Origin of the sequence: Prosthecobacter fluviatilis (assembly GCF_042655725.1) — a bacterium.
Classification (GTDB): domain Bacteria; phylum Verrucomicrobiota; class Verrucomicrobiia; order Verrucomicrobiales; family Verrucomicrobiaceae; genus Prosthecobacter; species Prosthecobacter fluviatilis.
Map to the genome: position 1 here is coordinate 1 of NZ_JBHSMQ010000001.1, position 115,343 is coordinate 115,343.

Annotated in this window: 82 protein-coding genes, 4 tRNA genes and 1 other RNA gene (1 of these 87 running past the window's edge); 50 read left to right on the top strand and 37 right to left on the bottom strand. The window is 60.9% G+C overall.

The genetic code is table 11. The features are described 5' to 3' along the window. Positions 1-237: 237 nt before the first annotated feature. From ACFQDI_RS00005 to ACFQDI_RS00015, 3 genes are all read right to left on the bottom strand, one after another. A complete protein-coding gene (locus tag ACFQDI_RS00005; RefSeq protein ID WP_377162059.1) occupies positions 238-1,386 on the bottom strand; it encodes a thiolase family protein in 1,149 nt (382 codons plus the stop codon). Positions 1,387-1,655: 269 nt separating this feature from the next. Next, a complete protein-coding gene (locus ACFQDI_RS00010) occupies positions 1,656-3,125 on the bottom strand; it encodes an acyl CoA:acetate/3-ketoacid CoA transferase (protein WP_377162062.1) in 1,470 nt (489 codons plus the stop codon). Between the two features lie 204 nt (positions 3,126-3,329). Next, a complete protein-coding gene (locus tag ACFQDI_RS00015) occupies positions 3,330-4,088 on the bottom strand; it encodes an SDR family oxidoreductase (protein ID WP_377162065.1) in 759 nt (252 codons plus the stop codon). A 99-nt stretch (positions 4,089-4,187) separates the two neighbouring features. On the opposite strand from ACFQDI_RS00015, the gene ACFQDI_RS00020 reads away from it, so the two are divergent. From ACFQDI_RS00020 to ACFQDI_RS00030, 3 genes are read left to right on the top strand one after another with little or no spacing between them, the layout of a single operon-like run. Beyond that, on the top strand, positions 4,188-4,565 hold the full coding sequence (locus ACFQDI_RS00020) for a VOC family protein (RefSeq protein WP_184344596.1): 378 nt from the start codon (positions 4,188-4,190) through the stop codon (positions 4,563-4,565). Positions 4,566-4,583: 18 nt separating this feature from the next. Next, a complete protein-coding gene (locus ACFQDI_RS00025) occupies positions 4,584-4,862 on the top strand; it encodes a BrnT family toxin (protein WP_377162069.1) in 279 nt (92 codons plus the stop codon). Between the two features lie 14 nt (positions 4,863-4,876). Further along, positions 4,877-5,167, top strand: a complete 291-nt coding sequence (locus tag ACFQDI_RS00030; RefSeq protein WP_377162072.1) for a CopG family antitoxin — start codon at positions 4,877-4,879, stop codon at positions 5,165-5,167. A gap of 46 nt (positions 5,168-5,213) precedes the next feature. Here ACFQDI_RS00030 and ACFQDI_RS00035 read toward each other — a convergent pair whose 3' ends face one another. Beyond that, complete coding sequence (locus ACFQDI_RS00035) at positions 5,214-5,489, bottom strand: HU family DNA-binding protein (protein WP_377162075.1); 276 nt, start codon at positions 5,487-5,489, stop codon at positions 5,214-5,216. 142 nt (positions 5,490-5,631) lie between these two features. Here ACFQDI_RS00035 and ACFQDI_RS00040 point away from each other — a divergent pair, with 142 nt between their 5' ends. Beyond that, positions 5,632-6,171: a gamma carbonic anhydrase family protein gene (locus ACFQDI_RS00040; RefSeq protein WP_377162078.1), complete on the top strand. Its 540-nt coding sequence runs from the start codon at positions 5,632-5,634 to the stop codon at positions 6,169-6,171. 61 nt (positions 6,172-6,232) lie between these two features. Continuing rightward, the gene (locus ACFQDI_RS00045) at positions 6,233-6,871 is read left to right on the top strand and encodes a bifunctional nuclease family protein (RefSeq protein ID WP_377162081.1); all 639 of its coding nucleotides are present in this window, start codon (positions 6,233-6,235) and stop codon (positions 6,869-6,871) included. Between the two features lie 10 nt (positions 6,872-6,881). Here ACFQDI_RS00045 and ACFQDI_RS00050 read toward each other — a convergent pair whose 3' ends face one another. The 3 genes from ACFQDI_RS00050 to ACFQDI_RS00060 form a co-directional block, all read right to left on the bottom strand. Further along, a complete protein-coding gene (locus ACFQDI_RS00050) occupies positions 6,882-9,200 on the bottom strand; it encodes a tetratricopeptide repeat protein (protein ID WP_377162084.1) in 2,319 nt (772 codons plus the stop codon). Positions 9,201-9,251: 51 nt separating this feature from the next. Next, complete coding sequence (locus ACFQDI_RS00055; protein ID WP_377162087.1) at positions 9,252-10,739, bottom strand: OmpA family protein; 1,488 nt, start codon at positions 10,737-10,739, stop codon at positions 9,252-9,254. An 88-nt stretch (positions 10,740-10,827) separates the two neighbouring features. Beyond that, positions 10,828-11,682, bottom strand: a complete 855-nt coding sequence (locus ACFQDI_RS00060) for a M23 family metallopeptidase (protein ID WP_377162090.1) — start codon at positions 11,680-11,682, stop codon at positions 10,828-10,830. 179 nt (positions 11,683-11,861) lie between these two features. On the opposite strand from ACFQDI_RS00060, the gene ACFQDI_RS00065 reads away from it, so the two are divergent. The 4 genes from ACFQDI_RS00065 to ACFQDI_RS00080 all read left to right on the top strand — a co-directional run bounded on the left by ACFQDI_RS00065 (position 11,862) and on the right by ACFQDI_RS00080 (position 14,995). Then, positions 11,862-12,665 (top strand): undecaprenyl-diphosphate phosphatase, encoded by an 804-nt coding sequence (locus ACFQDI_RS00065; protein WP_377162093.1) that lies wholly within the window; start codon positions 11,862-11,864, stop codon positions 12,663-12,665. 2 nt (positions 12,666-12,667) lie between these two features. Next, positions 12,668-13,240 carry a DUF2062 domain-containing protein gene (locus ACFQDI_RS00070; RefSeq protein ID WP_377162096.1) on the top strand — a complete coding sequence of 191 codons (573 nt, stop codon included), beginning with the start codon at positions 12,668-12,670 and terminating at the stop codon, positions 13,238-13,240. A 97-nt stretch (positions 13,241-13,337) separates the two neighbouring features. Continuing rightward, a complete protein-coding gene (locus ACFQDI_RS00075) occupies positions 13,338-13,823 on the top strand; it encodes a TPR end-of-group domain-containing protein (protein WP_377162099.1) in 486 nt (161 codons plus the stop codon). After that, complete coding sequence (locus ACFQDI_RS00080) at positions 13,820-14,995, top strand: serine hydrolase domain-containing protein (RefSeq protein ID WP_377162102.1); 1,176 nt, start codon at positions 13,820-13,822, stop codon at positions 14,993-14,995. The genes ACFQDI_RS00075 and ACFQDI_RS00080 overlap by 4 nt, the downstream gene beginning before the upstream one ends. Here ACFQDI_RS00080 and ACFQDI_RS00085 read toward each other — a convergent pair whose 3' ends face one another. Continuing rightward, positions 14,996-16,168 carry a right-handed parallel beta-helix repeat-containing protein gene (locus ACFQDI_RS00085; RefSeq protein ID WP_377162105.1) on the bottom strand — a complete coding sequence of 391 codons (1,173 nt, stop codon included), beginning with the start codon at positions 16,166-16,168 and terminating at the stop codon, positions 14,996-14,998. A 61-nt stretch (positions 16,169-16,229) separates the two neighbouring features. Here ACFQDI_RS00085 and ACFQDI_RS00090 point away from each other — a divergent pair, with 61 nt between their 5' ends. The 3 genes from ACFQDI_RS00090 to ACFQDI_RS00100 all read left to right on the top strand — a co-directional run bounded on the left by ACFQDI_RS00090 (position 16,230) and on the right by ACFQDI_RS00100 (position 32,764). After that, on the top strand, positions 16,230-16,385 hold the full coding sequence (locus ACFQDI_RS00090; protein WP_377162108.1) for a hypothetical protein: 156 nt from the start codon (positions 16,230-16,232) through the stop codon (positions 16,383-16,385). Then, complete coding sequence (locus ACFQDI_RS00095) at positions 16,382-17,890, top strand: arylsulfatase (RefSeq protein ID WP_377162111.1); 1,509 nt, start codon at positions 16,382-16,384, stop codon at positions 17,888-17,890. The genes ACFQDI_RS00090 and ACFQDI_RS00095 overlap by 4 nt, the downstream gene beginning before the upstream one ends. A 591-nt stretch (positions 17,891-18,481) precedes the next feature. Beyond that, positions 18,482-32,764 (top strand): autotransporter-associated beta strand repeat-containing protein, encoded by a 14,283-nt coding sequence (locus tag ACFQDI_RS00100; protein WP_377162114.1) that lies wholly within the window; start codon positions 18,482-18,484, stop codon positions 32,762-32,764. Positions 32,765-32,774: 10 nt separating this feature from the next. Here the strand turns inward: ACFQDI_RS00100 and ACFQDI_RS00105 are convergent, their stop codons facing one another. The 3 genes from ACFQDI_RS00105 to ACFQDI_RS00115 form a co-directional block, all read right to left on the bottom strand. Then, positions 32,775-33,749, bottom strand: a complete 975-nt coding sequence (locus ACFQDI_RS00105; RefSeq protein WP_377162117.1) for a magnesium transporter CorA family protein — start codon at positions 33,747-33,749, stop codon at positions 32,775-32,777. Between the two features lie 81 nt (positions 33,750-33,830). Next, the gene (locus ACFQDI_RS00110) at positions 33,831-34,175 is read right to left on the bottom strand and encodes a rhodanese-like domain-containing protein (RefSeq protein WP_377162120.1); all 345 of its coding nucleotides are present in this window, start codon (positions 34,173-34,175) and stop codon (positions 33,831-33,833) included. Positions 34,176-34,183: 8 nt separating this feature from the next. Beyond that, positions 34,184-34,798 carry a L,D-transpeptidase family protein gene (locus ACFQDI_RS00115; protein WP_377162123.1) on the bottom strand — a complete coding sequence of 205 codons (615 nt, stop codon included), beginning with the start codon at positions 34,796-34,798 and terminating at the stop codon, positions 34,184-34,186. 173 nt (positions 34,799-34,971) lie between these two features. On the opposite strand from ACFQDI_RS00115, the gene ACFQDI_RS00120 reads away from it, so the two are divergent. Next, complete coding sequence (locus tag ACFQDI_RS00120) at positions 34,972-37,395, top strand: beta-propeller fold lactonase family protein (protein ID WP_377162126.1); 2,424 nt, start codon at positions 34,972-34,974, stop codon at positions 37,393-37,395. 88 nt (positions 37,396-37,483) lie between these two features. On the opposite strand, the gene trxB is transcribed toward ACFQDI_RS00120, so the two are convergent. Then, the gene (gene trxB / locus ACFQDI_RS00125) at positions 37,484-38,416 is read right to left on the bottom strand and encodes a thioredoxin-disulfide reductase (protein ID WP_377162129.1); all 933 of its coding nucleotides are present in this window, start codon (positions 38,414-38,416) and stop codon (positions 37,484-37,486) included. A gap of 132 nt (positions 38,417-38,548) precedes the next feature. Here trxB and ACFQDI_RS00130 point away from each other — a divergent pair, with 132 nt between their 5' ends. After that, positions 38,549-39,751 carry an MFS transporter gene (locus ACFQDI_RS00130; RefSeq protein ID WP_377162132.1) on the top strand — a complete coding sequence of 401 codons (1,203 nt, stop codon included), beginning with the start codon at positions 38,549-38,551 and terminating at the stop codon, positions 39,749-39,751. 147 nt (positions 39,752-39,898) lie between these two features. Here ACFQDI_RS00130 and ACFQDI_RS00135 read toward each other — a convergent pair whose 3' ends face one another. Next, a complete protein-coding gene (locus tag ACFQDI_RS00135; RefSeq protein WP_377162135.1) occupies positions 39,899-42,019 on the bottom strand; it encodes a M3 family metallopeptidase in 2,121 nt (706 codons plus the stop codon). Between the two features lie 145 nt (positions 42,020-42,164). Between ACFQDI_RS00135 and gcvT the strand changes: the two genes are divergently transcribed. The 5 genes from gcvT to ACFQDI_RS00160 all read left to right on the top strand — a co-directional run bounded on the left by gcvT (position 42,165) and on the right by ACFQDI_RS00160 (position 49,025). Next, positions 42,165-43,280 carry a glycine cleavage system aminomethyltransferase GcvT gene (gene gcvT / locus ACFQDI_RS00140; RefSeq protein ID WP_377162138.1) on the top strand — a complete coding sequence of 372 codons (1,116 nt, stop codon included), beginning with the start codon at positions 42,165-42,167 and terminating at the stop codon, positions 43,278-43,280. A 20-nt stretch (positions 43,281-43,300) separates the two neighbouring features. Then, complete coding sequence (gcvH, locus tag ACFQDI_RS00145) at positions 43,301-43,681, top strand: glycine cleavage system protein GcvH (protein WP_377162141.1); 381 nt, start codon at positions 43,301-43,303, stop codon at positions 43,679-43,681. Between the two features lie 85 nt (positions 43,682-43,766). Further along, complete coding sequence (locus tag ACFQDI_RS00150; protein ID WP_377162144.1) at positions 43,767-44,594, top strand: aspartyl/asparaginyl beta-hydroxylase domain-containing protein; 828 nt, start codon at positions 43,767-43,769, stop codon at positions 44,592-44,594. Between the two features lie 53 nt (positions 44,595-44,647). Next, positions 44,648-47,476, top strand: a complete 2,829-nt coding sequence (gene gcvP, locus ACFQDI_RS00155) for an aminomethyl-transferring glycine dehydrogenase (protein ID WP_377162147.1) — start codon at positions 44,648-44,650, stop codon at positions 47,474-47,476. Positions 47,477-47,501: 25 nt separating this feature from the next. Further along, the gene (locus ACFQDI_RS00160) at positions 47,502-49,025 is read left to right on the top strand and encodes a sulfatase family protein (protein WP_377162150.1); all 1,524 of its coding nucleotides are present in this window, start codon (positions 47,502-47,504) and stop codon (positions 49,023-49,025) included. A gap of 13 nt (positions 49,026-49,038) precedes the next feature. Here the strand turns inward: ACFQDI_RS00160 and ACFQDI_RS00165 are convergent, their stop codons facing one another. Continuing rightward, a complete protein-coding gene (locus ACFQDI_RS00165) occupies positions 49,039-49,506 on the bottom strand; it encodes an EF-hand domain-containing protein (protein WP_377162153.1) in 468 nt (155 codons plus the stop codon). Between the two features lie 111 nt (positions 49,507-49,617). Between ACFQDI_RS00165 and rnpB the strand changes: the two genes are divergently transcribed. Next, positions 49,618-50,041: RNase P RNA component class A (gene rnpB / locus ACFQDI_RS00170), an RNA gene on the top strand. A gap of 47 nt (positions 50,042-50,088) precedes the next feature. On the opposite strand, the gene ACFQDI_RS00175 is transcribed toward rnpB, so the two are convergent. The 4 genes from ACFQDI_RS00175 to ACFQDI_RS00190 form a co-directional block, all read right to left on the bottom strand. Next, positions 50,089-50,613 (bottom strand): response regulator transcription factor, encoded by a 525-nt coding sequence (locus tag ACFQDI_RS00175; RefSeq protein WP_377162156.1) that lies wholly within the window; start codon positions 50,611-50,613, stop codon positions 50,089-50,091. Further along, a complete protein-coding gene (locus tag ACFQDI_RS00180) occupies positions 50,610-51,917 on the bottom strand; it encodes an ATP-binding protein (protein ID WP_377162159.1) in 1,308 nt (435 codons plus the stop codon). The genes ACFQDI_RS00175 and ACFQDI_RS00180 overlap by 4 nt, the downstream gene beginning before the upstream one ends. A gap of 77 nt (positions 51,918-51,994) precedes the next feature. Next, positions 51,995-53,317, bottom strand: a complete 1,323-nt coding sequence (locus tag ACFQDI_RS00185; protein WP_377162161.1) for a c-type cytochrome — start codon at positions 53,315-53,317, stop codon at positions 51,995-51,997. Positions 53,318-53,328: 11 nt separating this feature from the next. Beyond that, a complete protein-coding gene (locus ACFQDI_RS00190) occupies positions 53,329-54,783 on the bottom strand; it encodes a cytochrome c (protein WP_377162163.1) in 1,455 nt (484 codons plus the stop codon). A gap of 120 nt (positions 54,784-54,903) precedes the next feature. Here ACFQDI_RS00190 and ACFQDI_RS00195 point away from each other — a divergent pair, with 120 nt between their 5' ends. Further along, positions 54,904-56,766 carry a CocE/NonD family hydrolase gene (locus ACFQDI_RS00195; protein WP_377162165.1) on the top strand — a complete coding sequence of 621 codons (1,863 nt, stop codon included), beginning with the start codon at positions 54,904-54,906 and terminating at the stop codon, positions 56,764-56,766. A 166-nt stretch (positions 56,767-56,932) separates the two neighbouring features. Here ACFQDI_RS00195 and ACFQDI_RS00200 read toward each other — a convergent pair whose 3' ends face one another. After that, entirely contained in the window at positions 56,933-57,424 is a 492-nt protein-coding gene (locus tag ACFQDI_RS00200) for a GNAT family N-acetyltransferase (protein WP_377162167.1), read from the bottom strand. Between the two features lie 211 nt (positions 57,425-57,635). Between ACFQDI_RS00200 and ACFQDI_RS00205 the strand changes: the two genes are divergently transcribed. Then, the gene (locus ACFQDI_RS00205) at positions 57,636-58,718 is read left to right on the top strand and encodes a Gfo/Idh/MocA family protein (protein WP_377162169.1); all 1,083 of its coding nucleotides are present in this window, start codon (positions 57,636-57,638) and stop codon (positions 58,716-58,718) included. A gap of 138 nt (positions 58,719-58,856) precedes the next feature. Here ACFQDI_RS00205 and ACFQDI_RS00210 read toward each other — a convergent pair whose 3' ends face one another. The 3 genes from ACFQDI_RS00210 to ACFQDI_RS00220 form a co-directional block, all read right to left on the bottom strand. Then, positions 58,857-60,083: a Gfo/Idh/MocA family protein gene (locus tag ACFQDI_RS00210; RefSeq protein WP_377162171.1), complete on the bottom strand. Its 1,227-nt coding sequence runs from the start codon at positions 60,081-60,083 to the stop codon at positions 58,857-58,859. Positions 60,084-60,312: 229 nt separating this feature from the next. After that, a complete protein-coding gene (locus ACFQDI_RS00215; RefSeq protein WP_377162173.1) occupies positions 60,313-61,131 on the bottom strand; it encodes a helix-turn-helix transcriptional regulator in 819 nt (272 codons plus the stop codon). Between the two features lie 229 nt (positions 61,132-61,360). Next, complete coding sequence (locus ACFQDI_RS00220; protein WP_377162175.1) at positions 61,361-62,824, bottom strand: AlkA N-terminal domain-containing protein; 1,464 nt, start codon at positions 62,822-62,824, stop codon at positions 61,361-61,363. Between the two features lie 171 nt (positions 62,825-62,995). Here ACFQDI_RS00220 and ACFQDI_RS00225 point away from each other — a divergent pair, with 171 nt between their 5' ends. From ACFQDI_RS00225 to ACFQDI_RS00270, 10 genes are all read left to right on the top strand, one after another. After that, positions 62,996-63,469, top strand: coding sequence for a methylated-DNA--[protein]-cysteine S-methyltransferase (locus ACFQDI_RS00225; protein ID WP_377162177.1), 474 nt, complete (start codon positions 62,996-62,998; stop codon positions 63,467-63,469). A 226-nt stretch (positions 63,470-63,695) separates the two neighbouring features. Next, complete coding sequence (locus ACFQDI_RS00230; RefSeq protein ID WP_377162179.1) at positions 63,696-64,406, top strand: RNA polymerase sigma factor; 711 nt, start codon at positions 63,696-63,698, stop codon at positions 64,404-64,406. A gap of 42 nt (positions 64,407-64,448) precedes the next feature. Beyond that, on the top strand, positions 64,449-66,821 hold the full coding sequence (locus ACFQDI_RS00235) for a serine/threonine-protein kinase (RefSeq protein WP_377162181.1): 2,373 nt from the start codon (positions 64,449-64,451) through the stop codon (positions 66,819-66,821). A 127-nt stretch (positions 66,822-66,948) separates the two neighbouring features. Beyond that, positions 66,949-67,770: a hypothetical protein gene (locus tag ACFQDI_RS00240; protein ID WP_377162183.1), complete on the top strand. Its 822-nt coding sequence runs from the start codon at positions 66,949-66,951 to the stop codon at positions 67,768-67,770. Positions 67,771-67,815: 45 nt separating this feature from the next. Beyond that, on the top strand, positions 67,816-68,469 hold the full coding sequence (locus ACFQDI_RS00245; protein ID WP_377162185.1) for an RNA polymerase sigma factor: 654 nt from the start codon (positions 67,816-67,818) through the stop codon (positions 68,467-68,469). After that, positions 68,469-68,837, top strand: a complete 369-nt coding sequence (locus tag ACFQDI_RS00250; protein WP_377162187.1) for a hypothetical protein — start codon at positions 68,469-68,471, stop codon at positions 68,835-68,837. The genes ACFQDI_RS00245 and ACFQDI_RS00250 overlap by 1 nt, the downstream gene beginning before the upstream one ends. A 377-nt stretch (positions 68,838-69,214) precedes the next feature. Then, on the top strand, positions 69,215-71,905 hold the full coding sequence (locus ACFQDI_RS00255) for a DUF1592 domain-containing protein (protein WP_377162189.1): 2,691 nt from the start codon (positions 69,215-69,217) through the stop codon (positions 71,903-71,905). Positions 71,906-71,925: 20 nt separating this feature from the next. Further along, entirely contained in the window at positions 71,926-73,224 is a 1,299-nt protein-coding gene (locus tag ACFQDI_RS00260; RefSeq protein ID WP_377162191.1) for a DUF1552 domain-containing protein, read from the top strand. A 15-nt stretch (positions 73,225-73,239) separates the two neighbouring features. Beyond that, the gene (locus ACFQDI_RS00265; RefSeq protein WP_377162193.1) at positions 73,240-74,343 is read left to right on the top strand and encodes a hypothetical protein; all 1,104 of its coding nucleotides are present in this window, start codon (positions 73,240-73,242) and stop codon (positions 74,341-74,343) included. A gap of 59 nt (positions 74,344-74,402) precedes the next feature. Continuing rightward, the gene (locus ACFQDI_RS00270) at positions 74,403-75,293 is read left to right on the top strand and encodes a ThuA domain-containing protein (RefSeq protein WP_377162195.1); all 891 of its coding nucleotides are present in this window, start codon (positions 74,403-74,405) and stop codon (positions 75,291-75,293) included. A gap of 59 nt (positions 75,294-75,352) precedes the next feature. On the opposite strand, the gene ACFQDI_RS00275 is transcribed toward ACFQDI_RS00270, so the two are convergent. From ACFQDI_RS00275 to ACFQDI_RS00285, 3 genes are all read right to left on the bottom strand, one after another. After that, positions 75,353-77,839 carry a DUF1592 domain-containing protein gene (locus ACFQDI_RS00275; protein WP_377162197.1) on the bottom strand — a complete coding sequence of 829 codons (2,487 nt, stop codon included), beginning with the start codon at positions 77,837-77,839 and terminating at the stop codon, positions 75,353-75,355. 5 nt (positions 77,840-77,844) lie between these two features. Then, positions 77,845-79,116: a DUF1552 domain-containing protein gene (locus ACFQDI_RS00280; protein WP_377162199.1), complete on the bottom strand. Its 1,272-nt coding sequence runs from the start codon at positions 79,114-79,116 to the stop codon at positions 77,845-77,847. A 65-nt stretch (positions 79,117-79,181) separates the two neighbouring features. Beyond that, the gene (locus tag ACFQDI_RS00285; protein WP_377162201.1) at positions 79,182-80,504 is read right to left on the bottom strand and encodes an alpha/beta hydrolase; all 1,323 of its coding nucleotides are present in this window, start codon (positions 80,502-80,504) and stop codon (positions 79,182-79,184) included. Positions 80,505-80,605: 101 nt separating this feature from the next. On the opposite strand from ACFQDI_RS00285, the gene ACFQDI_RS00290 reads away from it, so the two are divergent. The 4 genes from ACFQDI_RS00290 (at position 80,606) to ACFQDI_RS00305 (ending at position 90,802) form a co-directional block, all read left to right on the top strand. Continuing rightward, the gene (locus ACFQDI_RS00290; protein ID WP_377162203.1) at positions 80,606-81,397 is read left to right on the top strand and encodes a 3-keto-disaccharide hydrolase; all 792 of its coding nucleotides are present in this window, start codon (positions 80,606-80,608) and stop codon (positions 81,395-81,397) included. Positions 81,398-81,410: 13 nt separating this feature from the next. Then, positions 81,411-82,904, top strand: coding sequence for a sulfatase family protein (locus ACFQDI_RS00295; protein WP_377162205.1), 1,494 nt, complete (start codon positions 81,411-81,413; stop codon positions 82,902-82,904). Between the two features lie 89 nt (positions 82,905-82,993). Then, positions 82,994-87,463, top strand: a complete 4,470-nt coding sequence (locus tag ACFQDI_RS00300; protein ID WP_377162207.1) for a PVC-type heme-binding CxxCH protein — start codon at positions 82,994-82,996, stop codon at positions 87,461-87,463. A gap of 147 nt (positions 87,464-87,610) precedes the next feature. Further along, entirely contained in the window at positions 87,611-90,802 is a 3,192-nt protein-coding gene (locus ACFQDI_RS00305; RefSeq protein ID WP_377162209.1) for a PVC-type heme-binding CxxCH protein, read from the top strand. Between the two features lie 65 nt (positions 90,803-90,867). On the opposite strand, the gene ACFQDI_RS00310 is transcribed toward ACFQDI_RS00305, so the two are convergent. Further along, the gene (locus ACFQDI_RS00310) at positions 90,868-91,641 is read right to left on the bottom strand and encodes an SWIM zinc finger family protein (RefSeq protein WP_377162211.1); all 774 of its coding nucleotides are present in this window, start codon (positions 91,639-91,641) and stop codon (positions 90,868-90,870) included. Positions 91,642-91,650: 9 nt separating this feature from the next. Then, the gene (locus ACFQDI_RS00315) at positions 91,651-94,305 is read right to left on the bottom strand and encodes a DEAD/DEAH box helicase (protein ID WP_377162213.1); all 2,655 of its coding nucleotides are present in this window, start codon (positions 94,303-94,305) and stop codon (positions 91,651-91,653) included. Positions 94,306-94,453: 148 nt separating this feature from the next. Between ACFQDI_RS00315 and ACFQDI_RS00320 the strand changes: the two genes are divergently transcribed. The 5 genes from ACFQDI_RS00320 (at position 94,454) to ACFQDI_RS00340 (ending at position 99,544) form a co-directional block, all read left to right on the top strand. Then, positions 94,454-97,975, top strand: coding sequence for a DEAD/DEAH box helicase (locus tag ACFQDI_RS00320; RefSeq protein WP_377162215.1), 3,522 nt, complete (start codon positions 94,454-94,456; stop codon positions 97,973-97,975). 114 nt (positions 97,976-98,089) lie between these two features. Beyond that, positions 98,090-98,165, top strand: a tRNA-Ile gene (locus tag ACFQDI_RS00325). A gap of 82 nt (positions 98,166-98,247) precedes the next feature. Next, positions 98,248-98,451 carry a hypothetical protein gene (locus ACFQDI_RS00330; RefSeq protein ID WP_377162217.1) on the top strand — a complete coding sequence of 68 codons (204 nt, stop codon included), beginning with the start codon at positions 98,248-98,250 and terminating at the stop codon, positions 98,449-98,451. Positions 98,452-98,613: 162 nt separating this feature from the next. Next, positions 98,614-98,766, top strand: a complete 153-nt coding sequence (locus tag ACFQDI_RS00335) for a hypothetical protein (protein ID WP_377162219.1) — start codon at positions 98,614-98,616, stop codon at positions 98,764-98,766. 145 nt (positions 98,767-98,911) lie between these two features. Then, positions 98,912-99,544: a hypothetical protein gene (locus tag ACFQDI_RS00340; RefSeq protein WP_377162221.1), complete on the top strand. Its 633-nt coding sequence runs from the start codon at positions 98,912-98,914 to the stop codon at positions 99,542-99,544. A 24-nt stretch (positions 99,545-99,568) separates the two neighbouring features. Here ACFQDI_RS00340 and ACFQDI_RS00345 read toward each other — a convergent pair whose 3' ends face one another. The 3 genes from ACFQDI_RS00345 to ACFQDI_RS00355 form a co-directional block, all read right to left on the bottom strand. After that, positions 99,569-101,416: a serine/threonine-protein kinase gene (locus tag ACFQDI_RS00345; RefSeq protein ID WP_377162223.1), complete on the bottom strand. Its 1,848-nt coding sequence runs from the start codon at positions 101,414-101,416 to the stop codon at positions 99,569-99,571. Between the two features lie 414 nt (positions 101,417-101,830). Further along, entirely contained in the window at positions 101,831-102,136 is a 306-nt protein-coding gene (locus ACFQDI_RS00350) for a hypothetical protein (RefSeq protein ID WP_377162224.1), read from the bottom strand. Positions 102,137-102,213: 77 nt separating this feature from the next. After that, a complete protein-coding gene (locus tag ACFQDI_RS00355) occupies positions 102,214-102,624 on the bottom strand; it encodes a hypothetical protein (RefSeq protein ID WP_377162226.1) in 411 nt (136 codons plus the stop codon). 26 nt (positions 102,625-102,650) lie between these two features. Here ACFQDI_RS00355 and ACFQDI_RS00360 point away from each other — a divergent pair, with 26 nt between their 5' ends. Together ACFQDI_RS00360 and ACFQDI_RS00365 are read left to right on the top strand one after the other, a co-directional pair. Beyond that, the gene (locus ACFQDI_RS00360; RefSeq protein WP_377162228.1) at positions 102,651-102,941 is read left to right on the top strand and encodes a hypothetical protein; all 291 of its coding nucleotides are present in this window, start codon (positions 102,651-102,653) and stop codon (positions 102,939-102,941) included. A gap of 121 nt (positions 102,942-103,062) precedes the next feature. Continuing rightward, a complete protein-coding gene (locus ACFQDI_RS00365; protein WP_377162230.1) occupies positions 103,063-103,920 on the top strand; it encodes an alpha/beta hydrolase fold domain-containing protein in 858 nt (285 codons plus the stop codon). 66 nt (positions 103,921-103,986) lie between these two features. Here ACFQDI_RS00365 and ACFQDI_RS00370 read toward each other — a convergent pair. Continuing rightward, positions 103,987-104,062: transfer RNA gene (locus tag ACFQDI_RS00370), tRNA-Arg, on the bottom strand. Between the two features lie 54 nt (positions 104,063-104,116). Further along, positions 104,117-104,860, bottom strand: a complete 744-nt coding sequence (locus tag ACFQDI_RS00375) for an HAD family hydrolase (RefSeq protein WP_377162232.1) — start codon at positions 104,858-104,860, stop codon at positions 104,117-104,119. A 121-nt stretch (positions 104,861-104,981) separates the two neighbouring features. On the opposite strand from ACFQDI_RS00375, the gene ndk reads away from it, so the two are divergent. Then, the gene (gene ndk / locus ACFQDI_RS00380) at positions 104,982-105,407 is read left to right on the top strand and encodes a nucleoside-diphosphate kinase (RefSeq protein WP_377162234.1); all 426 of its coding nucleotides are present in this window, start codon (positions 104,982-104,984) and stop codon (positions 105,405-105,407) included. Positions 105,408-105,452: 45 nt separating this feature from the next. After that, positions 105,453-105,537, top strand: a tRNA-Leu gene (locus ACFQDI_RS00385). A 98-nt stretch (positions 105,538-105,635) separates the two neighbouring features. On the opposite strand, the gene ACFQDI_RS00390 is transcribed toward ACFQDI_RS00385, so the two are convergent. Beyond that, positions 105,636-105,725, bottom strand: a tRNA-Ser gene (locus ACFQDI_RS00390). A 119-nt stretch (positions 105,726-105,844) separates the two neighbouring features. Here ACFQDI_RS00390 and lpxA point away from each other — a divergent pair. Then, positions 105,845-106,636 (top strand): acyl-ACP--UDP-N-acetylglucosamine O-acyltransferase, encoded by a 792-nt coding sequence (gene lpxA / locus ACFQDI_RS00395; protein WP_377162236.1) that lies wholly within the window; start codon positions 105,845-105,847, stop codon positions 106,634-106,636. Positions 106,637-106,733: 97 nt separating this feature from the next. Continuing rightward, complete coding sequence (lptD, locus tag ACFQDI_RS00400) at positions 106,734-109,256, top strand: LPS assembly protein LptD (protein ID WP_377162238.1); 2,523 nt, start codon at positions 106,734-106,736, stop codon at positions 109,254-109,256. 706 nt (positions 109,257-109,962) lie between these two features. Here the strand turns inward: lptD and ACFQDI_RS00405 are convergent. Beyond that, positions 109,963-110,274 (bottom strand): hypothetical protein, encoded by a 312-nt coding sequence (locus tag ACFQDI_RS00405; protein WP_377162240.1) that lies wholly within the window; start codon positions 110,272-110,274, stop codon positions 109,963-109,965. 319 nt (positions 110,275-110,593) lie between these two features. On the opposite strand from ACFQDI_RS00405, the gene ACFQDI_RS00410 reads away from it, so the two are divergent. Then, the gene (locus ACFQDI_RS00410) at positions 110,594-110,755 is read left to right on the top strand and encodes a hypothetical protein (protein ID WP_377162241.1); all 162 of its coding nucleotides are present in this window, start codon (positions 110,594-110,596) and stop codon (positions 110,753-110,755) included. A 404-nt stretch (positions 110,756-111,159) separates the two neighbouring features. Then, entirely contained in the window at positions 111,160-112,131 is a 972-nt protein-coding gene (locus ACFQDI_RS00415) for an SDR family NAD(P)-dependent oxidoreductase (RefSeq protein ID WP_377162243.1), read from the top strand. Here the strand turns inward: ACFQDI_RS00415 and ACFQDI_RS00420 are convergent. The 3 genes from ACFQDI_RS00420 to ACFQDI_RS00430 all read right to left on the bottom strand — a co-directional run bounded on the left by ACFQDI_RS00420 (position 112,128) and on the right by ACFQDI_RS00430 (position 115,057). Next, entirely contained in the window at positions 112,128-113,006 is an 879-nt protein-coding gene (locus ACFQDI_RS00420; protein ID WP_377162245.1) for an HAD family hydrolase, read from the bottom strand. The genes ACFQDI_RS00415 and ACFQDI_RS00420 overlap by 4 nt on opposite strands. Before the next feature lie 75 nt (positions 113,007-113,081). Next, positions 113,082-113,978, bottom strand: coding sequence for a TIGR01777 family oxidoreductase (locus ACFQDI_RS00425; RefSeq protein WP_377162247.1), 897 nt, complete (start codon positions 113,976-113,978; stop codon positions 113,082-113,084). A gap of 14 nt (positions 113,979-113,992) precedes the next feature. Next, positions 113,993-115,057 (bottom strand): class I SAM-dependent methyltransferase, encoded by a 1,065-nt coding sequence (locus ACFQDI_RS00430; RefSeq protein ID WP_377162249.1) that lies wholly within the window; start codon positions 115,055-115,057, stop codon positions 113,993-113,995. 72 nt (positions 115,058-115,129) lie between these two features. Between ACFQDI_RS00430 and ACFQDI_RS00435 the strand changes: the two genes are divergently transcribed. Continuing rightward, positions 115,130-115,343, top strand: partial view of a transglycosylase domain-containing protein gene (locus ACFQDI_RS00435; RefSeq protein ID WP_377162251.1) — the beginning only. Its footprint extends 2,303 nt past the window's final position; 214 of the gene's 2,517 nt are visible here — the first part of the coding sequence; its start codon is at positions 115,130-115,132; the stop codon falls past the right edge of the window.

Genomic DNA, 115,343 nt, shown 5'->3' on the forward strand with positions numbered 1-115,343 from the left:
AAACCAACTTAACTTCCGACCACGCAAAACACTCGGCTTTCAATCACCTCATTCCCTCTTGCCTTTCCTGCTCAAACCCATCTAATTCCAAAAACCAGCCCAGGTGCACTTTGGGTTTCAATCTGCAGCGAGTGGAGTCAATAAACTAAATGCCTGGCATTATTTTAAATGGTGACTGCGAGGTGAGAAGTGGGGGCAGCTTTGGCTGCTGGGCATTTGGTGGGCCTGAGAATGATCTCAGGTGGCGTCGCGCTCGATGGCGAGGGCGATGCCCATGCCGCCGCCGATGCAGAGGGAGGCGATGCCGCGGCGGAGGTTGTTGTCTTCCATGTGGTGGAGGAGGGTGATGAGGACGCGGGCGCCGCTGGCCCCGATGGGGTGACCGAGGGCGATGGCTCCGCCGCGGGGGTTGAGTTTGGTGGTGTCGAGATCGAGTTCCTTGACGCAGCCAAGGGCTTGGACGGCGAAGGCTTCGTTGATCTCGATGGCATCGACTTCGTCTAGGCTCCAGCCAGTTTGAGCGCAGACTTTGCGAATAGCGCCGACGGGACCGAGGCCCATCAAGGCGGGATCACAGCCGACAGCGGTGCTGGCGATGATGCGAGCGCGAGGTTGCAGACCGTGGCGTGAGACGGCGTCCTCGCTGGCGAGCAGGGCCAAAGCAGCGCCATCATTGATGCCTGAGGCATTGCCAGCGGTGACGGTGCCGTCTTTGCGGAAGGCGGGTTTCAATTTAGCGAGGGAGTCGGCGGTGGTGTCGGCGCGTGGGTGCTCGTCTTCGGTGAGTTCGCCGATGGGGATGATCTCGCGGGATAAAGCGGCACGGCTGGCGGCGACGCGGCTCTGGCTGAGGGCGGCGAAGGCGTCCTGCTCGGCGCGGGAGATGGCGTGTTTGTCGGCGATGCGTTCGGCGGTTTCGCCCATGCCGATTTTGAGGAGGGGATCGGTGAGGCCATCGACGAACAGGGCGTCCTGGAGGGAGGAGTCGCCGAGTTTTTTGCCGAAGCGGAGGTCGGTGGCGTAGTGGGGGGCGCGGCTCATGGATTCGACGCCCCCAGCGAGGACGAGGTCGTTTTCACCGGAGCGGATGGAGTCTGCGGCGAGGGCGACGGCTTTGAGGGAGGAGCCGCAGGCCATGTTGACGGTGTAGGCGGGGACTTCCTGGGGGATGCCGAGCTTGAGGGCGATCTGGCGGGCGACGTTCATGCCTGCGCCTGCCTGGAGGACCTGGCCGAGGATGACCTGCTGGATGTGGGCGCGGAGGGGCGCAGGAAGCATGGCGTCGCCAAGGGCGTGGCCGAGCTGGGTGGCGGTGAGGTCTTTGAGGCCGCCGCCGAAACGGCCAATGGGAGTGCGGCGGGCGTCGATGATGTAAACGGGGGGCATTGGGGAGGGGGAAAGTTACAGATTTAAAGTTTGAAGTTTAAAGCTCTTTTAAAGCTCTTTGGGCGGAAGCGTGTGAGGTGCGCGGATGTGTGGGTGATCCGCAGAGGGACAGAGAGGACGGAAGAGGATGGCCGGTGCCAGAGTGAGTCAGCGTGGCGTGTGTTTCGACAGATGCTAAGCCTGGGGTGTGTGAGTGATTGATGATTGTCGAGCAATCGATTTTTGATTTTTGAGGTGCCGGAGTTGAGATGCTCTAACAGGGCGTTGATTCATGCGGGCACGCTGGGCGAATCGTGTGCGATGCCGATGAGGGGGGTGAATTCCATTTTGGAGAGGATGTCTGCCTGGAGGTCGAGGCCGGGGGTGATTTCGATGAGGCGGAGGCCGCCGGGGGCGAGCTGGAAGACGGCGCGCTCGGTGACGTAGAGGACCTGCTGGCCGTTGCGGAGTGCGGTGGGGCCGTGGAAGCAGACGTGCTGGATTTTCTGCACGAACTTGGGCTGCCCCTTGGCCTCGAAGGTGCAGCAGAAGATGAGGCGGCGGGCGCTCTGGGCGATGTTGACGAAGCCGCCGACGCCGGCGAAGCGACCGGCGAAGCTGGTGACGTTGACGCTGCCTTCAGCGTCGATTTCGACGGCACCGAGGACGCCGATGTCGAGGCCGCCGCCGTCGTAGAAGTCGAACTGGGCGGGCTGGTCGATGATGGCTTCCGGGAAGTGGCTGCAGCCGAAGCTGAGGCCGGAGGCGGGGACGCCGCCGGTGGGGCCGCTTTCGACGGTGAGGGTGAACTCGTGGAGGCGGCCGGTTTCGGCGGCGACCATGGCGACGGCTTCGGGGAGGCCGATGCCGAGATTGACGATGTCTCCTTTGCGCACCTCCTGCAGGGCGCGTGCGCCGATGCGTTTGCGGTCGGATTCGGGCATCGGGGGCAGGGTGAAGGTGCCGTCGCTGGTGACGACGAAATCTTCTTTGAATGCTTCGCCAAAGGTCTGATCGTGCTGCTGGCCGTGGGATGGGACGATGTAGTCAACGAGGAGGCCGGGGACGCGCACGGATTTGGGATCGGGGAGTTGATCGACGATGCTTTCGACCTGGGCGATGACGATGCCGCCGTGGTTTTTTGCGGCTTGCGCCATGGGGAGGACTTCGCTGATGAGGCCTTCGCGATCCATGCTCAGATTGCCGCGGTGATCGGCATAGGTGGCGCGAATGAGGGCGACGTGGATGGGCATGGACTTGTAGCGGAGCCATGTTTTGCCATCGAGCTCGATGCGTTCGACGAGAGGTTCGGTGGTGCGTGCGTTCATCATGCCGCCGCCGTTCACGGGGTCGATGAAGGTGTTCAGTCCGACCTGGGTGAACAAGCCGGGGCGTTTGGCAGCGATCTCGCGTGTGAGGACGGAGAGGACACCCTGGGGCAGATTGTAGGCTTCGACTGCGTTGGCGAGTGCGAGTGCGCCGAGCTTGGGAGCGAGGTTCCAGTGGCCGCCGACGATGCGCTTGAGCAGGCCGCGATGGGCGAGGTGATTCAGGCCGCGTTCCGCCCTGTCTCCCTGGCCTGCGCAGTAGTAGAGGGTGAGGTCTGTGGGGGTGCCGGTTTGGAGGAAGCGGCGCTCCAAGGCGGAGGTGAGCAATTCTGCATGACCGGCGCCGACGAAGCCGCTCACGGCGATGGTGGAGCCGCTGGGGATGGCGGCGATGGCTTCGTCAGCACTGGCGAGGATGGCGGGTGCGCGCATGTTTCAATGGCTGGGGAAGGTAATGGGGACCGGATTTAACACCGCAAGAGATGAGAAGACCGCAGAGATGAAGCTTTCATTCTGGGGTGGGTGATGAGAATGCGCTGAGGGACCGGAGGACGCACCGCAGAGATTGGAAAAACGCAGAGATGGGGTGAGGGGCGGGGGCGTTTCCGGGAGGAGGAGCTGGAGGAGTGGCGGGGATCAGCCTCTCCAGCCGCCGTTGATTTCGAGGGTCTGGCCGGTGACGTAGGAGGCGAGGGGGGAGCAGAGGAAGAGGACGACGTTGGCGACTTCCTCGGTGGTGCCGAAGCGGGCGAGGGGGACGTTTTTGATCATCTCGGCACGGACGTTTTCGGGGATGGTGGCGGCCATGGCGGTGTCGATGACGCCGGGGGCGATGGCGTTGGCGCGGATCTGTTTGCGGGCGGCCTCACGGCTGAGGACGCGCATCATGGCCTGAACGCCGGATTTGGCGGCGGCGTAGTTGGCCTGGCCGAAGAAGCCCTGAATGGCGGCGATGCTGCCGAAGCTAACGATGGCGCCGTGGTCGCGCATGATTTCGAGGGCGTATTTGCAGCAGTAGAAGACGCCGGAGAGATTGACGTCGATGACAGCGTCCCATTCTTCGAGGCTCATCTTGGCGATGGTGCGGTCTTTGATGATGGCAGCGTTGTTGACGAGGTAGTCGAGGCCGCCGTGGCGGGCCTGAATGTCTGCCATCATGGCCCGCACCTGATCTGGGCTGGCCACGTCTGCGGCGATGATGCTGGCGCTATCTGTGCGGAGGAGGTTGAGCTCGTCTGCGAGTGTCTGGGCATCTGCCGTGGTGGCGGGGGTGCCGAGGTGATTGATGACGACGGAGGCGCCTGCGCGGTGGAAAGTGCGGGCGACTTGGGTGCCGATGCCCTGAGATGCGCCGGTGATGAGGGCGACTTTGCCGGTGAGGTCGATGGAAATCATGAGAGAGGTTCTAAGAGACGTCGTCAGCCGCATCAAGCTTTCCTCCACAAGGAGGATCATTTGCCACGCTGGCCAGCCTGTGGCATAAAGGAGAGAACTATGGTTAAAAAGCTTCTTCACACCCGCTACCGGGTGAATGATCTCGAAAAAACGATCCACTTCTACACGCAGGTACTGGGGCTGAAGGAGGTGCGCCGGCACAAGTCGCCGCGCGGCTCTGAGCTGGTGTTTCTGCAGACGCCGAACAGTGATGAGTTGATCGAGATCTGCAGCTATCCGGCAAGCGGGCCTGTGACGTTTTGCAGCGACCTGACGCATCTGGCGTTTGAGGTGGAGAGCATTGAGGAGTTTGCAAAGCACTCGGCCGCGCTGGGATATCCGCTCTCTGACGGCCCGACGCCGAGCTCGAGCGGTGTGTTTGCTTTCATTGACGCCCCGGAGGGGTATGAGATAGAACTGATCGAATACCGCAAATAATCTCGTAATCTACCGCTCATGGACTTTGACTGGATCGGCACCGCCTTTGACCTCTCGATACTTCCGCCGAAGGACATCGAGGAGTCGTTTGAGGATCCGTTCTCGATCAAGCTGCTGCCGGACGGGCAGCATGAGAATGCGGAGGCGAGGTATTACAACCTGGGCAAATCGCTGCAGGGCAAGCCTGTGTTCAGTGTTTTCTGGACGGATGGCAAACGCTACCGAGTGATCTTCGCGAGGCTGATGACGCCCGGGGAGCATGAATTTTTTGAGCGCAAAAAGGCGGAGGAACTCTGACATCAAACATCCACATGGAAACCGCACCTGCTGACCTAAAACCTGTGAGAGCCTGGAGGGATGTGCCGGCGTTTGACGCCGATGAGGCGGAGGTGAAATTCTGGGGCGCGCACCAGTTGGACGCGCGGCTGATGCAGTCGTCCATTCATCGTGCGGATGTGCGTGAGTCCACGACGATCACGCTGAGATTTGACCCGAGGATGCTGAGCCGGATCAAGCGTGTGGCACGCCGGCGGTACCTGAACTACCAGAGCATGATCAAGCAGTGGCTGAGCGAGCGGATGGAGCAGGAGCTGAAGGACTAGCGGCAGCGGCGGGTGGGATGCCAGAGGGCACCGGCGGAGCGCCGGGCTAGAGTGAGCTCTTGAGTGCTGCGGAGGCGACGAAGCGTACGGTCTTGGAGGCTTTTATCTCGACCTCGACTTCAGGTTTGCGGGGATTGCGGCCGATGCGCGCGGGGCGCTCCACGGGCTTGAACGTGCCGAAGCCGATGAGCTGGACGGGCCCGTGTTTCACACCGTTTGTGATGGCCTTGAGCACGGCGTCCAAGGCATCTGAGGCGGCTCGTTTGGAGGTGTCTCCTCCCAGGATTTCCTGAACGGCGTCGATGAGCTGAGCTTTGTTCATAGGCGTGTGTGTGATTCGTTGTTGGATTGAAGGCGAGTCCGTTCCAGAATGAATGCGGCGAGGTGCTTTTTATGGCGCTTTCCGTCGCGATTCACAAACATAAAAAATCTTTCATGCTGCCATGGAACCTTTAAAGAAATTCTTGCTTCCGGATTCACAGCCTTCTGTGGCGGAGGATGCCTTTATCGCACAGGGGGCCGTTGTGCTGGGTGCGGTGGAGATGAGGGAGCAGTCGAGCGTGTGGTACGGGGCGGTCCTACGAGGGGACATCAACCGCATCGTCGTCGGGGCGCAGAGCAATGTGCAGGATGGCAGTGTGCTGCATGTGAGCGACGACTGCGCCTGTGTGCTGGGGGAGCGCGTGACGGTGGGGCATCGTGCAGTGGTGCATGCCTGCACGGTGGGGGATGAGGTGCTGGTGGGAATGGGGGCGATCATCCTGGATGGTGCGCAGATCGGGGCGCGAAGCATCATCGCCGCAGGGGCGCTGGTCACTAAAAACGCGGTCATCCCGGAGGGGTCTCTGGTGGTGGGCTCACCGGCGCGGGTGGTGCGTGTGCTTTCGGTGGAGGAGCAGCGGAGCAATGCGAAGCTGGCGCTGAAGTATGTCGAAATAGCGCGACGCTACCTGGCGATGGGGCTGGGGGGCGGTGCGGTGCGGGTGCCGAGTGGTACAGTTTAGGCACAGAAAAACCCACGGTGTGTGTTGCCTTCGGGCTGCGTGCGGCTTTTAATTGGCCTTAATGAACAAGGATGTCATCGAAGTGCAGGTGCGTGCAGTGCTGCCGCTGGAGGGGAGCTTTGCCGTTTTCCTGGGCAATGAGAGCAAGGTTTTTGTGATCTACATTGACGAGTCGGTGGGCACGGCGATCTCCATGTTCATGAGGGGGGTCTCGAAGGAGAGGCCGCTGACGCACGATCTGGTGGGGCATCTGCTGCTGGCGTTTGGGGCGAAGGTGGAGCGGGTGGTGATCAACAACATCAACGGGAGCGTGTTTCATGCGCGGCTGATCATTTCCGCCGAAAACGAACTGCACACGACGCGGAAGGTGATCGAGCTGGATGCCAGGCCGAGCGACAGCATCGCGATGGCGGTGCAGCAGAGCGCGCCGATTTTTGTGGCCAAAAATGTGTGGGACACGGTGGAAGATGTGAGCGACACGCTGGCACAGATCGAGAAGAAGGGGCTTGAAGTGCAGCAGGCGGCTGAAGCTGCCGAGGAGGACGATGAAGAGGACGACGACATCGAGGAATTCAGCGACGATGACATCAACTCCATCGCTGGCATCGAACCCGGCAAGGGGGATGAGGAGTATGATGACGGATTTGGCGGGGAGGACGACGACGAGGAAGGCGAGGAGTGGAAAAAGGCGGACGGCTGAGCGTGGGCGGTCAGCGGCGTGTGAGAGCAGCGCGAAGCTGCAGGGCTTCGCCATAATCTGGAGAGATGCGCAGGGCGCGATCCAGGGCGGCGAGGGCCTCCGGGATGCGGTTCTGGCGTGCGAGGATGGTGGCGCGTGCGTAGGGGATGCCGGGGTCGCGAGGGTTGGCGAGTTCGCCGCGCTGCATGGCATCGAGGGCGCCGGGGATGTCGTTCTGGCCGTTTTTGGCGAGGCCGAGATTGTACCAGGCGCGTGACAGGCTGGGATCGAGGCGGGTAGCTTCTTGGAGGGATTGGATGACGGCGGGCATGTCTCCGGTCTCGCTGAGGGCGAGGCCGAGCTCGTAGTGGTATTCGGCGTGATTGGGGGCGAGCTTGATGGCGTCGCGGAGCTTGGAGATGGCGAGCTGTGTCTGGCCGGAGGAGCTGTACATCATGGCGAGGTCATGATGGAAGGGAGGGGAGTTGGGGTCCCAGCGGATGGCGGTTTCCATGTGCCGGGTGGCGGCGGGGATGTCCCGCCGTGCGAACTCAAACTGGGCGAGCTGCATCTGGCCGCTGGGCTGATCTGCATTCCAGCGGAGCATGTGCTGGAGGTCCTGGCCTGCGGGGGAGTCGAGGTGGAGGCTTTCACGCAGGGCCCAGGCTGCGGAGACGCGGACGCCACGGACGGGGTCGCTGAGAAGGGGCTCGATGGAGGAACGCAGGGTGCCGCTGTGCAGGACGGGCTCCAGGGTGCGGATGGCGCTTTCACGAACGATGGGGTGGGGATGCTGCAAAAGGGAAGTGACAGCGGTCTGAACTGCGGGCTGGTCGATCCAGCGGTCCAGGAGCAGGGTGGCGCTGGCCTTCCAGTGGGGGATTTCATCGCTGCCCAGGAGGGCCAGGAGGCCGTCTCGTGCGGTTTCATTTCCCTGGCGGGCCTGGGCGATGAGGGTGGCGCGGGTGCGTGTTTTGCGGTCCATCTTCGGGCCCCACCATTTCTGGGTGGCTTCGAGCGCCCAGTCGGTTGTTTTGTCGGTGTGGCATTTGTTGCAGGCGTTGGGGATGCTGAACTGCTTGGTGAGCAGGGGGTCTGGAATGGTGAAGCCGTGGTCGTGGCGCGGGTGGCGCTGCATGTAAACGGTCTGGGGCATGTGGCAGTTGACGCACTGGTTTCCGGTGCTGGAGGCCTGGTGAAAGCTGTGAGCTTCGGGCATGATGGGCGGGGCATTGGGGAAGCCGCCGGGGGTGTGGCAGCGCATGCAGAGCTGGTTGCCGGGAAGGGTGGTCTTCATGCTGTGCATGTCGTGGCAGTCCATGCAGCGGACGCCGGCGTGGTGCATGCGGCTGCTGAAGAAGCTGCTGAACTCGTAGTTTTCGTCGCGGATCTGGCCGTCGGGATAGAAGGTGTCGGTCTGATCTGTGATGGTGAGGTGGTAGTGGTCCCAGAAGGATTCGCCGGGCACGAAGTCGCCGGTGATTTCGCCGCGGCGGGCATGGCAGCCGGCGCAGTTTTCGATGTGCTGGTCGCGGGTCCATTTGGTGAGGGTGGGGTCACCTTTGGCGCCGGGGTGGGAATGCTGCCAGGCGGTGTGGGGTTTCATGGGGCCGTGGCAGGACTCACAGCTCACGGACATCTCGGCCATGGTGGTGCGGTAGCCGTCGGTTTTGGCGTCGTAGTTTTTGCGCAGGCGTGTGTTGTGGCAGGTGGCGCACATCTGGTTCCAGACCATGCCGCGTCCGGTCCAGTGGCCCCACTCACCCGGCTTGCGGTCTTCGTTTCCATAGACGTCGAACCACTCGTTTTTCCTGGGATCGAGGCAGGCCTCCATGGCCTGGAGGCGGCCGTTGCCGCCGTCGACGAGGAACTGACGAAGCGGGTCGTGGCCGATGATGCGTTCGACACGATAAGGAGCGGTCTTGCTGTCGAAGCCCAGTGAGACGAGTTCGTAGCTGCCGCCGTTTTTGCGTACTTCGGTGGACTGAGTGCCGTGCTGGAAGGTGCGGGTGGGGACGAAGGCGGGGTCGTCCAGCCTAGGGTCAGGTTTGCGTTCGGCCAGGCCGTGATGGGAGCCCTGCCATTTGGCAAACTGGTCGGCGTGGCATTCGCGGCAGCTTTGGGAGCCGGCGTACTGTGCAAAAGCCGCCTTTTCATCTGGCATGACGTAGGGCTCAACCTTGGCTAGGGAGACGACTGCGGGAGGAACAGGAACCGGGGTGTATTTTGTTTGCGGCCAGAAGGCCCAGGCTGCGAGGCTGGCAATGATGGCGGCGATGCCGCCGAAAAACATCCCGGCCTTCCACGATGAAGCGGGCGGAGGCGGGATGGGCGGGGTGTTTTTCTTCATGCGTGCGCCAGACTAGGCGGACGCGACAACGGCGCAAGATGAGGCGAAGAATCAGAAATCGAGATAGATTTCGGCGCGGCGGTTGTGGCTGCGGCCTTCGGGGTCGTCGGAGCCGTCGGATTTTTTGTTGGGACTGAGGGGCTGGGCTTTGCCGAGGCCGGTGGTCTCGACCTGCGCGGCAGGGACGCCGAGTGCGGCGAGCTGCTGTTTGACGGCTTCGGCGCGTCCGCGGGAGAGGCGGATGTTGTAGTCATCCTCACCTTTTTCATCGGTGTGGCCGGCGATGCGGAGTTTTTTGCTGGGGTCTGCCTTCATCAGGGCGGCGATGACTTCGAGCTGCTTGAGGGCCCGGGGGTGAAGTTCGGCGCGGTCGTATTCGAAGTAGAGGGCCAGGGATTCGCCGCCCTTGGGGTTCTTCACGATGGGGGTGTAGGGCACGCCGAGCTTTGAGGCGCTTTTGGCGAAGGAGCCTAGGATGTCTGAGAGATTGAGGCCCACAATCTGCCAGGGCTGTGCGGTGTCTGCGCGCTTGAGCTCCACGCCAAATTCAGTGTTTTGCTGAAGAGACTCCGACTGCACCTGGGCGATGACCCAGGAGACTTCGGGATTGGCGATGGTGACGATGAGGGGCTTGGCCGGGTTCAGGGCATACTGGCCTTCTTCAAAGACGATGCAGAGACCGACGAGGCGTTCGACGGGGACTTTTTTGTCATCGACGTAGGCGCGTGCGGCGGTGAAGTCGTGCTTGAGGAGGTGCCTGACAAAGTCGCTGGCATAGGCGAGGGCGTCGGTGCCGTCTTCAACAGTGAAAAGCGGCTTCATGGAAGTGGTGGCTACCGGGGCCGGCGCCGAGGGTGCGCCGGTGGTGCTGACCGCGGCGGGTGCCGGGGCTGCGCCGGGTGCGGGCATGGAGGCAATGGCGCTGCTCATGGCCTTGGGCAGGGTGGCTTTGGCGACTTTCCAGCCCATGTGCTCATCCCGCTCCAGATCCAGCTGAATGCGCACGGTTTCCTGAGAGCCCTGCAGGACAAAGGGCAGGGCGATGCGAGTGCGGTTTTCGACGAGGCCAAGAAGCTCAACCTGATCTTCCGCCGCCGGCTTGTAGCCCATGGAGGCGAGTTTTTCGAAGATTTTGGCAGCGCTCTCCGACTGCTCTGCGTCTGAAGCGGCGGCGAGCTTGCCCGCTGTGGCAAAATCTCCGGTGGTCAGGCTGCGCACGAGCTGCCTGCCGAGATCGAGCGGGCGGGCGAAGGCGAATTTCGCAGGGGCTGGTTTTGGGGGCGGGGGAGCCTTCACCACGGGAGGCGGTGCCTTGGGTGCAGGGGGAGCGGCGGGCATGGTGTCCTGCGCAGACTTGGCAGGTGAGGCTGTGGCAGCCGAGGTTCCAGCGGCGGCATCTTTACGGGCCTGAATTTTCTGTTTCGTGAAAAAGAAGAAGATGGCGGTGCTGAGCGCGAGGGCGGCCACAACAATGATCACAGGCACAAGGCTGCCGCCGTAGAGAGATCGGGAATAAATGGGGCGGGACGGGATTTGCATGGCCGGGAGTGAACTGCGCTGAAGTAGCAGCAAAGATGCCACCACGGGAGGTGATGAATCAAGGGCTAATATATGTGCCGATGCTTGTTCAGCGTTTTTCGTCAGTGCCTTCGGTGGTCTGGCCCGAGCGCATTTTGGCTTTCAGGCGTGCCCAGAAGTCGTCGTCCTGCTTTGAGTCGTCCTTGGAAGCGTCTGAGCCGCCTTTGAATGAAGGCACATCGACACTGGTGGGGCGCACGCCGTCACTGCCGGTGTCCGCCATCGCGCGGCCATAGGGGGCGAAATTGTTCACCGGCACGGAGTATTTCTGCATGCTGGAGGGGAGGGCGCGGCGGGCGTTGATGAAGGCGGTGGGGCTGTAGTAGTTGGATGAATCGCGGGCGAACTGGGAGCGGTTCATGCCGATTTGCAGGTTTTTGCGAACCTCAAAATGCAGGTGAACCGGGTACATGCCGTTGTTGCCCCCCATGGTGCCGACGAGCTGACCTTTCTCGATGAGGTCATGGAGCTTCACTTTGCGCTCGTGCAGGTGGGCGTAGAGGGAGTCAACCATGGCGATTTTGCCATCGGCTTCGCGGAAGATGTGGCGGATGAGGATGCAGTTTCCCCAGCCGACGCCGATGTTCTGCGAAAAAATAACCACACCACGGCCCATGGCATAGATGGGCTCGCCGAGATCGGTGTCGCCGCCGCCGCGGCCGTTCCAGTCTTCACCCAGATGGCCGTTGGGCCAGTAGCCACGTGCTTTGTAGAAACCATCTGCGTCAGGTTTGCCGACGGGGAAATCAAAGCCATCTGCCAAGCGTACGCGGATGGTCGAGCCAGACTGTGCGGCTGCGGTAGCCGTGAGGAGCCAAGAGGCGCAGGCACAGAGCAGCAGGCGCCACCAGGAGTAAAGGGGGCTGTGGGTTGTGCTGGGGGAATGGAAGGCACTGGCTGGCATGCCGGAGGGAGGGGACGGTAGTCTAAAAAAAGGCAAAGGCCAGTCTGAAAACCAACACGGGGGCAGAGAATGAGAGCCTTGTGTGAATTATCAGGTTCAATGTACTCAGTGAAGTTGCAAAGTGCGCCGCCCGCCTGATTGTTCACTGTTCCCGCCCCCAATCACTCTCTTATTCCGACATGCCCGACTGGCTTGCGATCATTCTCCTAGGCATCATTGAAGGTGTCACCGAATTCCTGCCGATCTCTTCGACGGGGCACCTGCTCATCCCGCAAAACATGCACTGGCTGCCGCAGAAGAGCGACCTGTTCAACGTGGTGATCCAGAGCGGTGCGGTGCTGGCGGTGCTGGCGGTGTTCACCCAGAGGCTGAAGCACCTGGCTTCGACGCTGGGAGATGCGACCACACGGACGTACCTGGCGAAGCTCTTTGTGTCTTTCTTCATTACTGCTGCCGGGGGCTTGATCATCAAAAAGTTCGGCATCAAGCTGCCTGAAACGATCCCGCCGGTGGCGTGGGCGACGTTGATCGGTGGTTTCATCATCCTGGTGCTGGAGTTTTTGCACAAGGACAAGCCGGGGACTGAGGACATCACATGGGCAGTGGTCGTCGCCGTGGCGCTAGCGCAGCTGCTTGCGGCCGTGTTTCCCGGCACCTCGCGCTCGGGGGCGAGCATCCTGATGGCGCTGGCTTTCGGGGTGTCACGGCCTGCGGCCACGGAGTTTTCCTTTTTGCTGGGGATCCCCACGCTGATGGCGGCCGGGGCGTTTAAAATCCTGTCTGCCGTCAAGGACGGCGAGGCGGGGAACGAAGACTGGGCGATGGTCGCGCTGGGCACGGTGGTGGCTGCTGTTTCCGCCTTTATTGTGGTGAAGTGGCTGATCCGTTTTGTGCAGGGGCATACGTTCAACGGTTTTGCCTGGTACCGGATTGCGCTGGGCAGTGCGCTGCTGGTCTGGGTCTACAACGGGGGAGGGCACTGACCATGTTTGCACTCGCCCGGGGTTGGTTTCGCCGTTCGGTGTTCAAAACCATCCGCTTTCTCAAACACCCGCGAAAACTGAGGCAGAGCCCCGCGAGGCGGTGGTTTGCGCGTCATTTCCTGGACAAACGAGTCTGGAAGCCGACGCAGCACACGCTTTCCGGAGGCATGGCGGTCGGGATGTTCATCACGCTGCAACTGCTGCCCATCCAGACGCCTGCGGCGATCATCTTGTCCGCCATTTTCCGGGTCAACATTCCGATAGCCATCGCCTTGTGCTGGGTGAGCAACCCGGTGACGGTGCCGTTCATGGCCTGGGTGGAGTACGCGATTGGCAAATGGGTGCTGGCGCTGTACACCACGGTGCCGACTTCGCCGTTTCCCACCCATCTGCCCGAGTCGATGGTGGATGCATGGATCGTGCTGAAGGAGCATGCGCCGGTCATGCTGGTGGGGGGGATTCTGCTGGGGGCGGTGGTCGCACTGGTGAGCTACGTCACGACCTGGGGGTGCTGGGAAATCGGTTCGCGCATGGAGATGGCAAAGAAAATGCGGGAGGCGAATGCGGCTGCCTGAAGCCCGACCCCTGAGAAGCGCTTTTGCGTGTGATCAGGAACAAAAATCTTGTTCCTGGTCAGCCTTTGGGGTCTGATCAGATCATTCCTATTCAAAAATGACCGAAGCTGAACGCAGGATCATCGCCGCTCAGGGCTACGTGGAGCTGGGGCTCTATGACGAGGCCCAGACCGAGCTGTCTCCGCTGCCGGCAGAAATGCACAAACGGGTGGATGTCATCGAAATCACGCTGCTGTGCCTGATGGGCGGGCAGCGATGGGCGGAGGCGCTGGCGCTGGCGACGAAGCTTTGTGTGCAGGAGCCGATGGAACCCGGAGGCTTTATCCATGCGGCCTTCTGCCTGCATGAACTGGGGCGTACCGCCGAGGCGGTGGATGTGCTTTCCCGCGGCCCTGCGACACTGCGTGCGAAGCCGGTCTATTACTACAACATGGGCTGCTACCACGCCTGCCTGGGGCATCTGGAGAAGTCTCTGACCTACCTGCAGCGTGCGTTTGAGATGGATGGCGAGCTGCGCCAGCATGCCAGAAAAGACCGTGATCTCGACTGTCTGCGTGCCCAACTGGAGGCTCACCACGCATGAGTTTTGCAGGCAGCCCCGCCAGCCTGCAGGCCGTAAGCGCCTGGTTTGAGGAGAACTTCCGCACACGATCGGAAATGGGGGCGTCTGTGTCCATCTGGAAGGATGGGCGGGAGGTGCTGAACCTGGCCCACGGACATTGTGACCGGGCACGGACGCGGAAGTGGGATCATGGCACGCTGGTGCCGGTGTGGTCTGCCACGAAGGGGCCGGCGGCAGTGTGCTGCCTGCTCGCGCTCGAAGAGGCGGGCATCCCGCTGGAGTGCCCGGTGGCGGAGGTGTGGCCCGAGTTTGCGGGAGGGGGCAAAGCGAACCTTGCCTTCACCCACCTGTTTTCACATACCGGCGGGCTGTGCGCCCTGGATGAGCGTGCGCCGATCTACGATTACGATGCGGTGATCGAGGCGATTGAGCACCAGCGCCCGCTGTGGGAGCCTGGCACGCGACAGGGCTACCATGCGCGTACGTTTGGATTCATGCTGGATGAGATCGTGCGGCGTCTCACACAGGCTGAATCTCTGGGCGAGTATTATCGTGAGGTGTTCGGAAGCCCGCTGGCGCTGGATTTCTGGATCGGGCTGCCAAGCGCGGAGTGGGAACGTGTGTCGCCGGTCTATCCCGGGAAGATCAGCCTAGCGAACGGCGAGCAGCCTTTCATCAAGGCCTTCAACACAGGGGGCACGCTGACACAGCGGACCTTTACCTCGCCTCCTGGGCTGAATGCGGTGAGTGATTTCAACCAGAGCGAAATGTGGTCGCGAGGCTACGCGAGCATGGGTGGGGTGGGCAGTGCGCATGGGCTGGCGAAATTTTACGCGATGCTGGCCCAGGGGGGGCGCTGGAACGGGGTGCAGATGGTGCCTGAAGCGGTGGTGCGGCGGCTGGAACAGACGCTGACGCAGGAAACGGATGCTGTGCTGCTGACACCCATAGCCTTTTCCGCAGGCATGATGAAGGATGCCATGAACGGGGGTCCTGAGTCTGACGGGAGCAAGCTGCGACAGCTCTACGGGCCGAGCCGGCTCGCCTATGGCCACCCCGGGGCAGGGGGGAGCCTTGCCTTTGCGGATCCTGAGAACGGGCTGAGCTTTGCTTACACGATGAACCAGATGGAAATCGGTGCGCTGCCGGGCGAGCGTGGCCTGGGGCTGGTGAGGGCTCTCTATGGCGGCTGATCACTCGGAGACCGAGTGTGTGCCCTCCTGGACTACGATGGCCTTCATACCGCTGCCGGTGATCCTGTTTGCCTTCACGGTGTGCGCCTCTCCGGAGAGGATGATGCCGTTTTTGCCGGAGGCGGTGATCTCATTTTGAGCAACGGTGCCACCGCTGGTGCCGGTGGCGATCTGCACGGCGTTGCCGAGGGTGTGGTCGAAAACGTTTTTCACGATCAGATGGCCTTTGTTCAGGTCCGGCTGCTTGCACCAGCGCCAGAGGTTGATGCCGGTGCCGCAGCCCAGGAACTCATTGCCCGCCACGAGGCAGTCTGTGGCATCGTTCAGCTCAACGCCGACGAGGCTGCGGGCGATGTGGTTGTGCGTGGCGACGGACTTTGTGGTGAAATGATCAAAGTCGATGGCTTCATCGGATGTGTCGCGGATGGTGCAGCCGTCGATTTCGGCGCCTTCCACCGAATACAGGGCGACGCCGCGCCCGTGGCAGTTTTGGATGAAGCAGCGTGAGATGCGCAGCTTTTTCACCGGCGGCCCGGTGGGGCCTTTTTCATAGCTGTAGGCTCCTGAGGCAAACACGGCGCAGAGCTGGGCATGGCCACGAACGGGCGGGTCGCCCTCCACGCGGCCGCCATCGAGGGTGAGCTTTTCGATGAGGATCTCTTCGCAAGCTCCGCGAATTTCGATGAGGTTGGGGGCGTCCTCATGGCGGATCATGGTACGGTCTGGCACGGGGAACTTCAGGGGGGATTCGAGCTGGATGGCCTCCTTGAGGACTGCTTTGACGATGGCCAGGTGATAGGGCCTTGGCTTTTTGGTGAAGCTGTCCTGCTCGCCATCTGCCTCGATCTTGAGCCGCATGCCGGGCTTGAAGCCACGCTGAGATGTCACCGGGAGCGTGGTGGCGCCTGCCGCGGTGGCACCTGCGGAGATGGCGTAGGCGACAGGGGGGAGCTTCAGAACGGTCTCTTCGGCATCGAGGCCGACGATGCGCAGCTTCTTTGCGTCTTTGATCCTGAGGCCGTGCTCGATGAGATGCACGCCGGGAGGGATGATGACCTCGCCGCCGCCTGCTTTGATGGCTTCATCGATGAAGCGCTGGAGGTCTGCCTCGGGCAGGGCACGCGCGGAGTGGAGTGCGGCGAAAAGCAGAAGAAGCAGGGTGGAAAATTTCATGGCATGGGAAAGACGGAGCGAGCAGGGTGAAACTCGCTTTTTTTGCTGGAATCCATTCCCCATGAAGTTTCTCTCGCGCCCTGGCTTTTACATCATTTTACTGCTGATTGCGGCGATGCTGCTGCTGACGCTGTGGCTGCAGTGGAAGCTGGATTCGCTGCCGAAGCAGAAAGCGAAACAAGAAAAGGCTCCGGCTGCCGTTTCCCATCCCCCATGAAGTCTCTTGCTCTTCTGCTCGCCCTGACGCTGACGGTGCATGCGCGCCAGCCCAACATCATCTTCATCATGGCCGACGACCTGGGGCCCGGTGATCTGGGGTGCTACGGGCAGAAGATCATCAAGACGCCCAACCTAGACCGCATGGCGGCGGAGGGGATGCGATTTACGCAGATGTACTGCGGCAACGCCGTCTGTGCCCCTTCGCGGTGTGTGCTGATGACGGGGCTGCACCCCGGGCATGCTTTCATCCGCGACAACCGCCAGGCAGAAGACGCCAAGGGGCTGCCAGATGTGGGCAGGCAGGAGCACGAGGGCCAGTTTCCGATTCCGGCGGAGAGCGTGACCGTGGCGGAGGTCTTTCGTTCAATGGGCTATCCGACGGGAGGCTTTGGGAAATGGGGGCTCGGGGGGCCGACATCAAGCGGGGCGCAGCTGCGGCAGGGGTTTGACCGGTGGTTTGGCTACAACTGCCAAGGGGTGGCGCATAACTTTTACCCCACCTATCTGTGGGATGATGACAAGACGATTGAGCTGAAGAATCCGCCGTTTTCCCCTCATGACACCTTCAAGCCCGGAGAAGACCCGGCGAAGGAGGAGAGCTACAAGCGCTTTCAGGGCAATGAATACTCGGCGGACCTCATTGCGGAGCAGGCGCTGAAATTTGCCCGTGACAACAAAGACAGGCCTTTCTTCCTGTACTGGCCCACAACGGTGCCGCATGTGGCGCTGCAGGTGCCGGATGATTCGCTCAAGGAGTACACCGGAAAATTCGACGATCCGCCCTATACCGGCGGGAAGGGGTACATCCCACATTTTCGGCCCAAGGCGGCGTATGCGGCAATGATCACGCGGATGGACCGCGAGATCGGGCGCATGCAGGCGCTGATCACCGAACTGGGGCTGGATAACGACACGATCTTTGTGTTTGTCAGCGACAACGGGCCGCTCAGCGGCACGCATCAGGGGCTGGCTGGCACGGACTGCGCTTTCTTTGATTCCAGCGAAGGTCGACGTGATGGCAAGGGGACGCTGTATGAGGGAGGCATTCGCTCTCCGGGGATCGTGCGCTGGCAGGGAAAGATCAAAGCTGGTAGCATCAGTGACCGGGTTACCGGATTTGAAGACTGGATGCCAACGCTGCTGGAGCTTGCGGGGGCCAAGGACAAGACGCCGCGCACAGACGGCATCAGCTTTGCTCCGACGCTGCTCGGGGAGAAGCAGGCAGACCGGGAGTTTCTATACCGCGAGTTTCATGGCTACGGGGGGCAGCAGATGCTGCGAATGGGGGAATGGAAACTGGTGCGCCGCAACCTCACCCCCAAAGGGAAGGGGAAGGCCAAAGCCAGCGTGGCAACGGAGGAGCTGTTTAACATCGCCACGGATCCCGGCGAGACGAAGGACGTCGCGACAGATCACCCCGACCTGGTGAGCCAGATGAAGAAGATCATGGCCGGGCAGCATGAGCCCAGTGCAGACTTTCCGATGACGGCGCTGGACCGCTGATGAGCTGCGCTGCAACGGTGCCGGCAGCAGGCTGCGAGCGTGCTGTGGCTGCGTGCTATTTTAGAGACTGGCCAGTATGATGAAGTTCTGAGACGGCCATGCTGTGCTGCCAGCTGTCTGCATGAGCGGAATTGCCTAAAAATAGTTAATTTCTTAAGATTTATAGGGTGCTATTGTCTGGGTGATAATGGTTAAAGTATCTTAGATAAGGTTTTTTTATCCTTGCTGTGAGATAAACTTATCCCTTATTTTTGTATAAAAATAAAATAAAATTTAATTCACGGACTTTGGACTATGCAAACCGAGTGCGGCTCTTTTGAGTCAGGGCGTCATCTTCAAGACAAAATAGTATTGGCAAGTGGCGGCAGCAGCGAGGCCTTTGAGATGCGGTGTTGTGCAGCTTTGGGTCTCTGATTTGGAGAGGGCGCTGTGGAGTGGAAAAGATATGGGTGAATGTTGATGCGTTTTTATTTTAATAAAAAAGCTGATTTTTTAAATTTGTTTATGAAAAACTTTTTGGGTTCCGGTTGCGGTTCAAACTTTAGCTTTGCCACTCATCAGCTTTCTTTCCGAATACTCTGCAGGCATGGGATGCTGGTGCTGGCAGTGATCCTGGCCGTGCTGGCGGAGCCGACGACTCAGGGAGCGACCTTAACATGGGACATCATCTCAGGAAATGGGGGGCTCATCACCGGTGGCAGCGGAACCTGGACAGACGGTCTGGGAAACTGGAACACCGGTAGTGGAGACGCCACCTGGAACAGCGCGACGCCAGATGCCGCCATCTTTGGCGGGACGGCGGGCACGGTGACATTAGGCGGTGCGGTGACTGTGGGGAACATGGTGTTCAATTCCGTGTACACCCTGGCAGGAGGTGGAAACACGCTCACGCTTTTGAATTCCACGATCACTGCGAACACGACGGCGACGATCAGCGCCGTGCTGGACGGAAGCACGGGGCTGAGCAAGGATGGCACGGGTTTTTTGACACTTTCGGGTGCGAACACTTACACTGGTGTGACGACGATCAGCGGTGGGGTGCTGAATGTGACGACCCTCGCCAACGGCGGCAGCAACAGCAACATTGGAGCCTCAAGCAATGCGGCGGCGAATCTCGTGCTGAACGGAGGCACGCTGAGGTACTCGACAGGTGCGGGCTCTGCGGTGAGCACGGACCGTCTGTTCAGTGTGGGCACGAGCGGGGGGACGATTGACGCCTCGGGCGGTTTTAACATCAACTTCACCAACACGGGCAGCATGGGGTTCAACGGGCAGAGCGGTGCACGCACGCTGACGCTGACGGGGAGCAATGCGAATGACAACACGCTGGCGGCGGTGATCGGTGACAACGGGGGGGCGACGTCTGTGACCAAGGCTGGCGGAGGCATCTGGGTGCTGAGCGGTGCGAACACCTACACCGGTGTGACCACGGTGAGCGGTACGGCGGTGCTGAAGGTGAACTCGCTGGCGAACGGAGGCAGTGCGAGCAGCATCGGGGCATCGAGCAGTGACGCGAGCAATCTGGTGCTCAATGGAGGAACGCTGACCTACACAGGGGGAGCGGTGAGCACGGACCGTCTGTTCAGTCTGGGGACTTCGGGGATCACTTTGAACGCGTTTGGAACGGGCGGGGTGAACTTTACCAACACAGGAAGCATGGGGTTCGTCGGGACCGGAGCGCGCACGCTGACGCTGGCCAATTCGAACGGAGGTGCCAGCACGATCGCGGCGGTGATAGGTGACAATGGCGGTGCGACGTCCGTAACGCACACGGTGGTGTCCAGCACCTGGGTTCTGTCAGGGGCGAACACCTACACAGGGGCAACCACGATCAATGGTGGAGTGATCAGTGTAGCTACTCTGGCGGATGGTGGGAGCGCCAGTGGCATCGGTGCCGCGACCAACATTGCCACCAATCTGGTGCTCAATGGAGGCACGCTGCAGTACACGGGCTCAGGTTCCAGCACGGATCGTTTGTTTAGCGTGGGAACGAGTGGGGGAACTCTGAATGCCTCCGGCACGGGCGCTGTGAATTTCACGAACACGGGCAGCATGGGATTCAACAGCCAGACGGGGGCGCGCACGGTGACGCTCACCGGCACAAACACGGGGGCCAACAGTGTGGCGGCAGTGATCGGGGACAACGGCGCAGCCACTGCGGTGGCAAAAACGGGTGTGGGCACCTGGGTGCTCACCGGAACCAACAGTTATACAGGTGCGACGACCATCAGCGGTGGTGTGCTGCAGGTGGGCAACGGGGGAACGAGCGGCACACTGGGCAGCGGGGCTGTGACTGACAATGGCAACCTGACATTCAACCGCTCTGATAACATCAGCATCGCAAACACGATCAGCGGCAGCGGTTCGGTGACTCAGGCGGGCGCCGGAACCACCACGCTGAGCGGTTTGAACAGCTATCTTGGGGCGACGACGATCAGCGGCGGAGTGCTGAGTGTGGCGACCCTGGCCAACGGCAACAGCGCCAGCAACATTGGTGCTTCCAGCAGTGTGGCCAGCAATCTGGTGCTGAATGGAGGAACGCTCAGGTACACCGGAACGGGAGTCAACACGGACCGGCTCTTCAGCGTGGGCACCAGTGGAGGGACGCTTGATTCCTCGGGCACCGGTGCCCTGGCATTTACCAATTCGGGGAGCATGGGGTTCAACTCGCAAGGCGGTGCACGGACGCTGACCCTCACCGGGTCAAACTCAGGCAACAACATTCTGGCCACATTGATCGGGGACAGCGCCGGTGCGACGGCGCTCACCAAAGAGGGTGCTGGCACGTGGACGCTTTCGGGGTCCAGCAGCTACTCGGGCGTGACGACGATCAGCGGCGGGGTGCTCAATGTGCTTACATTGGCCAATGGCGGCAGCAGCAGCAGCATCGGGGCATCGGGTAGCGCAGCTGCCAATCTGGTGCTGGACGGAGGAACCCTCAAATATTCAGGGGTTGTGGGTTCTGCGGTGAGCACGGACCGTCTGTTCAGTGTGGGCACGAACGGGGGGACGATTGACGCCTCGGGCGGTTTTAACATCAACTTCACCAACACGGGCAGCATGGGGTTCAACGGGCAGAGCGGGGCGCGCACGCTGACGCTGACGGGGAGCAATGCGAATGACAACACGCTGGCGGCGGTGATCGGTGACAACGGGGGGGCGACGTCTGTGACCAAGGCTGGCGGAGGCATCTGGGTGCTGAGCGGTGCGAACACCTACACCGGTGTGACGACGGTGAGCGGCACGGCGGTGCTGAAGGTGAACTCGCTGGCGAACGGAGGCAGTGCGAGCAGCATCGGGGCATCGAGCAGTGACGCGAGCAATCTGGTGCTCAATGGAGGAACGCTGACCTATACGGGAGGTGCGGTGAGCACGGACCGTCTGTTCAGCCTGGGGACTTCGGGGATCACTTTGAACGTGTTTGGAACGGGCGGGGTGAACTTCACCAACACGGGAAGCATGGGGTTCGTCGGGACCGGAGCTCGCACGTTGACGCTGGCGAATTCGAATGGTGGGACCAGCACGATCGCTGCGGTGATTGGCGACAACGGCGGGGCGACGTCTGTGACACGAACCGGCACCGGGACATGGGCGCTGACGGGTGCCAACACTTACACAGGCGCGACGACGCTCAATGGGACTGGAGTGCTGAGTGTGACGAATCTGGCTGATGGTGGGAGCGCCAGTGGCATCGGTGCCGCGGCCAACGTTGCCACCAATCTGGTGCTCAATGGAGGCACGCTGCAGTACACGGGCTCTGGTTCCAGCACGGATCGTTTGTTTAGCGTGGGAACCAGTGGAGGAACTCTGAATGCCTCCGGCACGGGCGCCGTGAATTTCACGAACACGGGCAGCATGGGATTCAACAGCCAGACGGGGGCGCGCACTTTGACGCTCACCGGCACAAACACGGGGGCCAACAGTGTGGCGGCAGTGATCGGGGACAACGGCGGGGCCACGTCACTGATCAAATCCGGCACCGGGACCTGGGTGCTGACTGGGGCGAACAGCTACAGCGGCACGACGACGATCAGCGGCGGTGTGCTGCAGGTGGGCAACGGGGGAACGAGCGGCACACTGGGCAGCGGGGCTGTGACTGACAATGGCAACCTGACATTCAACCGTTCGGACAACATCACCATCGCAAACACGATCAGCGGCAGCGGTTCGGTGACTCAGGCGGGTGCCGGAACCACCACGCTGAGCGGCACCAATTCATATACTGGAGCCACAGTTATCACCGCCGGGGTTGTGAGCATTTCCTCGATAGCCAACGGGGGAACCAGCAGCAACATGGGTGCCTCCTCAAGCGCGGCCACGAACCTCGTGCTGAACGGTGGGACATTGCAATATACGGGAGGGGCTGCGAGCACGGACCGTTTGTTCAGCGTGGGAACTGCCGGAGGCACACTGGATTCATCGGGCGGAGTGCTGAGCTACACGAACACTGGCAGCATGGGTTTCAACGGGCAATCCGGCGCACGCACACTGACGCTGACGGGCAGCTCTGGTGGCGGCAACGTCCTGGCGGCAGTGATCGGGGACAACGGAGGTGCGACGTCACTGGTCAAATCTGGCACCGGCACCTGGATGCTGACCGGAAACAACACTTACACAGGGACGACCACCATCAGCGGGGGCACACTGGTTCTGGGGAACTTTGGCAGCACAGGCTCCATCAGCGGGAACATTGTGAACAACGGCATTCTCATGCTGAACAACACGGCCGGGCTCAACCTTTCACAAACCATCAGCGGAACGGGGGGGGTCACGGTCAATGCCGGCTCGCACACCTTGAGCGGAACCAACACATACTCAGGTGTGACGACGATTAGCGGCGGGCTGACTCTATCTGTTGCGACGATTGCAAACGGAGGTGTGGCCAGCAATCTTGGTGCGGCGAGCAATGCGGCAGACAACATCGCTCTCAACAACGGCATTCTGAAATATACAGGCACCGGATCCACGACTGACCGTCTGTTTGGCATCGGCAATCTAGGTGGAACGCTGGACGCTTCAGGCACCGGTGCGGTGAATTTCACCAACACAGGCAACATGGGTTTCAACAGCCAAACAGGCGCACGCACCCTGACCCTCACAGGCACGAACACGGGAGGCAACACCCTGGCTGCAGTGATCGGTGACAATGGCGGAGCCACGGCTCTGACGAAAAGTGGCGCAGGGACCTGGGTGCTCACCGGAGCCAACAGCTATACAGGCACCACCACCATCATTGGCGGAGTGCTGCAGATCGGGAACGGTGGCACTTCCGGCTCACTGGGAAGCGGGGCGGTGACTGACAATGCCAATCTGACCTTCAACCGTTCTGACAGTGTGACTGTGAGCAACACCATCAGCGGCAGCGGTTCTGTGACTCAGGCTGGCTCCGGAGCCACAACCCTCAGCGGCACGAACAGCTACGTGGGAGCGACGACGATCAGCGGAGGCAAACTGATCGTGACAAGCCTGGCCAACGGCGGTGTCAGCAGCAACATCGGGTCCTCCACCAGTGTGGCGGCCAACCTTGTGCTCAATGGCGGGATTTTGCAATATACTGGGGGAGGCGGAAGCACGAACCGCCTCTTCAGCGTGGGCACCAGTGGCGGGACACTGGATTCTTCGGGGGCCGCTGGGATTACCTTCTCCAATGCCGGTAGCATGGGTTTCAACAGCCAGAGCGGTGCGCGCACTCTGACACTCACTGGGACCAGCGCTTTTGCCACCAATCAGATCGCGGCGGTCATAGGAGACAACGGTGGTGCCACCTCCCTTGTGAAAAATGGAACTGGAACGTGGACGCTGACTGGAACCAATACTTACACCGGGACCACAACCGTGAATGACGGCACCCTGAACGTCGGAGCGAACGGGACGGTGGGAACCCTGGGCAGCGGCAATGTGGTCAACAACGGGCAGATCACGCTGATGCGCACCAATGCCCTGACGCTCTCCCAGACCATCAGCGGCAGTGGCAAGCTTGTCCAAGGGGCTGCCGGCACGACGACTCTGACTGGAGCGAACACTTACACCGGAGCCACCCTGATCGGGGGCGCAGGTACGCTGAGCATTTCCAGCCTGGGCAACGGCGGGAGCGCGAGCGGCATTGGCGCTGCAAGCAACGCGGCCGGCAACATTGAGTTTGTCAGCTTGTCGGCGACACTGAAATACACTGGTGCGGCCACCAGCACGGACAGGCTTTTCAGCATCGATGCGGGAGCGGGAGCCATCCTTGATGCCTCGGGAACGGGTGCGATCAATTTCACCAACACGGGCAGCATGGGGCTGACACCTGGCGGAGCAAGCCCGCGCACACTGACGCTGACAGGGGCCAACACAGGCAACAACACGCTGGCCGCCGTCATCGGGGAGAGTGCCGTCACGACTTCAGTCACGAAGTCTGGCAACGGGACATGGGTGCTCACGGGAATGAACACCTACACCGGGACGACAACCGTCAGCGGGGGCGGCAAGCTTGTCGTGACCAACCTGGCTGATGGCGGCAGTGCGAGCAGCATCGGCGCCTCCAGCAATGCGGCTGCCAATCTGGTGATCAATTCAGCGACGTTTCAGTACACCGGAGGAGCGGTGAGCACGGACCGTCTTTTCAGCATTGGCAGCGGCAGTGGCACGCTGGATGCCTCTGGAACTGGAGCGGTGAATTTCACCAATACGGGCAGCATGGGCTTCAATGGCCAAAGCGGCACGCGCGCGCTGTCCCTTGCAGGTTCATACATAGGCTCGCTCGCTGCGGCGATTGGTGACAACGGAGGAGCCACGACAGTGCTCAAGGACGATTCCTCGACATGGACGCTCACCGGGGCGAGCAGCTACACTGGAGGGACTTTCATCAACAGCGGCATCCTGCGTGTGTCCACCCTGGCAGACGGGGGCAGTGTGAGCAGCATCGGCGCCTCCAGCAATGCGGCCGGAAATCTGACACTCAATCTGGCGGCAACGCTGCAGTACATCGGGGGTGCCACAAGCACGGACCGTTTGTTCACCGTGGATGTGAGCGGAGGAAAGCTGGACGCCTCCGGAACTGGAGCGGTGAATTTCACCAACACGGGCAGCCTGGGGCTGAGCGGGTCTGGCGGGCGTACCTTGACCCTAACGGGCACGAACTCCGACAGCAACACCCTGGCGGCGGTGATCGGCAACAACGGGGGAGCCACCATTCTCACCAAGTCTGGAACCGGCACGTGGGTGCTTACAGGAATGAACACTTACACAGGCGCCACCAACATCAGCTCAGGTGTCCTGCAGGTGGGCAACGGCGGTACCTCGGGTGCGCTCGGAACCGGTGTGGTGAGCAACAGCGGCAGCCTGATCATCAACCGGTCAAACGCGATCACAATTGCCAACACCCTCAGCGGTCTGGGCACCTTTACGCAAGCGGGTACAGGGACGACGACGTTTACCGGAACCAAAAACTATTCCGGTGCCACCTTCGTAAACGCAGGAACACTGCAAGCCGGCGCAGACAATGCATTTAGCACGGCTTCCGCCATCACTGTTGCGAGCGGTGCGACGTTGGGAGTCAACGGATTTACCAACACCGTCATCGGACTGACCGGAGCGGGAACAGTGCAAAACGGGGCGGCGACTGCGGCGACCCTGACCGTTGCGGGCACTTCGACCGGCAGCTTTAGCGGTATCATTCAAGACGGAGGAAGCGCTGCACTGGCAATCACCAAGGCAGGCACGGGCACGCTTTCTCTTCTTGGCAGCAATACCTATACCGGAATGACCACCCTTGATGACGGGGTGCTTGTGACCAACAAGCTGGCCGACGGCGGAGTGGCCAGCGGCATCGGGGCGTCCAGCGCGGCAGCGACAAATCTGCTGCTGGAAGGGGGAACACTGAGGTACACAGGAGCCGCAGCCTCCACGGACAGATTGTTCTCCCTTGCGATCATTGGTGGCACCCTTGAAGGAGCCGGGACTGGTCTGCTGAGCTTCACCAATACTGGCAGCATGGGATTCAACGGACAGAGCGGTGCGCGCACGCTCACACTTGCAGGTGGCAATGCTTCGCTGGCAGCACTGATTGGCGACAATGGGGGAGCCACGGCGCTGACGAAAAGCGGTGGAGGACAATGGACTCTGAGCGGAGCCAACACTTATACCGGAGTGACCAGGATTCTTGGCGGCCAGCTGGTTGTCTCAAGTCTGGCCGACGGAGGGAGTGCCAGCAACATCGGCGCCTCAACGAATGCCGCCACGAACCTGCTGCTAAACAACGGCGTGCTGCAGTACACTGGCGCTGCGGCCAGCACGGACCGGCTCTTCAGCCTGGGGACTGGCGGAGGTTCCCTGGACGCCTCTGGCAGCGGAGCGATCAACTTCAGCAACACTGGCAGCATGGGGTTCAACAGCACGGGCGCCCGCACATTGACTCTCAGCGGCAGCAATACGGGGAACAACACGCTTGCCGCGATGATCGGCGACAATGGCGGCTCCACCTCCCTGATCAAACTTGCCTCCAGCACCTGGGTGCTGACGGGCGCCAACACCTATACTGGCAGCACCCGAATCGATCTGGGAATACTGGTGGTGACAAGTCTCGCCAACGGCGGCGTGGCGAGCAACATCGGAGCATCGAGCAATGCAGCCTCCAACTTGGTTCTCGGACTAGCCACACTCAAATACACGGGTGCAGCTACGAGTACTGACCGGCTCTTCAGCATTCAGACAGGAGGGAGCACGCTGGACGCCTCTGGAACCGGGGAGGTGAACTTTACCAACACTGGAAGCATGGGGTTTGGCGGCCAGTCGGGAGCACGGGTGCTGTTTCTACAGGGGAGCAACACTGGCAACAACACCATTGCCGCCATCATCGGTGACAATGGCGGAGCCACATCCATTTATAAAAACGGCAGCGGACTCTGGGTGCTTTCGGGCACGAGCACGTACACCGGCATCACCCTGATCAACTCAGGCACCTTAAGCTTGACGAAACTGGCGAACGGGGGAAGTGCCAGCAGCATTGGAGCTTCCACCAACGCTGCAACGAACCTGGTGCTGAACGGTGGTGCTTTAAAATACACCGGAGCTGTCGCCAGCACGGACCGGCTGTTCAGCGTTGGGACGAGTGGTGGCACGCTGGATGCCTCGGGCACGGGTGCGGTGAATTTTAGCAACACGGGCAGCATGGGATTTAACAGCCAGAGCGGTGCGCGCACGCTGACCCTCACCGGAACGAATGCCGGCAACAACACTCTCGCCGCAGCCATTGGTGACAATGGTGGTGCCACCTCTCTGGTGAAATCTGGCAATGGCACCTGGGTGCTGACTGGAACGAACACTTATACTGGAACCACGACCATCAGCGCCGGGGTGCTCAGGGTCGGCAATGGTGGAACCTCGGGGACGCTCGGGACCGGAGCGGTGACTGACAACGGCATCCTGGTGATCAACCATTCGAATGCCATCACCCTTGCCAACAGCATCAGTGGCAGCGGTTCGCTGGTCCAGCAGGGGGCCGGCACCACCACGCTGACCGGGGCGAACAGCTACACCGGGAGCACGACCATCAGTGCCGGAGTGCTCAGTGTTGCTTCCATTGCGAACGGAGGCGCTACCAGCAATCTGGGTGCCTCAACCAATGCTGCGACGAACCTGGTGCTGAACGGTGGCACGCTGCAATACACCGGAGCGGCAGCGAGCACGGACCGCCTTTTCAGTGTGGGAACAAGTGGCGGTACCGTGGATGCTTCCGGTACGGGAGCCGTGAATTTTACCAACACAGGCAGCATGGGTTTCAACAGCCAGAGCGGCACGCGCACTGTGACCCTTACGGGCACGAATACTGGCAATAACACCCTGGCTGCGGTGATCGGTGACAACGGTGGAGCGACCTCGCTGGTCAAATCCGGCGCGGGCACCTGGGTGCTGACTGGAACGAACACCTACACCGGCACCACGACCGTCAGCGGTGGAGTGCTGCAAGTGGGGAGTGGCAGCACCACGGGTTCGCTGGGCAGTGGCGCTGTGGTCAACAATGCCAGTCTTGTGATCAATCGTTCGGATGCCATCACCCTTGCCAATACGATCAGCGGCAGCGGTTCGTTTAATCAGGCTGGATCAGGCACGACCACTCTCAGCGGCACCAACTCCTACACCGGGGCGACGACAATCAATGCCGGTGTTCTCAAAGTGGCTTCCCTCGCCAACGGCGGCAGCAGCAGCAATATTGGCGCAGCGACGAGCGCTGCTGAGAATCTGGTGATCAATGGCGGCACGCTTGAATACTCAGGCGCGGCAGATGCGAGCACGGATCGCTTGTTCAGCGTGGGCATCGGCAGCGCGGTGATCGATGTGACTGGCATTGGTGCGCTGAATTTCACCAACACCGGCAGCATGGGATTCAACGGACAGAGCGGTGACCGCAACCTGCTGCTCACGGGAACGAACAGCGGGGTGAACATCATCGCAGCGGCCATCGGAGATTATGGCGGCGCTACTTCGGTGTCGATCGATGGCACCGCCACCTGGCTGCTCACTGGAGCCAACACCTACACAGGGGCCACCACCGTCAGTTCCGGCGTGCTTCAAATTGGCGGCAGCAACTTGGATTCAGCGATCATTTTGGGATCGCATGCCACTTTGGAGCTGAATGGACTGAACGCGCGAATCGGCTCGCTGGCAGGCTCAGGGACCGTGCAGAACAACTCCGTGGATGCGGCAGCCCTGACGACGGGTGGGAATAACACCAGCACCACTTTCAGCGGTGTCATTCAAGACGGTGGCACAGGAGCGCTGTCGATTGTCAAAACGGGTTCGGGCACATTCACACTGACCGGATCCAACACCTACACGGGAACCACGACCATTGGCGCTGGAGTGCTCCAGGTGGGCTCCGGTGGCACGAATGGTACGCTTGGTTCAGGTGCGGTGACCAACAACGCCAGCCTCATCATCAACCGCTCTGATGCACTGACCATCGCCAATGACATCAGTGGCAGCGGTTCGCTTACGCAGGCAGGATCGGGAACCACCACGCTGACGGGGGACAACAGCTATAGCGGCAGCACGACGATCAATGCCGGAGTGCTCAGCGTGGCAGTCCTTGCAGATGGAGGCAGCAACAGCCATCTGGGGGCGTCCACCAATGAAGCGACGAACCTGGTGCTCAATGGGGGGGCTTTGCAGTACACGGGCGGGGATGTGAGCACGGACCGTTTATTCAGCGTAGGAACCAATGGCGGCACCTTGGACGTCTCAGGCACGGGAGCGTTGAGCTTTACCAACACGGGCAGCATGGGCTTCAACGGTCAGAGCGGCATCCGCACGCTGACCCTGACCGGAACGAACACCGGTGATAACACTCTTGCCGCAGTGATCGGCGACAATGGGGGTGCGACTGCGCTGACGAAGTCGGGAGCCGGAACGTGGGTGCTCACAGGAAACAACAGCAACAGCGGTATCACGACCATCAGCGCGGGCGTGCTGCAGATCGGTGCTGGTGGCACCGCGGGCTCACTCGGAAGCGGTGCGGTGATCAACAACGCCAGCCTCATCATCAGCCGCTCCGATGCACTGACCATCGCCAATGAGATCAGCGGCAGCGGTTCGCTTACGCAGGCAGGATCGGGAACCACCACGCTGACGGGGGACAACAGCTATAGCGGCAGCACGACGATCAATGCCGGAGTGCTCAGCGTGGCAGTCCTTGCAGATGGAGGCAGCAACAGTCATCTGGGGGCGTCCACCAATGAAGCGACGAACCTGGTGCTCAATGGGGGAGCTTTGCAGTACACGGGCGAAGATGTGAGCACGGACCGCCTTTTCAGTGTGGGAACGGACGGTGGCACCTTGGAGGCTTCTGGCACAGGAGCCGTGAATCTCACGAACACCGGAAGCATGGGCTTCAACGGGCAGAGCGGCACACGTGCTCTGACGCTCACAGGAACAAACACGGAAGGCAACACGATTGCTGCCGTGATCGGTGACAATGGCGGGGCGACTACGCTGACCAAGTCTGGCACCGGCACCTGGGTGCTGACCGGAGCGAACATCTACACAGGCAGCACCGTCATCAGCGCCGGCGAATTGCAGGTGGGCGCAGGCGGGGCAACGGGTGCGCTGGGAACAGGTGCTGTGACCAACAACTCCAGGCTCGTCATCAACCGTTTGGATGCGCTCACCATCGCCAATGCGATCAGCGGCAGCGGTGATTTCACCCAGGCGGGAGCCGGGAGCACCACGCTGACAGGGGGCAACAGCTACACCGGCAGCACAACGATCAACGCCGGAGTGCTGAGCGTGGCTGTGCTGGCCGATGGCGGGACGAGCAGCAACATCGGGGCATCTTCCAATGCGGCGGCCAATCTCGTGATCAATGGAGGCCGCCTTCAATATACCGGCGAGGCAGCCAGTACGGACCGTCTGTTCAGCGTGGGCATCAACGGGGGCGTCTTGGAGGCCTCCGGCAGCGGCGCGGTGAACTTTACGAACACCGGGAGCGTGGACTTTAACAGCCAGAGCGGCGGCCGAACGCTGACGCTCACCGGCACCAACACGGGTGACAACATTCTCGCGGCCGTGATTGGAGACCATGGCGGTGCCACAGCGCTGACCAAGTCAGGGGCCGGCACCTGGGTGCTGACGGCTGCCAACAGCTACACCGGCGCCACAACGATTGGTGAGGGGACGCTGCAGATCGGCAGCGGTGGCACCACGGGCTCACTCTCCACCAGCAGTGCGCTGAGCAATGATGGGACGCTGGTTTTTAACCGGTCGGATGCGGTGGTGCAGGGGAGCGACTTTGCGGGCTTGATCAGCGGCGGAGGTGCCGTGGTCCAGGCTGGCAGCGGCACGCTGACGCTCAATGGTGACAACACTTATGCCGGCGAGACGGATGTGCGGGCGGGCACTCTGGTGGTGAACGGCAACAACGCGCTAGGGGCCGGCAGCGCAGGCACGACAGTAGGCAGTGGAGCGACGCTGCTGCTCAACCATGTGAGCTACAGCACATCCGAGGCTCTGGGGATCAACGGCAGCGGGGTGGGCAATGGCGGTGCGCTTAGGAACAGCGGCACCAGCAGCTATGCCGGTGTGATTACTGCGGAGACGAATGCCAGCATCAATGTGGGAGGCGGTGTTTTGAACCTCACCGGCGGCCTGGTGAAAGACGGCACTGTTCTTACCATCACAGGCGGAGGAACGGTGAATGTGAGCGTTACGGGCATCAGCGGAGCCAGTGCTGGCTCGGATCTTGTGGTGGACGGAACGGAACTCGTGGTCGCTGCTGACAGTGACTACAACGGACCTACAACGCTGCAGAATGGAGCGAGCCTGATAGCCAATGCGGCAGTGAGCACGACACAGCTCCATGTGAGCAATGACAGCCTGCTGACCGGGACCGGAGCCGTGACTGTGGCGGCGGACCAGTCCATTTTCCTCAATGGCAGCTTCAGCGTGGGGGATCCCGCAGCCGCGGCCACGGCGTCGGTTTTTGCGCTAACAACATCTGGCTCGGGTGCTGTGGTGATGGGCGCAGACAGTGTGATCCATCTGGACCTGTTCAGCGGCGCGGGGCTGGGCAACAACCTTGGCAATGCAAGTGCGGCAGATTCCATCAACCTGCACGGAGTGCTGGATTCCTCGGCCGGTGGCAAGGTCGTCATCGGCAATCCCAACGGCATGAGAAACTTCCACGGAGGCGATCAATGGCAGCTTGTTCACCTCAATACGGGCGATGCCAATGCGGGAAGCGTGACCACAAGGATGGCTCTGGATGACCGAAGCCTGGGGCTGGCGAGCGGTGTCACGAGCTATCTTGATCCGAGCGATGGTGTGTTCTCCATCATCGACACCAATGGCGGGCTGGCGCTTGCCGCGGTGCAAGGACAGGCGCTGATCGCGGGTGGCAATACGGTCACGGCCGACCTGAACGGCCATCTCTTCAACCTCCGTAACGGCGGAGGGGAAGAGGGCTCGGGCTCCATCGCCGCCTCGCTGGATGAGGGAGTGATTGTGGGGGAAGGAGACGGTGACCCAGAAAAGGCCTCCCCCATGGCCAGGCGTGTGGCGCGCTCCCGGCAGTGGGAGGTGTTTGCGACGGTGAACTATGGCAATGTCAAACTCAACGCCATCCGAACACAGGCTGGCGTGCAGGTGGATTCCTGGGCGTCCGGAGTGGGTGTGGAGCGCCACCTCTCACGAGGCTTGACGCTTGGGTTTGCCGCCTCCTTTTTGCAGAGCACCCAGGGGTATGCCGGCAACCTTGGCAGCCTGTACCTCGAAGGCCCTGCGCTGTCGAGCTACCTTTCCTACGTGCGTGGCGGCTTCTGGAACAGCGTTCTCTACAGCTTTGGCACCTATCAGATGGACTCCACGCGCAATCCTGGCGCGCCCTTTCCAACGGCCTACGGGTCGACCCGCACCTATACGCATTCGGTGCAATACAATGCGGGATGGAACTTCCGCTTTCAGGACGACACGCTGGTCACAGGACCGTTTGCCGGGGTGGATTATCTGCACGGCTCGATCGACGCGTACAGCGAGACTGGCGGCGGGCTGGCCGCCCTGCATTACAGTGCGCAGAGCTACCAGTCTCTGGTCAGCCGGGTGGGCTGGTCTGCCTCCAAGCAGATAAGGACGAGTTTTGCGACGATCACTCCGCAGCTGCGTCTGAGCTACGAGCGTCAGAACATCAAGAACAACAACGGGACCAGTGTTTCGCTGATCAATGTGCCCTTTTCTGCCAGCGGGGGCAACCAATCCCCGGGGCAGGATTACCTGGTGGCCGGGCTGGGTGTGAGCCTTGCATTTACCGACCGGTTCAGCCTCATGCTTTCCTACCAGGGGCAGTTCTTCCGCCATGATCTTCAGGCGCACTTTGGCAGCATCCGGTTCAGCTACCAGTTCTAGCGGCGGGGGGCTAGAGCAGCCGTTTGCGCTTGAAGTAGACGATCGGCAGGATCGCTGAGAGCACGATCATGATCATGACGAGCACAAAGGCCCAGCCGTTGCTGGGTGCCGGGAGGCCGACATTCATGCCGTAGATGCTGGCGATGAGGGTCGGGGGCATGAAAAGGACGCTGGCGACGGTGAAGATCTTGATGATCTGGTTCTGCTGGATGTTGATGAGGCCGAGGGTGGACTCCAGGAGGAAGGTCATCTCCTGGGTCTGCTGGTTGGTGTAGTCGTCCATGCTCTTGATGTCGCGCATGACGCTGCGGAACTGTGCGGCGAGGTCTCCACGCATCCAGCTGGCGGCGTTGTTGAGGAAGTACTGAAGCATGCGGCTGATGCTGAGCAGGCTTTCGCGGACATTGGCGACGAGGGCGCTGCGGCGGCCGAGGAGCTTGACGACATCGCTGAGGTCTTTCTCCACGGCGGCGTGGGCCTTGTGAGGGTCGAGGGTGAAAATGTCCCGGCAGATTTTTTTCATGTCGGCCTCGACGCTCTGAAGTGCGTCTGCGATGCGGGCGACGATGAGCTCGAGCAGGAGGAGGAAGACGGCGTCACTGGTCAGCGGTGTGGTGCACTGACGTTTGGCCTGGTCTGTGAGAATGCGGAAGGAGAGGGGGTCTGCGTAGCGGACGGTGGTGAGGCAGTCCGGGGCGATGACGAAGGAGATGGAGGTGTTGTCGGGGTCCGTGGTGTCGAGCCCGACGGGAAGCCAGGCGGTCATGTACAGCGTACCTTTCTCGGTGTAGAGTCGGCTGGATTCCTCGATCTCCTGCATTTCTTCACGCGTGGGGAGCTGGTATTCGAGCCATTTTTCGGCTTCGATCTCCTCGGCACGGCTGGGGTTCAGCAGATCGAGGAAGACGAGATTGTCCGGGAACGGATGTGTCTTTTCGTCATTCCAGTCGATGAGCTGTCCTTGCTGTGTGAGAAGTCGTACCATGCGTGGATGCGTGTGCGGGGGGGGGATGGAGGGTAGCCGCACAGGCATGATGTGCCAGAGCAAACTCACCCGGGATATGTGTCAATACCGTGGCGTCGAGGGGTCAACCTCGTCTGACCAAGCCTCGATGCCGCCGCGCATGCTCTGCGTGCGGTGGATGCCAAGCTGGCGCAGGAACTCTGTGGCGCGCATGCTGCGCATGCCATGATGGCAGTAGATGATGATGTGCTCGCCGGGGTCTGTGAACAGCTGGGGGGCGAGCTCACCAAAACGGGAGAGGGGAACGAGCTGCGCCTGGGGGAGGCGGCAGATCTGCCATTCGCTTTCCTCTCGGCAGTCGATGAGACGGAATGGGTGCCCGCCCGGGCTTTGCAGCAGGGTACTTACGTCTGCAGGTTCGATTTCGAGCGGTGTTTCCGGTGTCATGAGCGATCTCAGGGGCGAACCGTGACGGGTGTGCCTTTGGAGACGTTGTTGTAGAAGATGGCCGCCATGTGTGGGGGCATACGGACGCAGCCGTGGGAGGCGGGGTAGCCGGGAAGGAAACCCTCATGCATGCCGATGCCGCCAACGAAGCGCATGAAGTGGTGCATCTTGGAGCCTTCGAAGCGGGTGCCGGGCGGGGGCTTGTCCTTGGTCACGTCGATGTTGGCCATGACGACATTGCCGGCGCTGTCCACAAAGTCACCGTAGAGGTTGGATTTGTGCCACTGGTCCTTCTCGATGATCTTGAAGGTGCCGGTCTTGGTGGCATGCCGTTCGTCACCGGTGGAAAGCGCGGAGACGCCGGCGAGTGCGCCGCCTTTGTAGAAGTAGGCCTTCTGGTCGCTGATGTCGATGGTGATGCTGGGAGCGCCAGACATGCCGTCGCCGTCCCAGTAGGAGTCCTGGTCGGCGTTGTACATGGCGGAGTGGGGGACGCTCTCGGTCGAGAAGGCCTCGAGGTACTGCGTCTGCCCGCGTGTGCTGGCGCTCTGGCAGGAGGCCAGGAGAGCGAGGGCGGGAAGAAGGAGGATGCGGATGGCCTGGGGGATTGCCGATTGACTCATGCGTGAGGGGTACGTTTGCGCGGCCTGAAAAGCCGCGATCATATGCCGTGCCACAGCGCGTCTGTCCAGCGTCAATCCATGCTGGAAGGGGGCTGAAACCCCTGCTGGAGGGAAGTGAGGCTGGGATGTCGCGGAGAAAAGCGAAAAAGGCCGGTTTCCGGCGTTTTTTGCCAATGCGCCGTGTTCTTTTCCTTCCGCTTGTCTTTGCCACATTGATCCATGCCGAAACGCCCTCCAAACCGTCCGGGAGCGGGACGCTTTTCAACGGGTGGAAGCTCTCGCCTGCAGGCAGTCATGTGGCGCTGCCGGGAGACATGCCGCTGAAGATGATCCTCTCCCCAGACGGCAAGGTGGCGGTGGCCGTGTGCGCGGGGTACAACAGCCCCGGGCTGGCGGTGCTCAGCGTGGCGGAGCAGAAGCAGACTCAGTTCATCCCCATTCCGCACATCTGGAACGGGCTGGCGTTTGATCGTGAGGGAAAGCGGCTGTTTGTGAGCGGCGGCAATTCGGGCGAGGTGCACGTGTTCAAGCATGAAGCCGGGGAGTTTTCCCCGCTGACCTCGGTAAAGGTGGCGAAAGAGGGCGAGCCCAAATTTGTGGCGGGCATAGCCGTGCATCCGGAAGACGGCAGGCTGTATGTGTGCAACGAGGCCAACCATGAGCTGTGGGTGCTGAATGGCGAGACGCTGGCGGTGGAGCAGACGGTGGACGTGGGGCTGCACCCACACTCGTGCCACTTTGGCGCTGACAAGCGGCATGTGTATGTGAGCAACTGGGGCGCGCGCAGCGTGTCGATCGTGGATGCGACGCAGGGCAAAAAGCTGCGTGATCTCAGCGTGGGAGTGCGCCCGAATGACATGGCGCTGGCTCCGGACGGGCGGCTGTTTGTGGCCTGCGCTGGAGACAACACGGTGCATGTGATCCAGACGCGCACGCTGGAGAAGAAGGGCGAGGACGCCGACTCCTCCCGCCGGCTGTGGGACGGTACGCGCGAGATTATTTCGACTTCGCTCTACCCGCAGTCGCCCGAAGGCAGCACGCCGGATGCGCTGGCGGTTTCTCCGGATGGGAAGACGCTGTTTGTGGCGAATGCGGACAACAACTGCGTGATGGTGGTGAACATCGGTGAATCTGTCTCCGAGCCCGGCGAGAAGTATGCGGAAAAGATCAGCGCGGTGGAGGGCTTCATCCCGGTGGGGTGGCACCCCACCTCCCTAGCTGTCAGCAGCGATGGAGGCACGCTTCTGGTGGGCAATGGCAAGGGCATCACCGCCATGCCGGACCCCAGCAAGGACGGCGAGCTCAAAGCGGGGGAAAAGCAGAAGGCCATCCACCCCGGGCGCACCCTGGATGGCAGCGTGAGCTTCATTGCCAAGCCGGATGACACGCAGATGACCGCCTACACGGCACAGGTAAGAAAGAACTCGCCCTACAAGCCGGAGATGCTGCGCACGGCACAGAAGCCGAACGACTGCGTGATCCCTGCCAAGGTGGGCGAGCCCTGCCCGATCAAGTACGTGCTCTACATCATCAAGGAAAACCGCACCTATGACCAGGTGCTGGGAGACATGAAGGACGCCAAGGGCAGGCCGATGGGCAACGGCGATCCGAGCATCACGCTGTACGGCGAGGATGTGACGCCGAATCAGCACCAGCTCTCGCGTGACTACGTGCTGCTGGACAATCTGTACTGCAACGGGGAGGTGAGCGTGGACGGACACAGCTGGTGCGATGCGGCGATGGCCACGGACTGGAACCAGCGCTCATGGACGCAGAGCTACTCCTCCCGCAAGGACAAGCTGCCGGGGAATGACGAGCTCGAAACACCCACGGCGGGCTATCTGTGGGACCAGTGCAGGCGTGCAGGGATCAGCTTCAAGACGTATGGCGAAGGCGCGCAGCGCGTGCCAAGTGTCAACCGCGGGAAATGGAGCGAAACGCGGGACATGGACAAATGCCAGAACTGGATCAACGACCTGCATGAGGCGGAAAAGACCGGGGAGCTGCCACGCTTCACCATCATGGCACTGGGGGAAAACCACACCAAGGGAACCACGCCAGGCGCACATACGCCTGCGGCCTGCGTGGGCAGCAATGATCTGGCTTTTGGCAAGATCGTCGAAGCGGCCACCAAGTCGAAGTTCTGGAAGCAGATGGCGATTTTCGTGATCGAAGACGATGCGCAGAACGGGCCTGACCATGTGGATGCGCATCGCACGATCGGCTCCGTGATCAGCCCGTGGGTGAAGCCGCGAAGCCTGGACCACACGCTCTACACCACGGCGAGCATGATCCGCACGATGGAGCTGATTCTGGGCCTGCCGCCGATGACGCAGTATGACGCGGGGGCGACACCGATGTTCCGCTGCTTTACGAATGAGCCTGTGATGAGGGAGTACCGCGCACGGCAGCCCAAGGTGGACCTGCTGGCCAAGAACACGCCGGCATCGCCTGGAGCGAAGGCCAGTGCGATGATGGATTTTGATGAGTTCGATGAAGCTCCGGAGGATGAGCTGAACCGCATTCTCTGGACGGAGGCGAAGGGGCCGGACGTGCCGTACCCGGCGCCGATTCACCGGGTGTTGTTCACGGAGTGAGCATTCCGGCTGTGACGCTCGTGTAGAGTGGTGTTTGCCATACGTTGAGAGACGGGCGGGCTTGCGCCACGCCCATCCCACGTCCGCATCAATGCACGCCGTGGTCGGCGAGGTAGCGTTCGGCTTCGAGGGCGGCGGCACAGCCCTGACCTGCGGCGGTGATGGCCTGGCGATAGACGTGGTCGGCGACGTCGCCTGCGGCGAAGAGGCCCTCTGTTTTGGTGCGGGTGCCTTCGGTCTGGAGGATGTAACCGCCTTCGTCAGTGTCCACGAGGTCTCCGAGGAACTGGGCGTTGGGCACGTGGCCGATGGCGACGAAGACGCACTTGAGCTCGAGCTCGCTCTTCTCGCCGGTGACGAGGTTTTCGAGGGTGACGGCGCGCATCTCACCCTTCTCATCGGTGAGGTATTCGCTGATGGTGGAGTTCCAGACGGGCTTGATCTTGGGATTGGCGAGGGCGCGGTCTGCCATGATCTTGGAGGCGCGCAGTTCGTCACGGCGATGGATGAGATAGACGGTGCTGGCGAATTTGGTGAGGAAGCCGGCCTCCTCGCAGGCGCTGTCGCCGCCGCCCACCACGCAGACGGGGACGTTGCGGTAGAAGGCGCCGTCGCAGGTGGCGCAGCTGGTCAGCCCCTTGCCGATGAGGCTTTTCTCGTTGGGCAGGCCGAGGTGCTTGGGGGAGGCGCCGGTGGCGACGATGACGGTGCGTGCCTCATAGACGGTGCCGCCTTCGGTGTGGACTTCGAAGTGGCCTGCAGCGGTCTTTTTGACGCTGCTGACGAGGGTGTACTCGATGCGTGCACCGAATTTTTCGGCCTGGGTCTGCATGTTCATCATCAGCTCCGGGCCCATGATGCCATTGGGGAAGCCGGGGAAGTTCTCAACTTCAGTGGTGGTGGTGAGCTGGCCGCCGGGCATGTTGCCTGAGAGGATGAGGGGCTTGAGGTTGGCGCGGCCGGTGTAGATGGCTGCGGTATAGCCGGCGCAGCCGGTGCCGATGATGATGACGTTTTCCATGTGAAAGGTGGTGGTAGTGGTGGGAGAAAGGTCGCGGAAGATGGAAAGGCGGGCGGGGGGCGCAACCTTCGCTTTTTACAGACTCGTTGTTGGAGTTTGCGGGCTCCCGGCTTATTTCAAAAATTAACAACGATGTCCAACCCCGCACCGGATGCCAAGGCCAGCCGCAAATCGCTGGCAACGCTGTTTTTCTGCACGGCAATGCCGATGGGGATGTGGAGTGTGCCGCTGGCAAACGTCTTCAATGCGCATGGGCGCGGGCATCTGGTGCCGTGGGTGTTTGCCACGACTGCGACCGCTGCATTCATTTCGCCTCTGTTTGTGGGGGCGCTGGCGGATCAGAAGCATTCGCCGGTCCTGCTGCTGCGCTGGCTGACGGCGGCCACCAGCCTGGCCCTGCTGCTGACATGTGGCTCATTGGCATGGGGCTGGAGCGATGCGGCGGTGTTGATCTGTGCGCAGATGCTGGCTCTGGTGGCTTTGCCGGCCTGGAGTGTGACCAGCAGCATTGTCTTTTCCCAGCTGCATGATGCCAAGATGCAGTTCGGGCCGCTGCGGGCCTGGGCCACGGGGGGCTGGATGGTGGGCTGCTGGACGGTGAGTTTTGTGCTGCGGGCGGATGCCTCGCTGGTGGCAGGTGTCACCGCTGCGGGGCTGTGGCTGGTGGTGATGAGCCTGACCTGGCGGCTGCCGATGATTCCCCCGGGTGAAGTCGTGCAGCACCGCACCTGGAAACAGATCCTCGGACTGGATGCTCTCGGGCTGCTCATCCACCGTGATCATCGCGTGGTTTTCATCACGGCTGCTTTGTACTGCATCCCGCTGGCGGCGTTTTATCCCTACACTTCGCGCCAGCTGCATGATCTGGGCGTGCAGAACATCTCCGCAGTCATATCGCTGGGGCAGACGACCGAGGTGCTGGTCATGCTGGTGCTGTCGGGAGTGATGGCGCGTTTCCGGCTTAAGTGGGTGTTCCTCTCGGGCATCGCCATTTGTGTCGTGCGCTACTCCCTAAATACGATCGACACGCTGGCCAGTGTGATGCTGGGAACCTTTCTGCACGGGTTTGCGTACACGCTCTATTTCATCACCACGCAGATTTATCTGGAGGAGCGCATCGACCCGAAATGGCGGGTGCGTGCGCAGGCGCTGCTGGCCATGCTGATGAGCGGGGTGGGCAACCTGCTGGGGTATCTCGGCGGCGGCTGGTGGTTCGAGGCGTGTACGAAAGGAATAACGACGAACTGGCGCCTCTTCTGGTGGGGGGAGACGGCGCTGACGGCGGCGGTGTGTGTGTTCTTTGCGGTGGCGTATCGGGGCAGGAGCAGGGCATGAGACTGTGTCGCGCGAGTGCCCGAGCGCTGTTTTAGAGTGCGGTCACGCTCAAGGGGTATCGAGTGACGGGGTATTATGACACGCTGATGGACGGGCGGGCTGTCGCCACACCCATCCTACGTTCCTGCGGGCGTCTCACGCCGCCACCTAAGCCAAGCCTGCGCGGACGAGGAGAGCCATGGCGTCGGGGTCGCGGCCCATGAAGTCGTGGAAGAGCTTGGCGGGGTCTTCGGAGTTGCCCTTGCTGAGGATGGTGTCGCGGAATTCGCGGCCGACGGCGGGGTTGAGCACGCCTTCCTGCTGGAAGCGGGTGAAGGCGTCGGCGTCGAGCACTTCGGCCCATTTGTAGCTGTAGTAGCCGGCGGCGTAGCCTACAGGGCTGCTGAAGAGGTGGCCGAAGCGGCGTGCCATGGTGGGCTGCTCGGTCTTGAGCTGCATGAGGTAGCCTTTGAGGATGGAGCGTGCGAGCTTGTCGAGATCTGCACCTTCATCGGTGGCGTGGTGCATGTGCAGCTCGAGGTCGAGCTTGCCGAAGGCGAGCTGGCGCATGATGTCGCTGGCGCTGCGGTAGTTCTTGGCGGCGATTAGCTTTTTGAAGAGACGTGCGGGGATGGTTTCGCCCGTTTCATGGTGGCGCGCGAAGAGGTCGAGGCTCTCGCGTTCCCAGCAGAAGTTTTCCATGAGCTGAGAGGGCAGCTCCACGAAGTCCCAGTAAACGCTGACTCCGTTGAGGGAGGGGATGTCCACATTGCCGCAGAGCTGGTGCAGAAGGTGGCCGAATTCATGGAAGACGGTGGTGACTTCATCATGAGTGAGCAGTGCAGGCTTGCCGTCCACGGGCGGGGTCATGTTTCCGCAGATGAGGCCGAGGTGGAGGCGGCGGTCACGTTCGCCGCTGGGGGGCACGCCCATGCGCAGGTAGTTCATCCAGGCGCCGCCGCGTTTGGAGTCGCGCGGGTGCCAGTCGGCATAGAAGGAGCCGATGTGGACGCCCTTTTCATTGCGCACTTCGTAGAATTTCACCTCGGGGTGCCAGACCTCCACAGGGCCTGCTTTGCCGGGCTGGGAGCTGACATTGGCAGGAGCGTCCTTGCCTGGCTCGACGTAAACGACTTCGCGGCTGGTGATGCGCAGGTCGAAGACTTTCTCCGCGAGCTGGAACATGCCGCTGAGAACCTTGTCGATGGGGAAGAAGGGCCTGAGCTCCTCTTCATCGAAATCGTATTTCGATTTGCGCTGGCGTTCGCTCCAGAAGGAGACTTCCCAAGGCTCGAACAGATCGACGGCCTGATGGGCGTTGTCGGCGCGGAACTCCTGGAGTTCGATGGTTTCGCGCTGGAAAGCCTCATGCACGCGTTCGTAGAGGTCCGTGATGAAGCGGAGGGCGCTCTGGCCGTTTTTGGCCATGCGGTGGGCCAGGATGTGGTCGGCAAAATTGGCCTTGCCCATGATCTGGGCTTTTTCGTGGCGCAGGCGGAGGATCTTCCAGACGAGATCGGTGTTGTCGTGTTCGCCACCGCGGCCGATGCTGCAGGAGCCTTCCCAGACCTGCCTGCGGATGCCTTCGTCTTCGAGGTATTCCATGACGGGGATCATGGAAGGCGCCTTCAGGGTGAAGCGGTAAACTGGCTTTTCAGGCGTGCCGAGGTTTTTGGACAGGGCGTCTGACCTGGCGGCTTCGATGGCGGTCTGAGGCAGTCCTTTGAGGCGGTCAACGTCTTCAATGAGCAACTCCCACTTGTTTGTGGAGTCGAGGACGTTTTCGGAATACTTCTGAGTGTGTTTGGAGAGTTCGGACTCGATTTCTTCCACACGCTTTTTTTTGTCCGGGGGAAGATCGGCGCCCGCCTCGATGAATCCTTCCATGGACTCCTGCAGAGCGCGTTTGCGCACGGGGGGGAGCTGGCGTGCCTCGTCGGTCTTGCTGTAGGTGACGAAGAGATCCCAGAGATGCTCGTTGAGGGGGATCTTGGCAAAGAAGGAGCTGACCTCTGAGAGCATCCTGTTGTGGGCCTCACGCAGAGCGGGGGAGTTGCAGAGAGAGTCGAGGTGGGTGACGAGCCCCCAAGCCTCATTGAGCTCACGGGTGCACTCATCCAGGCCTAGAACGACGGAATCAAAGTTCATTTTGCCGCGGTCCTGGCTGATCACGGCATCCAGGTTTGCCTGCGCCTTCTCAAGGGCGGCGCGGATGTCGGCTTCGATGTGTTCAGGGGTGAGAGTGGACCAGCGGATGTGAAAGTCCTGGGTGAGGAAAGGGGCTGCCATGATGGGGCTTTTTAACTGGGGCGTTGGGGAATGGGGAGTATGGAGCGGATGCAAGGGGCTGCAAATGAGATTGGCATTCAGAAATTGGCTCAAAACAGTGTGAGAATTGACAAAACGCCCATGCTTCACAACATGAGGTCTCACCGTGTCCTCTTCTGACTCCCTCCGCCGCACCCCCTTGCATGCCGTGCATGTGGAGATGGGTGCGCGCATGGTGCCGTTTGCCGGCTGGGACATGCCGGTGCAGTACACGGGGATCGTGGACGAGCACAAGGCCGTGAGGCAGAGCGTGGGAGTCTTTGACATCTCGCACATGGGGCAGTTCATCGTGAGCGGCCCGGGTGCAGAGGTTTTTTTGAACCGTGTGCTGACCAACAATGTCGCCAAACTGCAGCCAGGGCAGGGCCAGTACACCCTGCTGCTGAACGGACGCGGCGGCGTGATCGACGACTTGATCGCCTACCGCACGAGCGAGCGTGAGTTTTATCTTGTGGTCAATGCTTCGAGGATTGACGCGGACTGGGCGCACCTCGAGTCCCTGCTCACCAAAGAGGATGATGTGCTGATGGCCAACGCGAGTGATTTCACCGCCGGTCTGGCCATCCAGGGACCCAGGGCTCGTGAAGTGGCGGCGGCGGTTTTTGGTGGGGCCTCGGCTTATCCGGAGCACAACGCAATCCTCGTCAGCATGACTGAACAAGGGCCTATGTGGCTCTGCGGCACGGGCTACACAGGGGAGGAAGGCTTTGAGTTTTTCATGCCTCTGGAGACTGCGGAGGCGTGGTTTCGCAAGATCGTGGCTGCGGTGAAGGCCGCCGGGGGAATGCCCTGCGGACTGGGGGCCCGTGACACGCTGCGTCTTGAGATGGGCTACCCTCTCAATGGCAACGATCTTTCCGAGGAGCGCACGCCGTTGCAGGCGGGGCTCGGCTTTTTTGTGGATTTTGAGAAGGGGGACTTCCATGGCCGCGAGGCGCTCGTGGCGCAGAAGGCCGCCGGGCTGCCTGACAAGCTGGCTGCCTTTCGCATGACAGGCGCTGCGCCGCCTCCGAGACCGCACTACCCCGTGGTGTATGGAGGGCAGGTCATCGGTGAGGTGTGCAGCGGCACCCAGTCTCCCAGCCTCGGGGCTGGCATCGGCATGGCTTATGTGCCGCTGAGCGCCGCCACGAGCGGGAGCAGCCTGGAAATCGAGATCCGCGGGCGGCGTTTTCCGGCGGAGGTGGTGAGGAAGCCGTTCTATCGCAAGCCATCAGCCTGAACTCCCAACAGACATTTCCCATGAGCCAAATTCCTGACAACCTCCGCTACCGCGATTCCCATGAATGGGTCGATCCCACGCAAAGCCCGTCTCCGGTCGGGATCACTGATCATGCGCAGGCGGAACTGACGGATGTGGTCTTTGTGGACCCTCCCAAGGTGGGCACCCAGGTGAGCGCAGGCCAGCAGGTGTGTGTGATTGAGTCTGTCAAAGCGGCGAGTGACATCTATGCCCCCGTGGCGGGTGAGATTGTGGCCATCAATGAGGCTCTCAGCGGCGACCCGGGGCTCATCAACCGTGAGCCATATGCGGGAGGCTGGATCTTTAAAATCAAGGCGTCCAATGCGGCGGAATTTGAGGGGCTGATGGATGCTGCCGCCTATGGGCAGCACATCGCCTGAGCCGGGCGCAATTTTTGCGCATTTATCCACTCATTTTTTGGCTGCACTGAGTGACAAATTCGTTACTCGTGCCGGACTTTCGCCCATGCCTCCTGAAGCATCCCCCTCTTCTGTTGCCACTGTCCCGGCCGGATTTCAACTCAAGCCGATAGACGCCTATCACCGCCGCCACCGCACCTTTCCCGCCAAGGGACTGGTGGAGAAGTTTACCAACTGGCTGCAGGACGTGGTGGAGGCGGTCATCGCGCACTGCTCCATCCAGGGCGATCCGCCGATCTATGACTCCCGGCATTTTCCATGGGTGAAGGATGTCGAGGCGGACTGGCAAAAGGTGAGGGAGGAACTCGATGCGGTGATGAAATACCGTGATGCGATGCCGAGCTTTCAGGAGATCGTGAAGGAAGTGGGCATGATCCAGGGAGATGACCAGTGGAAGACCTTCTTCCTCAAAGGAGTGGGCATGGACTGTGAGGAAAACGCCCGCCACTGCCCGGAAACCATGAAGGTGCTGGCCAAGATCCCGGGCTGCACGACGGGCTTTTTCTCGATTCTTTCCCCCAAGAAGCATATACCCGAGCATCGCGGACCGTGGGCGGGTGTGTTGCGAATGCATCTGGGACTGCTGGTGCCAGAGCCACGGCATCAGTGCCGCATCCGGATCGCTGACCAGGTTTATTCGTGGCAGGAAGGCAAGGCTGTCATTTTTGACGACACCTACAACCATGAAGTCTGGAATGACACGGATGGCTACCGGGTGGTGCTGTTTGTGGATTTCGAGCGCCCGTTGCGTGCGCCGCTCAACTTCCTCAACCACTGGATTCTGAACCTGGCGTCGCTGGCGCCGTTTTTGCGGGAGGCCAAGGGCAAGCAAAAAGATTCCGAGAAAAAGTTCTGGGCGCTGTTTGGCAAGTGACACCGGGCTCTGGCTAGGTAGCTTGGCGGCATCCAAAATCCGCCCCGATTTCGATGCCCACCCAATTCTCCCGCCGTCACATAGGTCCCTCTGCCGCCGAGGCGGAGAGCATGCTGCAAACACTTGGTTTCAACACGCTGGATGACCTGATAGATCAGGTGGTGCCGGAGGGCATCCGGGTGCGTGAGCCGCTGAACTTGGCACCACCGCTGAGCGAGGAGCAGGCGCTGCGCCGCATGAGGCAGATCATGGGGCTGAACAAGGTCATGCGCTCGTTCATCGGGCTGGGGTATCATGACACTTTCACGCCGCCGGTCATCCAGAGGAACATCCTTGAAAATCCCGGCTGGTACACGGCTTACACGCCGTATCAGGCTGAGATCGCGCAGGGGCGGCTGGAGGCGCTGATCAATTTCCAGACGATGATCCGTGACCTGACGGCGCTGGATGTGGCCAATGCCTCGCTGCTGGACGAAGGCACGGCGTGCGCCGAGGCACTGGGGCTGGCGGTGGCGCAGGTGCCGGGGGCTTCGCGGGTGTTTGTGTCTGACCAGTGTCATCCGCACAGCATCGAGGTGGTGCGCACGCGCATGGATGCCCTGGGCATCCGGGTGGAGGTGGGGGATGTGCTGAAATGGCAGCACGATGGCACGAAGGGACTGGCTGCCGTGCTGGTGCAGTACCCGGACACGCTGGGGGTCATTCATGATTTTGCCGGACTGGCGGCTGAGGTGCATGAGGCGGGTGCTTTGCTCGTCGTGAGCGCAGACCTGCTGGCTCTCACGGTGCTGAGGCCACCGGGGGAATTTGGGGCGGACATCTGCGTGGGCAACAGCCAGCGCTTTGGGGTGCCGCTGGGTTTTGGCGGGCCGCATGCGGCTTTCATGGCGGTGAAGGATGCGCTGAAGCGCCGGCTGCCGGGGAGACTGATCGGTGTTTCCAAAGATGCCTCTGGCAGGGCAGCCTACCGTCTTTCGCTGCAGACGCGTGAGCAGCACATCCGCCGTGAAAAGGCGACCAGCAACATCTGCACGGCGCAGGTGCTGCTGGCGGTGATGGCCTCCATGTATGCGGTTTATCATGGGCCGCAGGGGCTGCGGGCCATTGCGCGCCGGGTGCATGGTGCTGCGGTATGGCTGGCCGGCGAACTGCTGCGCGCGGGGTTGGATGTGCTGAGCGACGATTTTTTTGACACGCTGAGCGTGCGGGTGCCCAACGCGGATGACCTGCTCAAGCGTGCGCTGATCTTTGGCATCAACCTGCGCAAGATCGATGCGACCGCTGTGGGGGTGGCTCTGGATGAACGCGTGACGGAAGAGGAACTGCTGAACCTGCTGACGGCCTTTGGCATTTCCAAGGCGCAGCAGCCTCCGGTGCTGGACGGGGACAGTCCGCTGCACTGTTCTGCACGCCACCACCGCATGTCTGTGTTTCTGACTCATCCGGTGTTCAACTCCTACCACTCTGAGACGGAGATGATGCGCTACCTGCACCGTCTGGAGACGAAGGACATCGCGCTGAACCGCAGCATGATCCCGCTGGGTAGCTGCACGATGAAGCTGAACGCGGCGGCGGAGATGATGCCGCTGAGCTGGCCGGAGGTGAACGGCCTGCACCCCTTTGCGCCGCCGGACCAGACGGAGGGATACCACTCGATGTTTGGAGACCTGGAGGCATGGCTGGCTGAATGCACGGGTTTTGATGCGGTGTCTTTGCAGCCAAATGCTGGGTCTCAGGGCGAATATGCAGGGCTGCTGGCGATCAAGCGCTTCCATGCCGCGCGTGGCGAGGAGCACCGTGACGTGTGCCTGATCCCGACCTCCGCGCACGGCACCAATCCCGCCAGCGCCGTGATGTGCGGATTCAAGGTGGTGCCCGTGACGTGTGACAACCAGGGAAACATCTCCGTGGAAGACCTGAAGGCCAAAGTGGAGGCGCACAAAGAGAAGGTGGCCGCGCTGATGGTGACCTACCCCTCCACGCACGGCGTGTTTGAGGAGTCGATCATCGAGATCTGCCAGCTGGTGCACGAGCATGGCGGGCAGGTGTACATGGACGGTGCGAACATGAACGCGCAGGTGGGGCTGACCTCTCCGGGGCGCATCGGTGCGGATGTGTGCCACCTGAATTTGCACAAGACTTTCTGCATCCCGCACGGGGGCGGAGGACCGGGAGTGGGGCCGATTGCTGTGGCGGCGCATCTGCGGCCGCACCTGCCGGGACACCACACGTGGCAGGCGGACCGGCGTGAAGGTGCGGTGTGCTCGGCCCCCTGGGGCAGCGCCAGCATCTGCACCATTTCGTGGATGTACATCGCCATGATGGGGCCGCGTCTTGTGGATGCGACAAAGTACGCCATTCTGAATGCGAACTACATCGCCAAGAAACTGGAGATGAACTTCCCCACGCTTTACAAGGGGGCGAAAGGATTGGTGGCGCACGAGTGCATCCTGGACTTCAGCCATTTCCACAAGGTGACGGTGGAGGATGTGGCCAAGCGGCTGATGGACTTCGGCTACCATGCGCCAACGATGAGCTGGCCCGTGGCGGGCACGCTGATGATCGAGCCCACGGAGAGCGAGAGCAAGGCAGAGATCGACCGCTTTTGCGAGGCGATGCAGTGCATTCACGCGGAGATGGCCGGAGTGGAGAGCAGCAAGTGCCACCCCACGGACAACACGCTCAAGCAGGCGCCACACACCGCCGCTGCGGTGATGAAGAGCGACTGGCCGCACGCCTATACACGAGAGGCCGCCGCCTTCCCGCTGCCGTGGGTGCAGGAGTCGAAGTACTGGCCGCCCGTTTCACGCATCGACAATGTGTACGGGGACCGCCATCTGGTGTGCACGTGTGTGAGTGTGGAAGAAGCGGCTGCAAGTTGAGGATTTCTCATGCGTTTCACGGCGCATGAAATTCCATCTGGCCGTCCTTGCGGCTCTTGTCTTCGCTGTCGGCATTCGTGCTGCGGATGCGCCACGTCCGAACATTCTCTTCATCATCTTTGATGACTGGGGCTGGCAGCATGCAGGTGCGTATGGCTGCGAGTGGGTGAAGACGCCGAACTTTGACCGGGTGGCGAAGGAAGGTGTGCTGTTCAAGAATGCCTTCACGTCCAACCCGAAGTGCAGTCCGTGCCGGGCCACGATCCTCACCGGGCGCAATTCCTGGCAGCTTGAGGAGGCGGTGTGCCATGGCGGTCTTTTCCCGCCGAAGTTTGCGGTGTATCCGGACCTGCTGGAGAAGGGTGGCTACAGCGTGGGGCTTACGGGCAAGGGCTGGGGGCCGGGCGAGTTCAAACTGGAGGGCCGCACGCGCAATCCTGCGGGGCCGGCGTTTGATCAGTTCACCCAGAAGCCGCCGACCAGGGGGATCGCCACCACGGATTATCCGCGCAATTTTGAGGCCTTCCTGGCGCAGCGTGACAAGGCGCAGCCTTTCTGCTTTTGGATGGGCTTCAAGGAGCCGCACCGCAGCTACGAACTCGACTCCGGGGTGAGGTTGGGCAAGAAACTGGAGGAGGTGAAAGTGCCTGGTTACCTGCCTGACAACGAAACGGTGCGCGGGGATCTGGCGGACTACGCGATCGAGGTGGAGTGGGGGGACAGGCAGATCGGGCAGGCACTGGGTCTGCTGGAAAAGTCAGGGCTGCTGGAGGACACGCTGGTGATTGTGACCTCGGATCATGGCATGCCGTTTCCGCGCGTGAAGGGACAGATCTATGAGGACGGCTACCACCTGCCGCTGGCGATGCGCTGGGGGAAGGGGATCAAGGCCGGGCGCGTGGTGGAGGATTTCATCAATGTGCGGGATCTCGCGCCGACCTACCTCGAACTGGCCGGGCTGCCGAAGCATGAGCAGATGAGCGGCAGCAGCCTGGTGAACATCCTGCGCAGTGAGAAGAGCGGCTTTGTGGAAGACCGCAAGGTCATGCTGGCGGGCAAGGAGAGGCATGATCTGGGGCGGCCAAACGACTGGGGCTATCCTGTGCGCGCGATACGCACGCCTGAGTTTTTCTACAGCCACAACTACCATCCGGAGCGCTGGCCCGCCTGCAATCCTGAAACGGGCTACGGCAATGTTGACGACGGCCCCACGAAGTCGTGGATCGTGGACAACAAGGGACTCTTCTTTGATCTGGCCTTCAACTACCGGCCGGAGGAGGAACTCTACGATATGGCCAAAGACCCTGAGTGTCTGAAGAACCTGGCCAAGGATCCGCAGCATGCCGCGAAGAAGCAGGAACTGAGGGCGAAGCTGGAAGCGATGCTCAAAGAGGAAAAGGACCCGCGCGTGCTGGGCAATGAGGCCATCTTTGACACCTACAAGTACCTCGGGAACCGCAGCAAGAAGGGGTATGCGGAGTGGGAAGCAAAGCAGCGTGGCGTGCCGCTGCCGGAGGCTCCGAGAGGCAAGAAGAGCGCAGAAGAGTGAGAGTGGCGGCCGATCACTTGGCAGCGTCGCCTTCTTTGGGGGCTTCTGGTGGGCGACGGAATTTGCTGCCGGTTTCTGAAGGGGCACCGGGAGTGAATGAAGGGCTTCCTGATTTGCCTTTGCGCTCCTGCATGGCCTTCATGGCGGCGGCTTTTTCATCGGGGTCGAGGACGCCGTTTTTATTGGCGTCGAAGCGTTGCAAAATCACCTCCTGCATGGGGCCTTTGCCTGGGGCGCCTTTGGTTCCGGGGCCACCACCTTTGCGCTCCTGCATGGCTTTCATGGCCGCAGCTTTTTCGTCCGGGTCCAGCGTGCCGTTTTTATTGGCATCAAATTTTTGCACCAGCATTTCCCGGATCTTTCCCCTGCCTTCTCCGTTTCCTGCGCCTGCTGTGCCGGGACGCTGTTCAGGGGCGTCTTCGGCCTGGGTCAGAGAGGTAAATGCGGTGATGGCGAGCAGGAAGGCGGAGAGTGCTTTCATGGCGGGTGGGGTGGATTTGGGGGTTAAACAGAGGGAGGGGCGGGAAAGTTTCGCGTCATCTTTCCATGCGGCCCGGCTTGCCCTTTTAGCAGGAGCCTTTACTCTGACGGCGGGTCGGCCGGAGTGATCGCTGGTGTTTTGCTGCAAGGCAGGGCGCTGGAGGAAAGTCCGGACACCACAGGGCAGCATGCCACGTGAAAGCGTGGGGGCTGCGGTGCAAGCCGCAGTCACAGACAGTGTCACAGAAAACAAACCGCCTGAGCGAAAGCGAGGGCAAGGGTGAAAAGGCGGGGTAAGAGCCCACCGCCCCGACCGCGAGGAAGGGGGCACGACAAACCTCATGCGGTGCAAGACAGAACAGGAGAAACGGCCCGCCTGGCCGCAAGTCCCGAAAGGGATGGATAGCTCCGGGTAATAGTCGCACCACTGCGCAAGCAGGGGCGGGCTGGTCCTCCAGCCTGACAGATAAATGATCATGACCGCGCGTCGCAAGGCGTGTGGAAACAGAATCCGGCTTATGAGGGCTGATCCACATGAAGGCGTCGGGAGAGATCCCGGCGCCTTCGCCTTTTGGGGGGGAGTTCACTCCTCCGGCGGCATTTTGCCGAGCTTGCGCTGGAGGGTGCGGCGGTCGATGCCGAGGGCTTCTGCGGCATGGGAGATGTTGCCGGAGCAGTCGTGCAAGACACGCTGGATGTGCTCCCATTCGAGGCGAGCCAGGCTGGGCACGTCGGCGGCGGAGGGGCGTGACGGGGAGGCCGAGCGGCCCTGCAAAGCTGCGAGCACCTGGTCGGCGCTGGCGGGTTTCAAGAGATAGTCGTCCGCGCCGGTGCGCACGGCTTCGAGCGCGCCGGGGATGCTGCCGTAGCCGGTAAGCACGATGAGCCGCACGTGGGGCAGCCTTTGCCGCAGGAGGGGGATGAGGCTCATGCCATCGAGAGAACCAAGACGCATGTCGAGGACGATACCGTCAATGTGGCCAGTGTCTGCGTGGTCCAGGGCCTGGTGCCTGCCTGATGCCTGCAGCACGTCGCAGCCACGGCGTTTCAAAGCCAGTGCCAGCGTGGTGCGGAAGCTTTCGTCGTCTTCGATGAGGAGCACATTCATGAGGCGGCCGGGGCTTGGGGGGAATGGCGGGGCAGCAGCAGCGTGACGCGCGCGCCGCCTTCGGGCTGGTTTGCCACCTCCACGCTGCCATGCATGGAAGCGGCGAGCCTGCGGACGAAGAACAAACCGAGGCCCATGCCGATGCCGGGATCGCGCGAGGTTCGGAAGGGCTCGCCCCAGTGGCGGAGCATTTCGGGGCTGAAACCGGCACCGCGGTCTTCGACCATGAAGCGGAGCTGCGCCGCCTGCTCATAGACGATCAGACTGACGGTGTCTGCGTCTGCGGAGGCGAGCAGCGCGTTGCGCAGGAGCACGAGCAGGGCCTCACGCAGGCCGGCGCAGGCGACCAGGCTGCCGGTGGCTCTCAGGCTGACCTGCACCCGAGAGCGCTGGGCCTGCGGCAACTCGTTCAACGCGGTTTCAACGACCTGGCTGACCGCACAGGGGGCGGCGGAGAGTCCTGTGGCCTCCTGCCCGAGCTCGCGCAGACGCTGGAGCACCTGCTGGCAGCGGGTGGTCTCATGGGCGATGACGGCCGCGGTGGCGGCATCCGGGTGGGCGCGCATTTCCTCCGCTGCTAGTGCGATGGTGCCCAGCGGCGTGCTCAACTCATGGGCAAAGCCGGTGGCCAGGGCAGCCACGGAGAGAAAGCGCTCGCGGGAGTCCAGCTCTGCGCGCAGGCGCTCCCGCTCCCGCTGCAGCCGGTGGGAGCGCCGCCGCAGGGCGAGCAGCAGAGCGAGGACAAAGCCGCCGGCGAGCACCAGGGCCACGAAGATGCCCTGTGTGAGCAGTGTTTCGGGCACATGCGAGCCATCCGCCATGTGAAGAGGCACCGCCTTCCACCAGAGCCATGCGCAGGCCAGCGTGGTGAGCAGACCGAGGCCGATGACCGCCGAAGCCCGCAGCGCCACCGCCGCCAGTGTGAGCTGAACGAGGTAAAAAAGAGCGAAGGGATTCTGCAGCCCGCCTGTCCAGTGCAGCAAAAAGGTCAGCGTGAGCGCATCCCAGACGACGAGGTGAAAAAAACCCTCCTTCAACTGCCAGCCGATCTGCCGCAGCCACCATTCGAGCAGGGCATTGGTGACGAGGGTCACAAGCACCGCGCCTCCACAGGCTGCCCAAGGCACCTCCACACCCATGCCTGAGACGATAAGCAGGGTGAGCCCCTGGCCGGCAGCCGCCATCCAGCGCAGAAGCACGAGCACGCGTGCGCTCAGGGCACCACCGGCCCACACTTCGCTCAAGCCCAGCCAGCGCTGCCAACGCGGCTGTGATAAAGAGGGATGTGAAGCGTGAGCGGGCATGCCCCACAGTGCGCCAGCCAGGCCGTCTGTCCAACAGGCGCGGCACTTTGCTGCTGCACAGCCTGGGCGGGAGCAGCTCACTTGGCGGCGGCACCTTTCTGCAGCATCAGGTTGGCGATCTTGAGAAGACTGGACTCACCGAGATGGGCCATCGGGGGCATCTGGGGCATTTCGGGGCGTTTTTTGCCGGGAGCTTTCGCCCAGGTGACGATGCCGCCAGGATTGCCCGCATAAATCTGCGCAATCTCTGTGAGGGGCGGACCGACGAGCCTGACATTGGGCGCATGGCAGGCAGCGCAGTTCATGAAGAGCTGCTCCGCACTCAGTTCGCCAGCCTGAGGCATGGCGGCATGCGCCTTGTTAAAATCCTCCAGTGCAGTGTGGTAGCTTTGTGTGTGCTCCTTGATCGCGGCCTTGTGCGAGGCCAGGGCAGCCTCGCGGTAGACGTGGCGTCCGCTGCCCATGCCGAGCACGACGAAGGAGAAGAGGAAAACAATGAGCCAGTAGCGGCTGCCGATGGTGGCATCCGTTCGCTTCAGCTCGCCGAAGAGCACCCGCAGTGTCAGCAGGCCGAGGGCCGCTCCGGTGAAGATGATCACATAAACCTGAGCGGTGACACCCACGGAAGGCAGCGTGAAGAGCAGCAGCGGCCCCAGCACAAACTGAGCGAGTGTGACATGCGCGCACACTTTGTAGAAGAAACGGCGCAGCTCAGGGCGTGTGAAGCCTTTCAGATGTGTGAGGTCGGAGCCTGCACGGCCGAACCATCCGGCAAGGAAGAGACCGGTCATGGCGAGGCTGGCGGCCATGAAATGCAGGTAACGAGGAAGCACATTGCCGATGCTGAGGCTGGAGAGGAAGCCTTTCACCTTCTCCCACTCGGAGGGGAACAGCATGAGGTTCACATTGGAAAGGAAGATGAGCGGGATGAAGAGGAAGAGCAGCGCGGCAGTGATGCCGACAAGCCGGTGAAGCGTCTTTCTGCCACTGGTGGTCCATGTGTCCCAGGTGTACTTGTGCAGGTAGGTGAGCAGGAAGGCGGCGATGACGAGGGGCACAATGAGCAGCCAGGCGTGGCCGGTGAGGGCGTTGGCGGAATACCACTGCATGGTGTAAAGCAGATTGATGCAGAGCAGGGGGCCGATGCCCATGACGACGGCGAGGCTTTTGTTGACCGTTATGGTCTGGGCGATCTCATGCGCCAGGGCATCCCAGCGTCTGTCCTTCAGCCCCAGCCACTCCAGGACGACAACGAGCATGGAGCCGCCGACCATGAGATTGACGAAGAGAATGTGGACGAGGAAAAAGATGACGAGACAGCCGACGAGCAGCCACTCTGGCACTGGCAGCGGCAGAGGGAGATCACGCGGGACTGGGGTGGTGGCGAGGAAGGAGTGCATGGTGTGGAAAATCAGTTCCGGGCCTGGGCCTCGGCGGTCTTCAGCGGGGCCGGGGCGGGAAGGGCGACGGTGAGTCCGGTGGTCTGCACGCCGTGGAGGGGTTCAGGCTTCTGGCGGAGCTGCTGGATGTAGGCGACGAGAGCCTCGGCCTCCTGGTCTGTGCCGGGGAAGGGGGGCATGAAGGTGCGGGTCTGGTGCATGCCTTTGATGAAGAGGGCCATGCCGGCGCTGTCCCAAGACTTGTCCGTGCCGTACATGGCGGAGAACTTGTCCAGCACGCTGTTGAGGCCGGTGGTGCTGTGGCAGCGGGAGCAGGCAAGCATGAAGACGTCCTGGCCGCACTCCACCTTGTTGGCCGCAGTGACCTCCCGGTGCTTCACATAGGTGGCATGTTTGAGCATGCCTTCGCTTTGGAGGAAGGCGAGCTCGTCCTTGTGCACGCCATTGGAGTACATGTACTCGCCGATGACCCAGGGCTTGCGCATGAACTCGCGTGCACGCTCAAAGTGCCCGAGCAGCCAGATGCCCATGAAGCTGGGGATGAGCAGGGCCCAGCGCGGGATGAGAAAACTGCTGCCCAGACCACCGAGGCCGATGGCGGCAAATACCAGGATGGTCCAGCCGAGAAGTGTCTGAAACTGGCCGTGCCAGCTCATGAACTCCTGGGTGAGGAGCGCCACGGAGCTGTTGGCCTTCATGGTCTCAGGTATGCGGCCCCAGTACCAGGTGCCGAAGAGGTAGGTGGCCAGCAGGCTGACCAGCACCACATGTGACATGCGGTAGACCACCCAGCTGCGCAGACGGCGGGGCTCGTGGTCAAGGCCACTTTTTTGTCTTGTGAAAAAGAAGGTCGCAAACCACACGAACACCGCGCCCATCATCAGCGCAATGAAGGTGCGGAAGCCGAGCTGGGGTGCGTAGAGCGGATTGGTCATCGCATCCAGGAAGGTGCGGGTCTGGCTCCACTCCCCGGGTTTCATCATGAAGCCGAGCACGGCCACGATGAGAGCCATCGTGAGCCAGGACATGATGCTGAGCGCCAGGCCGATCCTGATGTGTTTGCGTTTTTTCTCCGGCGTGTCCGCCTTCTTCCAGCTCAGGAACCACCAGCAGATGAGGACGACCTCGCTGATGAAGACGAGCCACTCCATGAACCAGCCCCAGAAAAAAACGCGAAGCAGCGAACCGATGGCAAAGGGGGCGAAGAGAGAGGTGGAAAGCCAGATGCCCACGCCCGTCATCGCGCCCACCGTCGTGGTGACAATGAAAACGATGAAGGTGATGCGGTAGGCGAGGCGGTCGATATCCGGCCGGTTGTTTTTATGAGCCCACCATTCCATCCATGTGAGGAGAGGATAGGCGCCGACGGCCAGGGGGTGATTGATGAGCACGTGCAGACTGGCAATGAGACCGATGATGAGCCGGCCTCCGGCGAGGTGGTCCATGTAAAAAGATGGGAAATCCATGCCATGCCATCGTCGCTGGCGGGACATTGAAAATGTGGCGAAATGCCGCAGCAGCATTTTTTGCCGGTCATTGTCATATCAGCCGTTGCTCTGAGACACACAGCGGATGTGATTTTCTCCATGAAACATTTCCTCCTTTTTTTTAGCGCCTTGTTGTCCCTCGTCGCTTTCCCTGCGTCAGGGGACGATGCGCTGGCCGCAAAAATGAGGGCCCTCTTTCCGAAGGCGGACGGAGACCGGGACGGCGTGCTGTCCACCACGGAGCAGGTGCAGGCGGTGGAGCATGTGAAGAGGACGTACGGTGAACAGTGGGCGAGGCAGATCGAGGGAATGCTTTCCGGTGCTGCTGCCGCGGACCAAACCGTGTCCACTGAAGCCTGGCTGAAGCAGGTGGCCGATGCGACACGGCCGGTGGAAATGAAGACGGAAAAGATCGCGATGCGAGATGGTGTCCGGCTGGCGACGGACATCTGCCTGCCGCCCGGTTCGGGACCTTTTCCGGTGATCCTTGCAAGGACGCCGTACAACCGCGTGAAGCACAACGAAAGCGCGCCGGGTTTTGCCAGGGCGGGCTATGCGTTTGTGAACCAGGACATGCGCGGGCGCTATGAGTCCGAGGGGGAAAACCTGCCTTTCATCGGCTGCGGATGGGGGCAGCATCAGGATGGTGTGGACACGATCGAGTGGATCAAAAAGCAGCCGTGGTGCAACGGCAGCATCGCCACCATTGGAGGTTCGGCCGGCGGCATCACGCAGAATCTTCTGGCGGGCGCAGCGCCTGTGGGGCTGAAGGCGCAGTACATTCTGGTGGCTCCCACGGACATGTATTCAGACGCGAGCTACATCGGCAGCGCCTTTCGCAAAGCAGATGTGGAGAACTGGACTGCAGGCAACAAGTTTGATCCCAAGGCTCTTGCCATCCACCGAGCCCATCCTTCCTACGATGACTACTGGCGCGCGAATGACACACACACACGCTTTGCCTTGATGAATGTGCCTGCGGTGAATGTGGGCGGGTGGTTTGACATGTTTGCGCAGGGGACGATCGACCAGTTCATCGGCCGGCAGCACCAGGGCGGGGAGGGCTCCAAGGGGACACAGAAACTCATCATGGGGCCATGGCAGCATGCGATTGGCAAGATGCCGGCCGGTGAGCTTACGTTTCCAGATGCGAATCGTGTGCCCGCCAAGTATGACCCTGTTCGCTGGTTTGAGCATTATTTGGGCGGCGTTCACAACGGCGTGGAGAAGGAGCCTGCCGTGGCCTATTACGTGATGGGAGACACGAGCACGCCAGGAGCGCCTGGAAATGAATGGCGCTACGCGAACGACTGGCCGATCCCCGCCAAGGAGACGCCTGTGTATCTGACCGCCGAGAAGAAGGTAGCGCTGCAGGCTCCGGAGCAGGCGGGCTCCTTCCACGAGTACACTTTTGACCCCACGAATCCCTGCCCCACGATCGGAGGCCAGAATCTCACCATCGCGCGTGGGCCCATGGATCAGCGCAAGGTGGAGGGGCGTGACGATGCGGTGGTCTTCACCAGCGAGCCGCTGGACAAGCCTGTGGAGGTGACCGGACGTGTCTGGGCCAAGATCTTCATCTCATCCAGCGCGGCGGACACCGACCTCTCCGTGCGAATCTGCGATGTGTATCCCGACGGACGCAGCATGCTCATCACCGAGGGCATCCAGCGCCTGCGCTACCGCAAGTCGCGGGAGAAGCCGGAGGTGCTGACGCCCGGGCAGATCGAGGAAGTCACCGTGGACTGCTGGTCCACCAGCCTCATCTTCAACACCGGCCATCGGGTGCGTGTGATGATCACCTCCAGCAATTTCCCGCGCTTTGATGTGAATCCGGGCACAGGAGAGCCGTGGAGTGAGGAAGGTGAGAAGGTGAAGCAGACGAACCGCATTTATTGCGATGCGGAGCATCCGTCGCGGCTGATTGTGCCGGTGGTGGGGAAGACGGCAGATGCTGAATAGCAGGCAGGGAGAGAGGCGTACAGGCGCGTGCAACTGAGCTGGGGAGACCCCTGCGGGCTTGCTGAAGGAGGGGCCGCGAAGCATGGGCACGGGCCGCGGACCCTGGTGTGTGCTTTCGTGAAGCGGAGCTTTCCCGATCCAGTTGCGCCGCCGCCGTAGAACTTGGCTACAGCATTTTCTGCATCCAGAGCACATCGAGCCAGCGCCCATGCTTGTGGCCGACTTCCTTGAGGTGGGAGACTTTGACGAAGCCGAATTTGGCGTGCAGGGCGATACTGCCGGCCTGATCGGCATCGATGCCGCCGAGGACGGTGTGGTGGCCGATTTTTTTGGCGAGCACGATGAGTTCGCCAAGGATGAGGCTGCCGATGCCTTTGCCCTGATGTTCATGATGCAGGTACACGGAGTCTTCCACGCTGTGGCAGTAGGCCTGGCGCGGGTGGAAGCGGCTGAGGGAGCCCCAGCCGATGATCGTGTCGTTTTCTTCGGCGACGATGACGGGGTGCTCCGGTCCGTGGGCGTCAAACCAGTCCTGCCGCTCCTGAGCGGTGCTGGGCACGGTCTGGTAGGTGCAGGTGCTGTGCTCGACGTAGTGATTGTAAATGGCGTTGATAGCCGGGAGGTCTTCAACGGTGGCGGGACGTAGGGTGGCAGGCATGGGGCAGGAAGCAGAAAGGATGAAGCGAATGAAAGCGTCCAAATGACGAATGTCTAAATCAGAATGACGAACGGGGGGCGGCAGGGGTTTGTAAGGGCGGTGCGTGCCGGAATGCGGCAGTGTTTTCAAACCTTGACTCTGAGGCAGGGAATCTCCATTCTCGCGCCTTCGGGTAAAAAAATTCACCAATCACTTAACGAACACATTTATTATGGGTATCAAAGTCGGAGTCATCGGAGCAGGCGGCATGTTGCAGTATCACGCGGCGGGGTTCCGCCAGGCTGGCGCGGAGATCGTGGCCGTGGCGGATGCGGCTCCCGGAGCAGCCGCCAAGGCGGCGGAGAAATATGGCGTCGCCAAATCGTACGAGTCCGTGGAGGCGATGCTGAAGGGCAGCCCTGAGATCCAGGCGGTGAGCGTCATCGTGCCGAACAAGTTTCACAAGCCGCTGGCCATCCAGTGCCTGAAGGCCGGCAAGCACGTTTTTTCCGAAAAGCCTCCGGCGCTGAACGCGAAGGAAGTACAGGAGATCATCGCCGCTGCCAAGAAGGCGGGCAAGAAGGTGCTCTTCAACTTCAACAACCGTGCGCGTCCTGAATCCCAGGCGATGATGAAGTACATCAATGATGGCGTGGCGGGCAGGATCAACTCCGCGCAGGCGAAGTGGATCCGCCGCACGGGCATCCCCGGTTTTGGCGGCTGGTTCACCACCAAGGCGCTGGCCGGTGGCGGCGCGCTCATCGACCTGCTGCACATGGTGGATCTGGCCATGTACTTCATGGGCTACCCCGAGCCGGCCTATGTGATGGGGCAGACCTTCAAGGACTTCATCCACGACAAGCAGTTCAAAGGCCCTTGGGGAATCCCCGACAAGGTGGGTGGCACGACGGATGTGGAAAATGCGGCGCATGGTTTTGTGATGTTCAAGACAGGCCAGGTGCTCAGCCTTCAGGTCTCGTGGGCTGAGATGATCAAGCGCGAGGAAGTGTCCGTCGTCTTCCAGGGTACCAAGGCTGGCGGCAAGGTGGAGCGCCTCTTCGGCATCGACGGCCTGGACAACACCGCTATCGACAGCTGCGAACTCTACGTGCAGGAAAACGGCAACAGCGTGAACCGCAGCATCACGGTGCCGGCCTGCGAGGACATGGGCCGAATCGGCTCCGCCGCGAACTTCATCCATGCCATCGAAGGCAAGGCTCCTGCGCTGAACACCCCGGAACAGGCCCTGCGCCTGATGCAGGTGATCGATGCCGTGTATGCCTCCGCCAAGACAGGCAAGCCGGTGAAGATCTGATTAGGTGGTTGATTCAACGATGCGGGGAGAACGGGCACAGGCTTGTTCTCCCCGTTTTGTTTTGCAAACGTGGCTGCCGGAGGCACAAAAAAGCGATGCCAGCAGCGCTGGCATCGCTCAAAGATTTTTCCGTGCGTTTTAGGACAGGCCGCCGCGGTCGCTGGCCAGCGTGGCATCGCCATACTTCGCGCGTGTGGTCGGCGTGTAGTCCAGGGGAGTCCAGGCGGCGTTGTTGGCGGAGGAGGCGACGACGGCTTCGATGAAGGCCATGCCTGCCACGCCTTCCTCGATGGTGGGGTAGTCCATGTCCAGCGGGTTGGGGGTGGTGCCGTTGATGACGGCACGCACGTGGTTGGCGAAGTTGCGGTAGATGTTGGCAAAGCCTTCCAGGTAACCTTCAGGATGGCCGGAAGGGGTGCGGGTGGCAGCCCCAGCGGCGCTGCCGAGGTAGCCGAGGCCGGTGCGGTAGATCTGCTTCGGCTTGTCGAGGGAGGTGACGATCATGGTGTTGGGATCCAACTGGGACCACTCGATGCCGCCCAGGGAGCCATAGACGCGGAGGCTGAGGTTGTTTTCACAACCGATGCTGATCTGGCTGGAGTGCAGCACGCCCTTGGCACCGTTGGTGAAGCGCAGGAGCACGTTGCCGTCATCCTCCAGGCGGCGGCCTTCCTTGGCCAGGAAGATGGTGAGGTCAGCGGCCAATTCCTTGATGTGGAGGCCGGTGACGTATTCGGCGAGATTGATGGCGTGGGTGCCGATGTCTCCCATGCAGCCGGCGGCGCCGCAGATGGCGGGATCGACGCGCCAGGCGGCCTGCTTCTGGCCGGTGTTTTCCAGCATGGTGGCCAGCCAGCCCTGAGGGTATTCCACCACGACTTTGCGGATTTCGCCGAGCTTGCCCTCTTCGATCATCTGGCGGGCCTGTCGCATAAGCGGATAGCCGGTGTAGTTGTAAGTGACTCCGTAGAGTTTGCCGGTGGCCTTGACGATGCCCGCCAGTTCCTTGGCCTGGGCGAGGTTGAAGGTGGCGGGCTTGTCTGAGAGGACGTGGAATCCGGCTTCCAGCGCAGCTTTGGCAGCAGGGAAGTGCAGGTGGTTCGGGGTGACGATGGAGACGAAGTCCATGCGTTTGTCGGCCGGAAGGGCGGCTTCCGTGCGGATCATTTCTTCGTAGTTGGCGTAGCAGCGCTCGGCGGGCAGGAAGAAATCAGCGCCGCTGTCCTTGGAGCGCTGGGGGTCGGAGGAAAAAGCGCCGCAGACGAGCTCAATCTGCTGATCGATCGATGCTGCAATGCGATGGACGCCGCCAATGAAGGCGCCGCGTCCGCCGCCGATCATGCCATAACGAATTTTCCGGCTCATAAACAAGTTTTCGGGGTTCTAGGTTCTCGGTTCAGGGTTGGGAAGAGTGAACGGCGAGTGTGCGCAGAGGGGGCGGGGGGTCAAGTGCATCTGCGGCATGATGAAACGCAGAGCGGGGGTGGCATCCGGGCACAAAAAACCCCGGAAAGGATGGCCCAACGCGCTCAGGCGTCCTCTCCGGGGCTGCTGTCGTCGAAACACCGCGGTGCGGTGCGCATGGCGACAAATTTTAGGCGGCCATCAGTGCGGGCCCGCTGTGCTTCATGCGGCTGCGGAATTCCGTGGGGGATTCATCCGCGATGCGGCGGAAGCTGCGGTTGAAGTGAGAGAGGCTCTGGAAGCCGACGTCGTAGGCCACTTCGGTGATGCGTGCGGCAGGCTTCATGAGCATGCGCTTGGCCTTTTCGACGCGGGCACGGTTGACGAAGTCGGTAAAGGTCAGGCCGGTGGCGCGTTTGAAGAGCTTGCAGAAGTGGAAGGGGCTCACGTTCACAGCGCTGGCGACGGCTTCGAGAGACATCGGTTCTGCCAGATGGGCGTGGATGAAGGTTTTGGCGTTGCGCACGGCCTCGGGTTCATGTGTGGCGGTGGCAAACAGCATGCGGTGCGCGCTTTCGCCAAGCTGGAGCGCAAAAGACTGAAGGATGGCGAGGGCTGCTTCATAGCGAGCGGGCTCCATGATGGGGGCGTGCTCAAAGTGAACCTTGGCACCACGGATTTCCGGGGCGGAGTGCCCGTCATCCAGGAGAGCCTTGGCCACGGGGGCAAAGGTGTCTGCATTGGCAGGCTGGAGGCGCACGCCGCCGGTGAGCAGGACGGCGATGGTGTTTTTCCCCACACGCACCGGGACCTGGGTTTCCACCACACCAGCCACGCCTTTGCGGGTGACGATGCTTTCGATGTGCTCGTCTTCTTTGGATGCCTCCAAACCGAGGGGCAGGCTGGTCAGGGTGTGAAAGGCTTTCTGGTAATGCTGGAAGAGCTCGCTTTCGGCAAGGTTCTGAATGAAACGCTGACGGGGAGTGGTGGGTGCGATGGTGTGGTTCATAGCGCGTTCGTGTTTTGTGTTCACGGCTGCTATGATGCCCTCATGCGGGATTTGCGATATTGTCAGCCGATACGGTACGTGCCGTCATGAACCACCGCAAGATGACCCTGTGAAGCACCGCAATTTTGGCATAGTGGTTTCCATTAGAGCCGGCTGTTTCTTGCCCAAAGTGTGCCATTTTTGAGCGGGCGGCCTGCTGCCAGAGCTGCGTGCGCAGACGGTCGGCGGGCTATCTGGCAGCCGGGCTGTTCCACAGATGCATCACCGCATAGGCACGCCAGGGTCGCCAGGGCTGGGACATCTCTTCGGCACGCCTGGCGCTGACGCCGCCTAGATTGTTGCGGACCACGATGTCTTCTTTGGGAAAGGCATCCGGCCAGCGGAGAGCACGCATGGCGATGTAATGCGCGGTCCACGGACCGATGCCCGGAAGTGCCACCAGACGTGCGACGGCATGCTCCGGATCAGCGCCGGGTTCGAGCTGGAGAGCCCCTGAGTGGAAGGCCTGAGCCAGCGCAAGAATGCATGCAGCGCGGGTGCGGATGATGCCGAGGTGGGCGATGTCATCGGGGCTGGCGTGGGCCACCTGTGCGGCCAGCGGTGTCAGCCGTGTGAGTTCGGCAAAAGGTGTCTCGATTTCCTCACCGAAGGCTTCGGCATAGCGGCAGGCGATTTTGGTGGCGGCCTGCACGGTGATTTGCTGGCCAAGGATGGCGCGTACGGCCATCTCGAAGCCGTCGAACGCGCCCGGCACGCGCAGGCCGGGTTTTTGCACGACTGCCTTTTTGAGCCTGGGATCCTGCATGAGGTGGTCGGAGATGACGTCGGGCCGGGCGGTGAGATCGAACACATGGCGCAGGCGGCCGAGCAACGCAGGGAGGACGGAGATAAGCGAATGGCTGAACTCCACCTGGAGGGCATTCCTGTCCAGGGCCTGGGAGACTTTGATCCAGCCGGTGTGGCTGCCGAGGCGTATGGTGCGGGAGTAGGTGCTGTCGGAGACGAACTCGACCTCGCGAATAGCGCGCCCGGCGAGGAAGCGCAGCATGGACTCCCAGTCGTAAGGCGGACGGTAGCCGAGCTGAAGGGTGGATGTGTCGGAGGCGTGTAGTTTTGCCGGATGCGTGGCGGCCTCCCGACGAAGGCTGGTGGGCGGCATGCGGTAGTGCGTGCTGAAGGCGTCATTGAACCGGCGCAGGCTGGAGAAACCGCTGGCAAAAGCGATCTCGATGACCGGGAGCCTGGTGTCGGTGAGGAGCTGCTTGGCCAGGAGGAGGCGGCGCGTCTGGATGAGCTCGATGGGAGAGACTCCGAGCTCCTGCTGCACGATGCGGCGGAGCTGGCGTGAGCTGAGGCTGAAATGCGCGGCGATTTCTTCCAATCCCGCGCCTTCGTCGGCAAGACCTTCGTCCATGCGCTGTACGATCAGGTCTGCGAGTCGGTGCGCCTCATCCATCGGCGCATGGCCGGGGGCCAGCTCCGGACGGCAGCGCAGGCAGGGGCGAAAGGAGGCTTTTTCCGCGGCGCTGGCACTGGTGAAGAAGCGGCAGTTTTCACGCCTGGGCACTCGGGCCGGGCAGACGGGCCTGCAGTAGATGCCGGTGGAGGTGACGCCGACGTAGAAGACGCCGTCAAAACGCGGATCGTGGGACTTCAGGGCGCTGTAGGCAGCATCGTCATCAATGAGGTTCATGGCAGTCGGAGATGGTGCATGCTAGAGTCAGAGAGCTACGCTGACTGGCCGTTTTCGGACATGGAGTTATTTTATTTTCATGTCCTAAAACGGCCAGCGTCTGATGCCAAGGCAGGTCATCTTTGTCTCATGAAAAATATCCCGACATCTTTACACTACTATTGCAAAACCATGCCTTCGCCGGTGGGGAAGCTCACGCTGGTGGCCAGCGACCGTGGTCTGGCTGCGGTGCTGTGGGAGGATGATGACCCGAAGCGCGTGCGGCTGGGGACGCTGCAGGAGAATGCAGAGCACCCGGTGCTGGTGGAGGCGGAGCGACAGCTGAGAGATTACTTCGAAGGACGGCTGGAGAAATTTTCGCTGGAGGTGGACTTTGAGGGGACTGAGTTTCAGAAACAGGTGTGGGCGGCGCTGCTGACGATCCCCTTTGGAGAGACACGCAGCTATGCCCAGGTGGCGGAGCAGATCGGGAATCCCAATGCGGTGCGTGCGGTCGGGGCTGCGAACGGGAGGAATCCGATCTCGATCATTACGCCTTGTCACCGTGTAATCGGCTCGAACGGGAAGCTGACGGGCTTTGCTGGCGGGATGGAGGCAAAGGCGTTTTTGCTGAAGCTGGAGGCGAGGGAACTGTCGCTGGAATAGCGCTTCATCATGGCCCTCTGCACGCCCACTTTAGCGTTGAGCTGCGGTTGTGGTCATCGAGGACGTTGGACCTGCCATTTGCTAGCGGAGTCAGCCTTTATGACTGACGGGGACATCAGCGAGAGGGCGATCTCCCGCCGGCCTGTCCGAGAAACGGATTTGCACGATCTTGAAGTTTCCAGTGTAACCTTGGCGGTCACATCGCCAAGGTATTGACAAGAACCGCATGCAACCCGCTCAAGCCTCCGGCAGTTTCATGTCCACACGCTGGACGCTGGTGCTGCGTGCGAACGAGGCCTCGCCGGAAGGCAGGGCAGCCCTGAGTGATCTCTGCGCCGCCTACTACAAGCCCGTGTTTGTCTTCCTGAGGCGGAGCGGTTTTGACGAGGATGTGGCGCGCGATCATGCGCATTCGTTTTTTGCACACCTGCTGCAGCGGGGTTTTCCAAAGCTTGAGCCAGAGCGCGGGAAATTCCGCAGCTATCTTCTGGGCGCGGTGAAATATTTTGTCAGCGGATTGCTGCAGCGTGCGCGCAGGGAGAAGCGCGGTGGTGGTGTGGAACATGAGTCCCTGGACGCTGAAGACTCGGGTGAAATCGCCATTGATGATCCCAAGGCGGCGCTGATGACGAAGGTGTTTGACCGGGAATGGGCGGTGGCCGTGATGAACCGCGCTGTGGCTGCGCTCGCAGCAGAGCATTCAAATGAACGGAAGGCACAGTTTGAAGCGCTGCGTCCCTGGCTGATGGGGGACGAAGCTGCATCTCACGCCGAGACGGCACGCAGGCTGGGCACGAGTGAGGGGGCTGTAAAGGTGGCAGTGCACCGCCTGCGCAAACGCTTCCGCGAACTGCTGCGGCAGGAGATCTCCCAGACGCTGGATGAAGACCAGGATGTGGAGGATGAGCTGCGCTATCTTTGCACTGTGCATGGTTAGATGACGCTGTAACTTTTGACGGCGCAACCTCAAGGTACAGGCATGAGCACCAATGCATCCCCCACGTGTCCTCAGTGCGGACAATCCATTCCGGAAGACGCCGCCGACGGCCTCTGTCCCCGCTGTGTGCTGGCCAGGGCGCTGGCACCCACAGAAGCAGGTTCCGCAGAATTGCATGCGCCGCCTTCCCTGGAGGCGGTGCGTGCCGCCTTTCCTCATCTGGAAGTGACCGGGCTGATCGGTAGCGGCGGAATGGGGGCGGTGTTCAAAGCACGCCAGCCGCAGCTTGATCGTTTCGTCGCTCTGAAGATCCTGCCAGAGGAGCTCGCCGGGCAGCCGGACTTTTCCGCACGCTTTCAGCGGGAGGCACAGGCGCTAGCAAAGCTGAGTCACCCGAACATCGTGACCGTGCATGACTTCGGGCAGTCGGGCGTGTTCTTCTACCTGCTGATGGAATTCGTGGACGGGGTGAATCTCCGGCAGCTGATGCAAGCCAGGCGGCTCACGCCCAGGGAGGCGCTGAGCATCGTGCCACCGGTTTGCGAGGCCCTGCAATGCGCGCACGATCACGGCATCGTGCATCGGGACATCAAGCCGGAGAACCTGCTCATCGACAAGGCGGGTGCGGTGAAGATCGCGGATTTTGGCATCGCGAAGATGATTGGTGCCAGGGAGAGAGCCTGTGCTTGCGACCCTGAGCTGCGGACAAGTGCGCCCGCATCACTCCCTTTCGGCACCCCTGACTACGCAGCGCCCGAGCAATCCAATGGTACCGCTGATCATCGGGCAGACATCTACTCTCTGGGGGTCGTGCTCTACGAGATGCTCACCGGCCAGCGGCCGAAAGGCAAAATCGAAATGCCTTCAAAGCGTGTGCAGGTGGACGTGCGCATAGACCAGATCGTGCTGCGGGCGCTGGAAAAGACACCGGAGCTGCGCTATCAGACGGCGGCTGAATTCCGCACGCAGGTCGAGGCGGCTGTGAGTCCTCCTGCCATTCCACCAGCGCGCCAGCCCACAGATAAAAAGAGGCATGGCTGCATCCGACTGCTGGTCATTGCGGGTGTGATTGTGCTGGTGGCCCTTGGTCTCATGGTCAGCATCCATCTGGCATCGCGCGGCAAGGCACCGCCTGTCGATGCAGGGCGCCAGGCTGCGTCCTTTGCCCCCATTGTGGATGGAATTTTGCGGATGCCGGGCGCAGCCTCACATCAATACGCTCTCGATTTGGAGTCGGGAAAGTTTGTGGCGGCACCGGAGGATGTGCTGGAGGCCGTGAAACTGCATACGCAGGGCAGGCCGCCGCCGGCTGCGGATGAAAAACTGCGGCAGTGGGCGGAAGACACGGGGGCGGACATCATGCTGCTGAAGACCGATCCTCACATCGAACTGGTATTCTTTGGCAGCAGGCTGGTGTTTCCCGGCCTTTCCTTTGCCAAGCTGCAGCCTGGTGAGGCTGCTTCCCTGGCAGCGGCGTCAGGTGTGGCAGCGGGCAGTGCCGGCTCCTCCCAGCCGACGCTGATGGTGCCGTTTCAACAGCCCGCACTGGATGCAGATGGGACGCCAAAACCGGTGCTGTTTCAGACTCACGCGGGCCACATCGGCCTGCTGCAGGTGACCGGCTTTGCGGACAGCACGGGAGGCATCAGGGTGCGGTGGAAGCTGCTGCGCCAGGCGCTGGATCCGAGCATGCAAGGGGCTTCAGGTCAGCCCATGCAAGATGCCACGTGCACTTTCCCCCTGCGGCACGCCTCTGCCAAAGCGATTCTGGACAGCGGACTGCGCGGCATCATAGCCGCAGGCGCGGGCGGTGAGGCGAGGACGACCGGGGACGACCAGCAGATCATCGTCAAGGCGACACAGGCGGTCATGACCCGCGTGCGGACCTTCATCACCGTCATGGACTGGCCGGACCTGATGCAGCGAAGCCAGTCAGATGCACCGCCGCTGGTGATCGAATATCCGCGCGACACAGTGATGCACACGGCACGTTCGTTTTTCCACGCCTGCGCCGTGCAGGACACGCCGGAAATCCTCGACTCCCTGCTCTCGCCGGGCGTGCTGGCGCAGTTGAAGCATGAGACTGGCGGCAAGGAGTTTCAGGACTATCAGATGGGCGGCATCCCCGATACTGCATGGGTGGCCCGTCTTCGGGGCGACTGGCCTGGCAAAAGCGAGGCTCTGAAGCGCTTCATGCGCGAGTGGAACCGCTACCCGCTGAAACGTCTCACTGAGCGCCCTGGTTTCTCGCTGGGCTTTGGAGTGAAGCATTTTTGCGATGTGTCATTTGAGGGAGCGCCTCAGAGTTCGTACATGATCATGATCGAACCCGAACGCAAAGGCGGGAGTCCGGAACAGGCGCCCGTCTATCTTTTCAGCAGCCTGCCTCCTTGGTGGGATGAAAAACAGCCGTGAGAAATTCGTGCCCCGCCGGCAAGAGGCTTGCGGACAAAAATGCCAGCCCTGCGTGGGTTTTCGACTCCGCCGTCGTGATACAGGTGAAACTTCATCTTCCATCAAACCCATGCCTTCATCTGTTCCAATGAAAACACATCTTTTTCTGATCGCCGTCATGCTGCTTGTCCGTGCAGAAACGCTGCCGGCACAGACCCCCGCCACCAAACCTTCACCGCCAGCACCAGCGGCCTCCGCCAGCATAGATGCTGATGACAACATCTTCCTGCCGCCAGACACCTTGGGCCACCTCATACATGACTACATTGAGGTGAAGCTGATGCCCGAGTGGAGGGACCACATAGGGCACATGCCCAACATCCTGATGACACAGGAAGTGAGCGATATTGAGGTGCCGGCGCTGAGACTGCACCATGTCTCGCCCTTGCAGGCGGTGGCGCTGGCCGCAGCTGCAGCAGACTGCAGCTTGGTGCCGATTTTGGACCCGACGCCGGCAACGGGAGGACATTCCATGGCACAGGCTGCCATTGGCTACCGGATCATCCGCAACAAGACAGCCGGCTCAGACTCGGGCCAGGTCCCCCTCACGGTCCCGGCTGAAACAGCGGTTTCCAGCCGGCGGGAGGAAGCGCCAGTAGATACCAGCAGGCGGTTCATTCGTGTCCACGCCTTGGGCTCCTCCATGAGCTCGAGGTCCGCAGATGAAATCAAACGCGGGGATACCGGGAGCTACAGTACAAGCGATGAGCAAGCCTTCCTGGAAATCATGCACAGCGCCCTGGAGACATTGGAATCAGTGCCGCCACCAGATCTCATGCTGCACGCGAAGTCAAAAGTGCTGGTGGTCAGGGCCAACGCCGCCCAGCAGGAGATTGTGGAACAGGTGATCAAGGCGCTGAAGGAAAACAAAGAGGCTGAACCACGCATGGCAGGCGAAGGCAAGCCCTGAGGTGCCTGCCACTGTCCCTTCCACCCACCCCAAACAAAAAACGTCGTGACCTTTCCTGCGCCAGAATCCCTGCCAGCACCGCAGCCATGGCCTGCCATGGCGGATGTGGATGAGGTGGTGACGGCACCGCCAGCGGAGGTGTTCAGCTTTGCCGCAGTTCCACGGCTGAGCGCAGCGCTGAAGCGCGGTGAAGAGGAGGCCTTTGCATGGCTGCACCGTGCGTGGGCACAGCGGATCTACCGTTACTGCTTCGCCCTTGCGGCGGGTGACGAGACGCTGGCGGCGGAGATTGCGCAATCGGTGTGGCTGCGACTGATGCGCCACATTCGGACTCTGCCGGACGAAGCCGCGCTATGGAACTGGACGGCATGCGCCGCAAGGCATGCCGCGACCGATCTCCGGCGGAAAGGTGGCCGGTATTTCCGTGTGCTGGCGCATTTTGCCAGATGGTGGCGGCCTGCCCCCTCTGAGCCCGCCGAAAATGCCGAAGACAAACTGACCTCAGCTCTTGAGTCCGCGCTGAACCGGCTCAGCGCCACAGAGAGGGACATCATCGAAGCCCGCTACTTTTCCATAGAACCCCTGGCTGCAACGGCCGCCCGGCATTCCCTGAGCACACGCGCCATTGAAGGCAGGCTCGCCCGCACCCGGGAACGGCTGCGGCGGCTGATCGCGGAAGAACTTCAACATTTCCCCTGATGACCCCCCAAGAGTCCAAAGACCTTCAGCCACTGCTGGATGCAGTGCTTTCCCCGGCGTCCGGGCATTGCGGTCCCACCTGCACTGAGGTGCTGGGACTGCTGCGGCAGGAGAGCAGACGGCGGCGGAGGCGCGTCCATATCTCCATGGCGGCAGGCGTGGCCTGCATGCTGGTCGCCATGCTCTGTTACTATGCACCGCCGCCGAAGACGCCATCCGCGGCCTTGGCATCGAAATCTTTCGGAGCACCGCCTCTGGTGTTGCGGCAGGTGGGGGAGGCCCAGCTTTTTGCCTTGCTAAAGGACACCCCGGCGGCACTCGTCAAACTTCCGGATGGCACAGAGCGGCTTCTCATTCTCCAACCATGAGCCGCACCTCTTCATAATCTCTCGACAACGTCGGTGAGACGCGCTCCATAAAACCAGACATGTGGGACTTGGCAAAGAGTTGCTGGCATTACTCCGCCATGTCGCTGGCTTGGACGCTTCTCTTCCTGCCGCTGGCATTGAGCTTGGGCAGGCTGAAGACGGTCTTGCTGATACCGGCACCCTCCTCCTTCATGTGGTGCTAGCCGGCTCATGCCTGCGTGCCATCGTAAAAAGCAAGCTCGCAGGACGATGTGGAAAATCTGAGTCGCGCATCAAGTCCCGTTTTTTCGGATCATCCCGGATGATTTTTGTTCGTCCGGTTCTGGCTCAGGAGGGGAGATACATTTCGCATCTTCATGCGTTTGTTTTTCCTTCCGATGATTCGCCCGTTTTTGTTTTTAGCCATTCTGCTGTCCACCGATGCCTTGTCACAGACCACTGAGGCTCCGGGCCATGCCGTGATGGATCAACGCCACAAGGTTTTGTTTCAGGAGACATGTGTTTCGTGCCACGGCCCTGAGAAACAGAAAGGGAAGTTTCGCGTGGACGATCTATCGTTTGAAATCAAGGACCTGGAAACTGCGGAGAAGTGGCAGAAGGTGCTGAATCAAATGAACTCCGGCGACATGCCTCCGGAGGATGAAAAGCAGCCCGCGAAAGAAGCTAAGGCGGACTTCCTGGATGATCTGGCCAATGTGATGGTGGCGGCCCGCCGTAGCCTGGGAGATCAAAAAGGAGTCATCACCATGCGCCGCCTGAACCGGCGTGAGTACAAGAACACGCTGCGCGAGCTGCTTGGGGTGGACGTGAATGTTTCGGACCTGCCTGCCGACGGCGGCGGTGGATTTGACACCGTGGGGGCCAACCTCTTCATGTCTGCGAACCAGTTTGAGCAGTATCAGCTCATCGGACGCGAGGCCATGGAAGAGGCTTTTGCGTGGCAGGCTGCGGCGGGCGTCGAGAAAAAGCTGCACTATGAAGGTGAGACGACGACGCCAGTGGTTCGGAAGTTTGTAGACTACCAGATCGACGCTCAAAAGCGCGCGCAGAACTGGGTGAAGGCAGTCGAAGAGGCTGCAGCGAAGCCGGAGAACAAGGACATCGTGGCCAAGATCCGCAAGGAGTCGAAGAATGACGGAATCTTTCGCCGCGAGTGGGCGCGTATTCCTGGCGCGCCGAACCCACGTAGCTTTGGCTTTGACAAGAAGGGCGAGAACGACGCCGATCTGGCCAATGACTCCCTGGGCGCTGGCTGGCTGAAGTATCACCAGTATTACATCTCGCAGCCTGCGGTGGACAAAGGAGCCTACCTGGGCACGCAGACGAGGCACCCGGCAGAGCTGAATGTGAATTACATCGAGCTGCTGGTGCCTTTTGACTGGCCGGTGGGAAATTACGTGGTGCGCGTCTGCGCCGGCGCGACCAAGGATGCTCCGCCCGAGCGGCGCTTTCTTGACTTCGGCATCTATGCACGCACCGGCCGCGTGATGGCCTCACATGAAATCACCGCCAGCATTGAAAAGCCACAGGTGATCGAGATTCCGCTGACGTTGACTCGCAGCAACATGACGCGGGAGAACCGCCTGCTCTTTGTGCGCGAAAAGGGGAGCTGGGACACCAATGAGGAAGGCGGACGAAAACGCGCCGAGGCAGTGAAGCGCAACGGCATCGGCCCGGAGCTGACGCTGTGGGTGGACTGGATCGAGGTGGAGCGCGTGCCGGATGCCGCCAAGCCCAAACCGCCGGGCATCGCAGCACTGGGAATTCCGCTGGATGAAAAGTCCCCCGCACCCACGCCACCAGAACTTCGCGCAGGATTGGAGCGCTTTGCCACGGAGGCGTTTCGCGGGACCGCGCCTACGGCAGATTATATCGACAGGCTGGTCAGGCTCTATGAGGTGCGGCGAAAAGCTGGCGACAAACACAGCGCTGCTCTGAAGGAGACGCTCGCCGTCGTGCTGTCTTCACCGATGTTTCTGTATCTGGCAGAGCCGATCCCTGATGAAAAGCACCGGGCTCTGACGGGCCCGGAGCTCGCCACACGTCTGGCCTATTTCCTCTGGAGCGCACCACCCGATGCCGCGCTGCGTGAGCTGGGCAAAAGCGGTGAACTCATGAAGCCCGCAGTGCTGGCCGCCCAAACGGAGCGCCTGCTCAATGATCCGCGCTCGGGGAATTTCCTCGAAGCCTTCACGCATCAGTGGCTGGGGCTGGATCGGATTGATTTCTTTGAGGTCAATCGCACGCTCTATCCCCGCTTTGACTCAGGTACCAAGGTGGCCGCGAAAGCTGAGATTCATGAGACCATGGCGCATGTCATGCAGACAAATTCCAGCCTGCGCGACTTGCTGAAGGCTGACTATGTGATGATCAACCGCGTGCTCGCCCACTACTACGGCATTCCGGGCGTGAAGGGAGACGGGTATGAAAAGATCATGCTGCCCAAGGATTCGCCCCGTGGCGGGCTGCTTGGCATGGCTGGCATACATTTCATGGGTGGGAATGGCGAGCGCACCAGTCCTGTGGAGCGCGGCGCCTGGGTGCTGCGCAAGCTGCTGCATGACCCACCCCCGCCTGCTCCGGCAAACGTACCCGCGATTACGCGTCTCGCTGGAAAGGTTCTCACCACCCATGAGCGCCTGCTCGCGCATCAGGAGGATCCGCAATGCGCGAGCTGCCACCGCAAGATCGACCCCATCGGCTTTGGCCTGGAGAATTTTGATGCTGCCGGACAGTGGCGCACCGAGGACAGCTACATGGCCGTGGATGCCAACGGCAAAGCCGACCCCAAGACCAAGAAGACGTGGACGATCGAGGCTGCGGCAGCGCTTTACAAAGGACCTGCGTTCAAGGACTACTTCGAGCTGCGAGACATCATCGCCTCCAGATCAGACGCCTTCGCCCGCGGCTTCAGCGAGGCGCTGCTGGAGTTTGCCCTGGGCCGACCGCCAGGCTTCCGCGATGAGCCTCTCCTTGCCAGCATGGTTCAGCAGGCTGGAAAAAAGAATCTCGCCATCCGCGAGTTTATCCACGCACTGGTCGCAAGTCAGGAGTTCCACACGAAGTAATCTCTCACCGAAAAATCACCATGAGCACCTCTCCCGTCTCACGCCGCCACTTTCTGCAATCCAGCACGGCGCTCATCGCACTGCCGGCTTTGGAGTCTTTCGGATTTCGCCGCTTTGCCTCGGCTGCTGCTCCGGCGGCACCGCCAAAGCGTCTGGTGTTTCTGGGCTTTGGCTGGGGCATCACCACGGAGAGCTGGTTCCCAGACATCAAGCAGCCGGGCGCAGACTACACTCTGCCTGAAGGCTTGAAGCCCCTCGCACGGCACAAAGCGGACTTCACCGTGGTGCAGGGTCTTTGGAACAAATACAGCAACGACGGCCACTGGGGCAGCACGATGTGGCTCACGGGGGCGAACCGCTTTGGCGAGCCTGGGCAGAATTTTCACAACAGCATCTCCGCAGACCAGGTGGCGGCTGCAAAGCTGGGTCTGGACACGCGCTTTGCGTCCCTGCAGCTCAATGGCGGCGAAAATGCGGAAGCCTCCGGTCACGGACCTGGACTCTCGATGGCCTGGGACGTGAGCGGCAAACCCATCGGCGGCCATAAAGGCCCCGTGGAGGCCTACCACCGGCTTTTTTCCAAAGACACCACCCCCATCGAGCAGCAAAAAGCCATGCTGGCGCAGAAGCGCAGCGTGCTGGACACGGTGATGGAAAACGCGCGCACTCTGCAGCGCGGGCTGGGCAAGACGGACAAGGGCAAGCTTGAAGAATACTTCCAGGGCATCCGCGACATCGAGACGCGCCTGAGCAAGGACGAGCAGTGGATTGGCGTGCCACAGCCCAAGGCGCCGATCCCCGAGCCTGCTCCCGGTCTGGCTGGCAAGGAGGAGATCAAGATCATGTATGACATCATGATCGCGGCCATGCAGACGGACAGCACGCGCGTGCTCACCTATCGTCAGCCCGTGAGCACGCTGCTGACGAGCATCGGCATCAAAGTGGCTCCGCACGACATGAGCCATTACCACTCGACGATGGGTGAAAAGCTGGAGGCCTCCAAGCAGCGCGACCTGACACAGAGCGAGCTGCTGGCCGGCCTCATCGACAAGCTGAAAGCGACGAAAGAGGCGGATGGCAGCCGCTTGTTTGACCACGTGGCGCTGGCTTACGGCAGCAACATCCGCACCGAACACAGCCTGGACAACTGCCCCACGCTGCTCACCGGCGGCGGAGCGGGTGTCAAGCTCGGGCACAACATCGTCGCGTCAAAGGACACGCCGCTGTGCAATGCATGGCTGACTCTGCTGCATGGCATCGGCGTGAATGTGGAGCGGCATGGTGACAGCTCCGGCGTGCTCAAGGAACTCATCGCTTAGCCCTTTCGCCACCTCATGAAACCATCATTTCTCATCGCAGCACTGCTGGTGGCAAATCTCCCTGCCGCCGACATCGAGCTGACCGAGACACTCCAACTGCCCGAGTGCCACAGCATCGGCTGGGTGCGTGCCAACACGCAGGTGAAGGGGCAGAAGAACTGGGATGGCGTGCTGGACGAGGCTAAATGGGGCACTCCCTCACCGCAGCAGGCGGTGGAGCGGAGCTGGGACTGGAAGCTCAGCGATGAGCAGTGGCGACAGGCCGTGAAGGAAAAGGGTGAGGGCAAAAAGGAGGACGTGAAGTTTGACCTCTGGATTCCCGAGGGCGTGGCGGTGGCACGGGGCATCGTGGTCATGTCCGGCCATGGCAGCGGGGAGGCGCTCTACAAGCATCCCGAATTGCGCAAGATCTCGCGGAAGCTGCATCTGGCGCTTTTCAAGTTCAACGGCAACCCCATGCAGCGTGGTTTCTGGCCCCGCAGCCTGCTGGATGAGCAGCTCAAAACCTTTGGCCAAAGGGCGCAGCATGCGGAGCTGGAGAATGCGCCGCTGTTTCTTTACGGGCATTCGAACGGCACCGGTTTCTCCGCCATCTATCCCGCCGAAAGCACGCGCGTGTGGGGCTGGGTGTCCATGCGACCGGGCACGACCTATCAGGTCTATCAGCCCGGCGCGGCGCAGATCCCAGGGCTGGTGATCTTTGGCGAGGATGACGCCTTTTTTGCGCGACCTTCAAAAGAGGAAAACATGGGCGTCGTGGAGGCCATGCGGAAAAAGAACAACGCTCTGTGGAATTATGCTGTGGAGCCCAAGACTGGCCACGGGCCAGGAGACAAAACCTGGCCTCTGTTGTTTTCATTCCTGCGCCACACCTTTGCCGCCCGCGTTCCTTCGGATGCCGATCCGCTGAAGGGCCCTGTGAAGCTTCAGTCACTCACGCTTGAAAGTGGCTCTCTCGGGAGGAACTGGGATCCAGTTGCGGGAGGTTATCAGACGCTGCCCATCGCTCCTTTTGCCATTTTCAGTGGAGACAAGGACTCCGCTTCCTGGCTCATCAACGCAGACTATGCCGCCGACTGGCAGATTTTTCAGCGCGATGGGAAGATCACCCGGCCGTGACGATTGGGAGACATATCCAGGATAGTGGGTGCGTTTAGAGTGCCTTCCACCCACTCGCCATGATCTCCCGCTCACGTTTTCTGCTCTCACTCACCGTTTCAGCACTGTGCACTGCTTCATCCTGGGCTGCCGACAGCATCAAAATCGTGCTTGTGGCCGGGAAAGTGAAGGAGGTGGACAAGGTAGGCCATCATGACTACCTCGGTGGCTGCCGCCTCATGCAGGCTATGCTGAAACAGACACCGGGTGTGGATGCTGTGCTGGTGAATGAGGAGTGGCCTGCGGATGAAAAAGTCTTCGAAGGTGCCGCAGCAGTCGTGTTTTACACCGATGGTGGTGGCAAGCAGGCCTATCTGGCCTCGCCGGAGCATGTGGCCACTGTGCAGAAGATGGCGGACGGCAAAGTGGGATTGGTAAACCTTCATCAGGCGGTGGAATTCACCCCGGCCTTTGCACAGCAGTCGATGAACTGGATTGGCGCGGCTTACAATGGGCTCTCAAGCCGCGGCCATTGGGACAGCGTGCATGACACCTTCCCCAAGCATGCGATCACCAGCGGCGTCACGCCGTGGAAGATCAATGACGGCTGGCTGAACCACCTGCAGTTCCCGGCTGAAATGAAGGGTATCACTCCGCTGGTGTGGTCAGGCAAGGAGAAGCTTGGTTCCCCCGAAGGCGGCGACAAAGACATCGTGGGCTGGGCTTATGAGCGTCCCAGCGGCGGACGTTCCTTCAGCTTCAGTGGCCTGGATGCGCACGGAGCCTGGGAGCAGGCGGGTATGCGCCAGCTGGTGATCAATGGCATGCTGTGGTCAGCTGGAATGGAGATTCCAGCCGCAGGTGCGAATTGCGAAGCGGACAAGGCGCTGATCGATTCCTTCCTCACACCACGCGTCGCACCACCGAAGAAGGTGAAGCCTGAGGCAGCTGCAGCACCTGTCGTGAAATAGAGAATCTGCGGCTGGTTCAGACATTGGTCTGCAAAATTCCCTTTGCAGACAGCCAACGATCACCGCGAGCGAAACACCTCGCTCATCAGGCATTCGACGATGAGCGCATTCAGGCCGAGGCCCTGCTTTTTCACCTTGTCGTGCAGCTTGTCGATGATGAAGTCGTCATTCAGCTCCATCGTGCGTCCTGTGGTGTAGGTCAGTACCTGGCGGATGAGATGGCGGCTGAAAAGATCGGCGCGCGTGTCGTAAATGACCTTCTTGAAGCTGGTGAAGTCAGTGTAGGTCTCGCCGGAGGGGAATTCGCCGGTGGTGTCGATCTTGGGCGCAGGAGTCTTCTTGTTCACCTGCGGGTACTTGGTGCGCCAGCGCCCGACGGGGTCGAAGGATTCAAGGCTGAAACCGAGGGGGTCGATCTTGCGATGGCATTCAGCGCAGGCGGCATCGGCGCGGTGTTTGGCCAGGCGGTCACGGATGGTGGTGGCTCCGCTGACATCCGGATCGATGGCGGGCACCACATCTGGCGGCGGTGGCGGCGGCACGCCGAGAATGTTTTCGGTGACCCATACACCGCGGGTGACGGGGGAGGTTTCGACACCATTCGCGCTTACTGTGAGCACGGCAGCCATGCCAAGCAGGCCACCACGATGAGCCTCGCCTTTGAAGCTGACTTTCTTGAAGCCATCGGCCAGGCGCAGGGTCTTTTGCTCGGGCAGGTCGTATAGCTTGGCCAGTTTCTTGTCCACAAAACTGTGATCGCAGTCGATGAACTGGAGGACCGAGCCGTTGGTCTTCAGCAGGTCGCGGAAGAAGAGAATGGCCTCGTTCTTCATCGAGGAGGGCAGGTCCTCCGCATAGTAGGAGCGCACCACCTCGCGCGGGGGCGGCATGCCGCCGAGTTCACGGAGATTCAGCCAGCTGTCCAAAAAGCCGCTGACAAATCCGCTGACGCGTTCATCGGCCAGCATGCGCTGTATCTGCTTTTTCAGCTCGGCGTCCTGTGTCAGCGTGCCGGACTTGGCGGAGGCAAGCAGCGCTGCATCGGGCGGAGCAGTCCATAGGGCGTAGGAGAGACGCGAGGCAAGGTCATAGGGGCTCAGCGCTTTCGCCGACTCTTCCGTGATCTCACTCAGGTAGAGGAAGGAGGGAGAGCACAGGATCAGCTTCAGCGCATCCAGCGCAGCCTGACGAGGTGTGTTTTTTTCAGCCAGCCGCTTTTCATAAAGAGCCTTGATGGGTTTGCGATCAGCGTCAACAAGCGGGCGACGATAGGCCTTCTCTGCAAAGGCATCGAGCTGTTCCAGTGCGCGCTCTGCTTGAAAGCCGTCCTTGCCAAATACGGCGATCTCCTCGGCTCCACCTTTCTCTTCATGCACAGGGCCGTTGATCTTGATGTCGCTGATGCGGATGTGCGGCAGCTTGCCTTCCAGCAGGATATGAGCACGGCCGACGCCAGATGAGCCCACATCTGCCTTGAACTCGTCTTTGTAGCGTTTGTTGATCGTCACCACCGAGGCGCGGGATTCGTACGGGCCGTTGGGGAAGATGAAGCGGGGAGTCTGCCCGGCCTCCAGCCACACGCGGAATTTAAATACGGTAGGCGTGTTGTCCGGCACCACAGCGCTGGCAAGCAGCGGCTCGATGGCCTGCGGATAATGGATGTGGCCTTTGGTGACATCTCCCGGCACGACTCCGAGGATGAAGGGCTCGGAGAAGTCGATGCCAAAAATGGCGGGGTCATAGTGCGTGTCTCGATGCAGCGCGGCGGCCTCTACCTCGATATCGTAAAGGCCGGAGACGGGCACGCCCTGCTTGAAGTCCTCGATATGGCCGTAGCCGCCCTGACGAGTGTCGGTATTCGGTTGCTCGTAGAGGCAGAGGTAGCGGAAGTTGAAGGCGGATTTGTGGGAGCCCTGCAGCTCTTCGTACTGCACAAAGTGGCTGTTGAAATGCCAGTTTTTCGGCTCGGTGGCGGGCTTGCCCAGACGTGTTTCGACGAGGCGGTTGGCGGACTGGAAGTACTGGTCCACCAGGAAGCCCGAGGTCACCAGGGACTTGCCGATGTTGTCCATGTGCTGGCTCGTCTTTTCCTTCGGGAAGTCGGCCGTGAGGCCCAGGGTGTCCACACGGCGGCCAAACAGCACGGCGAGGGTGTTTTCATACTCGCGGCTGGAAAGGCGGCGCATGACCGTGCGGCTGCCCGTGCTCTGGAATTTGCCGTAGGCCGCCACCGTGCCATCGCGCAGGGCGCGGATCATGGCTATGCGCTCGTCATCGCTGGGCTGGTCCGCCTTTTTCGGCGGCATCTCCTTCAGTGTGAGTTGGTCGATGATGTCGCGCGCGTCGATGAGGTCCGGTACGGACTTCAGCGGCAGCGCGAATTTCTCAAACGCACGGTCACCCTTCTGCACATCGGCGTCATGGCACTCCAGGCAGTACTTTGCGAGAAACTGCTGGGCGAGCTTGGGCGCATCGTCTGCCGCATGAACGGTGGTGAGGAGCGCGAGAGAAAGCAGCGCGCCAGAGCGAACTATCGGAGCCGTCATGCTCATCACGAGAAGCGGCCCGTGCTGTTGCCAAAGGAGTCCGTCTCCACACCCATCTTTTGCGCGATGTCCACAAAGAGATTGCACAGCGGCACTTTGTTGATGCCCTCGCGCGGCACTTCGCGGAATTCGCCATGCTTGTAGCCACCGCCTGCCAGGAGGATGGGCAGATCGGAGTTCTTGTGAGAGTTGCCATCGCCCATGCCGCTGCCAAAGATCGCGGTGGTGGAGTCCAGCAGAGAGCGGTCTCCGTCGTTGATCTTGGAAAGACGGGTGATGAATTTGCCGAAGTGCTCGATCTGGTACTTCTCCAGCGTGATGAGGCTGGCGATGGCCTCTGGGTCATTGCCGTGGTGGGAGAGGCCGTGCCAGTCCTTCTTGATGCCGAGATGCTGAGGCATGAAATCGCCGCCGATTTCCAGCGTGGCGATGCGTGTGCTGTCTGTCTGCAGGGCCAGAGCGATCAGTTCATACAGGATCGGAAGATCCTCCACGGCATTGTGATTCGCAGGCTTTTCAAAGGGGGCTTTGGGCTTCGTCTGGCTGACCCAGCGCTGGCGCAGCTCCAGTCGCTTCTCCACGTCGCGTACGGAGGTGAGGTATTCATCCAGCTTGTCCTTGTCCTCCTTGTTCACGCGCTTGGAGAGGCGATTGGCCTCATCCAGCACGGAGTCGAGAATGGAAGCCTGCACCTGGTTTTCCTGCACGCGGCGTGCCTGGCGCTCCTTGGAGTCGCTGACAAAAAGCTTTTCAAACAACTGGGAAGGATTGGTCACGGGTGGCACACGTACGCCCGACTTGGTCCAGGCGATCTGGCAGCCGCCGTGGATGCCGCCTTCTGAGCCAACGGTCAGTGAAGGGAAGCGCGTCTCAAAGCCGATCTCGTCGGCGAGATACTGGTCAATCGTTACATTGCCATCCGGGCGGTTTTGCGCCTCGGAGTTCAACACGCCAGAAAGGAAGGAATGCACGGCGAAGTGGCCGCCCTTCACGCCATGATCGAGGCCACGAAAGACCGTCATGTGATCGCGGATGTCCCACAGCGGCTCCAGCAGTGTGGTCTTCTCATAGTCGCGCCCCTTGGTGGTGGGAAAAAGCTGCTTGGTCTGGTAACCCAGCAAATTGCCCACGGCCACAAACCTGCGCGCTCCAGCCCCTGCGCCCTTGGCCGCCTTGATGGCGGAATTACCACCCACATTCGCGGCCATGAGGGAGGGGAGTCCTGGCAGGGCCAGCGAGGTGCCCAGGGATTGGAGGATAAAACGGCGTCTGTTCATGATTTGGGGGTGCTGGCTAATACGTAGCCAGAGCCCCCCGTGTTGCAGCAGGAAACACGCCCTTTTTACTTGGATTTGAGCCCGGCGGTGTTGACGGCTATGACGCTGTACCTGTGCTTTTTTCCCTTCTCGGCCTTGCCGTCTGTGAAGCGCATCTCCACCAGCGGGTTGGCCGGGGTGTCGCTGTATTGCAGCCCTTGGAAAATGGGGCGGCCAAAGGGATTTTTTGGCTGCTCGGGCACGGTGGCGATCTGCTTGCCATCTCGCATGATGATAAAATGAGCCAGGCCGCTTTCGAGGTCGGCTTCTGCCTTCCAGGTTAATACGCCGTCTTTCACCCGCAGTTCCGCAGGGGACGGAGGTGGCGTGCTGTCCTTCACCGCCGTGTCCTTGGTGTAGGTCATCCAGGCCTTTGCGACGGAATATCCAGGCAGCCACATGGCTTTGGTTTTGTCTCCTTCATACTCAGCCGCAGGCACGGCCTTGCTGCCTAGCAGCGGGGCCAGCCAGGCGTTTTTCTTCGGCATGGGCAGCAGGGCACCACCTTTTTCGTCCGGCAGGCGTTCGCTGAGGCAGGCATCCAGCCAGCGGATGGTAAAATAGCGCTGGTTGCCGCACTCATGTGCGGTGAGAGGATCGACCGAGACACCGATGAGGCCGCCCTTGGCACGCACTTCAGCAAAGAATTTTTCATTGGCCGTCCACGCTCCTGCAAAGCGGCCTTCCTTGACAGTCACTCCCTCCTTGGTGCCGAGATTGCACATGATGGGGACTTGGGTGATGGCTTCCGGCAGCTTGTAGGCCTTGATCGTGGGCCGGGTGGGGTTCTCTTCCAGCAGCGGCACGCCGGAGCGCAGGCAGGCGGCGGCGACGCGCTCGGGGTGCAGTATCGTCATGCCTCCGCACCAGTGCCCGCCACCGCTGTGGCCCCAGAGTGCCCATGGCACTTTGGCCAGTTCGGGATGGCCGGATTTTGCGCCAAGATCGACGAGGGCTTTCTGGAAAGCTTTGCCCGAGCCATTGCGCGGGTCGCACCACATCTGGCAGTCCGCCTTCTCCGGCTGCTCATAAGAGGGGGCCAGCAGGGCGCAGTCGTGCTTTCGGGCCAGCGCCTGCCAGTGCAGGTCAAAGGCTCCTGTGAGGCCGGATTTGCAGGAGCCCTCCCCGCAGCCATGCTGATGCACGATCACCCCGCGCAGATTTCTGATGCCCGGCGGCACCCACACGGTGTAGTTTACGGGAAAGATCAGTTCTCCAGGCGTTGCCGAAGCCTCATACCGCACGCGATAGTAGGGCGGATTGGCCGCAGGAAAGACATCATAGGGAGCCTGCTGTGCCAGCAGAGGGGCAGTGAGCGCCAGGAGGGAGAGTAGGGCAAGTGAACGCATGGGAGCAAACCTACAGCGGATGAACCGAGAAAGTTGCACACATGAAGAGAAACCAGCCTGCCGCGCTCGTTTCCACTCTTCCGACCGTTTGTACCTCCTCCATGAAAATTCCCGCGCTTCTTTCCCTCCTCATTTTCGCCAGTGCTGTTTCCGCTGAAGACGGCTTCACCTCCCTTTTCAACGGCAAAGACCTCACAGGATGGGATGGCGACCCCAAGCTCTGGAAGGTGGCAAACGGGGAAGTCATCGGCACCTGCACTGGCCCGGACTCCATGCCACACAACTCCTTCCTCATCTGGCGAGGCGGCGAGGTCAAAGATTTCGAACTTCATGCCACCGTGCGGGTGGAGGGCGACAACAACTCCGGCATTCAATACCGCAGCCGCGAGCTGCCCGAGGTAGCCCCATGGGTCATCACCGGGTATCAGATCGACATCCACCCTGCCACCGAGCACACTGGCATGACGTATGAGGAGAAGGGGCGCGGCATTTTCGGGCTCAACGGCACCAATGTCCTGCTCGATCCCGCTGGCGCACTCTGGAAGCTCTCCACCCATGAGCTGGTGAAGGTGGACGTCTCGCAGTGGAATGAGTACACCGTCATCGCCCGTGGAAACCACCTGGTGCACAAGATCAATGGCAAGATCACCTCCGAGCTGACCGACTGCGATGAGAGCAAGCGCTCGCTTGCAGGTCTGCTTGCCATCCAGCTTCATCGCGGCAATCCCAACAGCGTTCACATCAAAGACGTCCGCCTCAAGCTGCTGCCGGTAGAGGCACCACAGCCTTTTGATGCTGCCAAGCTCCCCGCAGGTGCGGAGAAAATCGAGAAGCCCCGCACCAAGAGCCCGCAGGGCACCGGACCGGTGCTGTCACCGACCACCAAGAAGTGATCTGCATACGCCTATGAAACACCTGCACGCTCTCGCCTTTCTTGCCTGTCTCGGTGCTTCATCCGCGGCGGAGCCACCGCCCAATATCATCCTCATGATGGGGGACGACCATGGCTGGGAGGAGACCGGCTACAATGGACATCCGCACGTGAAGACGCCAGTGCTCGATGACATGGCCGCAACGTGTTTACGTTTCGAGAATTTTTACGCCGCCCATCCGAGCTGCTCGCCCACACGCGCCAGTTTCATGACGGGCCGCCACCCAAACCGCATGGGCACCTTCAATCCCGGTTTCTCCGTCCGACCGGAGGAGATCACCGTCGCAAAGATCCTTGCCAAAGCCGGCTACCACTGCGGCCATTTCGGCAAGTGGCACCTCGGTCCGGTGAAGGCGGAGTCGCCCACGAGTCCGGGCGCGATGGGCTTTCACGAGTGGGTGTCGCATGACAACTTCTTCGAGATCAACCCATCTCTCTCACGCAATGGTGGCCCTCCTGAAATCATCCAGGGCGAAAGCTCCGCTGTTGTCATCGACGAGGCCATCAAGTTCATTGACCGGTCCCGCAAAGAAAAGCAGCCCTTCTTCACCGTGGTGTGGTTCGGCTCGCCGCATGAGCCCTACAGCGGCCTGCCGGAGGATCTGGCGCTGTATGATGATCTGCCGGCCAAGTACAAAGACAAGAAGGTCAGGCTCACCTCCAACGCAACCGGCGGCACGACGACACGCCCGCAAGGTGAGGTGCTGCGCGAGCGCTATGCCGAGATCACCGCCATGGACCGTGCCATCGGCACGCTGCGAAAGCACCTGGCCACCAGCGGCCTGCGCGACAACACATTGCTCTTTTACTGCGGGGATAACGGCACCTCTGCCGATGGCTCGCTCGTGCTGCCTCATCGTGGTGTGAAGGGGCAGGTCTATGAGGGAGGCGTGCTCGTCCCCGGTCTCATCGAATGGCCCACGCGCATTCCGAGACCGCGCAACACGAAGGTGCGCGCTACAACCAGCGATCTCCTGCCCACGCTCTGCACCCTCACCGGACAGCCGCTGCCGGACCGTCCCATCGATGGCACCGACCTCATGCCTGTGATTGATGGGAAGACAACAGAACGCCCCAAGCCGATTTGGGTCTGGCAGTTTGACACCTCCCATCTCAAAAAGACGGAACCTTACATTGATCCCAGTCTGCAGGAAGGCACCACCCCGCTGGCGAAAAAAGCGGGCGGCAAAGCGACGCGTGATTTCAGCAACTTCCGCCACCCGGAGATCACAGAAAGCGACTACCTCGGGCCGCGTGCGATCATCGATGGCCATTACAAACTGGTGGTGCACGAGCAGAAGAAGACCAGAGAAGTGAAACAGGAACTCTTCGATCTCGCCGCAGATCCCGCTGAAAAGACCAGCGTCTTTGATCAACAGCCCGACATCGCCAAAAAGCTGCAGGCCGAACTTCACGACTGGCAGCAGTCCGTGCTGAACAGCCTCACCGGTGCGGACTACCGCAAGTAGGGATATCACTTGTCTCCAAAATATATTGTCCGGTTTCGCTGCCCACCGCGAGATACCACACCGCAACTCCACGTTTGCTCCGACCTGTTATGACCAACCCAGCCGCTCTTATCCTAACCTTGTTTTCGCTCGCGACCTTCGCGAGCGCCGCACCACTCGTCTTTGAAGGCACGGAAGGGCCCGGCAAGGGCAAGCACATCGTCTTTCTGGCCGGAGATCATGAATACCGCTCCGAGGAATCACTGCCCGCCATCGCTCGCCTGCTGGCCAAACACCAGGGCTTCAAATGCACGGTGCTGTTCGACATCAACAAAGACGGCGAAATCGTAGCAGGCGAGGTTCCCAACATGCCAGGCATGGAGGCGCTGGACACGGCGGATCTTGCAGTTGTCTTCCTGCGCTTTCAGCAGTTGCCGGCGGAGCAGATGAAGCACTTTGATGCTTACCTGGCTCGGGGAGGCCCCGTGGTGGGTCTGCGCACCGCCACGCATGGCTTCAAAACGACGAAGGATGATCCCTACGCGAAGTATTCGTTCGACAGCAAGGTGCCGGGCTATGAGCTGGGCTTCGGCCATCAGGTGCTCGGCCAGACCTGGGTGGGCCACTACGGCACCAACCACAAGCAGAGCACTCGCATCGCCATCGTTCCTGACAAAGTCACCCATCCCATCCTTCGCGGCGTGAAGGACATCTGGGTGCAGGCGGGCGGCTATGTGGGCAAGCCCACAGATGGCGAAATCCTGACCATGGCCCAGCCACTCAATGGCATGACGAAGGATTCGCCTGCAGACACCACCAAGCCGCCGATGCCTAGCGAATGGACGCGCACCTACAAGTCCTCCTCCGGCAAAACCGGCCGCGTCTTCACCACACTCTACGGCACCTCGGAAGACATCACCAATGAAGGCTACCGCCGCATGGTGGTGAATGGCATCTTCTGGGCGCTCGGCCTTGAGGACTCCATCAAGCCTGACCTGGACGTTTCATTCGTCGGTCCTTTTGAGCCCAACACCTTCTCCGGAGGCGGCTACGCCCGTGGCGTGAAGCCGGAAATGTATGCAGGCTACGCCTCGGTCATCCCCGCAAACCACAATACCAAAGGCCCCGCCAAGAAGCAGGAAGCCAAGCCCGCCGCAGCAACAACTGGCGCAGCCGCCAAAGTGACCACCGCCACTGGCAAACCCGCACGTTACGTGCGCATCGAAATTCCGGGAGACAAACGCTGCCTGCAAATCGCAGAGATCGAATTGATGAGCGGCGGCAAGAATGTGGTCAAGGGCGGCAAGGCTTCGCAATCTACCACGACCAATGGCGGTGTGCCGGAACGCGCCTTTGATGGCAACAAGAGCCCCGATTGGGGTAAGGGCGGCCAGACTCATACGAAAGAGAACCAGCCGAATCCTTGGTGGGAAGTGGACCTGGGCTCCAGCCAAGCCATCGACACGGTCAACCTCTGGAGCCGCCAGGGCTTTTCGGACCGCCTGGGTGACTTCACGCTTTCGCTGCTCGATGAATCCCGCAAACCGGTGTTTGAGATCCAAAACGTCGCTGGACCAGAATCGATGACCATCGATGTGAAAGGCGGTGGCAAGCTGACCTACCTGACTTTCGACGGCAAGCCCGGCAAACCTGCGGTGAAGTCCGGTGGCGGTGGGGCTCCGGCTGTCAAAGAGCCCGAGCTGGCCGAAGTGCCCGCAGATTACAAGGACCCGTCTCCCTTCGCCTTTGGCAAAGGAGAAGTCGTGGCCATCCTCGGCAACGCACTGCCGGACCGCATGCAGCATGACGGCTGGATGGAGACGCTGCTGCAAAGCCAGCTCCCGGACCTGCAGGTGCGCTTCCGCAACATGAGCACCAGCGGCGACCGCCCCAACAACTACCCACGCAGCAGTGGCGCCACACACATGACCGACTACCTTCGCCACGTGAAGGCGGATGTGGTCTTCGGCTTCTTTGGCTACAACGAATCCTACGACAACAAGCCGGAGGAGTTTCAGAAGCAGCTCGTCGAGTTCGTGAAAAAGACTCGTGGCAGCAAAGCCAACGGCAAAACCTTCCCGCGCATCGTCCTCTTCAGTCCCATCGCCCATGAGGACACGCACAATGTGAACGTGCCGGACGGCAAGGCAAACAATGCCCAGCTCGAGGCGTACACCAAAGCCACCGAGGCTGCGGCCAAGGAAGCCGGCGTGGCCTTTGTGGATCTGTACCATCCCTCCCTGGAGCTGTTCAAGGCCGCCAAGGAGCCGCTGACCATCAATGGCGTGCATCTTTCCATCGAAGGTGACCGCCAGCTCGCGGAAGTGATTGCCAAGGCTCTGCTCGGCAAGCCGGTGAGCGCCTCCGCCTCCATGGAACCGCTGCGCGAAGCCGTGATGGACAAAGACCTGCACTGGTACAACCGCTACCATGCCTCCGACGGCAATGACGTCTGGGGCAGCCGCTCCACGCTGAGCTTTGTGAATGACCAAAACAACGCCGTGGTGCTGCAGCACGAGCTATCCATGCTGGACGTGATGACCGCCAACCGCGACGAGCGCGTGTGGGCTCGCATCAACGGCGGCGACAAGAAGATCGACGACAGCAATGTGCCGAAGCCCGTTCCCGTGATCTCCAACGTGGGCGGCGGCAGCAAGAGCAGCAGTGCTCAGAAGGAAGGCACGCTGAAATACATCAGCGGTGAGGAGGAGCTCAAGAACATCGCCATTAGAAAGGGCTTCGAGATTCACCTCTTCGCAGAGGAGTCACGCTTCCCGCAGATCGCCAATCCGGTGCAGATGCAGTTCGACACCAAAGGTCGCCTGTGGGTGGCCGCCTGGCCCACCTATCCGAAGTGGGAACCGCTCAAGGAGATGAACGACGCCTTGGTCATCCTGCACGATGACAACAACGACGGCAAAGCCGACCGCGCCACGGAGTTTGCCCGTGTGCAGAATCCGCTGGGCTTTGAGTTCTGGAACGACGGCGTGCTAGTCACACGTCAGTCGGAGATCCTTTTCCTCAAGGACACCGATGGCGATGACAAGGCGGACGTGCAGACCATCATGCTCATGGGACTGGACAGCTCCGACACCCACCACGGCGCCAACAATCTCATCTACGGCCCGGATGGCGGCATCTACTGGCAGAGCGGGGTCTTCATGCAGCACAATTACGAGCACCCCTGGGGCCCCTCGCTGAACACCGGAGCTTCGGCCATGTATCGCTTCGATCCGCGCCGCTTCACCATCGCCCTGCACGCGATGAATTCTCCGAATCCGCATGGCACCTCCTTTGACTACTGGGGCTACCAGTACGCCACGGACGGCACCGGTGGTCGCGCCTACCAGGTGCGTCCTGAAGGCAGCGGCTTCAAAATGTACGAGCTCCTCAAAAAGGAAGTACGCCCAGTGACCGCGAGCGAGGTCGTCAGCAGCACGCACTTCCCGGATGAAATGCAGGGAGACTTCCTCATCTGCAACGTCATCGGCTTCCTTGGGGTGAAGCATTACCACCTCGAGCGCGATGCCGAGAAAGGCACCGTCTGGGGCGAACCTGCAGGCGATGAACTCACCGTGAAAGTCACCCAGGCCGACGGCAGCGAAACCACTGAGACCTCACGCGGCTTCCTCATGAGCGGCGACAAAAACTTCCGCCCCAGCGACGCCGTGTTTGCGCCCGATGGCTCGCTCTATCTGAGCGACTGGCAGAACGTCATCATCGGCCACATGCAGCACAACGTGCGTGATCCGAACCGCGACCACACCCACGGCCGCATCTACCGCATCACCGCCACCGGCCGTCCGCTGCAGAAGATCGTGCCCATCGACGGACAGCCGATTCCCGCGCTGCTGGAAAACCTGAAGCATCCCACGGACAGCATCCGCCATCGCACCCACATCGAGCTGAGCGAGCGCGACACGAAAGAAGTCATCGCTGCCACGCAGGCTTGGATGAAGCAGTTTGACCCAGCTAAAAAAGAAGACGCGCATCACCTGCTCGAAGCGCTGTGGATTCATCAGCAGCACAACGTGCGAAATCTGGAGCTGCTGGGCCAGCTTCAGAAATCCCCCGAACTGCATGCCCGCAACGCGGCCAATGTGGTGCAGCACCTGTGGTTCAATGTTGAGGCCTCCATGCATGGCGGCGTCATCGCCGCCGAGGTCGAGGAGAAAGCCAAGAAGTCAGGCATCCTCAGCGATACCCCCGAACTCACCACCATCCGCATCGCCACCGTGCCGGAGCGCATGATGTATGATGTGAAAGAGCTCACGGTGAAGTCCGGCAAGAAGGTGAAGCTCACTTTTGCCAACCCCGACTTCATGCCTCACAACATCCTGCTGGTGAATCCCGGCAAAGCCGATGAAGTCGCCACACAGGCCATGGCTCTCGGAGCCAAAGGCTTCGAAACCGGTTTCATCCCCGACAACAAGGACATCCTCTGGCACAGCAAGCTGCTGGACAACGGCAAGGAGCAGGTGATCGAGTTCACCGCACCCGCCAAGCCCGGCGACTACCCCTACATCTGCTCCTTCCCCGGCCACTACCTCATCATGCGCGGTGTGCTGCATGTGAAGTAAGGCGCGCTCGGAAGTAATCGGGGCATTGCTGCCCCGTCAGGAATCTAGAAACAAGGCGGGCCAGAAATGGCCCGCCTTTTTTGTCCGGTCACACCTCCTCATGGGAGATAAAAGAACTGCCGTCCCACGTTCCTTTGCATCCGCCTTATGACCAAGCCAGCCGCTTTCCTTCTCGCCCTCGCACTTGTTTCAACGTGCGCTGTAGCTCAAAACACAAAGGCGGCCCGTAATCCGATCATGGCGCTCAATCCGCTGGACGCCAAAAACACGGACACCGGCAAACCTGCGCCGCCTGAAGATCCGGCGCTGGCCAAATATTACATGGAGGAAAAGACCGCTCCGTTGCCCCCGGTTGCGACTGCGGTAGACACGACGCTGCCTCTCACGCTGCAGAAAGGCGACCATGTGGTGTTCATCGGCAACACGCTGTTTGATCGCGGCGCTCAGTTCCCACATTTTGAGGCCATGCTCCTCAAGGGGCACTCAGACAAGCAGCTCGTGGTTCGCACCCTGGCATGGTCCGCAGACGAGGTTGATCTCATGCCACGCCCCACGAACTTCGGCACACTGAACCAGCACCTGCATGCGCAGAAGGCCGATGTGATCTTCGCCGCCTTTGGCTTCAATGAATCCTTCAGCGGTCTGGAAAAACTGCCAGACTTCAAACTGCGCCTCACCGCTCTTGTTCAGGAGCTCAAAACGCATGCCTACAATGGCAGGTTCGCACCGCGTGTGGTGCTGGTGTCACCGATCGCGAATGAAAATGTCAAAGGCGTGCCAGCGGCAGACATGAACAACACACGCCTCGCCGCCTACACCAAGGCGATGGGGGAAGTGGCTGCCGCTGAGAAGGTGGGCTTTGCCAATGTGTTTGAGCCCATGCTGCCTGCGATGAAGGGCCTGACCTTTAACGGGGTTCATCTGGAGGATGCAGGCTACGCAGTGCTTGGCGAGGCTCTGTATCGCGCCACCTTCGATGTCAGCGCACCCGAGACAACCCCAGAACTGCGCGCCGCCATCGCAGATCGCAACCGGCAGTTTTTTCAGCGTTACCGCCCATTAAACGGGTTCTATTACACTGGCGATCGCAACAAGGACTACGGCTATCTCGACTTCCTGCCCGCCATGCGCAGCTTTGACATCATGGTGGCCAATCGCGACCAGCGCATCTGGGCCATTGCTAAAGGTCAGAGCTTTGCCGGCAAAAAAGTGGATGATGCCAACGTGCCCGAAATGCCCGCCACCAAGGAGAGCAAGGGGGCGAATGAATGGATGACACCCGCGAACGAACTCGCCGCCTTCAAAGTGGACCCGCGCTTTGAAGTGAACCTGTTCGCCAGCGAAGAGCAGTTCCCCGAAATTGCCAATCCCATTCAGATCCGCTGGGACACGCGCGGGCGCATGTGGGTCAGCACCTCCCAGGCTTACCCGCATCTCTACCCCGGCCAGGAACCCAAGGACCGCCTCATCATTCTTGAAGACACGGACAACGACGGCCGAGCCGACAAATCCACCGTGTGGGCAGACAACCTCTACATCCCTCTGGCCTTCGAGTTTGGAGGCGGCGGCGTCTATGTTTCCGACGAGCCACACCTCACTTTTCTCAAGGACACCGATGGCGATGGCAAAGCGGACTTCTCCCGTCAGGTATTCACCGGCTTCGGCACGGAAGACTCCCACCACGCACTGCATGACTTTGTCTGGAGCCCCGATGGCGATCTCATCATCCGCGACTCCATTTTCCTCCACTCCCAAATTGAGACCGCCTACGGCCCCGTGCGTCTGGACAACTCCGGCTGGTTCCGCCTGCGCACCGATACTCAAAAGCTCAGCACCTTCGGCAGCTACCCCAGCACCAATCCTTGGGGTGTAACCTTCGACGACTGGGGCCACCACATGGCCAGCCATCCCATCTTCGCCAGCGCCTTCCACGCCACCAATCCGCCCTATCCCGAGCAGCATCCCGGCGCCGGCAAAATGCCTGCTTACTCCGGCACCTGCGGCCAGGAGTTTGTGGACTTCGATTTCTGGCCGCAGGAGCTTCAGGGAGGATTCATCAAGGCGCGCTACAAGCCCACCAACAACATCGAGATGCATCAGTGGGTCGAGATGGACGACCACTATGAGGAAAAGAAGCTCGGCGATCTCATCTTCTCCACCAACCTCAGCTTCATCCCCACGGACGTAAAGGTGGGGCCACGCGGAGACTTCTACATCTGCGATTGGTACAACCCCATCAAAGGCCACGCTCAGTACTCCCTGCGTGATCCACGCCGCCTGCGCACCAGCGGCCGCATCTGGCGTATCGTGCCAAAGGGGGCCAAGCTGGCTGAGCCACCCACGGTGGCGGGCGCACCCATTCCGGCGCTGCTGGAACTTTTGAAGAGCCCGCATTACCGCTGGCGCTACCAGGCCAAACGTGAGCTCCATGAGCGCTATGCCCACGATGTGAAAATGGCACTCGATGCATGGGTGGCCAAGCTTGATCCGAAGGACGCACGTTTCCGTCATCATCAGCTTGAGGCGCTGTGGACGAACCGCACGATCAGCACCGAAGACAGGGGTCTGCTCAAGGAGTTGCTCAACTGCGAAGAGCACCACGCCCGTGCCGCTGCCACGACCCAATTGCGCTATGTCGATCTGCCAGATCGCATCGCGCAACTTCGCGCCCGTGCGAATGATGAAAACGCCCTCGTCCGCATGGAGGCCGTCATTGCCGCCAGCTACATCGGCACCGCCGAAGCACTCGATGCCGTTCTGCCAGTGCTCGACAAACCCATGGGCGAGCACCTGACCTACGCCGTGCGCACTTCGCTCGGTAGCGAGGCTCTCTCACGCCACTGGAAGGCCGGCGAGAATCCCCAAATCACCGCGTTCATGAACGCCTTTGCTGCCAGCTACAAGCGAAGCGCCTTCGAAAAGAAAAAGACCGTCGAGGAAACCACCTTCGACAAACAACCTGGCGTCGCCAAAATCACCATCAACTGCGTCCGCGAGCGCATGCTCTTCGACAAAACCGAATTCAGCGTCAAAGCAGGCCAGCCCGTCAGCCTCGTCTTCAACAACCCCGACGCCACTGCGCACAATCTTGCCATCTGCAAACCCGGCAGCGTGGAGGAGATCGGCCTCGCCGGAAACGAAATGGCCAAAGATCCCGAAGGCATCAAAAAGGACTTCATTCCCCCCACGGACAAGATCCTCCACCACACCAAGCTTCTGAATCCCAACGCAGCCGAAACACTGCGCTTTACCGCCCCCAAGGAGCCCGGAGACTATCCCTACCTCTGCACCTTCCCCGGTCACTGGGTCATCATGCGCGGAGTCATGCTCGTCAAGTAACCGAGGCATTCCTGCCCCGTCTGGACATGGAGCGGCGAAGCAGAGACGGGCCTGGAATAGCCCGGTTACTTCATTTTCTTCTTCGCTGCTTTTTTGGCGGGCTTCGCTTTGACGAGGGCTGGTTCTTCGATGGGGATCTCTGTCGCGAGATCAATCCCAAAGATGGCCGACAAATCAGCTCCAGTGAGCTCGCCTGAATCCGCCGAGAGTTCGGTGATCGCCGCATTGCTGGCATTGGAAAGCAGCTCCGCCTGATCCACGCCACGCAGGGTGAAAAGCAGCTCCGGCTTTGTGTCCAGCAGCACACCCACCCCATACAGCACGGCGGCGACATGCTTGCACATGTCCGCATGGTCAGGGCAGGAGCAGTTAAATCGGATCTCCTTCGGCTTGGGAAACAGCCCCTCATCAGGAGCCGTCAGCACTTTCATCAGGCCGTCGCCCAGCTTACCCGCCAGCAGATCCAGCATGGAGCCCACCTGTCCGGCGCTTGATTCCACGATCTGCATCCACTGTTCCTTGGGCAGCGGTTTGATGGTGACACTCGTGTCATACAGCTCCGATCCCGCCACTACCGCACTCAGGTTTCCGGGCTCGATCTCCAGATTGTAAACCTTGCCCTGCCTCAGATAGCTGCGGCCACGCGGCAGCCGCGACTCATAGACCTGATAAGCCTCCAGATTCCGGCACCAGGCCTGCCCCCAGAAAGTCGTGCACAGTTTCTTCTGCCCAGCCGGAGCTTCCAGCGCCTGAAACTTCTCCCCGCGCTTCTTCCGCTTCTCGATTTCTCGTTGCAGCCGCTCTTTGCGCTCCTGCGCATCTTCGTAGTCCCAGGACATGAGCTGTTTCTAAACGACAGCCGCATTCACATCAAGCCTCACCAAATCCAGCAGTTCCTCGGCTCCCATCTCCGTCAGCAGCTTCTCCGCTCCGCCATCCCCGGTGATCAGGTCATGCGCCAGGCTCATCTTTTTCTCGATCAATGCGTCAATGCGTTCCTCGATCGTCCCTTGGCAGACGAATTTGTGCACCATCACATTCTTCTTCTGTCCGATGCGGAAAGCGCGATCCGTCGCCTGATTTTCCACCGCAGGATTCCACCAGCGGTCAAAGTGGATGACGTGGCTGGCTGCCGTGAGCGTCAGCCCGGTGCCACCGGCTTTCACACTGATGACCATGAAGGGCGGCCCTTCGGGCTGCTGAAAGCTTTCCACCAGCTGCGGGCGCTTCTTCACCGCCGTCCCGCCATGCAAGATCAGCCCTTCTCTGCCAAAGATCTTCGCCAGGAATCTCGCCAGAGGATCACAGGTTTCCTGAAATTGCGTGAAGATGAGCGCCCGTTCACGGCGCTCCGCCAGTTCGCCGCATATCTCCGCCAGTCGCGCAAACTTGCCGCTGTCTTCCGGATTCCAGGCACCATCGCCGTTCCAGTGGCTGGGGTGATTGCAGATCTGTTTAAACTTCAGCAGAAAGCCCAGCACCTGCCCCTGTCGCTTGATGGGCTCCATGCTCTTGTCCACCAGCATCTTGGCCAGCTGATCCACCAGCTTCGCGTAAATGGTGGCCTGCCGCTTAGTGAGTCCGCAGAAGGCCTTCGTTTCAATCTTCTCAGGCAGGTCGGTGATGATGCTCCTGTCCGTCTTCATGCGCCTCAGGATGTAGGGCTGCACCAGTCGCCGCAGGGGTGCATAGCCCTCGCTGCTTTGGGCGCATCGCTTCACCGCATCCGCAAAAGCGCCGGAACTGCCGAGCAGTCCCGGATTGAGAAAATCAAAGAGGCTCCATAAATCGCCCGGTCGGTTCTCCACCGGCGTGCCGGTAAGAGCCACGCGTGCCGGGGCCTGCAGGTTCTTCACTGCCTTCGCGCTGCCACTGCCGGGATTTTTGATCGCCTGCGCCTCATCCAGAATCACCATGCTCCACGCGTGCTGCTGCCAGGAGTCGTTACGTTGCAGAAACTGATATGTGGTCAGCATGGCATCATACCCACGCAGAGCCTCGGCAGGCCGCTTCACCGCATAGTCCAGCTCCTCGCGGGCGGTCTGCGACGGGTGTGCAATGAAAAGCCTCAGATCAGGCGCAAACTTCGCCACCTCAGCCCTCCAGTTGCCCACCAGAGAGGCGGGCACGATCAGCAGCCCCGGTGCCTTCGCTTCTCTTTGCCGTGCCAGCAGCAGCGCGATGACCTGCAGCGTTTTGCCCAGCCCCATGTCATCCGCCAGACAGGCGCCGAGCCCGAGTCGCGTCATGAATTGCAACCATGAAAAGCCCTTGAGCTGATACGGGCGCAACGTGGCGCAGAGATTCGGCGGTGGCGGCGAGGCAGCAGGATCGCGCATCTGCTCGAGCATCGTTGCGAGATTCTTGCCCGCCACGATGTCGCTCCACTCATGCACCCTTTGCGTGCTTTCCTCTTCCACGGCTTGCAGTCGCGGATCAAAGCCCGCCAGCATGCGCATCCCTTCGAGAAAGCCGATGCCCCCTTCACCGGTGGCATGCTGCACCCGCTCCCAGTGGGACATCACCTGCTGGAGCTGTGCACCGTCCACTTCCACCCAGCGGCCACGGAGGGAAACCAGGCCAGTGTCTGCACTCAGCAGTTTCTCCCACTCCGCATCAGTCAGCGGCTCGCCATCCATGCTGGCGCTGATCTTAAAGCTCATCAGCGCACCCACATGGAGGGAGGCCTGCTTGGGCGCATCAATCGTCACCGCCACGGCCGGGCGCGGCCCTTTGCCGCTGCGCCACCAGTCCGGCAGCTTCATGACGATGCCGCTTTCCTGAAACACGGCCGTGTCTCGCAGCACGCGAAAGGCCTCCTGCGGAGACATCGCCATGGGCTGAAAGAGCCGCTTCGTCTCCAGCCACTCGCGCAGCAGCTTGGATTTCTCCGCTGCAGTACGCACCGGCTCCAGCAGGGCGTTCAGCGCCGCCTGATCCTTCTGCCCGGCATAAAGCTGGAGGGCTCGCGCCAAGGGGAGATGCTGAGGCTGGCCAGTAGCACTGAGCTTTTCCGTAAAGGTGGCCAGAAAGGCGAAAGGCCGCTGCGTGTCCGTCTTGTTTTCGGCGAGATGGAAGGTCACACGTCCCACGGCATGCCACGCTGGGCAGGTCTCCCGCAGCCAGGTTTCCACCCCCTGCGCCTCAGACTGCTGGCCAATGTGCTGCGCCAGATCCAGCCACCAGCGTTCCAATCCCTCGGCGGTGAGATATTCCGCTCCAGGGAAGGGGGGAGCGGCTGAGATTAAGGCCTTGCGCTCCTCTATTGAGGGCGGCGGTGTGGCCAGGGCATCCCTGGTCTGGCACAGACGGGTGAAAAACTGCCCGGCATAGCTCCGCAGCCAGCGCCACGGCGGCTCCAGTTCAGCCGTTAGCAGGTCGGTGCCGAGCATTTGCAAAATGGCGGCTGGCAAGCCCGCTGCGGCGAGTTTTCTCACCGATGCCGACTCGGCCTCACCTGCGCAGGTGAGAAATCCTTCCGGGGTGAGGGCTGGGGCAAACATGAGGCAGGTTTCTCTGGACGAATGATCTACCGTGCACAAGCGGCGATGATTCAGAAAAAAACGTCGCAACAGCGCTTTTCAACGGGGTTCGGCCTGCTAACGTCCCGGTTCCCCCGCCGCAATCCGGCGCGGGTGTTTTTCACCACGCATGTCCAGCCTCATCACTGATCTTCCCATCCTGCTCCGTCCGTTTGATGCCCGCACCCGCCAGGAGGCGGAGCGCTTGGTGGATGACGATGCCGTAAGGGGGCTGGAGTTGCTGGAGGATGAAATGATGGCCGAAGTCCGGCTGGATGACCGCCCCGCCCAGGTGCGCTGGCTGCGGGGAGCGCATGGCTGGCACGGTGAGACTGACGTCGATGATGACGAGACGCTGGAAAACCTGGCCCTGTGCACCACGCTGGTGGCAGTCCAGCGCCGCGAAGCCCGGGGAACACTGCCGATGGTTCCAGTGGAGGAAGAGGACTTTGAGCAGCAGCTCACCGCCAAACTCGAGCGCCCGCTGACGCCAGACGAGGAAAATTACCTGAGCAAGATGGAGAAGCGCTATGAGCGCGTGCGCCTCACCGGGAAAATTTTTGACCAGGACATGGTTCGCCTGCACCCGAAATGGGCGATCCAGAGCCTTGAGCCCGTGGCTTTGTGGCCGGAAGCCCCCAAGTCCCTGCGTGAGTTCTGGAACTACATCGCACTGGCGCTGGCTGACAAGGGCCTGGCCGTTCCGGCATTTCTTCGCGGCATGTCCGACATCGAAGGCACACGTGAAGCTCTGCGCGAATGGCGGCATGCCAGCACTGTGCCCACCTGGCAGAAGCGCATTCGGGAATTCATCGACGCACGGCAGGATGACCGTCACACCCACCGCCAGCCGCCACGCGTGTGCGATTTCAGGCTGCTCATCACCGTCAATGATGCACGTCTGCAACTTCGTCAGGAAGGTGAAATTCCTTCGCCTTACATCACGGTTGACGCCGCGCTGCTTGACAATCTGCGGCGCGAACATCGCGACGGACGCATTGTGACTTCGGGCAGTTCGGAGCTGCTGTTTGTCTCCTGTCTGGCTCAGAGTGATGAGAACTGGAACGACTCCTTCCGTCTGGAGAGCAAGCACCATGCCCAGTGGCTTGCGACACTGTTCCAGCAGCCGGCTCTTCAGGAACGAATGATCACTCTGGATGAAGCCCCGTTTCACCGTGTGGCTGAGCCTCTGATCTGGGCGGCACGCCTGAGCGAAAACGGGCTGAACCTCACCTTGCAGCTCGAAAGGCCGGACGGAACGCCCGCGCCTCTGCCTCTGCGCATTCTCCGCGGGGTGCAGACCTTCTACCTGAGCGCTGACACCCTGTTCAGCGGCCCCGTCTGGCTTCATGATGAGTCCAGGGTTGACGCGGGCATCACCATGCCGCTGGAGGCGCTGGCCACGGCAGAGGGCATCTCCTTCATGCGCGAGATCGACATTCCGGTGCCGGATGCGATCAAAAGCCGTGTGCGTCATGAAGACCTGCATGTGAAGATTTCCGCTGCCTGCCAGGCCAAGACCTCACACTCCAGCGGTGCAGAGTTCGTCACTTTCAAGGCCGAGGCCGTCGATGCCGAAGGCCGGGTGCGCGAGACGCTGCGCTTTTCTGGCTGGCAGCCTGCAGATGAAAAAAAAACGGCTGAGGGAGACGACACCATCGTCTGCCGTGACCGCCGTGCCCTGAGGGAAGCCGAGGAGCTCATGAACCAGCTCCGTCGCACCTGGGACATGGAAAATGACGCCTGGCGTGTGCGCATGGCGAAAGATTTTCCTGACATGTTTCACAACTGGGCGGCCCAGTTGCCTGAAAACGTGAGCCTCAAGACAGATGAAAGCCTGCAGACCATCCTGGCAGATCCGCTCATCGCTCGCGTGCGCTTGGAGGCCACACAGGCAGGCAGCATTGACTGGCTGGACCTTCGGCTTGTGTTTGACATCGAGGGCATGGACCTCAAGCCGGCTGACATTCGCCGCCTCATCGCTGCGAAAGGTGACTTCGTGCGTCTGGCAGACGGCTCCTGGCGCCGTGTGAAGCTGGAGCTGAGTGAAGAGCAGCAGGAAATGCTCGACCGCCTGGGGATCGACCTCAATGAGCACAGCGACGAGGCGCACCGCATGCACTGGAGGCAGCTCGCGCAGGAAAATGCGGCTGAGATCGTCAATCCGAAGGCATGGGGCAAGATCGTCGAACGCATGGAAGAGGCGAAGCTGGATGCGCGTCCGCCGGTGCCCGAGGGATTGAATGTCACGCTGCGCCCCTACCAGGTTGAGGGTTTTCATTTCCTGACCTACCTCACTTCAAACCGCTTTGGCGGCATCCTGGCAGATGACATGGGTCTGGGCAAAACCCTGCAGGCCATCACGTGGGTGCTGTGGCTGCGCTCGCGCAAAAAAGCTGACGGCCCGCATCTGCCCGTGCTCGTCGTCTGCCCGAAGTCCGTGCTGGATGTCTGGGCGCTGGAATTCAAGAAGGGCTCGCCAGACCTGCGCGTGCTCGTGCTGCATGACCGCGACCTTTTTGACATCAATCTGGTGATGACCCAGATAGACGTGGTGGTGATGAACTACGCTCAGATGCGTGGCTTTGATGGAGAACTGGCCGCCGTGCGCTGGCTTGCCGCCATCCTCGACGAAGGCCAGCACATCAAGAACCCGGACTCCAAGGCCGCAAAATCCGCACGTCAGATCCGCGCAGACAACCGTCTGGTGCTGACCGGCACGCCGCTGGAAAACCGGCTGCTGGACCTGTGGAGCCTCATGACCTTTGCCACGCCTGGGGCGCTGGGTGAGCGCGCCTACTTCCACCGCCACTTTGACCGCCGCAAAGACCCACGTGCCTCGGAGCGGCTTGCCGCACGTTTGCGTCCTTTCCTGCTGCGTCGTACAAAATCCCAGGTGGCCCGCGATCTGCCCTCCCGCAGCGAGGAAAACCTGCTCAGCGAAATGAGCGGCCGTCAGGCTGAGCTCTACAAAGAAGAGCTGGCCCGCGCGCAGCACATGGTGCTGAACAGCTCCGGCTTTGACATGGTCAACCGCCGCCGGTTTGCCATCTTGCAGGCGCTGACGCGCTTGCGCCAGATCTGCTGCCACCCCGGCCTGATTGACAAAAGTGCCGAGAATGAGGAGAGCGCCAAGCTCACCTCCACGCTGGAGCTCATCCAGGGGCTGCACGACGAAGGGCACAAGGTGCTGCTCTTCAGCCAGTTCGTCTCCATGCTGAAAATCATCCGCAACAAGCTGGAGGAGATGAAGCTGCCCTATCACTGGCTCACCGGGGCCAGCACTGACCGTGCAGGCATTGTCAAAGCTTTCCAGGAGGATGAAAACGCCAGCGTGTTTCTGCTCTCCCTCAAAGCGGGTGGCAGCGGTCTGAACCTCACCTCTGCGTCCTACGTCATCCTCTACGATCCCTGGTGGAACCCCGCTGTGGAAAATCAGGCCATCGACCGTGCGCACCGTATCGGCCAGACGCAGCCGGTCATGGCCTACCGAATGCTGACAAAGAGCACCATCGAGGAGAAAATCATGACCCTGCAGCACAAGAAGAACCTGATGATCAGCAACGTCCTGGGCGAAGGCGGCTTCACCAACCTGCTGCAGAAGGAAGACTTCGACTTCCTGTTTGATATCGAGGCGGAACGGACTGTTTAAACAGATCAGGAGTATCAATGCCTGAACATGTCCTTGGTCCTCCCTCCCATTTAGTCAAGACCACCAGTTGCCGCACGCTCAGGGCGATGCATAGTGTGCGCCCTCCGTGCGCACGCTCCTGTAGCTCAACGGTTAGAGCAGGGGACTCATAATCCCTTGGTTGCGGGTTCGAATCCCACCGGGAGCACCACGGCACAAGACCTGCGCCAGCCGGCGTAGAAAATGCATGATGTTACAGCCCCGTCGCAGCACACTTCCTGATCTGGCTTCTCATGGCCTCCCCTGGTGACACGCCTCTGACTCCAAAGACTGCCGTCGGATTTTTTAATCTGGCCATCGAGGATGCGACTCTGTGCGGCATGGTACTGGGCACTCCGCGCTACATGAGTCCGGAGCAGGCGAGGCTGAACAGCGATGGTGTGGACATCCGCGCGGATGTGTATGCGCTGGGGGGGGGCTGCTGTATGAACTGCTGACGGGGACTACTCCGATTCCAGCCGACGAGGGCAATGAACCGCCTCTGTCCGAACTGCTGGATCAGGTACGGCGCCACGAAACCGAAAAGCCCAGCCTGCGTGTGATGCGCCTGCCCAAGCCGCCAGGCTCCAATCGAACTGGACTGGATAACGCTTCGGGCATTGCAGAAGAACCGCGAGTTGCGCTACCCGACGGTGCTGAATCTGGCCGAGGATGTGCAGCACTACCTGCGCAATGAGCCTGTGTCCGCCGGGCCGCCCGGAATCACGTACCAGCTCAAAAAAAATGGCTGGTCAGAAACCGCGTTGCAGTGAGCACGGCGGTGGCAGTGGCTGTGTCATTGACTGGCGGCACAGCGGCGGGAGGTCCAGCGCCAGATGCTGGAGGCGCATAGCAAGGCCGACCTGGCAATGCAGGTCAGCGCGCAGCTGAAAGACCTGATCACCAACGCTCGCAAGCATGAACACTCAGCTGCTGCGCAAGCTCGCAGACGATTATGCCGCGGGCATGGCGCGTTTCACGAACCAGCCCTGGCTGAAGCGGCAGTGGGAGCTGCTGAAACAGACCGAGGGCGAGAATTTAGAGGAGGTACTGCATGCACTGTACACCCTGGGATGGAGGTGGCTTGGAGAGGTGGAGCCGGAAAACGCGATGAAGGCACTTCGTGAAGCGCTGGCAGGCTACCGGACATTGCCCGCAAACCAAGCGCAGGTGCGTGACCAAATGCTGCGGGTGCGCAAGGAACTGGCACGAGCGCTTTCGCGTTGCGGCCAGCGGCAGGATGCGGCGGCGCTGATGGCCTGGCGTTTGCTGGAGCTCCACAGGCGGCTGGGAGATCTGCTCACAGCCCGCAGTGATTTCGCCTCAGCCCTGGCCGAGTGCGAAACGGCCGCCCATGGGTGGTTCGACAAACCTTCATCGGGACGACCGCCTGAGAAGGAAAGGCTCATTTTTGTGAGCTTCATCAGCTTTTGGAAACTGGCTGCCGAGGCGAATTCGCCCCTGGCAGACGAGCATAAGCTGGCTGAGTGGGAGCGCAGGCAGGAGGAATGGGAGGCAACACGTCAAACCGCTGCGCCTGCGCGGGGGTAAGGAAGTGCTGCAGGAGCGAGAGGCTCAGTCCCGGTTGAACAGGCGGCCGATAGATTTGCCGGCACGCTGAAACAAGTTGGGCTCTTCTTTTGGAGAGGACCTTTTGCGGGATGTGGATGACACTGCCGGTGCAGGTGACTTCCATTCCGGCGCATCTGGCTTGTCCATCAAAGCCATTGAGGCAAGGGTTGGGCCATCCAGCAGGCCGTTCGGAAGAAGTCCATTCTTGGCCTGGTAGAGAATGATGGCATTGTGCGTGCCCTTGCCTTCCTTGCCGTCCTGAGTGGAGCTGTAGAGGGATTTCTCTTTCAGGATGCGCTGCACTTCATACAGCAGGTGGCGGCGGCCAGCTTCAGAGTAGCCGGCCTGTGGCGGAGTGGGAAAGATGCGCTCGATGGACCAGTAGCCTTCGGGAGGCTCAGACACGGGAGGCTGGATCATCGTCCCCGGTGCCGGTGATGTCACAAGTGCGGGGCCTGCCGCTGCAGGCATGGCCAGTGCTGCTGGCTGACCAGGTTGTGCCGGTGGCGCGGGCGCTCCTTGCTGGGTCGGCATGGCGGCGGCTGCAGGGGCGTCTGGTGCAAGACCTGCCGCAGGTGGTGTGGCCGCTGCGATGACTGCGGGTGCAGGATCAGCTGTCGTCGGCATGGCCGCCGCAGGCCCAGGCGCGGGAGGCGCTGCCTGGACAGCAGCTGGATTTGGATGGGGCGCAGGTGTTACCGTGGCCGCAGGTGCATTCGTTTGAGGAGGGGGCGTGAGAGCGGGGGCAGGCGCTGCTGTGCTAGCCAGCGCTGGGCTGGTGGCGGGTAAAGCCTGCGGAGTGGTCGATCTGAAATAATATGCGGCACCTGCTGCCAGCACTGCGACCGCCGCAGCGGCATAAACCGGGACGCGACTCTTGTGCTGAACCGCTGGCTGGATGTAGGGCTGAGTGGTGACGTTGGTTGTAGATCTTAAACCTAGCAGCTCAAGGAGCTTGCCGGCACTCGGTGGGCGTAGATTTGGGTCTTTGTTAAGGCAGGCGGCAATCACCGCCTCCCACTCCTTTGGAATCTGGTCGCTGGCCTTGATCTCCAGCTCCTCACGCCGTTCGACCATGGTGGAAGGAATTTTCGAGGTGAGCTGGGATGGGATGTCCCCACGGTAAAACGGCGGTTTGCCTGAGAGCAGCTCATAGATCGTCGCACCCAGCGAGTACACATCGTCGGTAGGTGCGGGGCGCTCTCCCATGGCCTGCTGTGGGCTCATGTAGGGCAGGGTGCCGCTGACACCGAGCTGGGAAATGGACAGCCGCTGCATGGTGTCAGAGATGCTGCGTGCGATGCCGAAGTCGGCGATCTTGGCCGTGTCATCCATGCTCATGGCCATGATGTTCGAGGGCTTCAGGTCGCGGTGCACGACCTTGCGCTGGAAGTGCGCGTAGTCGAGCGCATCGCAGACGCCAGGTAGCCATTTGGCCACCTGCTCGGTGGTGAACACCCCATGGTCCGTCGTGGCGCGCAGCTCAGAAAGTGTCTTGCCGTTTACAAACTCCATCGAGATGGCCGCCTCATCGTCATCGTCCACGAAATCGTAGATTCGCACGATGTTTGGGTGGGAAAGCTCAAGGCCGCGCCGGGTCTCGGTTTTGAGTTCTTTGATGGCGGTCGGATCAAGGCCAATCAGGCTGGGCAGGAACTTCAACGCCACAGGCCGCTCAAGCTTCAAATCGTCTGCCAGCCAGACCACTCCCATGCCGCCACGTCCCAAAACGCGGGACAGGCGGTAGCGGTTGAAATAAACAGCACCTGCAGAGGGAGTGCGAACCTTGACTGTTTGATCAAAATCAGCCGCTGCGTCTGAAGCCTGATTGCTGGAGTGGGAAAGGTCCATGAAAGAGGGTGGAGCGAGCGGCTATTTTAAGCCGCTGAGCGGGTGTGTCATTTAACTTTTGCTGTGGCGTATTTGCTTTGACCGCCTGCCGGGCTTTTTTGTTGGAGGATTTATGCATCGGGCTTGCCTGCCAAGGCCTTCCTTAAGAGCGCATGGGGGTGCCTCATCATGCAGATGAATGTTTTTTTGATGGCTAAGGAAGCGCGAGATCAGCCGGAGTTTCTCAACGAACTGCCGGTTTTTTGGGGGGAGGAGGGGGTGGCGGGCTTCCAGGTGCTCCGCAGGTTGCTGCCTTCATGGGCCTCATGCTGGCCACTGAAGCGGGGACCGCTGGCGGGCTGCTTGACCGCCTCCGACACACTCGGCTTGCACTGGGCCCCTTCAGCATTTGAGTCGATGTCCACATCCGCACCATCATCCAGGCTGGATGGGGCGGGTGCCTGAGGGCTTGGTTTGTGACTTCGTTTTTGAGGGCGCGGCGTTGGCAGATGATTTCAAGGCGCTCCTGACGTCCATGGGGGTGTTTGGGGCCACGAGCTGGGCATTCACTTTGTTTGCCTGTCCTTGGACGCGTTCGGGCTTCAAGGCGGCGGCGAGGGCCTGTTGGCTGTCGCGAAAATCCTGCAGGAGTTTCGCCTGGTCGCCCTTGAGCTTGCCTAGGTACCGGGCGCAGTGCGGCTGCAGCCGCATGTTTTGCGGCCATCCCGCTTCTCTATGCATACCACCGCTGGGGCGAGCCCTGGCGCAGACGCGGTGAACAAATGATAAAATCCAAGTCCAGACCATGAAGCATCTTCTCACCATTTTTTGAAAGTGGTCCTGTCATCGGCGGTCACCGCGAACAGGCCGCCAAGCAGGAAGGCCAGGAAGCTGGCGGTCTCGATGTCGGTGGCAGCCTCGGCAAAAAAGTGGGCGGCATGCTCGGTGCCGCCGCCATGGGTGAAAAGGGCAAGTCCGTGGGCCAGATGCTGGGCAAAGTCGTTGGCAATGCAGCCGGTCAGGCGGCCAATGTGGCCATCGACCACGCACGCGGTATCGGCGGAAACATCGGCGGTGCCATCGGTGGAGCAATTGCTGGGGAGGAAGGCGCTGCCAAAGGCAAGGAACTCGGAAAAAAAGCCGGCTCCGGTATCACAAGTGTCCGTGACACGCTGGCCGCACAGGGCGTGGACCTCGGCCCCAAACAGGCCGCTGGCAAGCAGGGGCACAGCATCAAGTAACGATCCGCTCAGCCATGCCCGAACCCAGAAAGCCGGCCAATGGCAGACGCGATCTCGATGGAGATGGCGACATCGATCTTGCAGACGATCCCTCGCTCGATCTTGATCACAACGGGCGTATCGAGGGTGAAGATCGTGAGGGGCAGGACATCGATGCTGACAACGATATCGACGCCTCTGACCGGGCGCTGGCGGCAAAGCAAAGTGTCGGAGCAGTGCTGGGAATGGCCAAGGTCGGACAAAACAGTCAGAAGGCGGAGGGCGAGTCCCAGAAGCAATCCAGCACTGGCCCCAAAGTTCGCTGACTGCAGGTTTGCACAGCACAGCTTCCAAGGGCAGCTTTGCAGCAAGCCTGCACAGCCAGGGCCCACAAGTGCCCGGTCTGCCTGCATCTCACTCCATCTCACACGTGCACCAGACACTCAAATGACATCGGTCAATGGAGAAACCGCCTCAGGCCTCCGCAGACTGTGCGGCCTCGTCGCCTTCCTTTTGGCTTTGGCGGGCTGCACCACTTACGGGCCGGCGCGTCCTGGCGAATCCATATATCGCGATGTGCTCTTTGCGGCACCGGACGGCCACAAGCTGCGGATGGACCTCTATGTGCCCAAGGCGGCCAGACCTGCGCCAGTCGTGCTGTGGATCTTTGGGGGCGGCTGGAGATTCGGCAGCAAAGGCTATCATGTGAATGTGCGAGATCTCACCAGCGTCGGCATCGCCGTGGCTTCCATTCAGTACCGGCTCAGCAACAAGGCGGTCTATCCCGCGCAGCTGGAGGACTGCCGCGCCGCAGCTCAGTGGCTGCGCATCAACGGAAGTCGCTATGGGATCGATGCCAGTCGCATGGGGGTCAGCGGCGAGTCGGCAGGTGGCCAGCTCGCGGCCTTGCTTGCCGCCACCGAAGGCAAGCCGCGCATCCGCGCCGTGTGCGCACTTTATCCTCCGACGGATATTATTGACCTGGGCCGCCTGTATGCGAAACCCGGCAGGCTGAGCCTGATTGACAGGCTGCTCGGCGGGCCTGTTGAGGAAAAGCTCAACCTCGCAGCGGATGCCAGCCCGATAGACCACGTCAGACCATCGCTGCCCCCCTTTCTCATCATTCATGGGGAGCGGGACAGAGTCGTTCCCTTGCAGCAGAGCGAGCGCCTCTTTTGTGCCCTGGCGGAGGCTGGGGTGGAGACCCAGTTCATCGTGGTGCCTGAGAAGGGGCATTGGTTCCGCCTGGACAATGCGCTTTTTGCCGAGGTGTCACGGCTTTTCCAAGTGCACCTTTTCAGATGAAGCGGGGGTGATCTGGCACGCCTGTCTCACAGGGGCCTGAAAGCTGTTGGCAGGTGACTTCCAGCGTGGTGCACCCGGCAGGGATCGAACCTGCGACCGGCCGATTAGAAATCGGCTGCTCTATCCACTGAGCTACGGGTGCTTCTCCAGACGGGGGCGATCATAAGTCCATCTGCGGCTTGAGCAAGGGCGCGCTTCATTCAGGATGCAGTCCGAACATCTGCAGCATCACGCAAAGCATGTCGCCGAGCTTGTTGTCATACGGCCGCTCGGGGTGCAGGATGGCCCAGCCGCGCTGCTGGCCTATGCCTGCGAGCTTCCGGGATGGGTGCACCAGCACGGCATAGCCGGCATATTCCAGCAAGGGCAGGTCCGCAGCGCTGTCTGAGTAGCTCCAGCTGTTGGCGCGCTCCTGCTCGGTGAGCTCAGTCAGGCCTGGCACGACGGCCTCCATCGCAGCGATTTTGGCCTCGTGCTTGTTGTTGCCGGTGACGAGCCTGGGCATGCCAGGAAAAGTGGCGCCGACTTCAAAACGAGTGGCGATGCAGTGGTCAAAACCCAGCGCATGCGCGATCTCGTGCGCGTAAAAGTCAGGGCTGGCGGTGTTCAGCACCAAAACACGGTTCTGGTGCTTGTGACGCAGGATTTCGGCGCGCAGGGAAGGGTAGGCCCACTTGGTGACGCAGACCTCGGCAAATTCTCGCGCGTATGCCGCCAGCCTCTCACGCGACATGCCACGCAGGTAGCTCAGAAAGGCGCGCTTGGCGGTCGCTGTGCTGGCGAGACCGCAGGCTCGTGCCAGGGCTACTGGGATGAACAACCCGTGCAGCAGCACACGCCACGGCTCGCGGTGAAGCACAAAGTTGCAGAAGAGCGCCTGCGTGTCGAACGGCAGCAGGGTGTGGTCGAGGTCAAAAAATGCGTAGGAGCGTGCAGGCATGACGCGAGTGGTGAGGATGTGCAGAGCCTAGCGCCGTGTTTCCAACTGGCAAAAGATTCCCAGCCTTGACGGATGCGGCGTCGGACGGCACAGTGCGAACCCTTTTTCCCCCAAGTTCCCCATGGCCCAAGAAACTACCCTCATCCTGCTCAAACCCGACTGCGTTTCACGCGGCATCAATGGCGAAGTCCTCAAGCGTCTCGAAGACGAAGGCTTTCGCATCCGTGGCTGCAAGATGATCCAGCTCACCGACGAGCTGCTCAAGGAGCACTATTCGCACATCGCGGACAAGCCCTTCTTCCCGGACGTGGCCAGCTTCATGAAGAGCAAGCCGGTGATCGCCGTGGCGATCAGCGGGGAAAACATCATCTCTCATGTGCGTGATCTCCTGGGGCCGACGGACTCCAAGATCGCCCCAAAAGGCACCATCCGTGGCGACTTTGGCACCGACAAGATGACCAACGTCGTCCACGCCTCCGACTCCCCGGAAGCTGCGGCGGTGGAATTGAAGCGCTTTTTCAAGGAAGGCGAGATTTTCAGCTATTGAGGCCTACGGCTTTGCCGTTAGACTGAAAGCTCAGGCATTCTCCACGCCGCTGTGGTGAAATGGTAAACACAGCAGACTTAAAATCTGCTGGGAGGTAACTCCCTTGCCGGTTCGAGTCCGGCCAGCGGCACTTGCTGCCAAACTGTATGAGTCTGGTGGCAGCCGTCTGGAATGGGCGGCGTGGCAATGTAACAGGATAAGGCTGATGCCCCGTTGCCCTGCAAAGGGTGGCGGAGAGGGTGGGATTCGAACCCACGGTGGGGATAAACCCACGCCAGTTTTCAAGACTGGAGCCATAAACCACTCGACCACCTCTCCAGGTGCTGCGTTGCGGAACGCACATAGTAGGCAACGTGTGGCGGCCTGCCAAGAGGAAGTTTGCACGAGCTGCAAGTCTGGATTGATCACGGACAACGGGGCGTCCATGGTCTTTGTCCATGATCCATAAGACAGCCCTGATCGATCCAAGCGCCCGAATTGACCCTGCAGCCGAAATCGGCCCCTATGTGGTGATCGAGGGGCCGAGCGAGGTCGGGGCTGGCTGTAAAATCGAAGCGCATGCTCAGCTTGTGGGGCACGTCATTGTCGGAGAGGGGACGCAGATCGGACGCGGGGCTGTGATCGGCGGCGAGCCTCAGGACCTGGGGTTTGACCCCGCGACCCAGAGCAGTGTGATTTTGGGCAAAAAGAACGTGATCCGCGAGCATGTGACGATTCACCGCGGCAGCAAGCCGGGCACGGCAACTCGGCTCGGCGATGGCAATTACCTCATGGCGGGCAGTCACCTGGCGCATGACGTCGTGCTGGGGAACAGGAACATCCTGGCAAACGCGGCGCTGCTGGGCGGGCACATCCATGTAGGCAACAACACCTTCATCGGCGGAGGGGCGGTGTTCCACCAGTTCTTGAGAATCGGGGATTTCTGTGTGATCCAGGGCAACGGCAGCTTCAGCAAGGACATCCCCCATTACTGCGCGGCTCAGCGTATCAACCGCATCACCGGACTCAACGTGATCGGCCTGCGTCGGCAGGGGTTTAGTGCGGAGGAGCGCGGAGCCATCAAGGACCTGTTTCAAACCCTGTTTTGCAGGGGGATGAATCTGTCCCAGGCAGTCCAGCAGGCAGCGGCCCGGCAGTGGCCGGAAAAAGCACAGCGCCTGCTGGAATTTGTACAGGCGCCCAGCAGGAAAGGGGTGTGCCCCGTGCGCCCGGGACGGGGGGACGATTGAGGCGAAAAAAGTCCGGCTTTTTCTTGTCACCGTGTTCCCGGTAGCCTATTTAGGATTTCGCATTGTCTGTTCGTATAAGGCAATGTCCTCTCGTGTTATGATTTTTCCGAAATTTTGCGTGACGGTCCTCGTTTGCGCCCTGGCCGTGTCCGGGGCGGCCAGCGGGCAATCCCTTCTCGACAGCCTCACGAGTGATCTGAACATTCGTGGCCTAACCACGACGATGGATCCTGAGACGGGGGTCGCCACAGTGACCGGCGATGTGCATATTCACTACGGCGATGTCGAAATGCGCTGCGGCAGTGCGCAATACAACCAATCCACCGGCGAAGTCATCGCCAAGGATGGGGTGACAATCTGGCGGGATGGAATGCTCTACCACGGAGATTCGATCACCTACAATTCCATCACCGGGGAGATGTCCGGGCGCAATGTGATCACAGGCATCGGCGCGGGCATTCAGCAGAGCATTGCTGGCACCGGCATTGTCGCCGGTGGCGGGCCCACGGGCGGCAGCCTCAGGAGGACATCTGGCATGTTTTTCTTCAAGGCGGAGGAGTTTCACTCGAGCAGCAAGCTCGAAAACCGCATTGATGCCACTGGGGTGACGCTCACTTCACACGATGTGGCAGACCCGAACTACCACGTCGCTGTCAAAGAGCTGACGGTTTATCCGGACGACAAGGCCATCCTCAAGGACTTGAAAATGTATGCTGGGAAAACGCCGTTTTTCTGGATGCCCAAAATCACCAAATCTCTGGATGAAGACAGCGGCATACGTATCGGGCCCGGCTTTCAAAGCCGTTGGGGTGCGTTCCTGCTGACGCAGATGGCGGTGGTCCATGGCGACCACACCTTCGCAAAGTACAAGTTCGACCTGCGCAGCAAGCGTGGTGTGGGTGCAGGGGTGGATTTCTTTTCGGTTCGCCACACAGCCAACCGTCAGAACTTCGGCACCTTGAAGCTGTACGGGGTCAATGACACCGCCCCCACAACAAACGCCACAACGGCCATCCGCTACCCAGTTCCAAACTACAGGTATCGGGTAAATTTTCAGCACCGCATCTACCTGCCCGGTCCGGATGTAAGCACGTGGTATCTTGATTTCGACATCAACAAAATCAGCGACATCCACTTTTACGAAGATTTCTTCTTCAATGATTACCGCACCAATCGTGAGCCTGACAATCAGATCTCGCTGATTCACACCAATGAGGCCTACGTCGCCACCCTGATGGCGAAGTTCAAGCTGAACAATTTCTATCGCACCACGACCCGTCTGCCCGAGCTCTCCATCGACTTCACACGGAGGCCGCTGTGGAACACAGGAGTGTATCACCAGGGTACCATCACAGCAGGAATCATTGGCGAACTGGTGGGGCAGCAGGAAAGGGACGAATTGATTCGCCTTCAGACTCTCGCAAACGCGGGGGGGCTGCCGGGCGTTCTTAATGACCCGCTGGGCACTGCCGCGACCTCGTTCCTCGGCCTTGCTGGCCAGCCGCGCACGGCCGCCCTGACCCCGGCGGACATTACCCAGGGACTTGGGACCATCTCCAGCAGACTGGCCCAGCCTGGTTATGCACGCTTCCATACCTACCATGAGCTGCTCTATCCGAAGACCTTCATGGGCTGGCTGAACGTGACGCCGAGAATCGGCGCTGGTATGACCAGCTACAATGGCATTGTCGGCAGCGTAACCGGGTTAAAAAACTACACACGAGGTATCTTCAGCTTCGGCCTCGATGTCTCATTCAAGCTCTCCAAAAACTGGAGCGATGTCCAGGTCCCAGCGCTGGGACTTGACGGCATCCGGCACGTTTTTCAGCCCTACGTGAACTATTCTTATCTGGATGCCGCTCAAAATGCTGGAGTGCCGGCGATCGACCGTCTCTCCACCACCACCCGGCCGCGCTCCATTGATGTTCCGCTGTTTACAGCAATTGACAGCCTTCGGTCCTGGAATGTGGCGCGTGTCGGTTTCCGCAATCTTTTGCAGACCCGGCGTGATTACATCTCCAGCAACGGCTACGGCAACTTCTGGGGCACTCCCGATGAAGGTGACAATCAGACTTACACCTGGGCGGGAATGAACACCTATGTGAACATTTTCGGGCAGGATCCGGAGTATGGCCGCAGCCTCTCCAACGTATACAATGAGCTTTTCTGGTCGCCAGTGCCTTGGGCCACCATGAAGTCGGACCTGCAGCTGCCTCTCACCAGCGGTGTAGGCAGCTTCACGGAGGCAAACAACAGTGTGATCTGGATGCTGAGCAAGGCCACATCTCTCGAGCTGGGCCATCAGTACATCTACGACCATCCTTTCTACCGCAACAGCAGTCTGGTTTACACTCGTTTCTATGCACGGTTGAACGAAAACTACGGCTTCAATACCTACCACATCTACGAAGCCGCCAACGGCGTTCTCCAGTTCCAGAGCTACAACTTTTCAAAGGATCTGAGCAGCTGGGTGGCCTCTTTTGGACTCATGTCGCGTAACAACGGCAACGGTGTTTCTGATTTTGGACTCCTGCTCTCATTCACGCTCAAGGATTTCCCCAAGTTCAATTTCGACTTGGACATGGACCCCAATCCGGGTGGGCGTGGCGGCAGGCAGTAACTGGCCGCAGCGAACAGAGGTCTTCAGCCCCCGGTATTTCGTTGGCCACCAGTCTAGCCTAGGCCTGCCGCTGGGACTTTCCTATTTTGAATGCTTGGCAGCAGATCCGCTCTCTTGACTTAGTGTGTAGTTCCAAGGGTCGTTCCAATGGCTGATGACACACGCCTTTGAAAAATAGGCGGTGCTAGGGGGGGGTAAGCGGCAGTCGGGTTTATGCGGCGTCGAAGATGGCTTCCTTTGCCAGATCGTTGACATGGAGGCGGGGTTTACGTGCCGGGGCGTTGCTGCGCATTCACACTTTGGCCCGTATGCATGCCCTTGCCCGGCGTGACTAAATGGCAGGGTCTACCAGCCAAGAAAGCGAGGCTGGCCATCTTGCTTTGCGTGATGGCTCCTACCCTCGCAAATCCAGGCATCAGCCATGGGGATCTGCTCATGTTACGGGTGTCTTTTCACGAGATATGGCCTGACCCCGATAAGCACAGAGCACACCTTGGCCATCGCTGGTTATATAAAAGCAAACATCCTACCCCGGGGCCGGAGTAGGATGTCAAAAAACAGCTTCTAACCGATGTCAAAGCTCACATGCCTCCACCGCTGCGGGCGAGGAAATTGAGAGCCAGAGTGGCAACGGCAAGGATGAAGACTAACCAGGCAAGGGGCATGAGTGGAAAGGGGTGAGGGTTGAAAAAAATCGGCAGATGCTTCAGGGAATTGGCAGCAGCTGGCTTTTGAACTTCTCGTTGGACCAGACACCGGTCACGGAGTGGGTTTCCCATTCCTGCTTGTTGACAGCCGGAACCTTGATGGGCGAACCGCCTTCTGTGTCAACGAAACCGGCGGCATCAGCTCCAAACATCTGGACGACCATCAGGATCGCAGAAAGAACGAAGCAGATGACGGAAAGAGGGACCAGCCCTGCTTCGGGATCTTTTTCCTCATAGAACTGCTCCGCATCAGCCGCAGCGCTGCGCTTGACTGGGGCGCTGGGAGGGGCGGAGATGGACGGGCGCTGCATCGCCTGGGTAGGCTGCAGTTTGACCGTTGCCTTAGGAAGTGGGGTCGTAGGTCCGACTCCGCTGCCCACCATGGGGCCTGTGCCTGCTCCGGGGGCTGCAGGCGGGCGAGGGCCGGCGGCGGGCTTTTGCAGTGGTACAGTCGGGGCGCCAGTTTCCACACGTGGTGGCGGAGCCGCAGGGTTCTGCGCCAGAGGACGCGTTGCTGCTGGCAGGCCTGCCATCGGAGGTGTGGCGGGACGCGGGGCAGCTGGTGCCACGGGCGCTCCCGGGGGCTTGGGTGCCGTAGGCGGGGCGAGAGGGCGCGCGACCGGTGGCGGCATGGCTCCAGTAGGAGCGGGTGCTGCAGGTGGCGGGGAGGAAACCACAGGAATAGCCGAGGTGGTCTTCTTGGAAGGCGGAGACATCGGCGGCGCAGGCAGCTTCACCGGTGCCGTGCTTGATTTGGGCGCAGGCGGAGGCAGTGGTGCCGAAGGCAGCTGAATGGGAGCCGTGGACTTTTTCGACGCCATCGGAACCACGGACGTCGTGTTAAAAGAGGCTGGGATTCCGCCTGTGGCAGGGGCGACAGGGGCCGTGGCTTCACGCGGCTGGGTGACTCCTGCTCCTGGGCGACCACGCAGAGTGATACGCACCGTCTCTTTCTTCAAGGGGACGGCAGCGGTTTTCGGTGTCGAGCCTGAGGGTGGTGTTGGCGGTGGCGTGTTTTCGGGTTCGCTCATGGGTCAGGGACGGAAAATTAGATGATTCGGTGAATTCCCATTATTTAGCGAATTTCGCCCCCTTGCGTCAATCCCTTTCTCCTGATGCCTTGCAATTGTCCGGCCATTGCTCGTTAGTTGGTCATCTGGTGGTCTGCAATCCAGACTCCCAGGCCCTTTCTAAGCATGAACATTCTTGTCACTGGCGGAGCTGGCTTCATCGGCTCCCACACCGTCGAGCGCCTCGTCAAAGAGGGGGCTGGGCAGATTACGATCCTGGACAGTTTTAACGATTATTACAATCCTTCGATCAAGCGTGAAAATCTCCGCTCGCTGGGCTCGAAAGTCACCGTTCGCGAGGGGGACATCTCAGATCCGAAGTTCGTTCACGAAACGTTTGATGTGGGCCGTTTTGACTCAGTCATCCACCTCGCTGCCCGTGCGGGGGTGCGCCCCTCCATTGAGCAGCCTGAGCTCTACATCGACACAAACATTAAAGGTACGTTTCATCTCCTTGAAGCCGCACGGCGCACCGGGACGAAGCATTTTGTCTTTGCCAGCAGTTCCTCGGTCTATGGCGTGAACAAAAAAGTGCCTTTCGCCGAAGCCGATCCCATCCTCCAGACCATCAGCCCCTATGCCATGACCAAGATGTCCGGTGAGCAGATGTGCTCAAACTACAGCCATCTCTACGGCATCAAGACGGTCGCCCTGCGCTTTTTCACCGTTTATGGCCCTCGGCAGCGCCCTGACCTGGCCATTTCCAAATTCACCCGCCTCATCGAGGACGGAAAGCCCATCGACAAATACGGAGAAGGTGGCACCGCCCGCGACTACACCTTCGTCCACGATATCGTCGATGGAATCGTTGGTGCGCTCAACTACCGCACCGGCCCCATCTGTGACATTTTCAACCTCGGCGGCTCTCAGACGGTCACGCTCAATGAGCTCATCGCCAACATCGAGCAAGCCGTCGGCAAGAAGGCTGTCATCAATCAGATGCCTGAGCAGCCTGGAGATGTGCCGCTAACCTCTGCCGATGTCAGCAAAGCCAGGGACCTGCTCGGGTTCAAGCCCACAACCACCATCGCACAGGGGGTGCCCGCCTATGTGGAATGGTTCCGTGACATGCGCTCCAAGGGCATCGCCGTGAACTAAAAGTGCGGCGCTGACACCGTGCCCTCCTCGATTTCCTGGCGCCTCTTGCGCACAATGCCGTCCGCGATGTCGGTGATCATTTCCTCCAGCAGCAGTCGCAGGTGGCTGCCGGGGCGGTAGTCCGCTGGGGCGATGTGCTTCACGCGGTCTGCCAGCCCGGTGAGCTGGTAACATTTGCGGAAGCTGCTGCGGCTGACTTCGTCAGGGTTGTAAACGGCCACGGCATGGCCGCCGTAGCGTTTCATGAGGGTGAAGCAGGGCACGTCCGTCGGGCCGTCGCCCACATAGATCATGTGCTGGAAGGGGATGGGGCGCAGCTCATGGGCCATGTGGTCATTCACATCTTCATAAGGCTCCAGCATGCCCTTGTTGATGCGGAAGATGTACTGCGTTTTCGTGGTGTGGCTGATCACCCGCTTGGGGAAGGTGATGCGGCCGTTTTTGTCCTCGCCAAATTCACAGCCAAAGATGCGCCGCACAAACGGAGCCAGGGCAGAGCCGTCCAGCAGCGCCTTCAGACCGCTGGAAATGATGTAATGCTCGATCTTCACGCCCAGCAGCCGGTGCTGCTCGTTCAGCACCTGGTTCAGCTCGTTGAAAAGCTCCGGCACGCCTTTGAAAAAGTTCAGCTTGGAGCCGAGTTTTCGCAGGTCCTCGTTCGTCGGCCGGTCCATGTCCAGATAGTCCAGCATGCACTTGAGGTAGGCCAGCTCTCCATCATACCCCTCCTGGTTGACCAGTTCACGGCTGCGCTTCCAAAACTGCTCTGGATTGATCCCAAACCGGGGAAAGAGCGTCTCATCCTGCATGTACGTCGGACTGAGAGTCTGGTCGTAGTCGTAGATGAGGCCTATGGTTGTCTGCTGGGATGCCATGCTGGAGTTTGCGGTGTTTTTGCGGTTGTGGACAGTGGTTGACGAATGCTGTCCAGGCCACCGCAAACTTCGCGTTCAGACCAGCGCGGCAAATGCTCCGGAGATGTCCGGGTGCACAAAGCGGTAGCCCATGCGCTTGGCCGCCTGTGGAATCACTCGCTGTCCTCCCAGCAGCATTTCATCCGCCATGCCGCGCAGCAGCAGCCTCAGCGCAAACGCTGGCACATGAAAAAACGCGGGGCGATGCAGCGCCTTCGCCAGCGTTCGTGTGAACTCGGCATTCGTCACCGCCTGTGGGGCGCAAAGGTTCACCGGGCCGCTGACAGCCTCGGAGCCAGTCGCCTGGAGCAGGAGCTGCAAGGCATCTTCAAGGTGTATCCAGGACATCCATTGCCGGCCGGACCCCAGCCTGCCGCCGAGACCGCAGGCAAACACCCGCCGCAGCAGTGGGAATGCTCCGCCATCGCTGCCCAGCACCATGCCTGTGCGCAGGGTGATGACACGCATGCCGAGCCCCTCTGCCCGGTGCGCCGCCATCTCCCAGCTGGCACAGACATCCGCCAGAAAGCCTGCGCCGCGCGGCGAGCTCTCGTCCACCTCAGCGGCGCAGCTGTTGCCATAAAATCCGGCCCCTGAGGCGCATGACAGCACCTTGGGCCGGTTTTCGGCCCTCCATGTGCTCAGATGCGCAACCATGTCCTCGGTGAAATTCACGCGGCTTTTCCAGATCCGTTCTCGCTTGCCCGGGGTCCAGAGGCCCATGAGAGACTCGCCTGCCAGGTGGACCAGGGCATCCAGGGGCGTCTCCGGCAAAGCATGGGGGGCATTGGCAGGGAGTTGTCGGTGTTCATCCGCCCCAGGCACTGCTCGTGATCCGCGCGAGTAGGTCACCACCGTATGTCCTTGGGCATGAGCCAATAAGGTCAGGTGACGGCCGATGAATCCCGTGGCTCCTGTGATTCCGATGCGCATACACTCCCTACGCCTCAAATGCGGATTGGTTTCTCCAAAACAAGGCAGCGGAAAGATCTGCCCATCAGGGCCGGGTGGGTGAGTGAGTTAAACTGGCGCATGGTGGCGGCGTCAGGCGGCCTTCCTTCGAGGCTCTGAAGCCATCTCGTCGCCATGCGGCCCAGCAGCCTGCCCTGAAGGTCATAGTCACGCTGAACAAGGCCGCACCGTTCGGCTTCATCGATCAGGCGCGTGAAATTGATGTGCGTGGTGAGGTCGCAGCTGCCGAGGTCTGCCAGCACATGGCCGTCCATCTGGTGCTGCTTGTAACGGCGGATGGTCCCGCTGGCGCGTGAGTCGGCGAAGAACTCGTCCGCATCGAGCCCGTAGTCGGCGATGAAGACGGTTCCCTGAAATGCCGCCTGGGCCAGGGTGCGAATCCACTCATGCATGGCAAGATTGACTTCCAAGGTATGACCGGTTTCGAGATCCTGCGGCAGGTGTTTCACCTCCGTTTCGAGCTCTGCGCACGAGCAGGCACCCGGGATGAATCGAAAACTTTCAGCGCCGTCCGCTTCGACGAACAGCTCCTCCCAGCGCTCCCCGTTCCAGCGCACAAGATGTACCGGGAAGGCGTCCGGCAGCTCATTACAGATAAAAAAGCCATGGCGGGGGCCCGTTTTCAGCGCTTCAAGGCTTTCCACCCATGCAACCCGCCCACCCAGGCGCTTGCGCTGAGCTTCACGATAGTTCGGGTTCGGCTCCACGATCAGGTAGCGCAGGCGCTCGCCCTCCAAGGCGTCCAAGACATCCTCGGCCAGCTGGCCGTCGTGCGCCCCTTGTTCGATGATCGTAAATGCTTCCGGCTCCCCCAGTTTCCGCCACTCCTGCACCGCCTGCATGGCCAGCAGTTTTCCATACAAGGGGCCGACACTGACACTGGTGAAAAAATCGCCCTGGCGGCCGATTTTGCGAGGCCCTGGGCCATAATAACCATGCTCAGGATGATAGAGCGCCAGTTCCATGACCTGTGCAAAGGGCAGCCTGCCAGATGGCGTGGCGGAGAGTTTTTCTCGGAGAATCTGGGGCAGGGAAGACATGCGATGCACGGGAAAGAACTGGCGCGGAATGTGAAGGGCGGGTAGTTTTACCACCCTACTTTCTTCCTAGCCATGTTCCGTGATGATCCCGATCCCCAGCCTGTACGCAACTGGCGTGGCGAAGCCGGCCTTAAACTGCCATTCTACCGCCGTGGCTGGTTCAGTGCGCTGGTGGCCTTTGCCCTGCTCTGCCTGGTGTCAGCGTTTGGCGTTTACAGTGTCATCGTGGCGCCGCTGCGGCGGGATGCGGAGAAGTATGATCTCGAAGAGCTCAAAAAGCTGGAAT

What these genes read in the sequence shown, in the direction of transcription:
- ACFQDI_RS00005 (WP_377162059.1), bottom strand. Translation starts at nt 1,386, where the DNA reads ATGCCCCCCGTTTACATCATCGACGCCCGCCGCACTCCCATTGGCCGT.
- ACFQDI_RS00010 (WP_377162062.1), bottom strand. Translation starts at nt 3,125, where the DNA reads ATGCGCGCACCCGCCATCCTCGCCAGTGCTGACGAAGCCATCGCCGCC.
- ACFQDI_RS00015 (WP_377162065.1), bottom strand. Translation starts at nt 4,088, where the DNA reads ATGATTTCCATCGACCTCACCGGCAAAGTCGCCCTCATCACCGGCGCA.
- ACFQDI_RS00020 (WP_184344596.1), top strand. Translation starts at nt 4,188, where the DNA reads ATGGTTAAAAAGCTTCTTCACACCCGCTACCGGGTGAATGATCTCGAA.
- ACFQDI_RS00025 (WP_377162069.1), top strand. Translation starts at nt 4,584, where the DNA reads ATGGACTTTGACTGGATCGGCACCGCCTTTGACCTCTCGATACTTCCG.
- ACFQDI_RS00030 (WP_377162072.1), top strand. Translation starts at nt 4,877, where the DNA reads ATGGAAACCGCACCTGCTGACCTAAAACCTGTGAGAGCCTGGAGGGAT.
- ACFQDI_RS00035 (WP_377162075.1), bottom strand. Translation starts at nt 5,489, where the DNA reads ATGAACAAAGCTCAGCTCATCGACGCCGTTCAGGAAATCCTGGGAGGA.
- ACFQDI_RS00045 (WP_377162081.1), top strand. Translation starts at nt 6,233, where the DNA reads ATGAACAAGGATGTCATCGAAGTGCAGGTGCGTGCAGTGCTGCCGCTG.
- ACFQDI_RS00050 (WP_377162084.1), bottom strand. Translation starts at nt 9,200, where the DNA reads ATGAAGAAAAACACCCCGCCCATCCCGCCTCCGCCCGCTTCATCGTGG.
- ACFQDI_RS00055 (WP_377162087.1), bottom strand. Translation starts at nt 10,739, where the DNA reads ATGCAAATCCCGTCCCGCCCCATTTATTCCCGATCTCTCTACGGCGGC.
- ACFQDI_RS00060 (WP_377162090.1), bottom strand. Translation starts at nt 11,682, where the DNA reads ATGCCAGCCAGTGCCTTCCATTCCCCCAGCACAACCCACAGCCCCCTT.
- ACFQDI_RS00065 (WP_377162093.1), top strand. Translation starts at nt 11,862, where the DNA reads ATGCCCGACTGGCTTGCGATCATTCTCCTAGGCATCATTGAAGGTGTC.
- ACFQDI_RS00070 (WP_377162096.1), top strand. Translation starts at nt 12,668, where the DNA reads ATGTTTGCACTCGCCCGGGGTTGGTTTCGCCGTTCGGTGTTCAAAACC.
- ACFQDI_RS00075 (WP_377162099.1), top strand. Translation starts at nt 13,338, where the DNA reads ATGACCGAAGCTGAACGCAGGATCATCGCCGCTCAGGGCTACGTGGAG.
- ACFQDI_RS00080 (WP_377162102.1), top strand. Translation starts at nt 13,820, where the DNA reads ATGAGTTTTGCAGGCAGCCCCGCCAGCCTGCAGGCCGTAAGCGCCTGG.
- ACFQDI_RS00085 (WP_377162105.1), bottom strand. Translation starts at nt 16,168, where the DNA reads ATGAAATTTTCCACCCTGCTTCTTCTGCTTTTCGCCGCACTCCACTCC.
- ACFQDI_RS00090 (WP_377162108.1), top strand. Translation starts at nt 16,230, where the DNA reads ATGAAGTTTCTCTCGCGCCCTGGCTTTTACATCATTTTACTGCTGATT.
- ACFQDI_RS00095 (WP_377162111.1), top strand. Translation starts at nt 16,382, where the DNA reads ATGAAGTCTCTTGCTCTTCTGCTCGCCCTGACGCTGACGGTGCATGCG.
- ACFQDI_RS00100 (WP_377162114.1), top strand. Translation starts at nt 18,482, where the DNA reads ATGCTGGTGCTGGCAGTGATCCTGGCCGTGCTGGCGGAGCCGACGACT.
- ACFQDI_RS00105 (WP_377162117.1), bottom strand. Translation starts at nt 33,749, where the DNA reads ATGGTACGACTTCTCACACAGCAAGGACAGCTCATCGACTGGAATGAC.
- ACFQDI_RS00110 (WP_377162120.1), bottom strand. Translation starts at nt 34,175, where the DNA reads ATGACACCGGAAACACCGCTCGAAATCGAACCTGCAGACGTAAGTACC.
- ACFQDI_RS00115 (WP_377162123.1), bottom strand. Translation starts at nt 34,798, where the DNA reads ATGAGTCAATCGGCAATCCCCCAGGCCATCCGCATCCTCCTTCTTCCC.
- ACFQDI_RS00120 (WP_377162126.1), top strand. Translation starts at nt 34,972, where the DNA reads ATGCGCCGTGTTCTTTTCCTTCCGCTTGTCTTTGCCACATTGATCCAT.
- trxB (WP_377162129.1), bottom strand. Translation starts at nt 38,416, where the DNA reads ATGGAAAACGTCATCATCATCGGCACCGGCTGCGCCGGCTATACCGCA.
- ACFQDI_RS00130 (WP_377162132.1), top strand. Translation starts at nt 38,549, where the DNA reads ATGTCCAACCCCGCACCGGATGCCAAGGCCAGCCGCAAATCGCTGGCA.
- ACFQDI_RS00135 (WP_377162135.1), bottom strand. Translation starts at nt 42,019, where the DNA reads ATGGCAGCCCCTTTCCTCACCCAGGACTTTCACATCCGCTGGTCCACT.
- gcvH (WP_377162141.1), top strand. Translation starts at nt 43,301, where the DNA reads ATGAGCCAAATTCCTGACAACCTCCGCTACCGCGATTCCCATGAATGG.
- ACFQDI_RS00150 (WP_377162144.1), top strand. Translation starts at nt 43,767, where the DNA reads ATGCCTCCTGAAGCATCCCCCTCTTCTGTTGCCACTGTCCCGGCCGGA.
- gcvP (WP_377162147.1), top strand. Translation starts at nt 44,648, where the DNA reads ATGCCCACCCAATTCTCCCGCCGTCACATAGGTCCCTCTGCCGCCGAG.
- ACFQDI_RS00160 (WP_377162150.1), top strand. Translation starts at nt 47,502, where the DNA reads ATGAAATTCCATCTGGCCGTCCTTGCGGCTCTTGTCTTCGCTGTCGGC.
- ACFQDI_RS00165 (WP_377162153.1), bottom strand. Translation starts at nt 49,506, where the DNA reads ATGAAAGCACTCTCCGCCTTCCTGCTCGCCATCACCGCATTTACCTCT.
- ACFQDI_RS00175 (WP_377162156.1), bottom strand. Translation starts at nt 50,613, where the DNA reads ATGAATGTGCTCCTCATCGAAGACGACGAAAGCTTCCGCACCACGCTG.
- ACFQDI_RS00180 (WP_377162159.1), bottom strand. Translation starts at nt 51,917, where the DNA reads ATGCCCGCTCACGCTTCACATCCCTCTTTATCACAGCCGCGTTGGCAG.
- ACFQDI_RS00185 (WP_377162161.1), bottom strand. Translation starts at nt 53,317, where the DNA reads ATGCACTCCTTCCTCGCCACCACCCCAGTCCCGCGTGATCTCCCTCTG.
- ACFQDI_RS00190 (WP_377162163.1), bottom strand. Translation starts at nt 54,783, where the DNA reads ATGGATTTCCCATCTTTTTACATGGACCACCTCGCCGGAGGCCGGCTC.
- ACFQDI_RS00195 (WP_377162165.1), top strand. Translation starts at nt 54,904, where the DNA reads ATGAAACATTTCCTCCTTTTTTTTAGCGCCTTGTTGTCCCTCGTCGCT.
- ACFQDI_RS00200 (WP_377162167.1), bottom strand. Translation starts at nt 57,424, where the DNA reads ATGCCTGCCACCCTACGTCCCGCCACCGTTGAAGACCTCCCGGCTATC.
- ACFQDI_RS00205 (WP_377162169.1), top strand. Translation starts at nt 57,636, where the DNA reads ATGGGTATCAAAGTCGGAGTCATCGGAGCAGGCGGCATGTTGCAGTAT.
- ACFQDI_RS00210 (WP_377162171.1), bottom strand. Translation starts at nt 60,083, where the DNA reads ATGAGCCGGAAAATTCGTTATGGCATGATCGGCGGCGGACGCGGCGCC.
- ACFQDI_RS00215 (WP_377162173.1), bottom strand. Translation starts at nt 61,131, where the DNA reads ATGAACCACACCATCGCACCCACCACTCCCCGTCAGCGTTTCATTCAG.
- ACFQDI_RS00220 (WP_377162175.1), bottom strand. Translation starts at nt 62,824, where the DNA reads ATGAACCTCATTGATGACGATGCTGCCTACAGCGCCCTGAAGTCCCAC.
- ACFQDI_RS00225 (WP_377162177.1), top strand. Translation starts at nt 62,996, where the DNA reads ATGCCTTCGCCGGTGGGGAAGCTCACGCTGGTGGCCAGCGACCGTGGT.
- ACFQDI_RS00230 (WP_377162179.1), top strand. Translation starts at nt 63,696, where the DNA reads ATGCAACCCGCTCAAGCCTCCGGCAGTTTCATGTCCACACGCTGGACG.
- ACFQDI_RS00235 (WP_377162181.1), top strand. Translation starts at nt 64,449, where the DNA reads ATGAGCACCAATGCATCCCCCACGTGTCCTCAGTGCGGACAATCCATT.
- ACFQDI_RS00240 (WP_377162183.1), top strand. Translation starts at nt 66,949, where the DNA reads ATGAAAACACATCTTTTTCTGATCGCCGTCATGCTGCTTGTCCGTGCA.
- ACFQDI_RS00250 (WP_377162187.1), top strand. Translation starts at nt 68,469, where the DNA reads ATGACCCCCCAAGAGTCCAAAGACCTTCAGCCACTGCTGGATGCAGTG.
- ACFQDI_RS00255 (WP_377162189.1), top strand. Translation starts at nt 69,215, where the DNA reads ATGATTCGCCCGTTTTTGTTTTTAGCCATTCTGCTGTCCACCGATGCC.
- ACFQDI_RS00260 (WP_377162191.1), top strand. Translation starts at nt 71,926, where the DNA reads ATGAGCACCTCTCCCGTCTCACGCCGCCACTTTCTGCAATCCAGCACG.
- ACFQDI_RS00265 (WP_377162193.1), top strand. Translation starts at nt 73,240, where the DNA reads ATGAAACCATCATTTCTCATCGCAGCACTGCTGGTGGCAAATCTCCCT.
- ACFQDI_RS00270 (WP_377162195.1), top strand. Translation starts at nt 74,403, where the DNA reads ATGATCTCCCGCTCACGTTTTCTGCTCTCACTCACCGTTTCAGCACTG.
- ACFQDI_RS00275 (WP_377162197.1), bottom strand. Translation starts at nt 77,839, where the DNA reads ATGACGGCTCCGATAGTTCGCTCTGGCGCGCTGCTTTCTCTCGCGCTC.
- ACFQDI_RS00280 (WP_377162199.1), bottom strand. Translation starts at nt 79,116, where the DNA reads ATGAACAGACGCCGTTTTATCCTCCAATCCCTGGGCACCTCGCTGGCC.
- ACFQDI_RS00285 (WP_377162201.1), bottom strand. Translation starts at nt 80,504, where the DNA reads ATGCGTTCACTTGCCCTACTCTCCCTCCTGGCGCTCACTGCCCCTCTG.
- ACFQDI_RS00290 (WP_377162203.1), top strand. Translation starts at nt 80,606, where the DNA reads ATGAAAATTCCCGCGCTTCTTTCCCTCCTCATTTTCGCCAGTGCTGTT.
- ACFQDI_RS00295 (WP_377162205.1), top strand. Translation starts at nt 81,411, where the DNA reads ATGAAACACCTGCACGCTCTCGCCTTTCTTGCCTGTCTCGGTGCTTCA.
- ACFQDI_RS00300 (WP_377162207.1), top strand. Translation starts at nt 82,994, where the DNA reads ATGACCAACCCAGCCGCTCTTATCCTAACCTTGTTTTCGCTCGCGACC.
- ACFQDI_RS00305 (WP_377162209.1), top strand. Translation starts at nt 87,611, where the DNA reads ATGACCAAGCCAGCCGCTTTCCTTCTCGCCCTCGCACTTGTTTCAACG.
- ACFQDI_RS00310 (WP_377162211.1), bottom strand. Translation starts at nt 91,641, where the DNA reads ATGTCCTGGGACTACGAAGATGCGCAGGAGCGCAAAGAGCGGCTGCAA.
- ACFQDI_RS00315 (WP_377162213.1), bottom strand. Translation starts at nt 94,305, where the DNA reads ATGTTTGCCCCAGCCCTCACCCCGGAAGGATTTCTCACCTGCGCAGGT.
- ACFQDI_RS00320 (WP_377162215.1), top strand. Translation starts at nt 94,454, where the DNA reads ATGTCCAGCCTCATCACTGATCTTCCCATCCTGCTCCGTCCGTTTGAT.
- ACFQDI_RS00330 (WP_377162217.1), top strand. Translation starts at nt 98,248, where the DNA reads ATGGCCTCCCCTGGTGACACGCCTCTGACTCCAAAGACTGCCGTCGGA.
- ACFQDI_RS00340 (WP_377162221.1), top strand. Translation starts at nt 98,912, where the DNA reads ATGAACACTCAGCTGCTGCGCAAGCTCGCAGACGATTATGCCGCGGGC.
- ACFQDI_RS00345 (WP_377162223.1), bottom strand. Translation starts at nt 101,416, where the DNA reads ATGGACCTTTCCCACTCCAGCAATCAGGCTTCAGACGCAGCGGCTGAT.
- ACFQDI_RS00350 (WP_377162224.1), bottom strand. Translation starts at nt 102,136, where the DNA reads ATGCATAGAGAAGCGGGATGGCCGCAAAACATGCGGCTGCAGCCGCAC.
- ACFQDI_RS00360 (WP_377162228.1), top strand. Translation starts at nt 102,651, where the DNA reads ATGCCCGAACCCAGAAAGCCGGCCAATGGCAGACGCGATCTCGATGGA.
- ACFQDI_RS00365 (WP_377162230.1), top strand. Translation starts at nt 103,063, where the DNA reads ATGACATCGGTCAATGGAGAAACCGCCTCAGGCCTCCGCAGACTGTGC.
- ACFQDI_RS00375 (WP_377162232.1), bottom strand. Translation starts at nt 104,860, where the DNA reads ATGCCTGCACGCTCCTACGCATTTTTTGACCTCGACCACACCCTGCTG.
- ndk (WP_377162234.1), top strand. Translation starts at nt 104,982, where the DNA reads ATGGCCCAAGAAACTACCCTCATCCTGCTCAAACCCGACTGCGTTTCA.
- lpxA (WP_377162236.1), top strand. Translation starts at nt 105,845, where the DNA reads ATGATCCATAAGACAGCCCTGATCGATCCAAGCGCCCGAATTGACCCT.
- lptD (WP_377162238.1), top strand. Translation starts at nt 106,734, where the DNA reads ATGATTTTTCCGAAATTTTGCGTGACGGTCCTCGTTTGCGCCCTGGCC.
- ACFQDI_RS00405 (WP_377162240.1), bottom strand. Translation starts at nt 110,274, where the DNA reads ATGCAGCGCCCGTCCATCTCCGCCCCTCCCAGCGCCCCAGTCAAGCGC.
- ACFQDI_RS00410 (WP_377162241.1), top strand. Translation starts at nt 110,594, where the DNA reads ATGGCTCCAGTAGGAGCGGGTGCTGCAGGTGGCGGGGAGGAAACCACA.
- ACFQDI_RS00415 (WP_377162243.1), top strand. Translation starts at nt 111,160, where the DNA reads ATGAACATTCTTGTCACTGGCGGAGCTGGCTTCATCGGCTCCCACACC.
- ACFQDI_RS00420 (WP_377162245.1), bottom strand. Translation starts at nt 113,006, where the DNA reads ATGGCATCCCAGCAGACAACCATAGGCCTCATCTACGACTACGACCAG.
- ACFQDI_RS00425 (WP_377162247.1), bottom strand. Translation starts at nt 113,978, where the DNA reads ATGCGCATCGGAATCACAGGAGCCACGGGATTCATCGGCCGTCACCTG.
- ACFQDI_RS00430 (WP_377162249.1), bottom strand. Translation starts at nt 115,057, where the DNA reads ATGTCTTCCCTGCCCCAGATTCTCCGAGAAAAACTCTCCGCCACGCCA.